We start from the raw sequence: 115,343 nt of genomic DNA, 5'->3' as shown, positions 1-115,343 counted from the left end.
GCCATGATCTTACCGCGACCAACAACTTCGCCTTCAACCACTTTCTCTTGGTACAAGATTTTGAAGCTGTCGTTGTTGCGAATATCTAACGCAAAGTCGATATCCCAACCGAATATACCCGCCAGTTCCATAATTTGGTTTGCAGTTAGGCCTGCATTGACCCCTGCATTCCAGAAGTTAGAAGTGATGTTGGCTTCGGCATAGTTGTACTGGTAGGCCACTTCTTTTTTGTCGAAACTTGATGAGAAAGAATCGCCAGACTTAGTGATCTTGAAGCTTTCAAACGCACTAAGTTGTCGTTTTAACTGAATAAGGTCGTTGTTTTCATCAAAACCAAACTGCAATACATCGCCAGGTCTTAGGTTAGACAGCTGCTTCTTAATATCATTATTGGTATTGAGTAGCGTGATCAGCAAGCGGTATGAGAGGCCAATACGTTCAAATAAGACAGAGGTGCTTTCGCCAGAACGAACGGTGTATTTCTCCCAATTAAGCACTGCCGTCGGCGGTGCGTCACTTGAGCTAACAAGCGCGGATGCATTGATAGTCAGTGGGTAATGTTTCCCCACCACTAAAGCGCCCGTATCGTCACGTAAACTGCTGACATCGGGGAGTAAGAAGATCGCGACGAAAATTACGGCACTAAAAAATGCGATAAAAGCCCGGTGCAAAATAGGAAGGCGTGCAAAAATAGACAACATGTTCCGGTTCGTTCTGTAAATATTATGAAAATCGACGACGGAATAGTGTAACTGGTTTCAAAATACATCGCTATTCAAGTAAGATGTCTAATTATTATATTTTTGCCAAATCTGTGGGAGTGAACAAGAATGGCGAGTATTGAAGCTGCACTAGCCGAGATCAAACGTGGCGTAGAAGAACTGATTCCAGAAGACGAACTGATTGCTAAATTAAAAGAAGGTCGTCCTTTACGCATTAAGCTGGGTGCCGATCCAACTGCTCCAGATATCCACCTAGGCCATACGGTTATCTTTAACAAGCTTCGTGCTTTCCAAGAGCTTGGTCATGAAGTGACATTCCTTATTGGTGATTTCACTGCAATGGTTGGTGATCCATCAGGTAAGAACTCAACGCGTCCACCGCTAAGCCGTGAAGACGTATTGAAGAATGCTGAAACTTACAAAGAGCAAGTATTCAAGATTCTAGACCCTGCGAAAACACAAATTCGTTTCAACTCTGAGTGGCTATCTGAGCTTGGCGCTGAAGGCATGATTCGTCTTGCTTCTAACCAAACTGTTGCTCGTATGCTTGAGCGTGATGATTTTAAAAAGCGTTACGCTGGTGGTCAACCGATCGCAATCCATGAATTCATGTACCCACTTCTACAAGGTCACGACTCTGTTGCACTAGAGAGTGATGTTGAGCTTGGTGGTACTGACCAGAAGTTTAACCTTCTAATGGGTCGTGAACTGCAAAAAGCAGCAGGTCAAAAACCACAAGCGGTACTGATGATGCCATTACTTGTAGGTCTAGACGGCGTTAAGAAGATGTCTAAGTCTGCGCACAACTACATCGGTATTAGCGAAGCACCAAGCGAGATGTTTGGTAAGATCATGTCTATCTCTGACGATCTAATGTGGAGCTACTACGAGCTACTGTCTTTCCGTCCACTTGAAGAAGTTGCGGAACTGAAAGCTGGCGTTGAGGCGGGCAAAAACCCTCGTGACGTTAAAGTACTTCTAGCGAAAGAGATCATTGCTCGTTTCCACAGTGAAGCGGATGCTGAAGCGGCTGAGCAAGAGTTCGTTAACCGTTTTGCTAAAAACCAAGTTCCTGATGAGATGCCTGAATTTGAATTCGAAGCCGGCCTACCGATTGCTAACGTTCTAAAAGAAGCGGGTCTTGTAAACTCTACTTCTGATGCGATGCGTATGATCAAGCAAGGCGCTGCTAAGCTTGAAGGCGAGAAGATTGAAGACAGCAAGTTCGTACCTGAAGCTGGTACTGCAGTTTACCAAGTAGGTAAGCGTAAGTTTGCTCGTATTACTATCAAATAATATCAATCTATATATTAAATTGTGATAGTTATACCGAAAGGCATCTACGGATGCCTTTTTTATTGCCCCCTATTTATTGACAGAAAGTTGACGAAGTTTTTGAACGGCTATTGCTACACTATGCGCGCTGTCATATTGACAGTAATTCTGGAGATTTTTATGAACAATACCGACCATCCTCCTAGTTTGAATGGAGAAGAATAACCCGTCTCGGTATTGATCTATTGTCCTGCCGTTCGGGTAGGGTATCTTTGTTTTTCCCCCTCATTCTTTTCCACACACTAGATTCTAACAAGTAGACACACCAGTAGCTTTCAGCTCTTGGTGCGCATAAATCTATAAATCTATAAATCTATAAATCTATAAATCTATAAATCTATAAACTTATGCTATTTGTTTTGATGGTCGTTACCTTTGCCAATCGGGAGATTCGCCATGACGGTAATGAACAACACTTTTTTATCTATCGAAGCTTTGTACACAGAGCAAGACATCCAAGCTGTATCGAATGCATTTCAACAGTATGGGCGTGAGCAACAAATTAACCTTTTAAACCGAATGCCACTTGAAGATGCGGTGTTAGTACTTGGGCAATGCTCTCTCAGTATTATTCAGACTTTACTTAGTGAGCTAGAAGAGCAGGGCTTTGAGAAGCGCTCACGACATCTAGCTCACCAACTAGGGCTGATCTACTCAGAGGTTGAGCCTCAACAAGGTTACCTTTCAACTGGAGTGCTTAGCCATGTTAGGCAGCGTATCGGTTGGATTATTGCGTTAGCACTATTGGGAATCGTCTCAGGGCTTATTATTGCTCAGTATGAAGACATTCTCAGTCAGTTGGTACTTTTGGCAATTTACATGCCTGTAATTGCTGCTGCTGGTGGTAACACCGGAACACAAGCCGCGACTTTGGTCATCAGGGCCTTAGCCACAGGCGAGTTGAAGAAGCGCCAATGGGCGAACGTTTTATGGAAAGAATTTAGAGTTGCTATCTGCTTGGCACTTGCGATTGCCTTGGTGATGATAGGTCGCATCTTACTGTTCAGTGACAACCAATCAACGGGTGGTTATGACATTAATATGATTGCTTACGCGATTGCTGTCGCTCTGTTTATTCAAGTGACAATATCAACCGTGCTTGGCGCTGGATTGCCGATTGTTGCTCGGTTATTCAAGTTAGATCCGGCGGTACTGGTGAGCCCTGTTTTGGCTTCAGTAGTCGACATTTCAGGGATGTGGATTTACTTCACGGTAGTGAATTCATTTTTGGGTATCGCTTAACGCCTATAAATAAAGACTTTGGAAACAAAAAGCACTTCCGAAGAAAAACACCTTAGAAACAAAAATGGCGCTGAAGATTTAAGATCTTCAGCGCCATTTTTTATTGTTTAATTAACAGCCTCTTACAAGTAAGCAGTTATTTGGATTTGCTATATGTTTGGCTGAATTTAACTACATCTGTGTAGAAAGCACGTTCAAAGAGGGTGATAGGTGCTTCGACTGGTTTGTCTGGGTTTTGCTTATCAGGGAAGTAATCTCGCACAAACTGTACGAAGATTGAATTTGGATTGCCTGACTTATCTAAACCAAACCCCGCCATGTTGTAGCTACCGTACAAAGAGCCACTTTTCGCAATAATACTGCCTTGGATTGGTGCCTTTCGCATGCTTTGACGATATTTGAGCGTGCCATCAGTGCCTGATGTTGGCATTGCCTCAATTAGGTTGAGCTGTTTGTCGTTATCCCAGATGTAACGCAGAACCTGAGCCATGGTTTGCGAGGTCATGCGATTATTCCTCGATAACCCTGAGCCATCAACCAACTGTGCTTTGTTTAGGTCAATGTTGGCCTTGGTCAGTAATATCTGTTTTATCGCTTCGGTGCCGTTATTGAAACTACCAGGCTGGACATAAAACGTTGCACCCAGTGTTTTGGTGAGGTTGTCTGCGATTAGGTTGTCTGATTTCTTCAACATGGTATCGAGCAGTTCAGGAAGCTTTTCAGAATGGTGGCTCGCGACTAACGTAGTTTTGTCTGCTTTAGCTTTCTTACCAACAATCACATCGCCTTTAACTTGGATTTTCAGCTCTTTAAGAAGCGAGGCCACGACTTGATAGGTATAAAGCTCTGGATTTTGAATCGCAAACTTGAGCGGTAGTGGTTTCTTACGCTCAACTAAGCAACCAGAGAGCTTGTAAGCGTTGTCTGGAGTAGTAATGAGCTCTAAGTTGCATTGTGTCGCCTTCTGCCCTGAGCGAGTTACGGTGGCTGCGGTGGTTGTCACGTCTATTGGGTAATGAGCTGGGATATATACGCGTGTTGTACCGTTATCTTTTGTATAAATAGAGGCTTGCGCGCAGTTGCTGTCTAAGGTCATCGCGCTAGAAGGCGCACTGTAACAAACGCCTAGAATGTCCCAAGGCCAACCAACTGCTCGTTGATAGCCTGTATAAGCCGAGTTATCGAGGTATAAGTTGCCTTTGATGGTTTTAGATTGCGATTTAGCATATTGAGATAACAGGCTTTTTAGGTGCTCTCGCTGTAGTGTTGGGTCACCGCTGAATGAGATCACAACATCTTTATTAGAACGAACTATGTTGGTTGTGTAGTGAAAGTCATCCCCCAGTTCCAATTTAGCCGCCAAAGCTGTGACCAGTTTTAAAGTGCTGGCTGGTGGGTAAAAGCCAGCAGTGTCGGTATTTATTTCACTTGAATCGCCACTCAATGACTGCAGTATTAAGGTCGTACTACTACCATCGGGCAGTTTATCAAGAGGGGCATATGCGAAAGCGTTAATTGAGAAAAGGCTAATCGAAAAACTACATACAAGTAGGGTGGGTAGAAGGCGCATAGAAGATTTTCTTGGATGGCTGATGTTTTCAGTATACAGATATAAAAAACGCCCGCTAGATAGCGGGCGTTTTGATTCTCAATTAACTAATTAAACAATTAGATAATCAGAATTAGAAGTCGTAACGCATACCTAAAGCAACTTCGTCTTCAGCACCTTTTTCGCCAACTGTACTTGTACCTAAAGTATCTTTAGCATCTAGTAGGTTGAAGTTGTATGAAACGTAGCCACGGAAGTTAGGTTTGAAGTAGTAAGTAGCATCAACTGCGATATTGTCTGCAGATGTGTCGTTACCAGTCTCAGCGTTGTTGTATGTAGTTGAGAATACAGTTTGACCTAAAGTGTAAGCCGCTGCTAATTCGTAACCAGTGTAGTCTTGAACGCCTGTGAATTTACTACCGATGCTTGAAGCATTTGAAGAGTCGTATTGACGATCAAAGTCTTTTTCACCATCAGTGAATACACCGGCAAAGTACAAATCGCCCATAGTGTAAGAACCAGAAAGCATGTATTCATTGTTCTTATCTTGATCTGCGTAACCAGCACCCAGCTTAACGCCAGTCTCACCGATAGCATAGATACCTGATAGAGAGTAACCATCTTGGCCGTTATCAGTGTAACCAGAACCGTTAAGAGCTGAATCTTCACGGTCTGCAAAACGGTAGCTTGCTTTTAGGTTTAGGTCTTGGAATTGGCCTTTGTAAGAAAGCATGTTGTCTGAACGGTCAGCTACAGCTAGTTTGTCTGCTGCAGAGTTACCGTGGTATGCCATGATATCTGTGAAGTCAGTGATTACGCCTAGAGCACCTTCGTTCTTACCGTAAGTTACTTCACCGAATGTACCGCCTAGACCAGCGTACGTGTAACGGTTTGTGATATCGCTGCTATCGCTATCTGTAGCGCCACCGTTATCTGCAGTTGTGAATTCACCTTCGTAGAAACCAACACCGTATAGACCGTCTTGGATTTCAACTTTACCTAGGAAGTTAAGACGGATACGTGTTTTGTCTTCAGCTTTGCCATCTTTTAAAGATAGACGAGCTTCAGCACGGCCGCCCATTTCAACAGAGTTACCGTCTTGGTTGTATAGTTCTGCCGCGTTAGCGCCAGTAGCAAGAGCTGCAGCAGATACAGCAAGCGCGATCATAGTCTTGTTCATGTTATTAATTCCTAATTACTGTCCATAAAGGTATTTATTAAGGATTTGAATCCTTTTTGTGTATTGCTCGTATTAATCAAGCTTCATAATCATGCTTAGAACAAAAGCGTGAAACTTGCCAGAGCAATTCATGAGGTACTTTTTACCCCTAAAGTTCCATAGTCAGTTAGTAAAATGATATCAATAAAAATTGTGAACACTGTTTTATTATGTTTAATGTTGTTTAAGTTGCTGTTTTTGTTGATTTTTTATAAAAGTGTGATCTGTGTTTATTTGGTTTGTTTTTGTTTTTTTTAGGTATTTGAACGCTGACTTATTGATGGGTGGGTTATTATTCATTTTTGTGATGTCTGTAATTTAGACCTAGATAAAGCTTTTATAACGCAAAGTGGAATAAAGGTGATTTAGCCATAAAGTTTGTTTACACTAAGCCAAATCGTTTTGTTTCTATCACCCAATAACTATGTTGGGTGGATTTATGTTGGCCAAAGAAAGCTTTGGCATAGAGGTAAAAAATGGAAAAGGTTCCAATGACAGTGCGTGGCGCTCAGCAGCTACGTGACGAATTAGATCGCCTACTTAAGCTACGTCCTATTATTTCAGCAGCTATTGGTGAAGCTCGTGAACTCGGTGACTTGAAAGAGAATGCAGAGTACCACGCCGCTCGTGAAGAGCAGGGTATCTGTGAAGCTCAAATTCGAGATATCGAATACAAGCTATCGTTAGCTCAGATCATCGATGTAACGCAGATGGATAATACGGGTAAGATTATCTTTGGTACGACAGTGACTCTGATCGACGTTGATACGGATGAAGAATTCCGTTACCAAATCGTTTCTGAAGATGAAGCTGAAATCAAAACAGGCCGCATTTCGGTGAAATCACCAATTGCACGTGGTCTTATCGGTAAGATGGAAGGCGACGAAGTACTGATCTCTACCCCTGGTGGTGACAAGGACTTCGAAATTGACAAAGTAGAATATATCTAATTGAATTTTCTTTGTTTCTGATAAGTAAAAAGGTCGCTAATGCGACCTTTTTCGTTTCTCACGCTACACTAAAAGGTAAGCACAGTGGCTTTCTTATTGTGGAGCTAGCTTGATGTCAAACTAGCTTATTTGCGTGGAATCTCGATTTTGCGTGCTTCTGACTGACGAAACAGTACTAGAACTTTACCGATAGTCTGTACTTTCTCAGCTTTAGATTCACGTACAATTGCATCGATAATCAGTTGCTTAGTCTCACGGTCTTCTGATGCAACTTTAATCTTGATCAGTTCGTGGTGGTCTAGAGCTAATTCGATTTCCGCTAGAACAGCTTCAGTAAGTCCATTTGCGCCCATTAGCACTACAGGTTTTAAACTGTGAGCTAGGCCCTTTAGATGCTGCTTTTGTTTGGTACTTAGGTTCATTACGCGGCCAATTTTATTTAGTATTAGGGTTGAAAAAACCTATTTTAACGCCATCTAAAGCTGAAGACTATAATTTATTCAGCAATTAGTACTTTCCTCCAATTTAGGTATCCAATGAGCAAACAGAAACACTCGGCCAGTTCAGGCCGTTGGTTGAAGGAACACTTCGACGACAAGTATGCAAATGAAGCAAGAAAAAGAGGCTATCGTTCGCGTGCTTATTTCAAAATGGAAGAGATTCAAACGAAAGATAAATTGCTGACTCCTGGGATGACCATTGTGGATTTGGGCGCAGCGCCTGGCGGTTGGTCTCAATATGCTGCTAAGATTATCGGAGACAACGGTCAAATCATTGCTTGTGACTTGCTACCTATGGATCCGATTGCTGGAGTGAGCTTTTTACAAGGCGATTTCCGCGAAGAAGCTGTGCTAGATGCCTTGTTGGAACGTATACAACCAAACATGGTTGATGTCGTGATGTCTGATATGGCACCTAATATAGCAGGCAACAATTCTGTGGATCAGCCGAGAGCTATGTATTTAGTTGAATTAGCTTTGGATATGTGTCGACAAGTTCTAGCTACCAATGGTAGTTTTGTTGTAAAAGTATTCCAAGGCGAAGGGTTTGACCAATATGTTAAGGACGTCCGTGAGATGTTTAAAACAGTTAAAGTTAGAAAACCCGACTCTTCTCGAGCTCGATCTCGTGAAGTGTTTATCGTAGCAACTGGTTACAAAGGTTAACGATTCTCTTCCAAGAGTGAGAGTTAACAACATGGCTACAGGTTACAAACTGTAGTACCCTACCTTTAATTACAATTAGTTATCGAGAGGCTTACACCTTGAGTGACATGGCAAAAAATTTAATTCTGTGGCTTGTTATCGCGGTAGTGTTGATGTCGGTATTCCAGAGCTTCGGCCCTGGGGAAAGTAACGGCAGAGCAGTAGATTACACCACGTTTGTACAGGAAGTTGGCCAAGGCCAGATTCAAGACGCACAGTTCAATAACAGCGAAATCACTTTCACACGTCGTGGTGGTGGCTCTAAGTATGTAACTTACATGCCTGTTTATGATCAAAAGCTACTTGATGACTTAATTAATCAAAACGTAAAAGTTCAGGGTACACCACCTGAAGAGCAGAGCCTGCTTGGCACTATCTTCATCTCATGGTTCCCAATGATCTTACTGATTGGTGTGTGGATTTTCTTCATGCGTCAAATGCAAGGCGGCGGCGGCGGTAAAGGCGCGATGTCTTTTGGTAAGAGCAAAGCTCGAATGATGAGCGAAGAACAAATCAAAACGATGTTTGCTGATGTTGCTGGTTGTGACGAAGCAAAAGAAGACGTGAAAGAGCTTGTGGATTACCTTCGTGACCCAAGTCGCTTCCAAAAACTGGGTGGTAAGATCCCGACAGGTATCCTGTTGGTCGGTCCTCCTGGTACTGGTAAGACATTGCTTGCAAAAGCAATTGCTGGTGAAGCGAAAGTACCGTTCTTTACTATCTCTGGTTCTGATTTCGTTGAAATGTTTGTTGGTGTTGGTGCATCTCGTGTGCGTGACATGTTCGAGCAAGCGAAGAAAGCAGCACCTTGTATCATCTTTATTGATGAAATCGATGCTGTAGGTCGTCAACGTGGCGCTGGTGTTGGTGGTGGTCACGATGAACGTGAGCAAACACTTAACCAAATGCTGGTTGAGATGGATGGTTTCGAAGGTAACGAAGGTATTATTGTTATCGCTGCGACTAACCGTCCCGACGTGCTAGACCCTGCATTACTTCGTCCTGGTCGTTTTGACCGTCAAGTTGTGGTAGGTCTACCTGATGTACGTGGTCGTGAACAGATTCTTAAAGTGCACATGCGTAAAGTTCCACTATCAGGTGATGTTGAACCATCTCTGATTGCTCGTGGTACTCCAGGTTTCTCTGGTGCAGATCTTGCGAACCTTGTGAACGAGGCGGCGCTATTTGCAGCTCGTGGTAACAAGCGCAATGTATCGATGGTTGAGTTTGAACTTGCGAAAGATAAGATCATGATGGGTGCAGAGCGCCGTTCAATGGTGATGTCTGAAGAAGTGAAAGAGTCAACAGCTTACCACGAAGCAGGCCACGCAATTGTTGGTCGTTTGGTACCTGAACACGATCCAGTGTACAAGGTGTCAATCATTCCACGTGGTCGTGCACTTGGTGTGACTATGTACCTACCTGAGCAAGATCGCGTAAGCATGTCTCGCCAGCACCTAGAGTCAATGATCTCTAGCTTGTACGGTGGTCGTCTTGCTGAAGAACTAATCTACGGTAAAGACAAGGTTTCGACTGGTGCGTCTAACGATATCGAACGTGCAACTGATATTGCTCGCAAGATGGTAACGCAGTGGGGCTTCTCTGAAAAACTAGGTCCTCTTCTATATGCTGAAGAAGAGGGCGAAGTTTTCCTAGGTCGTGGCATGAGCCAAGCGAAACATGTTTCTGACGATACAACTAGGTTAATCGATGAAGAAATTCGTATTCTTATCGACCGTAACTATGCTCGTGCGAAGCAGATTCTTGAAGAGAACATGGATCTCATGCACTCGATGAAAGATGCGCTGATGAAGTTTGAAACGATTGATGCAGGTCAGATTGATGACTTGATGGAACGTAAAGACGAGATTCGCGAGCCTGCTGGTTGGGGTGATCAAGCAAAAGCAGAACCTGCAAAGGAAGAAGCCAAGCCTGAAGCTGAAGCTAAATCAGAAGAACAAGCTAAAGCCGACCCAGAAGAATCGAAAGTTGAAGAAGTTAAATCTGAATCAGATGATACTCAAAACAAAGATTCTTAATCGCTAAGCTATAAATTAAAACCCTGAGTACGCTCAGGGTTTTTCTGTTTATAGCCCAAGGTGTTTTTTACTCTTTAAGACCTGCCTTTCATGATATTAAAAGCAAATAATAAAACGCTCGTTTTAGACCGCCCACATGTAATGGGTATCCTCAATGTCACGCCTGATTCTTTCTCCGATGGCGGGAAATTCAACTCATTAGACAATGCATTGCTGCAAGCTGAACGAATGATTCAAGCCGGCGTTAGCATTATTGATATTGGTGGTGAATCGACTCGCCCTGGAGCTCCGGACGTTTCCTTAGAGGAAGAGATCGCTCGAGTTATTCCTGCAATTAAAGCGATTCGTGCCCAGTTTGATGTTTGGATTTCTATTGACACCAGCAAAGCGGAAGTGATGCGCCAAGCTGTTGAAGCTGGTGCTGATTTGATCAATGATGTACGCGCTTTACAAGAGCCAGGTGCCCTACAAGCGGCCGCTGAGGCTAATGTTCCTGTTTGCTTGATGCACATGAAAGGCCAACCAAGAACTATGCAAGCTAGCCCAGTTTACGACGATGTTCTAACGGATGTTGAAGCATTCCTACAAGAAAGAGTGGAAGCTTGTGAGGCTGTAGGAATCTCAAAAGAACAGCTGATTCTGGACCCTGGTTTTGGTTTTGGTAAAACCATTGAACACAATTACCACCTATTAGCGCACCTTGAAAAATTTCATACGCTTGGGTTGCCAGTTTTAGCTGGGATGTCGAGAAAATCGATGATCTTTAAGCTACTGGACAAGGCCCCAGCAGATTGCATGGTAGCCAGTGTCACTTGCGCGACTATCGCAGCAATGAAAGGCGCACAAATTATTCGCGTTCACGATGTTGAAGATACATTGGAAGCGATGAAGATAATCGAAGTGATGAATAACAATCACTAATAATAATTAAGGAAAATCAATATGTCTGATAAAAGACGTTACTTCGGCACAGATGGTGTACGTGGCAAAGTTGGCCAATACCCGATTACACCTGATTTTGTTCTGAAGCTTGGCTGGGCTGCAGGTCGTGTTCTTGCGAAGCAGGGCACCAAGAAAGTGATCATTGGTAAAGATACTCGTATCTCTGGCTATATGCTTGAGTCTGCGTTAGAAGCTGGCCTTGCTGCTGCGGGTCTTCAGGCTACGTTTACTGGCCCAATGCCAACGCCTGCCGTTGCTTACCTAACACAAACTTTCCGTGCTGAAGCTGGTATCGTTATCTCTGCATCGCATAACCCTTTCTATGACAACGGCATTAAGTTCTTCTCTTCTGAAGGCACTAAATTGTCGGATGACATTGAGTTGGCTATCGAAGCTGAACTAGATAAAGATATCGAGTGCGTGGAATCTTCTGCATTGGGTAAAGCTGTACGTTTAAATGATGCAGCTGGCCGTTATATTGAATTTTGTAAAAGTACATTCCCACACAAAATGACGTTAGCGGGCATGAAAATTGTGGTGGATTGCGCACATGGTGCGACTTACCACATTGCGCCAGCGGTATTTAAAGAGTTGGGCGCTGAAGTGATTGCAATGGGTGTTGAGCCAAATGGTACTAACATCAACCACGAAGTGGGTGCGACAGATGTGCGTGCTCTGCAAGCTAAAGTACTTGAAGAAAAAGCAGCGTTAGGCCTAGGCTTTGATGGTGACGGTGACCGCATCATCATGGTTGATGAGCTAGGTAATAAGGTTGATGGTGACCAAATCGCTTACATCATTGCTCGTGATGCGTTGCGTCGTGGTGAGTTGAAAGGCGGCGTTGTTGGTACGCTAATGACGAACCTTGGTATGGAAAATGGCCTTAAGCAATTAGGTATTCCATTTGTACGTGCTGCTGTTGGTGACCGTTACGTCATGGAGCAACTTCTTGCTAAAGGCTGGAAGATCGGTGCAGAAAATTCTGGCCATGTGATTCTATTGGATAAAGTAACCACGGGTGATGCCATCGTTGCTGCTCTGCAAGTGTTGGCTTCAGTTGTCGACAGTGAAATGACACTGAATGAACTTTCTCAAGGTATGACGTTATACCCTCAAGTTCTAGAAAATGTTCGTTTCAGCGGTGATTCAAATCCACTCGAAGCAGAAGCGGTGAAGGCGGCGGTTGTAGAAGTAGAAGCTGAGCTTGGCGAGAAAGGTCGTGTGCTATTACGTAAGTCTGGCACTGAGCCATTGCTGCGTGTCATGGTTGAAGGCGAAGATGCTGAGCTTGTTCAATCGTCAGCGCTTAAGATTGCAGATGCAGTAAAAGCAAACTGCTAATTTACCCTTTTATTTAACGGGCGCGACGGATAGCGCCTGTGATTAGAAGTGATTGAGTTATATCACGGTCAAAAGATATAACGGTCAAAAGAGACGTAAATGAGTTTTGTGTCGCTTTTGACCTTTTTTTAACCATTCGCTTGGTAAAGGCTTATTTTTTAGCAAATTCCCCTTGTCAGCCATCGTCGCATTCGCTAGTATTGCTCGGCCTTCAGTTAGGAGGTCGCTAGCCTTGTTCTTAAAAATAGTTTTTTGAACGGCGCTGGCTCAACAATTAGGAACATAGGTGGAAAAATGTTTACAGTTCTACTTGTGATTTACCTGTTGGCAGCGCTTGGTGTAATTGGCCTAGTGTTGATTCAACAAGGTAAAGGCGCAGATATGGGAGCCTCTTTCGGTGCTGGCGCTTCAAACACTGTGTTTGGTGCTGGTGGCTCAGGAAATTTCCTTACCCGAATGACTGCAGTTTTTGCAACTACATTTTTTATCCTTAGCTTAGTGCTTGGTAATATGTCTACACATAAAACTGAGTCACAATGGATTGACCCGACTCAAGGTCAGGTAATTCAGCAAGCTGAAGATGCAGTGAGTGAAGTTCCGACGCAAGGCGACGAAATTCCACAATAATCTGCAAAGATTTGATGCCGAGATGGTGAAATTGGTAGACACGCTAGCATGAGGTGCTAGTGCCTTAGGGTGTGAGGGTTCGAGTCCCTCTCTCGGCACCATATTTACAAACTTGTAAAACATCTTGTTGGGCGTATAATGCTCACAAGTCGGACGCGGGATGGAGCAGTTTGGTAGCTCGTCGGGCTCATAACCCGAAGGTCGTCGGTTCAAATCCGGCTCCCGCAACCAATTTCAATGCTATTATATAGCTTGTATTGGTAGCAAGTTTGCACAGTGTGAACCTCACTGTGAGTTAAGTGTGATATCGAATGTGATGACACTTAACATATAAGGGTCCAGCAACAAAAACCCCGGCTTATACGGGGTTTTTTGTTATCTAAGCATTTGTAAATGCCTTTAGATGATAATGTTTGCTTGGAATTTAAATTGGGCTTTGAGCCCTTTTTTTGTTTCTGGAGTGGTTAAATGACTGGTTTAGAGAGACAACTTACTGAAATGCTTGACGCTCCAGTAGCAGCATCAGGTTATGAGTTAGTTGGATTAGAATTTATTCGTGCTGGTGAGCACTCAACGCTACGTATTTACATCGATTCACCAAATGGTATCAATGTAGATGATTGCTCTGAGGTTAGTCACCAAGTAAGTGCCGTAATGGACGTTGAAGATCCAATTTCAGTGGCTTATAACCTTGAAGTGTCTTCACCAGGTTTAGAGAGACCACTGTTCAAAGCAGAGCATTACCAACAATTTATTGGTCACGAGGTAAGCATCGTTTTGAAAATGGCTGTCGGCAACCGTCGTAAATGGAAAGGTGATATCCAATCTATCGAAGGCGAGACAGTGAAAGTATTGGTTGAAGGACAAGAAGAAGAATTCGTCCTGAGCAATATTGCGAAAGCTAACCTGATCCCTAAATTTTAGTTCTCCTAGAGAGAAGAGCTTAAGAGGCTAGATTAATGAACAAAGAAATTTTGGCGGTAGTAGAAGCTGTTTCAAATGAGAAAGCAGTTCCTCGTGAGCGTATTTTTGAAGCGCTTGAAATCGCGCTTGCAACGGCAACAAAAAAGAAAAGCGAATTAGAAATTGAAGTTCGTGTAGAAATTGACCGTAAAACGGGTAATTTCGAAACTTTCCGCCGTTGGGAAGCTGTTGAGGAAGTAGAATTCCCAACAAAAGAAATCTCTATTGAAGCTGCAAAGTACGATGATCCAGAGATCGAACTTGGCGGTTTCATTGAAGATGATATCGAATCAGTAACGTTTGACCGTATTACGACTCAAACGGCTAAGCAAGTTATCGTACAGAAAGTACGTGAAGCAGAACGTGCTCAAATCGTTGAACAGTTTATTGACAACGAAGGCGAGCTCGTAACTGGCGCAGTTAAGAAAGTTAACCGTGACACAGTTATTCTAGACCTAGGTAACAACGCTGAAGCGGTAATCCTTCGTGACGACCAACTTCCTCGTGAAAACTTCCGTCCAGGTGACCGTGTTCGTGGTCTTCTTTACGCAGTTAAACCAGAAGCTCGCGGTTTCCAGCTTTTCGTTACTCGTTCGAAGCCAGAAATGCTAGCTGAACTATTCCGCGTTGAAGTGCCTGAGATTGGTGAAGAGCTAATTGAACTTAAAGGTGCTGCACGTGACGCTGGTTCTCGTGCTAAAATCGCTGTGAAAACAAACGACAAACGTATTGACCCTGTTGGTGCGTGTGTTGGTATGCGTGGTGCACGTGTACAAGCTGTTTCTAATGATCTTGGCGGTGAGCGTATCGATATCGTTCTTTGGGACGATAACCCAGCTCAGTTCGTTATTAACGCAATGGCGCCTGCTGATGTTGCTTCAATCATCGTTGATGAAGATGCACACTCTATGGACATCGCTGTTGAAGCCGATAACCTGGCACAAGCGATTGGCCGTAGCGGTCAAAACGTACGTCTAGCTTCTCAACTAACGGGTTGGGAACTGAATGTAATGACTGTTGCTGATCTAGAGAAGAAGCACCAAGAAGAAGCAGTTGCTTCTATTGAAAACTTCATGAAGCACCTAGACATTGAAGAAGACTTTGCTCAAATGCTTGTTGAAGAAGGCTTCTCTACACTTGAAGAAGTGGCATACGTTCCTGTGAACGAGCTTCTTGAAGTAGACGGTCTAGACGAAGGTATCGTTGAAGAACTACGTAACCGCGCGAAAGACGCACTGACTACTCTAGCGCTAGCGAAAGAAGAGACTTTCGACGGTGTTGAGCCTGCTGAAGACTTACTTGCACTTGAAGGTCTTGAGCGTGAAATGGCTTACAAGCTAGCAGCAAAAGGCGTTGCGACATTGGAAGACCTAGCTGACCAAGGCGTTGATGAACTAGAAGGCATCGAAGACCTAACTGCAGAGCGAGCAGGCGAGCTGATTATGGCTGCGCGTAACATCTGTTGGTTCGGCGACGAAGAATAATTCAGCAAGGAGAGAAAGCGGTATGACACAATTAACAGTTAAAGCACTGAGTGAAGAGATTGGTACGCCAGTTGACCGCTTAATTGAACAACTTGCTGATGCAGGAATGAAGAAAGCAGGGTCGGATCAAGTGACTGATTCAGAGAAGCAAACATTGCTAACGCACCTTAAAAAGGAGCATGGCGATACTTCAGGCGAAACAGAACCGACTCGTTTAACTCTTCAACGCAAGACCCGCAGCACGCTAAGTGTTGCCGCTGGAGGCGGTAAGAGTAAGGATGTTCAAGTAGAGGTACGTAAAAAGCGTACTTACGTGAAGCGCAGCACTATTGAAGATGAAGCGAAACGTGAAGCTGAGGAAGTAGCTAATCGTGAAGTGGAAGAGAAAGCACAACGCGATGCTGAAGAGCAAGCGAAACGTGATGCTGCAGAGAAAGCACAGCGCGAAGCCGAAGAAAAAGTAACACGTGAAGCGGATGCAAAACGTGATTCTGAAGAGAAGGCTCAACGCGCACAAGCTGAAAAGGCTAAAAAAGACATGAATTCAAAAAATGCAGACGCTAACGCACAAGCGAAAAAAGAAGCGGATGAACTTAAAACTCGTCAAGAGCAAGAAGCAACTCGTAAAGCCGAAGCTGAAGCAGCTAAGCTTGTTGAAGAAGCTCGTAAGTTAGCAGAAGAAAACCAAGAACGTTGGTCTGAAGAAGAGAAGAAGAAGAAAGAGCAAGAGAAATCTGCGGATTACCATGTGACTACTTCTACTTATGCTCGTGAAGCAGAAGATGCGGCTGATAAAAAAGATGAGAAAGCTCCTCGTCGTCGCAAGAAGAAACCTGCTCCAGCAGCTCAACCTGGCAACAATCGTGGTGGTCGTAACCAACGTGGTCGTGGCGGTAAAGGTAAGCTTGCTAAACCAACTTCAATGCAGCAAGGCTTCGATAAGTCAGCAACTGTTGCTAAATCTGATGTTGCTATTGGCGAAACTATCGTTGTTTCTGAACTGGCTAGCAAAATGTCAGTTAAAGCAACTGAAGTTATCAAAGTAATGATGAAGATGGGCGCTATGGCGACTATCAACCAAGTGATCGACCAAGAAACAGCACAACTTGTTGCTGAAGAAATGGGTCACAAGGTTATCCTACGTAAAGAAAACGAACTAGAAGAAGCAGTGCTAGCTGACCGTGATAGCGATGCTGTCGCAGAAGGTCGTGCTCCTGTTGTTACTATCATGGGTCACGTTGACCACGGTAAAACTTCTACACTTGATTACATTCGTAAAGCACACGTTGCGTCTGGCGAAGCTGGCGGTATCACACAGCACATTGGTGCTTACCACGTAGATACTGACAACGGCATGATCACGTTCCTTGATACTCCTGGACACGCGGCGTTTACAGCTATGCGTGCTCGTGGTGCTCAAGCGACAGATATCGTTGTACTTGTTGTTGCCGCTGATGATGGCGTAATGCCACAAACAATCGAAGCTATCCAGCACGCGAAAGCGGCAGGTGTTCCTCTGATTGTTGCTGTGAACAAGATCGACAAAGAGGGTGCAAACCCAGACAACGTTAAGAATGAGCTAGCTCAATACGACGTTATCCCTGAAGAATGGGGCGGTGAGAACATCTTCGTTCACATCTCTGCAAAACAGGGTACAAACATCGATGGTCTTCTAGAAGCTATCCTTCTTCAGTCTGAAGTTCTTGAGCTTACAGCGGTTAAAGAAGGCATGGCATCTGGTGTTGTTGTTGAATCTCGTCTTGATAAAGGTCGCGGTCCAGTTGCAACAGTACTAGTACAGTCTGGTACTCTAAACAAAGGCGACATCGTTCTTTGTGGTCAAGAGTACGGCCGTGTTCGTGCAATGCGTGATGAAAACGGTAAAGACATCGAAACTGCAGGTCCATCTATCCCTGTAGAAATTCTAGGTCTTTCTGGCGTTCCTGCTTCAGGTGATGAAGCAACGGTTGTACGCGATGAGCGTAAAGCGCGTGAAGTTGCGAACTACCGTCAAGGTAAATTCCGTGATGTTAAACTAGCTCGCCAACAAAAAGCGAAACTAGAGAACATGTTCGCGAATATGACGGCTGGTGAAGTTGCTGAACTTAACGTTGTACTTAAAGCTGACGTTCAAGGTTCTGTAGAAGCAATTGCTGACTCTCTACTGAAACTGTCAACTGACGAAGTTAAAGTTAACATCGTAGGTTCTGGTGTTGGTGGTATTACGGAAACTGATGCAACTCTTGCAGCCGCTTCTAACGCTATCATCCTTGGTTTCAACGTTCGTGCTGACGCAACTGCGCGTGGTACTGTTCAGAATGAAAACCTAGATCTACGTTACTACTCAATCATTTACCAACTGATCGACGAAGTGAAACAGGCGATGGGCGGTATGCTTGCTCCTGAATTCCGTCAAGAGATCATTGGTCTTGCTCAAGTTCGTGACGTATTTAAGTCGCCTAAACTTGGTGCAATCGCTGGTTGTATCGTTACTGAAGGTACGATTAAACGTAGCAGCCCAATCCGCGTACTTCGCGAAAACGTTGTTATCTACGAAGGTGAACTAGAGTCACTTCGTCGCTTTAAAGATGACGTTCAAGAAGTTAAAAATGGTTACGAGTGTGGTATCGGCGTTAAGAACTACAACGACGTTCGCGTTGGTGACCAGATCGAAGTATTCGAAATTGTTGAAGTTAAACGTACTCTAGACTAATCAGTCAGTACGACTCGACATATTGACTAAGGTTACTAACATTACCTGTAAATGTAATAAGTAATCGGTTGTTGAATACACCATGGGGGGCTGGTAATTACCAAGCCCCCCATCTTTCTAAGTGAGAAAAGAAAATGTCAAAAGAATTTAGCCGCACACAACGTGTGTCTCAGCAGCTTCAAAAAGAGCTCGCACTTATCCTCCAACGTGAAGTTCGTGACTCACGCATTGGTATGGTAACTATTTCAGATGTAGAAGTGTCTCGTGACCTTGCATACGCAAAAGTGTTCGTGACTTTCCTATGTATCGGTGAGCAAACACCTGAATCATGTCTCGCTGCTCTTAAAGAGCATGAAGTGCCAGTTCGTATGGCTCTTGGCAAGCGTATTCGTCACCGTCTAACACCTGAAGTTCGTTTTACTTACGACAACACATTGGTAGAAGGCATGCGTATGTCTAACCTAGTAAGTGAAGTACTGAACGATGACAAGCGTAAGCAAGAAGAATCTGGCCGCACTGACGAAACTCAGTCTAAGGATGAAGAGTAATGGCTCGCCGTCGTAAAGGTCGCCCTATAAACGGGGTAATTCTGTTAGATAAGCCAACAGGCATTTCATCTAATGATGCACTGCAAAAAGTAAAGCGTATTTACTTTGCAGAGAAGGCAGGGCACACCGGTGCTCTGGATCCTCTTGCGACTGGCATGCTGCCAATTTGTCTTGGTGAAGCAACGAAGTTCTCTCAGTTTCTTCTTGATTCTGATAAGCGCTACGTTGTTGTCGCGAAGCTTGGTGAGCGTACCAACACCTCAGATTCTGATGGTGAAGTGGTTGAAACGCGTGAAATCAACGTGACTCAAGAGCAACTTGAACGCTGCATTGCAAGCTTCAAAGGTGAAACCGACCAGATTCCATCAATGTTCTCTGCATTGAAGTATCAAGGTAAGCCTTTGTATGAATATGCACGTGCAGGTATCGAGGTGCCTCGTGAGTCTCGCAAGATCACTGTGTATTCTATTGAGCTACTTCGATTTGAAGGTGATGAAGTTGAGATGGAAGTACATTGTTCTAAAGGTACTTACATCCGCACAATTACCGACGATCTTGGTGAAATGCTAGGTTGTGGTGCTCACGTGACAATGCTTCGTCGTACTGGTGTTGCAAAGTACCCGTATGAACGCATGGTTACCTTGGAACAGCTGAACGAAATTCTAGAGCAAGCACAAGCGCAAGAAATTGCGCCTAAAGAGTTGCTTGATCCATTGTTAATGCCAATGGACACCGCTGTCGAAGACTTACCTGAAGTTAACTTGAATGCGGAACTGACTGATCTTGTTCAGCACGGTATGCCCGTTCAAGTCGCAGGCGCTCCTGCTGAAGGTACCGTTCGCATGACAAGCGGTGAAGAGAAGCTGTTTGTTGGGGTTGCTCAAATTGCTGAAGATGGCCGAGTTGCACCGAAACGTTTGGTTGTTTTCAGAGATGAAGAGCCACAAGCGTAGCGCTTAAGTCGAATCAGATAGTAGCTGTTCGTGTTTAAAGCGATCAAATAATTCAGAAAGCGGGCTCTTAAATTAAGTGGCTCGCTTTTTTAGTTTTTAAGGTGTTCGATTGTTATTGCACCAATTCATAAACTTCCCTATAATCCTCGGCTCGCGTAGCGGCTGAATCAGAGATTGGCTGCTACAAATATAAACTTACTCTTATCAGGAGAGATTTATGTCTCTGAATGCAGAAACTAAAGCAGCAATCGTTGCAGAATACGCACAATCTGAAGGCGACACAGGTTCACCAGAAGTACAAGTAGCACTACTTACTGCTTCTATCAACCACCTACAAGGTCACTTCAAAGCGCACAAACACGATCACCACAGCCGTCGTGGTCTATTACGTATGGTTTCTAGCCGTCGTAAGCTTCTTGATTACTTGAAAGGCAAAAACCTTACTCGTTACCAAGACCTAATCAAGCGTCTAGGCCTACGTCGCTAATAGCGATGTCTGCAAAGACAGTTTGAAGAAAAGGAGCATTTATGCTCCTTTTTTTGTGCCTGTAAGAAAATGTTTGGCCGGATGCACAGAATATCATCTGGCTTTTTCTGATAGGAAATATCTCTCCTAATAAAAATAGTTTATACTACGCCCGCCTATGCGTTTTCAACGCTGGGCAATCAACCTCTCAAGACGTTACAGTCACAGATGTCGGCCAATAGGTCGCGACTATTCAAAGGCGGATTTGGTCTTAATTCGGCGTATGAACTCATACAAAGAAGCATCATTCCCAAGTCTCTTTTCACTAGTCGCGATTGGTAATATCTTGAGTCAATCTTCACTTAATCTAAAGTCATGACTTTAGAGCTAAGGATATACAATGTTTGAAAAACCAGTTGTAAAATCGTTCCAGTACGGTAACCACACCGTTACTCTAGAAACGGGCGTAATGGCACGTCAAGCTACTGCTGCTGTAATGGCGACTATGGACGATACATCAGTATTCGTTTCTGTTGTTGCTAAGAAAGAAGCTGTTGCTGGCCAAGATTTCTTCCCTCTAACAGTTAACTACCAAGAGCGTACATACGCTGCGGGTAAAATCCCTGGTGGTTTCTTCAAGCGTGAAGGTCGTCCTTCTGAAGGCGAAACGCTAACAGCTCGTCTGATTGACCGTCCAATTCGTCCACTTTTCCCAAGTGCGTTTAAAAACGAAGTTCAAGTTATCGCTACGGTTGTTTCTATCAACCCTGACGTAAACCCAGACATGATCACTATGATCGCAACGTCTGCTGCGCTTGCTATCTCTGGTGCTCCATTCAATGGTCCTATCGGTGCTGCACGTGTTGGTCACATCGATGGCGAACTTGTTCTTAACCCATCAAATACTGAGCTTGAAAACTCTAAACTAGACCTAGTTGTGTCTGGTACAGAAGGCGCAGTACTTATGGTTGAATCTGAAGCAGATAACCTATCTGAAGAAGAAATGCTTTCAGCTGTTGTTTACGGTCACGACCAACAACAAGTTGTAATCAAAGCGATCAACGAATTTGCAGCTGAAGTTGCAACTCCATCTTGGAACTGGGAAGCACCAGTAGTTAACACTGAGCTTAAAGCTAAAGTTGCTGAGCAAGCTGAAACTCGTCTATCTGACGCGTACCAGATCACTGAGAAAATGGCTCGTTACGAGCAAGTTGGCGCAATCAAGAACGACACTGTTGAAGCTCTAATTGCACAAGACGAAAACCTAGATGAGCGCGAAATTCGCGGCATGCTTGGTTCTCTAGAGAAAAACGTAGTACGTAGCCGTATCATTGCTGGCAACCCACGTATCGATGGCCGTGAAAAAGACATGGTTCGTGCGCTAGACGTACGTACTGGTGTTCTTCCACGTACACACGGTTCTTCTCTATTCACTCGTGGTGAAACTCAAGCACTTGTTACTGCAACGCTTGGTACACAACGTGATGCACAAATCATCGATAGCCTAATGGGTGAGAAGAAAGACAACTTCCTTCTACACTACAACTTCCCTCCATACTGTGTAGGTGAGACTGGTTTCGTTGGTTCTCCTAAGCGTCGTGAAATTGGTCACGGTAAGCTTGCTAAACGTGGTATCCAAGCAGTAATGCCTTCTGTTGACGAATTCCCATACACAGTTCGTGTTGTATCGGAAATCACTGAATCTAACGGTTCTTCTTCAATGGCTTCTGTATGTGGTACATCTCTAGCACTTATGGATGCTGGTGTTCCAATCAAAGCTTCTGTTGCGGGTATCGCAATGGGTCTTGTTAAAGAAGGCGACGATTTCGTTGTTCTTTCTGACATCCTTGGCGACGAAGATCACCTAGGTGACATGGACTTTAAAGTAGCAGGTACTAACGCTGGTATCACTGCACTTCAAATGGACATCAAGATCGAAGGTATCACTAAAGAGATCATGCAAATTGCTCTTAACCAAGCGCAAGGTGCACGTAAGCACATCCTTTCTGTAATGGATGAAGCTATCTCTGGTGCTCGTGAAGACATCTCTGAATTCGCTCCACGTATCCACACAATGAAAATCAGCTCTGATAAGATCAAAGATGTTATCGGTAAAGGCGGCGCAGTTATCCGTGCTCTTTGTGAAGAAACGGGTACTACAATCGAAATCGAAGACGATGGCACAATCAAGATTGCTGCTACTGAAGGCGCAGCTGCTCAAGAAGCTATCCGCCGTATCGAAGAGATCACTGCTGAAGTTGAAGTTGGCCGCATTTACCAAGGTAAAGTTGCTCGTCTAGCTGACTTCGGTGCATTCGTTACTATCCTTCCTGGTAAAGATGGTCTAGTACACATCTCTCAAATCGCTGACAAGCGTGTTGAGAAAGTGTCTGACTACCTAACTGAAGGTCAAGAAGTACCAGTTAAGGTTCTTGAAATTGACCGTCAAGGCCGTGTACGTCTGAGCATGAAAGAAGCAGTTGAAACGCCAGTTGAAGGCGAAGCACCTGCTGCTGAGTAATTCTTAGCCTATTAATGGGACTATCGCTTTTTAGTGATTTCTAACCCATTGGTAAAAAAGCATGTTATAAAGGGGAGCATATCGCTCCCCTTTTTTTATTGCGGTCATAACAGGAGTAATTATTTGTGAAATGGTTTCAAACCGCGAGTATGTGTTTACTGCTTGTACTAACTGGTTGTGCGACAACATCAGATAACACCTCACGTTGGGTTTATCCACCAATGGCTGTGCCGCTTCAACCAAGTGTTCAGCAAGAAGTGCAAATAGCGCGTCTTAGTCAGCTATTACAACGCCCAGATTTGAACGATGAAGTTCGAGCTAAAATGTTGTTCGAGCGTGGTAATTATTACGACAGCGTTGGCTTGCGCGATTTAGCGCGTCTTGATTTCAATCAGTCTCTTTCATTGAACCCCGCTCAACCTGATATCTTCAATCTTTTGGGTGTTTACTTTACGCAGGTAGGGGAGTTTGATGCCGCTTATGAATCTTTTGATTCTACGTTAGAGCTTGATCCTGCAAACTCATATGCAGAACGAAATCGCTCTATCGCACTCTACTATGGCGAGCGCTATGACTTAGCCAATGAAGAGATGATGAAGCACTACGCCGATGATCCTAGCGATCCGTTCCGCGCTCTGTGGCTTTACATCATTCAGCATGAACTCACGCCAGAACAAGCGAAGCTTGATTTGCAAAAGCGTTACGAAAGTCGTGATGAACAGTGGGGCTGGGTATTAGTTGCAATCATGCTTGACGATATTACCGAAGAGCAGGCATTCAAAGCGATTCTAACCGGGACTCGTGACAATACGCTCCTAGCTCAACGTCTGACGGAAACGTACTTCTACCTTGCTAAGCGCCACCACATGAATGGTGATTACGCGAATGCGATCTCTTTGTACAAGTTAGCGGTTTCTTTTAACGTGTATGAATACGTAGAACACCGTTACTCTTTCTTAGAGTTAAGCCGTATCTTCACTACGCTTAAAGCCGAGCATTTAGCGCAAGTTAAGTTGGCTGAGGCCGAAGAAGAAGCTAACGCTAAGTAAGCGATACATTTTGATTCCGAAAAGCCGCTGCCTATCAGCGGTTTTTTTATGGCCCTTTTTTATGCTCCTCTTTTATAAACGGGGGGCTTGTTTTTGATTGCTTTTTATTTAAACAACACTAAAATAGTTAGCCTTGCTAACTAAATGTAAATTCTGTGGTTGGAAATCTATGCTGGACCAAAATCTAGAAAAAATTGAACGCTTTGCTTCTAAGATATGGCGAACTCAAGTTAATGAAGATCCTATCTGCCAGTTGAGCTTCAATGAGTACGATTATTTGAAGGTCATTCAAGCATCGTTAGAGCCTATTCGACTAACAGACCTTGCTATTGAGATGCAGGTGACAAAACCTTCTGCGACGACTATGGTTCAAAGGCTAGAAAGAAAAGGTCTAGTTGAGCGCAAAGCGTCTCTTGAAGATGCGAGATCTAAGCTGGTGATTTTGACCCAAAAAGCTGAAGTCGGTTTGGAAGAAGAAAGTAAAATCTATCAGGTCATGGCACAGATACTGGAAAGTCGCTTGTCTGAGCAAGAATCCCACCAGCTGAACCTATTATTAAACAAGGCTTTGAAATAAATAATTTAGATATTTAGTTAGCCTTGTTAACTAGTTTACGAGTCATATCCCATTGGTATACGACTCACTGAAGAAAGTAGAGTAAGAAATGAGTAACTCAATTAGTCGTCAATTCTGGCGATACACAATACCTACCGTAGCGGCCATGTTAGTTAATGGCCTTTACCAAGTGGTGGATGGTATTTTCATTGGCCGTTATGTGGGGGCCGATGGACTTGCGGGCATTAACGTCGCGTGGCCTGTTATTGGGTCGATCCTCGGTATTGGTATGCTCGTGGGAGTGGGGACGGGTGCGCTTGTCTCGATCCGTCAAGGCGAAAAAGACACGAAAGGTGCTAAGCAGATCTTAGCAACCGGCCTAACATTGTTGTTGGCGATAACCCCCATTGTTTCTGGATTGTTGTTTCTGTTTGCCGATAACTTCTTGCTTTGGCAGGGTGCTGAAGGGCGAGTGTATGAACTAGGCCTGCAATACTTACATATTCTGATTGGCGCTAGTGTCTTCACTTTAGGCTCTATCGCGATGCCGTTTTTACTGCGTAACGATGACAGTCCTAACTTGGCCACCATACTGATGATTGTCGGTGCGGTGATTAATATTGTATTGGATTATCTATTTATCGTGCAGCTTGGTTGGGAATTGAAGGGTGCTGCATTGGCAACCGCAATTGCTCAGTTTGTGGTAACGGGTTTGGGGCTGGCTTACTTTTTCTCACGTCGAGCAAACTTATGTTTACGTTGGAGTGAACTGAGACTGAAGTTATCGGTGATTCCTGAAATCTTCGCCATTGGTACCTCGAGCTTCTTTATGTACGCTTATGGTTCGATGATGGTGGCGCTGCACAATGCCTTGTTCTCTCAATATGGCGATCAGCTAATGATTGGTGCTTACGCTATTTTGGGCTACATAGTGACGGTTTATTATCTCACAGCGGAAGGTATCGCCAACGGCATGCAGCCTTTAGTGAGTTACAACCATGGTGCGCGTAATCAAGCAAACATTCGTAAGTTACTTAAGATTGCGATGGTGAGTTCGGTATTGATCGGTGTCGCGTTTGTATTGCTGCTGAACGCATTCCCACGTGAGTTCGTTTCTGTGTTTAGTTCGGATGAACCTCAGCTAGTCGAGTACACTGTGTTAGGGATCCGACTGCACATGTTTGCACTGGCGCTTGATGGCTTCTTGGTGGTAGCGGGTGCTTACTATCAGGCGGTAAACAAGGGCAGTAAGGCGATGTTTGTAACGATAGGCAATATGCTTATCCAATTACCTTTCTTGTACATCATGCCTAAATTGTATGGTGTGCCGGGGATTTGGATTGCCTATCCACTGTCTAACATCGCGCTAAGCGTCGTGGTTATGATTATGCTCTATAAAGACGTAAAGAAGCTCGACGATGCGCCGCTAGAAACAGCGACAGCATAGGTCGCTTTTCTTGAGCTAAATTAAAAAAGGTCTAGCGAATGCTAGACCTTTTTTGTATCTGTTGCTGGCTAGTTCAATTCGAGGGACTAGATGTTCTTAACGTCTAAACCCGCAAGCTGATGCCAATAACCGTTGCATTGGCGGCTTTCAATTGTCTTTGGATTTTTACCTTGTTCGTTCGCTCTGAAGTTATTGATTTCAGAGAAGGTATCGATGCCCAATGGGCTTAAGCGAACCACATCAACCAAGTCATGCATACTCGGTAGATCATTGACTAGGTTGTAGCAGTAACCGGATTGAGTTTGAATACCGTTAAGGTTAAAGACAGACTGGCCTTCTTGGCTATCGACTTGTAGGCCGGTAGGGTATTTGATGCAGCAGGTTTCGCAATCGTCTTTGGCTTTGTTTTCTGCGCGAGCGGTAAAGCATCGTGCTGAGTAAGCAAGTGGTAGATAGCCGTGGCTAAATACTTCTACTTCGAACTTATTACGGATATTAAGCTCTTCGCACTGTGTCATTACGTTGTTTAGCCATTCGCGAGAAAGCTCAACAGGCATACACCAACGCGTCATACCTTGTTTCAAGAACAGGTTCAGAGTGCGTGCGTTGTAGGTGTTAACCGCCGGGCCAACCACAAAAGGCACTTTGCTTTCGCTTGCTAATTGAATCGCAGACACGTCGTTGGCTTCAATCGCAAAGTCACCGTTATCAATGTACTTCTTCATGATGTTGACTTCGCTTGGTGCTTCTAGCAATGCCATGGTGGAAAGTACGACTTGCTTACCTGAAGCCGACAGCTCTTTGGCAATATCCATCCAGTGTTTTGCTTTCATCTCACGACGCTTTGAACACACCGCTTCACCTAGGTAGATGATATCAGCAGAGCTTGATTTCGCTTGCTCATAGAAGCTTTCAACGTCTTGTTTTGGCCAAAAATAAAGAAGAGGGCCTAATGCGTATTTCATTGAGTTCTCCATTTGGCTCTATTGCCATTTACGGTGATAAGCGCCAAGCGTGGTTTGTGTACCTTCAGATACATTCGCCAGTGTCGCATTCCAAGCTTGTTCCACTTGGTATTGTTCTGGGTTCGCTAAGTAACGGTCGATAGCTGCGCGCCAAGTACGAGTCACTTGCTCGACATAAGCAGGGCTACGCTGGCGACCTTCAATTTTCACTGAGGCAACGTTGGCAGCAAATAGCTCAGGCAGCATAGACAGCGTGTTGAGGCTAGTTGGCTCTTCAAGTGCGTGATAGCGTTTACGTTCACCATCGATCTCTGCTTCAAAGCGGCCTTTACACAGCGTTGGGTAACCCGCGTTTTCGCCAGCTACGTACTTGTCGATAAGAATCTCATTCAAGCGTGACTCTAGACCTGTTTCTGTTTCTTGCCAGCGAACGTATTTTGCTGGAGAACAAGCACCAACGGTATTTGGTGATTCGCCTGTCATGTATGAAGAGAGGTAACAACGACCTTCCGCCATGATACACAAGCTACCAAAAGCGAATACTTCAAGGTCAACGTCAGAAGTGATATTACGAGAAAGCTGTTTGACCTGATGAATCGACAATACACGCGGTAGCACGACTCGCTTAACATTGAAGTTTTTGTGGTAGAAGTCGATTGCAGCCGCATTGGTCGCAGAAGCTTGAACTGATAGGTGCAGTTCTAGATCTGGGTATCTATTTGCTGCGTATTCAAGAACCGCAATATCCGCGATGATCAGCGCATCAACACCTAGCGCTGCCGCGTTGTCTACGGCATTAGTCCAACGTTCGAAGCCATTTGGGTGAGCAAAAGTATTTAAGGCAACGTGAATTTTCTTGTTGCGGTCATGCACATATTGCACAGCACGATCGAGCTTTTTGCCCGCGAAGTTAAGGCCTGCAAAGTGTCGGGCATTGGTATCGTCTTTGAATCCGATATAGACAGCATCCGCACCACAATCAATAGCGGTTTTCAAAGCAGGTAAGTTACCCGCTGGGCATAAGAGTTCCATTTGCTCACTACCAGTAGAATGAAATTGAAGCGAGTATTTTATGAAGAATTATGAATGACGGAATTGATGTAAGGCAGGTTTAGATGGATAAATCTGCTTTTACTCCGTTTGGGGTACTGACTAGTAAGGCTTTTATGCTTTGGTGTGGATTTTGACTGGGGGATAGTTGAATCGTGTATTAGTTCTTATGGCGACGATTTTGGGCAAACAGCTCTTCGACGTCTTGTTTCGGTTGTGGGCGATAGAAGTGGAAGCCTTGGATTGAACTGCAGTTGAGGTTAGAAAGCAGGGTCGCTTGTTCACTGGTTTCGACGCCTTCTGCCACTACAGTTAAATCGAGAGATTTACCCAGGTTGATGATGTTTTCAATCACAGTGATTTGCTTTGGTAGCGTATCGATATCAGAGATGAAAGCACGGTCAATCTTAAGCTCATCAATTGGGAATCGAGCCAAATAAGACAGAGAAGAGTAGCCCGTACCAAAATCATCGATAGATAAAGCAAAGCCGAGTTTCTTTATAGCGTTAAGCATTTGAAGTGTGTGTTCACTATCACTCATCACCGCGCTTTCTGTCAGCTCAAACGTAATAGCACTTGGGTCAAGCTCTGTTGAACGAAGTAACTTTTCAACGTAATCAATCAGTTTCGGGTTACCAAATTGCTCTGGAGACAAGTTGATAGCCACTCTACCTGGCAAGATACCTTGCATCTTCCAACGCTTAACCGTGGCAAATACTTCACGCATCACCACTCGGCCAAGTTGTTCAATAAGGCCAGCTCGTTCCGCTACAGGGATAAATGCGGCAGGGCTGATGTAGCCTTCTACTGGGTGCTTCCAGCGCACTAACGCTTCTGCACCGTTGATGGTGAAATCACGCGCGTTGACCTTAGGTTGATACCAAACCTCAAGTCCATTCTGTTGCAGTGCTTTTTGTAGCTCTATCTCCAACCACAATCGCATACGCGCTTCTTTGTTCATCTGTTCGTTGAACTTGATCAGGCGGTTACGTCCACGATCTTTCGCTTCATACATTGCGGTGTCTGCATTTTGCAGCAAGATACGAGCATCGGTGCCATCTTGAGGAAAGCTCACGCTGCCAATCGAGCAGGCTAAGCGCTTACTAAAGTGGTGAAGATCGAAGGGTTGATTGATCAGGGAAATGATCTTTTCAGCGAGCATTTCAGGCGTTCGCTGATGTTCAGGTTCTGGCAGGATAATACCAAACTCATCCCCGCCTAAATGACCAATAACGGCCTGACGAGGCAGTAAACGTTTTAGGCGTGAAGCGACCTCTTTAATCACTTTATCGCCAATGTGATGACCTAGTGAATCATTGATATTCTTAAAGTTATCAATATCTAAGTAGAGCATCACAACTGGCGTATCGTTTTGAATGAACTGCTCAAGACGTTTGGTGAACCCAACTCGGTTGTAGAGCTTGGTCAGTGCATCGATGTAGGCATCTTCACTGTTTGCTGGCGTATACTGCTTTGTGGTCTCTTGTGCATCTTGGATAAGCACAAGCTGAGTGTTACTTCCAAGAATAGTGGTGGAGTCGATGTTGAGTTGAACTTTACGTTCAAAGCCGCATCGGGCACCCGTTAAGCAAACCAAACCAGACTCAGAAATAATAGAACTGAGGTTATTATTGAAGACTGTTTTGGTTTGTTCATCGATGAATAATCGTCCCAACTCTTCGCCAATTAACTCGGTGGTGGAGTTAAAGCCGAGCAAGCGTGCTGCTGCTGGGTTTGATGACAAGATGTAGTCACTTTCAACTAACAGTAATCCGTCAGGGAGTAGGTGAGATAGCTTGTGGAATTTCGCTTCGGATTCTTCTAAAGAACGGGCAAGTACTTGGTTTTCTGATGTGTCGAAGGCATGAAAGACAATGTAGTCGGTTTTGTTGCCATTCGTCAGCGGAGATAGGCTGAAATGAAGGCTGGTATCTAGGTCAGTTTCGTTGAGAGTGACTTCGGCTTCAATCGTTTCGCCATTGAATGCACGCTCATAGTAAGGCTTAAGATGTTGGTAGAATTGCTCACCTAATGTTTGGCGGTCATTCATGCCAGCAAGCTCGGTTTTACTCAAACCAGCAATATCGCAGTAACGCTCATTAACCATAAAATAGTTATGTTGGGCGTCAAGTACCGCAAAAAAGAACGGACTGTTTGCTGTTAGCTGGGTAAACCAATGTTGTAGTTGCTGGGGAGGCATCAAAGTACTACCAATTCTCCAAGAGCTTGAATATTCACTATCGATAAATATTTATTACTTTTTGTGTGGCTATCGATATTTACCTGTGAGTGCAGCGATCCGCTGTAATTCTCATGACCTGAGTTACTATAACTGTGATTTTCAGGATATTAAAGGTCGAGTATCAAACCGAAGTTAATTTGATACATAACAGTAACTGAGATTTCAACATCATCTATGATGCATTCCATATTATTGACAAAGTTACGGATAAGTCACGTGATAAACAAGATTCGCACTCAACTAGTTCAAAATGCCGCATCAATTTTGCGATCTCCAGTCCAGTTATTGCCTAAAACAGTACAAAAAAGAGCCTTATTGGAGGCGCTTAAGAATGTCTTTAAGGAAGCTTTAGAGGACGGTGACTTTGAATTCTTAGAAGACAAGTGGCTTAAAGTCTCAATAAAAGATATGGGGTTAAGTTGGTGTATTAGCTATCAAAATGAGCAACTAGTTGTAGCTGATAACGAGGTTGTTGAAGATGTAAGCTTTAGCGGAAACCTTAACGATCTTGTGCTGATTGCCGGGCGTAAAGAAGACCCAGATACGCTTTTCTTTCAACGTAGACTGTCGATTGAGGGCGATACAGAGCTTGGTTTAGAAGTCAAAAACTTGATGGATAGCGTAGATTTAGATGTATTGCCGACTCCTATGAAAACTTTGTTAAATCAATTAGCTGATTTTGTGCAGAAGGGAGTACAATCCCCAGATACACAAAGTGAGGTAATGAATGCTTATTCGAACTGAAGCACCGGCAGATATACTTGTCATTGATCGTTTATTGAAATCTGTTTTTGAAACAGATGCAGAAGCTAATTTGGTTATGAGCTTGCGTGAGAATAGCCATTTAACGCTATCGCTGGTGGCTTGTTCTGATGAGGGCGAGGTGGTTGGTCACCTGATGTTTAGCCCTATCACTCTCCATGGTGACGATCATAACTGGCAGGGACTTGCGCCTCTCGCAGTGAAAGAAGAGTACCGCAATCAAGGTATTGCCAAATCACTGGTTGAAGACGCATTTTCTACATTAGTAGATTTCGGTTACCCAGCTTGTGTTGTGCTTGGTGATCCTGCTTACTACGGCCGCTTTGGTTTTAAGGCTGCGAGCGAGTTTGGCCTGAGTTGTGTTTGGGATGTACCTGAAGGTGCTTTCCAAGCGATTGAGTTGGTAGACGGTGTGTTTGCTGGGCATTCTGGTGAGATTGCTTACAGCCCAGAGTTCAACGACTTATAAGCTGATTTACCACGTAATCCGATACAAACTGATTTAGTCTAAATAAAGGAGCTTGATGCTCCTTTATTTTTTGTTAGTATCAGCCCCAATGAGCTCCTTTTCAGTTCGCTCTAAGAAGAGCAATACCAACAAACCTAAGGTTACACCGCTAGATATGTCACAAACACACGCACAATACCTGCAAGAGATGGGCATCAGCCAATGGGAGCTTAGTCACCCAGAGCGTTTGGTTGGCTACGAATCTGAATTGATTCCACTATCGAGCGACTGCAAGTTGCTACTGGTTTCGCCTGAAAAACCTCAGGAAGATCTCGCCGTGATGTTTGAACGCGTACTTAAAAGTATCAAGCTCGACTTATCTCAGGCTTTACACCTTCAACCACAACACTTGTCTGCTGTGGATTTAGGTTCGGTTGAATGGGTATGGTTTGCTGGTTGTGAATCTGCCTATGAACTGAAGGCAAAAACACTTCAATCTCCATTACTGTCTGACATTAACGGTAATAACCAACATCGCCGCGACTTATGGCAACAAATTTGTGCTTATGACTAATCAATTATTACCGACTTCAGAACAACACCTCGACGCTATTTGGCAAATTGAGCAGACCGCGCATTCTCATCCTTGGTCTGAAAACATGATCCGTGATCTTAATAGCCGCGGAGGCAGCCATCGTGTTCTTGAGGTGGATGGAGAGGTTGTCGGCTATTTCTATGCTCAGAACATTGTCGGTGAAGTGACTTTGCTGACGATAGCGGTTGACCCCAAGCAGCAAGGTAAAGGTTACGGCAAAGCTTTGGTTGAGCACTTTCTCGATATGTGTGAACAGGCTGACGCTGAAAGTGCTTGGCTGGAAGTTCGCGAAAGTAATGTGAATGCTTTTAATCTTTACGAGAAGGCTGGCTTTAATGAAGTCGATCGCCGTCGTAACTATTACCCAACCAAGCAAGGCAACGAAGATGCGATCATTATGAGCTATCTTTTCATGTCGTTTAGCTAATCATATTATGTCTTTTAGCTAACCCTAAATAGCTAACCACAGAATCAGCGATAAATAGGGTGCAAACTGACCCTTTAGAAAGTGATTCGCTTTCTGTATAATCCGCACACAGAATTCAAGGGCAAGTATTATCTACTTGCCCTTTTTACGCTTTAGATCAGCAAAGGGCGACTATGTCTTTCCAACAAGAAGTGAGCAAACGTAGAACGTTTGCAATTATCTCTCACCCGGATGCGGGTAAAACCACGATTACTGAAAAAGTTCTTTTATTCGGAAACGCGATTCAAAAAGCGGGTACCGTAAAAGGCCGTGGCTCTAACCAGCACGCTAAATCTGACTGGATGGAGATGGAAAAAGAACGTGGTATCTCGGTAACTACGTCGGTAATGCAATTCCCATACAATGATTGCCTAGTAAACCTACTCGATACTCCAGGACACGAAGATTTCTCGGAAGATACGTACCGTACACTAACAGCGGTTGACTCTTGTTTGATGGTTATCGATGCTGCGAAAGGTGTCGAGGATCGTACTCGTAAATTGATGGAAGTAACGCGTCTACGTGATACTCCAATCGTAACGTTTATGAACAAACTTGACCGTGACGTTCGTGACCCAATGGAAGTGCTTGATGAAGTGGAAAGCGAGCTAGGTATGGCTTGTGCTCCAATCTCATGGCCAATCGGTTGTGGTAAAGAGTTTAAAGGTGTTTATCACATTCATCGTGATGAAACGATCTTGTACGAATCTGGCCATGGCCATGAGATCCAAGAAGTTCGCATCATTAAAGGTTTAGATAACCCTGAACTAGACGAAGCTGTTGGCGAAGATCTGGCGAGCAGTGTTCGTGAAGAGCTTGAATTGGTTATTGGCGCATGTCCTGAGTTTGATCTCGATTTGTTCCTTGCTGGTGAACTAACGCCTGTTTACTTCGGTACAGCATTGGGTAACTTTGGTGTTGACCACATGCTAGATGGTTTGACTAAGTGGGCTCCGGGTCCTCAAACTCGTCAAGCTAACGAGCGTGATGTTGAAGCGACAGAAGAGAAGTTCTCTGGCTTCGTCTTTAAGATCCAAGCAAACATGGATCCAAAACATCGTGACCGTATCGCATTCATGCGTATCGTTTCGGGTACTTACAACCAAGGTATGAAGATGAATCATGTTCGTACTGGCAAGAACGTAAGTATTTCGGATGCGGTAACTTTCATGGCGGGCGACCGTGCGCGAGCTGAAAAAGCGTATGCTGGTGACATCATTGGCTTGCATAACCATGGCACAATCCAGATTGGTGATACCTTTACTCAAGGCGAAAGCTTGAAGTTCGCTGGTATTCCCAACTTCGCGCCTGAGCTATTCCGTCGTATTCGTCTACGCGATCCACTAAAGCAGAAGCAACTTCTAAAAGGTTTGGTTCAGCTTTCTGAAGAGGGCGCAGTACAAGTATTCCGTCCTATGCAGAACAACGACCTGATCGTTGGTGCGGTTGGTGTACTTCAGTTCGACGTGGTTGTAGCGCGCTTGAAAGCGGAATACAACGTAGAAGCTATCTACGAAGGTGTTAACGTTGCAACAGCTCGCTGGATTGAATGTGATGACGCGAAGAAACTAGAAGAGTTCAAACGTAAGAACCAAGCTAACCTAGCGTTAGATGGTGGTGATAACCTGTCTTACATCGCACCTACAATGGTGAACTTGAACCTAGCTTCTGAACGTTTCCCTGACGTTCAGTTCCGAGCGACGCGCGAGCACTAATTTCTCCGCGCTCTATTCGAGTTAAACAAAAACGTCTATTGTTCTGCAATAGGCGTTTTTTAATGCGTTTTATTTAAGGCTTAGAGGCTGAGGTTAGAGGCAATGATGTTCAGTTGGATAAAAGCTTGGATTAAGAAATACGATAAGTGGTGCGAGGAGCTTGGTTTAACGCCTGAGAACAAGCGCAGCTGCGTGGCTTATCGTCGTGATCCCCAAGGGAAACAAACAGAGAGTAGGGAAGATGACACAGCAAATAAGTGACTTTCCGCTGTTTGATACTCATTGCCATGCGGATTTTAAGGCGTTTGAGCAAAATATTGTAATTGATCAGGGAGCTACACCGGATCAAAGTATTGATAGCTATCTTAAAGAAGCGAAACAAGCTCAAGTCGAGAAGATTCTTATTCCTTCTATTGGCCAAAGTAACTGGTCGAAGCTCGATAAAATCGCCAAATCTTACCCTAATGTTTACTACGCCTTAGGTTTTCACCCTTACTTTTTAGAGCAAGCCAATGGCGAGCAATTCTCAGAGCTTCGCCAATTACTCTCATCAAAAAACAGTCAATGCGTTGCGATAGGAGAGTGTGGTCTCGACTTTTTTGTCGATGTCGAGCGGGAGAAACAAGAACGCTTTTTCATCCAACAAATGGAGCTTGCGAAGGCATTTGAGCTGCCTTTGATCATCCATGAGAGGAAGTCTTATAACCGACTCATTGAACTATTAAAGCAGCACAAGTTCACTTTTGGTGGGGTGATTCACGGTTTTTCAGGGAGTGAACAGCAAGCTTTGGCGTGGATCAAGCTCGGTTTCTATATTGGTGTCGGTGGAACGATTACTTACCCCAGAGCACAAAAAACACGCACAACCATCGCAAAACTGCCTCTTGAATGCCTGGTATTAGAAACGGATGCACCGGACATGCCCATGTATGGAAATCAAGGAAATGTTAATCATTCCAAACATTTAGTTACGATCTTAAATGAACTATTTTTGCTTAGAAAAGAGCCAAAGCAATCGGTTGCAGCGCAAATTTGGCAAAATAGCCATCGAGCATTCGGTATATGTGAATAAAATCGAAGGTTTTTGTTTATCGTTTGCGTAAATTGCACCGAGCTTGTGATTTGGTTCACATTTGCGTGTGAATGGTACATGAATCTTGTACGAAAGTGTGAGGACGGCATTACTTTATTAGTGGTCGCATGAGTATAATTGCCTCCGCTTTATAGCCCCATTTTGTAACACGCCAATAAATAACTAATAAGGAAGTCATAAACTATGAGCCTGTTTATGAGCCTCGTCGGAATGGTTGCACTGATTGCAATCGCAGTACTACTATCCGACAACCGCAAAGCAATTAATATCAGAACAGTGGGTGGCGCTTTCGCTATCCAATTCGCACTTGGTGCATTCGTACTTTACATCCCTTGGGGTCGTGATCTACTTGCAGGTTTCTCTGCTGGTGTAGCAAACGTGATCGACTACGGTAAAGATGGTACTGGCTTCCTATTTGGTAGCCTTGTTAACTTCTCAGTTGACGGTATCGGTTTCATCTTTGCATTCCAAGTTCTACCAACACTAATCTTCTTCTCTGCTCTTATCTCTGTACTTTACTACATTGGTGCGATGCAAGTTGTAATCAAGGTTCTTGGTGGTGGTCTTCAGAAAGCTCTAGGTACTTCTCGCGCCGAGTCAATGTCTGCAGCAGCAAACATTTTCGTTGGTCAAACTGAAGCACCTTTAGTAGTTCGTCCATTTGTTCCTAAAATGACTAACTCTGAACTATTCGCAGTAATGTGTGGTGGTTTAGCATCTGTTGCTGGTGGTGTACTAGCGGGTTACGCATCTATGGGTGTACCTCTAGAGTACCTAGTAGCAGCGTCATTCATGGCAGCACCTGGTGGTCTACTATTCGCTAAAATCATCAAGCCTGAAACTGATGAAGTTGACGAGAACCTAGGTTCAGACATCGACGGTGGCGACGACAAGCCTGCTAACGTTATCGATGCAGCTGCTGGCGGTGCGTCAGTTGGTCTACAACTAGCACTTAACGTTGGTGCAATGCTACTAGCATTCATCGGTCTAATCGCTCTTATCAACGGTATCCTAGGTGGCATCGGTGGTTGGTTCGGTATGGAAAACCTAACTCTAGAACTTCTTCTAGGTTGGATCTTCGCACCGTTAGCATTCATCATTGGTGTTCCATGGGAAGAAGCAACTATTGCTGGTTCTTTCATTGGTCAGAAGACAGTTGTTAACGAATTCGTTGCATACCTAAACTTCGTACCATACATCGGTGACAACGCTCAAATCGTTGAAGCGACTGGTCAAGTAATGTCTGTTAAGACTCAAGCAATTATCTCGTTCGCTCTATGTGGTTTCGCAAACCTTTCTTCAATTGCGATTCTTCTAGGTGGTCTAGGTGGTATTGCTCCAAACCGTCGTCACGACATCGCACGTATGGGTGTTAAAGCGGTTGTAGCTGGTACTCTATCTAACCTGATGGCAGCAACAATTGCTGGCTTCTTCCTGTCTTTCTAATCAGTTAGAAATCGATATATAGACGCCATAATAATATCGCCCCGTAGCAAGAAATTGCTGCGGGGCTTTTTTGTTTTTGGGCCTAGTGATTTTGAGCATTAGCATGAGTGAATGCTTGGAGTCGAAAATGGGTCTAGAATGTTTTTTTGAGATACAAACCGTTTGCGTTCTAAGGAGCACTACAATTTATTGATGGATACCTATAATGTATAAGCTTAAGGGACAGGATGTCTCTTGTTGGCAAGAAAGTAACTGCTTGGATTTATCTAAAGGTTATTCTTCTGGGATTAAGCCAAACTTAGCGATACGCTATAGATGTTAGACACAACATGACTGATTTGTTGTGCCATAGACCAAACTGGTACTGTGCGGTGACAAGGATTGCAATTGATAGCGAAAGTTATCAAGTCTTCAGGGAACCAAGTCCGTTCATTTGTGACTACTGAGCATTACTAAAATATCCATCTATACTGGATGGGTGGCGAAGTAGTTAACTATTTGAATATATTGATCGGAGATAGAAATGAGCGATTTAAAAGCAGCAGCTCTACGTGCACTTAAACTTATGGACCTAACTACGCTAAATGATGACGATACTACTGAAAAAGTAGTGGCGCTTTGTCATGACGCGAAGACTGCAGTTGGTAACACCGCTGCAATCTGTATTTACCCTCGCTTCATCCCAGCCGCTAAGAAGGCGTTGCGTGAGCAAGGTACTCCAGAAGTACGCATCGCGACTGTAACTAACTTCCCTCATGGTAATGACGACATCGAAATTGCTGTTGCAGAAACGAAAGCAGCGGTAGCGTACGGCGCAGACGAAGTTGACGTAGTATTCCCATACCGTGCTCTTATTGCTGGCAACGAAGAAGTTGGCTTTGAGCTAGTTAAGCAATGTAAAGCCGCTTGTGGTGACATCACGCTTAAAGTGATCATCGAAACTGGTGAGCTAAAAGAAGAAGCACTTATCAAGAAAGCTTCTCAGATCTGTATCGAAGCAGGTGCAGACTTCATCAAAACTTCAACAGGTAAAGTGCCAGTAAACGCGACTCCTGAGTTCGCGCGCATGATGCTTGAAGTTATTCGTGACATGGGCGTGGCTAAAACTGTTGGTTTCAAACCAGCTGGTGGCGTACGTACAGCTGAAGATGCTCAAGCTTACCTAGCAATGGCTGATGAGCTACTAGGCGCTGAGTGGGCAGACAACATGCACTACCGTTTTGGTGCTTCAAGCCTACTGACTAACCTTCTTAATACATTAGAAGTGACAGACCAGACTGCTGATCCAGCAGCATACTAATTTACTCGTCATATTTGACGCCGCAGCGTTGTTGCCTGCGCAAGTTCCTCCTAATCACATAGAGCTTCTATGCTCATAGGAATGAACTTGCTGGCCGCCTAACTGCAACGCCAAATATTTAGAGTATTGATAACAATTAAGTCTGTTTGATGGAGTGACGTTAAGTTACTCCATATTACCTCTTTCCCTACACACCATACTCACTAGAGTTTGGGAGGAACTAATGTATCTACCTCAAGAAATTATTCGCAGAAAACGTGATAACGAAGTACTGACCACAGAAGAAATTAACTTTTTCATCCAAGGTGTCGCTAAAAACACGGTTTCTGAAGGCCAAATTGCCGCATTCGCAATGGCTATCTTTTTCAATGAAATGACGATGCCAGAACGTATCGCACTAACATGTGCAATGCGTGATTCAGGCATGGTGATTGACTGGAGCCACATGAACTTTGATGGCCCAATCGTTGATAAACACTCTACTGGTGGTGTTGGCGACGTAACCTCTTTGATGCTTGGCCCTATGGTGGCAGCATGTGGCGGTTTTGTTCCAATGATCTCTGGTCGCGGTTTAGGCCACACTGGCGGTACGCTAGACAAGCTAGAATCTATCCCTGGTTACAACATTACACCAACCAACGATGTGTTTGGTGCCGTAACCAAAGAAGCTGGCGTGGCGATCATCGGCCAAACCGGCGATCTAGCACCGGCTGATAAGCGTGTTTATGCGACTCGTGATATCACAGCAACAGTAGACAACATCTCACTGATCACCGCTTCAATCCTATCTAAGAAACTGGCCGCTGGTCTTGATTCTCTAGTAATGGACGTAAAAGTCGGTTCAGGCGCATTCATGCCAACGTATGAAGCATCTGAAGAGTTAGCAAAATCTATCGTTGCAGTAGCAAACGGTGCAGGCACTAAAACAACAGCAATCCTAACGGACATGAACCAAGTTCTGGCTTCTTCAGCGGGTAACGCAGTTGAAGTCCGTGAAGCGGTTCAATTCCTAACAGGCGAATACCGTAATCCACGTTTGTTGGAAATAACGCTAGCGTCGTGTGCGGAAATGTTGGTGCTGGGTAACCTAGCAAAAGATTCAGATGAAGCGCGTGAAAAACTGATGGCAGTACTGGATAACGGTAAAGCAGCAGAGTGCTTCGGTAAGATGGTAGCGGGCCTTGGTGGTCCAGTGGATTTCGTAACGAACTACGATAACTACCTAGAAAAAGCAGAAATTGTTAAACCAGTGTACGCACTCGAAAGCGGTGTAGTATCAGCGATGGATACGCGTGCAATTGGTATGGCTGTCGTTGGTATGGGCGGTGGTCGCCGCGTAGCAACAGACAGCATTGATTACGCAGTCGGTTTTGATAGCTTCATTCGCCTTGGCGAAGTAGCAAGCGACGATAAACCATTAGCAATGATCCATGCTCGCAATGAACAACAGTGGCAAGAAGCTGCGACGGCATTACAAAATGCAATCACTGTGGGCGGAGAATATACAGCAACGCCAGATGTTTACCGTCAGATTCGTTCTGAAGACGTGTAAATAACAGGTATCGGTATACCTCGTGTATACCGATAAACAGAGTTCTGGTGCAAAGAGCAATAAGTTGGTGAAGAAAATGAAAAGAGCATTTATTTTAGTTTTAGATTCATTCGGTATCGGTGAAACAGCGGATGCTGACACATTCGGCGATGTAGGTTCGGATACAATGGGTCACATTGCTGACCATTGTGATCAAGGCCTTGCAGACAACGCGGATCGTAAAGGTCCACTAACGCTGCCAAACCTGTCTAAGCTTGGTTTAGCTATGGCTCACAAAGAGTCTACAGGTCGCTTTGCTCCAGGTATGGACGCAGACGCTGAGATCATTGGCGCTTACGGTCATGCTGCTGAGCTGTCTTCTGGTAAAGACACGCCATCAGGTCACTGGGAAATCGCAGGTGTACCGGTATTGTTTGACTGGGGCTACTTCACCGACAAAGAGAACAGCTTTCCAAAAGAACTGACTGATCGCATCCTTGAGCGTGCTGGTCTATCTGACTTCTTAGGTAACTGCCACTCATCGGGTACAGAAATCCTAGACAATCTAGGTGAAGAACACATGAAGACTGGCCTGCCAATCTTCTACACTTCTGCAGACTCTGTCTTCCAGATCGCTTGTCATGAAGAGACATTCGGTCTACAAAACCTATTAGATCTTTGTCAGATTGCTCGTGAAGAGCTAGCTGACTACAACATTGGTCGTGTTATCGCTCGTCCGTTTATTGGTGCTGGTAAAGGTCAATTCGAACGTACTGGTAACCGTCGTGACCTTTCTGTTGAGCCACCAGCGGCGACGGTACTTCAGAAACTGGTTGATGAGAAGGGCGGCAACGTTCACTCAATCGGTAAAATCTCTGACATCTACGCAGGTTGTGGTATCACTCAGAAAACCAAAGCAACAGGTATTCCAGCGCTATTTGAAGCAACTAAAGAAGCGATCACTGAAGCGGGCGACAACACTATCGTGTTCACTAACTTCGTTGATTTCGACTCAGCATACGGCCACCGTCGTGATGTTGCTGGTTACGCAGCTGCGCTTGAGTACTTTGATGGCCGCATCAATGAAATCATCGATATGATGAAAGAAGATGACGTGCTTATCCTAACTGCAGACCACGGTTGTGACCCAACATGGCCGGGTTCAGACCATACTCGTGAACATATCCCTGTGATTGTTTACGGTAACAAGGTTCCAGCTGGCTCTCTAGGCCGTCGTGATACCTTCGCTGATATCGGTCAAAGCTTAGCGTCATACTTTGGCACATCGCCAATGGGATACGGTACAAGCTTTCTGTAATGGTTAACTAAGAGAGAGGGAAACCTCTCTCTTCTTTTTTGTTTTGAGATTAAGGATATTTTCAATGGCTACTCCACATATTAATGCTGAAATGGGTGATTTCGCTGACGTAGTTCTAATGCCAGGCGATCCGCTACGCGCTAAATACATCGCTGAAACCTTCTTAGAAGAAGTGGTTCAGGTGTGTGATGTTCGTAATATGTTTGGTTACACGGGTACTTACAAAGGTCGTAAGGTTTCCGTAATGGGACACGGTATGGGCATCCCATCTTGTTCTATTTACGCGACTGAACTGATCAAAGACTTTGGTGTGAAAAAGATCATTCGTGTCGGCAGTTGTGGTGCAGTGAGTGAAGATATCAAAGTGCGTGATGTGGTGATTGGCATGGGCGCGTGTACTGACTCAAAAGTGAACCGTATTCGCTTTAAAGGTCATGACTTCGCGGCTATCGCAGATTACAAAATGGTGCGTGCGGCAGAAGATGCAGCAAAAGCGCGTGGTGTAGACGTAAAAGTGGGTAACCTGTTCTCGGCAGAGTTGTTCTACACGCCAGATCCAGAGATGTTTGAGGTGATGGATAAGTACGGCATTGTTGGCGTCGAGATGGAAGCTGCAGGTATCTATGGTGTGTGTGCTGAATACGGCGCAAAAGCTCTGACTATTTGTACTGTTTCTGATCACATCAAAACTGGTGAGCAAACCACATCAGATGAGCGTCAAACGACCTTCAACGACATGATGGTTATCGCACTAGACTCTGTGCTGCTTGGTGACCAAGAATAATCATTTTTCTATAGTTTGATAAGCTAACAGATAACAAAAAGCCCCGTTGCTGCCTGAGCGTCGGGGCTTTTTATTGGTAATGATGTATTACTGAGCGCTATTTCTTGGATTCTGAAGGCTATGTGATTTCAATCGAAATAATTCACCTTGCCTAATCCGAGCTTTTTATTTCATGATTCCAAGGTCAAAAGCCCAAGAGCCCAAGGTCCTATGACAAAGCCTATGAGTTTGCATTCTTAAGCAGCAAGTTCTCACCAGACTTTGTTTTTCTTCTACGAATGAGCATGACAAACAGCACGCCACTGACAAACCCCATCAACACCATGCCGATCATGTAGCGATCACTTTTACGATAATGGTGATCAGAAATCGCCGTCATCTTACCCGTTTCAAAGGTCACACGAATGAATCCAATGATCGCTTTCTCTGGTGAGTAGATAGGTTCAACTAATTGCTGTCTGCCGATACTTGCTGTTGAAAGTGGCGTATCTAAGCCTAGAACTTCGCGTACTGAGAGTGCTTTTTCACTCGAAGCCAGTCGAATCCCCTCTGCATCGTATATCGTGGTATCGAATACCAAGCGATCCTGAGACAGCTGATTGGTGAGATCAAGCAGTCGCTCTTGGTCTTGTTGTGTGATCGCTTTACTGGCAGAAAGTGATGCCTGAGAGATAAGCAACTTAGTCAGCGTTTCTAGCTGCTTTGCTTGGATCTTCTCGTTACCTTTACTGATCACGACTGTATTTTTAATCGTTACAACGAACATAGTAGCCAGCAAAATGAGGGCTAGCATTCGTAAAGCGTTACGTATTGAGAACAATGATTCATTCATGTTTCACGAAGCCTGAAATAAACAAATGTTATGATTAAGACATATTGAGACTTGCGTTTTCAAATTGCAATAGGTTAACGTTTAGCATAGTTAATTAGGAATCATACACATGGACGCTCAGAAATATCTGCCGATAAAAAGGCATACGACATTATTGACTCGACTCCCCGAGACTCGTTTCGCTTCTCAACTCGCTAAAGCCAAAGCCAACTGGATTGTATTCGGTGAGTATCTATCACCACAATCATTCGATGACATCGATTTTTTCACAGGCACTTACAACACCATTCTTGATACGTGGAAGGTAGGGCATTATGAAGTGGCTTTGATGTCAGGCAACCTAACACCAGCACACGAAGAAATCCTACAGGCCTTAAAGCTTGATTATGCTTGCCTTAGCGAGGTCCCAGACCTATCTAAGCCAGGTTTGATTGTAATGGATATGGATTCCACAGCGATTCAAATTGAATGTATCGATGAGATTGCAAAGCTAGCTGGTGTGGGGGAATTAGTCTCTGAAATCACCGAGCGAGCAATGCAAGGTGAGCTCGACTTTGAACAGAGCCTACGTCAACGAGTAGGCGCACTGAAAGGTGCGGATGAATCTATTTTGGAGCAAGTGCGTCAATCATTGCCATTCATGCCAGACTTGGTTGAGCTAGTGAATACGCTGAATAAGCTTGGTTGGAAGACGGCAATTGCTTCAGGTGGCTTTACTTACTTCTCTGACTATCTGAAAGATACGCTTGATCTTGACCACGCTCAGTCAAACACGCTTGAAATCATCAATGGTAAATTGACGGGTGAAGTCTTAGGCGATGTTGTTTCGGCGCAGACTAAAGCGGATATCTTGGTCGAGTTGGCTGAAGAGTACGAATTGGAACTGCATAACACTGTTGCCGTTGGTGATGGTGCTAATGACTTGGTTATGATGGGTTCTGCAGGTTTAGGCATCGCCTACCATGCGAAACCAAAAGTAGAGCAACAAGCTCAAACCGCTGTGCGTTATGCCGGTTTAGGCGGGGTACTTTGCATCTTGTCGGGCGTACTAGCTAAGCAGCAAAAAATCAGCTGGCAAGCGAAGCCTTAGTCATATTTAGGGCGGTATAACGGATACAAAAAAGCAGGCGATGAGCCTGCTTTTTCTATTTGTGTCTCTGGAATATGGATGAACTGAGTTAACGAGTCAGCTCCAATCGAATCAACACTTCATCGGTAATATCTTCTATCTCACCATAACCAATAAAAGCCGTGACCTCATTTTCTAGCTTCTTAGCTTGGTGCATGCTGATGCGTGAGAGCTCTTCTAAATCAGACTGGAATAAACTCGTTAGCGGATTAAAAATAGGTGCAGTAGTGACTCGTAGTACATACACGTCACCTAAATGCTGAGCTTTCTTGATGAATAAGATGCGTTCCTTTGCCGAGGCGAAGTCTTTGACCAACTTCGTGTGTACGGATTGGATCTTGTCGCCAAACTTAACCGCAGCAATATAGACATCATGGTGTTTAGGCTCAGCACCTTCAATTCTTTTCAGTGGTTCAGCCAACAGCGAGTTAGAGTGCCCTTTGAAAATAGGTTCGAGTGAGAACTTTTGGTTGTGGCCAAGCTTAGCTAGCAGTGCTAAGTGTTTATTCAGAGGGAAGTTTACGCCAATGATCTTACAACGCAGTGTTGAGCCCGGTTTATCAATGAATATTGGGTTGCTGACCATCTTGCTCAACAAAATGTTGTGTAGAGACTCGAGCAGAGAGTGTGTTGGCAGTATCTCTTTCTTCTTAATCAACTTGCTTTGGTTTTGATCGATAAGCCCATTGAGAAAGGCGATAGTACGCATTGTCTTCGTGTTCTCGGCGATAACCAACTGCACGTTGCGACCATTCGGGCTGACTCGAATCACGTGGTAAGGCACGGTGCTTAATGGCAGGTTTTTGTCGTAGAGCTGCAGTTCATTGAAGTTTACTAATACCGGGTCATTAATCTTGAGTACCATCGGATGCTCAAGAGCAATGCTGAGTCCACGTTTTGAGATATCTAAGGTATGTCCGTTAGCCGCAGCGCCATCTTGTGAGGTGAGTTGTAACGGTGACTTAAATTGATACCTCGGTTCTTTACGACGAGTTTGAGAGTCGAAGTAGATACTTTGAATATTCCCCACTACAGAACGCGGGTGACGGAAGCGGTTCAGTTCACTGCTTGGAATGCGCGGTTTTTCACTCAATAGATAGTCAGCCGCACTTTCGTGATCGCCAATCTCTTGCAAAATCCCACAATGAGTCAGTTGTGCTGAGCTTTGAGCTAACGTATCCGAGTGCTTAGCTAAGGCTTGTCGCTCGGTGTCTGAAAGTTCGAACACCGAGAACTTGAACGCCTTCCAGCTTTTACGTTTACCACCAATGTGCCAGAACAACTGTCTTTGCTCTCGAGAGGCTTCAGGAAGCATCATTGAGTAGAACAAGGTCTTGTCTTGATGCTCATGAGTAAACGAGTAAATAACGTTACTGGTTCCCTTTACGCCAGGTTTCGCCAGCAAGTTCATTCGTTGTTCGTTGAACAGGGTACCCAGTGCTTGTTGGTTTCGCTCATCGTGCCAGTATTGCCACAGCGGATGGTTATTATCCGTAAGTAGAGCAAGCTTTAGTTCACTGCCGCTAAAGAAAAGAGGAAGATTACAGGTGTGCTTGAGATAGGTGTGTTCGATACCTCGAGTACGAGTTCGAATGATTCTATCTTGATTCTCATGGCTGGTTTTCTTGCTTGAGCTATTCAAAGACTCATCAAGCAAGCGGGCTACAATATTGTTATTACTTACCTTGATGGTTCTTAAGAATTTGACGGCGTTATTCTCGTAAGACTCATCAATGCCCAGAACGCGGAATTCGACCGCTTGGTAAACATCGTTTTCTAGCGACTTTTCGATAAGCTCTGTGAACTTAACGCTGATGATCTCACCGAGGTTGTACTTAAAGGCGCTCGGTACCTTGAATTTTGCACCCGACGGGGAAATATCAACCGTCACACCGTGTAGGCTTTGGCCTTTAGATGTGGTGATCTCAACCTGTGAGCTAATCTTGAGTCTGTTTTCTTGACGCTTTAAGTCGTAACCGAGGTTAATGGCTTCCGCTTCATACGGGCTATTAGCGTTAGTGAGATCTTGATTATGTTGAGACGAGGTTTTAACGATATTACGAAGTGGCTGAGTTCGCGGAGTCATCACTAACTCCCACGCGCCCTCTGTATAGCCTTTAAACTTTTTAGTACCACGTTGATAGGCGTTCAAAGCAATATCATCAAGCCAGTGTTTACGACCATCTAACGTAAATTGACGACATTCAGTGTCAATACGTCCGCGTAAATCAATGCTCTTTGTGCACGGAGCCATGATACGATTCAATTCCATTTTAACAAGCAGCTTTAGAGACGGCGATTCGCCTTCTGTCATTTGAGAAAGAAGGAATTCAAAGTCCTCAGCGTGGTAGGCCGGGATAAGTCGTTCTGCTACAGATAGAATTTCAGATTGCTGCATACTTTTCTTGTTAGAATGGACGGTGCATTATTGTTATCGACAAGTTGTATTTGATCTTTAGGTATTCGTGGCCCCACTGCAACTTTTATTTTCATGCGTACGGTCAACAGGGTCACAAAATAGCAACATTTCCAGTTACCAAGCAAATTATTGAGGTTTTATGGCTAAGGCAAAGCGAGCTTATGTGTGTAATGACTGTGGTGCTGACTTTCCACGTTGGCAGGGGCAGTGCAATGCATGTGGTGCTTGGAACACGATTACAGAAGTTAGGCTAGCGGCTTCACCTCAAGTTGCGCGTAATGAACGACTCAGTGGTGGTTACGCGGGTGGGGCAACAGAATCGAGCGTTCAGACATTATCGGAAATTAACCTGCAAGAAGTTCCGCGCTTTAGCAGTGGTTTCAAAGAACTCGACCGCGTACTCGGTGGTGGTGTCGTACCTGGCGCTGCGATTCTGATTGGTGGTAACCCTGGTGCCGGTAAATCAACGCTGTTGTTGCAGACCATGTGTCAGCTCTCTTCTCAGTTGCCAACACTTTATGTCACTGGTGAAGAATCACTGCAACAAGTCGCGATGCGTGCTTCTCGACTCGGTTTACCGAAAGAACATCTCAAAATGCTCTCTGAAACCAATGTTGATAAGATCTGTCAGATTGCCGAAAAAGAGCAACCTAAAATCATGGTTATCGACTCAATCCAAGTTATGCATGTCGCTGATGTTCAATCGTCTCCGGGCAGTGTGGCGCAGGTGCGCGAATCGGCAACCGCATTAACGCGCTATGCGAAACAGAACAACGTTGCGGTGTTCTTAGTGGGACACGTAACTAAAGACGGCACATTAGCGGGGCCAAAAGTACTGGAACACATTATTGATTGCTCTGTATTGTTGGATGGCGGAACGGATAGTCGTTTTAGAACCCTGCGTAGCCATAAAAACCGTTTTGGTGCAGTGAATGAGCTTGGTGTGTTTGCGATGACAGGCCAAGGACTAAAAGAAGTCAGCAACCCATCGGCTATTTTCTTGTCTCGCGGTGAAGAAGAAACCTCGGGCAGTTCGGTCATGGTTGTGTGGGAAGGTACTCGTCCACTTCTCGTTGAAATCCAAGCGCTGGTGGACTATTCCCAGCTCGCTAACCCGCGTCGTGTTGCTGTTGGTCTAGAGCAAAACAGGCTTTCACTATTATTAGCCGTGCTGCATAAACATGGCGGCTTACAAATGGCTGACCAAGATGTGTTTGTGAATGTCGTTGGTGGTGTTAAAGTAACCGAAACCAGTGCCGATCTCGCGTTGGTGATGGCACTACTTTCTAGTTTCAGAGACCGCGCATTACCAAAAGATGTGGTGGTTTTTGGCGAAGTAGGCCTAGCGGGTGAGATTCGACCTGTACCGAGCGGGCAAGAGCGCTTAAATGAGGCATTTAAACATGGCTTTAAGAGAGCGATTGTTCCGGCGGCTAACATGCCAAAAGGGGGCATTCCAGGAATGCAGATCCATGGTGTGAAAAAATTATCAGAAGCAATTAATGCTTTTGATGAGTTGTAATTGAGCTCACTTCAGCTACTCTATACAGCAGAAATTCAGTCTAACTTAAACGCTATTTTCGCTTTAAGTTAGCACTAAACTTAACAATCATTTAGATTGTTTCTACAGATTGCCTTTTTCTATATGTTAGAAAAAGGCAAAGTTTTTTAGTCCCAAATGCATGCAAAGCTATCAGTCTTCACAGATTGTGATATACTCTGCGCGCATTTTATATCCTATTAACAGAGTAAGACAATGGCAGATTTATCGAAATACAGAAACATTGGTATTTTCGCGCACGTTGATGCGGGTAAAACAACTACCACTGAGCGTATCCTTAAGCTAACTGGTCAGATCCACAAGACTGGTGAAGTACATGATGGCGAATCAACTACTGACTTCATGGAACAGGAAGCTGAGCGCGGAATTACTATCCAATCAGCAGCTGTAAGCTGTTTCTGGAACGGTCACCGTCTAAACGTTATCGATACTCCTGGACACGTTGACTTCACAGTTGAAGTATACCGTTCTCTTAAAGTACTTGATGGCGGTATCGGTGTATTCTGTGGTTCTGGTGGTGTTGAACCACAATCAGAAACTAACTGGCGCTACGCTAACGAATCAGAAGTATCTCGTCTGATCTTCGTTAACAAACTAGACCGTATGGGTGCAGATTTCTACAACGTTGTTGACCAAGTTAAAAACGTTCTAGGTGCAACTCCTCTAGTTATGGTTCTACCAATCGGCCGCGAAGATGAATTCGTGGGTGTTGTAGACCTTCTAAGCCGTAAAGCATACGTTTGGGATGACACTGGTCTTCCTGAAAACTACGAAATTCTAGATGTTCCTGCGGACATGGTAGACGACGTAGAGCAATACCGTGAAGAGCTAATCGAAACTGCTGTAGAGCAAGACGATGACCTAATGGAAGCTTACATGGAAGGTGAAGAGCCTTCTATCGAAGACATCAAGCGTTGTATCCGTAAAGGTACTCGTGACCTAGCGTTCTTCCCAACTTACTGTGGTTCTGCATTCAAGAACAAGGGTGTTCAAATCATTCTTGACGCTGTTGTAGATTACCTACCTTCTCCAACTGAAGTTGATCCTCAACCTCTAATGGACGAGAACGGCGAAGAAACTGGCAACCACGCTATCGTTTCTACTGAAGAAACGTTTAAAGCGCTTGCATTCAAAATCATGGATGACCGTTTCGGTGCTCTAACTTTCGTTCGTATTTACTCTGGTAAATTGAACAAAGGCGACACGATTCTTAACTCATTCACAGGTAAAACTGAGCGTGTTGGCCGTATGGTTGAGATGCAAGCTGATGACCGTAACGAACTAACTAGCGCACAAGCTGGTGACATCATTGCGATCGTTGGTATGAAGAACGTGCAAACAGGTCACACTCTATGTGATCCTAAAGATCAAGTAACGCTTGAGCCAATGGTATTCCCAACTCCAGTAATCTCTATCGCTGTATCTCCAAAAGATAAAGGCGGTTCTGAGAAAATGGGTATCGCTATCGGTAAAATGGTTGCAGAAGATCCATCTTTCCAAGTTGAAACTGACGAAGAAACTGGCGAAACTATCCTGAAAGGTATGGGTGAGCTTCACCTAGACATCAAGGTAGATATCCTTAAGCGTACTTACGGCGTTGACCTAACAGTTGGTGCTCCTCAAGTTGCTTACCGTGAAACTATCACTCAAGCAATTGAAGATAGCTACACGCATAAGAAACAGTCTGGTGGTTCTGGTCAATTCGGTAAGATCGATTACCGTATCAAGCCTGGCGAACCTGGTTCTGGCTTTACGTTCTCTTCAAAAGTTGTTGGCGGTAACGTACCTAAAGAATTCTGGCCTGCTGTTGAGAAAGGCTTTGGTGGCATGATGGAAAACGGCGTACTAGCTGGCTTCCCTACGCTAGACGTTGAAGTTGAACTTTACGATGGTGGTTTCCACGCAGTCGATTCATCTGCAATCGCATTTGAAATCGCAGCTAAAGGTGCATTCCGTCAATCTATGCCTAAAGCTGGCGCGCAACTTCTTGAGCCAATCATGAACGTTGACGTATTTACTCCAGAAGATCACGTTGGTGATGTTATCGGTGACCTTAACCGTCGTCGTGGCATGATCAAAGATCAACAAGCTGGCGTAACTGGCGTTCGTATTAAAGCTGACGTACCACTTTCAGAAATGTTTGGTTACATCGGTCACCTACGTACAATTACTTCAGGCCGTGGCCAATTCTCTATGGAATTCGCACAGTACTCTCCATGTCCAATGAACGTGGCAGAAGAAGTAATCGCTAAAGTTAAAGCAGAAAAAGAAGCTGGTAAGTAATTAGCTCTTTTCTAAATTAACTAAAAAAGCCCCGCAAGTGAAAGCTTGCGGGGCTTTTTGTTATCTTACTCTTGGAAGACTAAGACTAAGACTAAGACTAAGACTAAGACTAAGACTAAGACTAAGACTAAGACTAAGACTAAGACTTAAGAGTTCTGTTTTAGCTCAATGTAAATCGACTCAACCTTCACTCGAGCCCAGTCTGTTTTACGCAAAAACTTTAAGCTAGATTTAATGCTTGGGTCTTTTTTAAAGCAGTTGATATTCACCATATAACTCAACTCTTCCCAACCGTAATGCTCAACCAATTCAGTCAGTAGCTTCTGCAGTGTTATGCCGTGAAGCGGGTTATTTTCTTGTGTCATGAGATGTTCTCGCCATTTATTTGAGCTCAGTATACCAGTTTCGCTTTATGAATTATCAGACCATTTAAGTTGGTAATCTGTCTCGATAATAGTTAGTTCTTCTCGACCTTTATTTCCAAATAACTGAACCTGACTTTGCATCCAAGCTTCAAAGCGTTTGATTTTCTCGCGATGAAAGTATCCAGCTGGCGCACATAGGAAGTAATTGTATTTGGGCTTAAGTGCGATGTTACCGATTCGAACGAGTTTCTTTTCCTGCAAATACCGATACACCAAACTGTGCTTAACCAGTGCTACACCTTGAACGGATAACGCGCCTTCTAAAACAAAATGCGAGCCATCAAATTGCAGTGATGAGCGGCCTGCCTTTGCTCCAACAATGTCTAGCCATAGATTCCAATCCATATCTGGCCATCGATCTTCAATCAATTCAGCTTTATGCAGATCGTCAATGTCATGGATCCCATGCTTCTCTTGATAAATCGGGTGACAAACTGGGTAAACCACCTCGTCCATTAACCAACGAGACTCGATATTTGGGTAGTTACCGTGACCATACCGAACGCAGACATCGACATTAGAATCTTCAAACGTGACTAGCTTATTGGTCGGTTCAATCAGCATGGATAGGTCAGGGTGGCGATCGCGAAAGTCACCAATTCTAGGAACCAACCAATGTTGAGCAAATGATGGCACGGTTGAAATAGAAAGTTGAGTAGGGTTTGGGTCTTGGTTAATTCGCCTCACACCATCTTGAATGTGGGCAAAGCCTTTCTTAGCTTGCAGGTAAAGTACTTCACCTTCGTGAGTGAGTACTATTTTTCGGTGCTGGCGAATAAACAAGTCTGCACCTAACCACTCTTCAAGTTGGCGAACTTGTTGGCTGACGGCGGCTGCCGTGACAAATAGCTTTTCTGCTGCGAGCTTAAAACTGCCAGTTTCAGCCGCAGTATAAAAATAGTAGATCCCTTGGAATGGTGGGGTGCGTTCTATCACATTAGTTTTCCTTAACTGAATGCCAGTATCTATCGTTTGTCGCAAGTACGTTATTGGTCGATTATTGACCATAACAAAGCAGATAATCAATAGGGGAAAGGTTATGAATACGATAACTGCAGGAACAAATAGTCATCAAGCATTCTTTTCATCATTATCAGTTAAGAAATTCTATTCTAACTTTGAGCGTTATCTTCAGAATCGTAGAACCAGAAAGCAGCTGTCTGAGTTACCAGAGTATTTATTGATAGATGTCGGGATTACGCAGGATCAAGTCGATAAAGAACTGAAGAAATCGTTTTGGGAGTGATTCAGATGATCAGACGTAACTCTTTCTTCTTAGGAAGAGTTACACCAAAATCAACGTTAGATCTTTGAGATATCAGAAACTTCTTCATGTAGCCATTCAGTAAACGCCGCAATACGCTCTTTTCTCGGTGAGCTAGGATCAAAACATAAGTTAACTTGAACGCCAGGTGTCATCCCAATATTAAACGGTTTAACAAGCAGGCCGCGTTCTATAAAGTCTCCGGCTAAGCTATCCGTTGCTAGGCAAACCCCATGACCCGCCATCACTGTCGTTAACCCCATATCAAATGTCCCTACCTCCATCCATTGCATAGCGCTAGTTTTAGTTGAGATGTTGGCTTGTTTGAACCACTCTTCCCAAGGAAAACAACCGCCTTCAAATTGGATTAACCAACACTTAAGTAGTTGTTCTGGTGATGTAAATTTTAAAGAATTGGCGAGCTCGGGAGAGCAAAAGGGATATAGAGGCTCGTTGAACAGTACTTCAAGTGCTAAACCTTGCTCAACACATAGATCTTCCCCTTGTCGAATCGCGACATCAATTTCACCATGTTTTAGATTTGGTGTGTCACACCCTGTAAGGATCTTGATTGGAATCTCAGGGTGCTTGACTGAGAATTTCCAAAGCCTCGGCAGCAACCAACGTGATGCAAAAGAGGGAGGACTTCGAACAACGATAACACCTTGCAAAGGTTCAGACTGAATCTTGTTTAACCCTACGACGATCTCTTTGAACCCGCCCGACACATGTTGGAAGAGAGTCCGCCCCTTTTGAGTTAATGCCATTTCACGCCCTTTCCTAATGAACAGCTTGCACTCTAGTTGTACTTCTAACTGACGGATCTTTTGGCTGACAGCAGCTTGGCTAACAAACAGTTCTTCAGCAGCTTTACTGTAGCTATTTAAGCGTGCTGCAACTTCAAAATAACGGAGACCAGAAAGGTGGCGCAGTCTACTGTCCATAATCTCAGCTTATAGTCCTTGTTAACAATGGTTGTTCGCTTATCGAACAGGTTATTTCCATAATAGCGACAAATAAACAAGGAATACAAGAGAGAGAAAATGAAAACAATAACCTGTTGGGTAGGCAGATTTGTTAATCAGATGCTTAAAGTTAATGATATAACCAAGATGAGTAAGACGGCTAAATCGAGACAAGTTATTAGTTCGGAAACGCTGAGCAGTCGAATGAGGGAGGACATCGGTCTGGACTATGGGAGCAATGATGCGGCTGATTACACTAAATACCTATAAGTTGAGCTTACAAAAAAGGAGCCGTACAGGCTCCTTCTCTATTTTGATTACTCTTCCCAAACTACCAATTTATCTTTCGGCCAGTTATGACCGACTTCATGGTATTTCTGCTCAAGGATGTGTCGCTTTATCTTGAGAGTTGGAGTAAGAACACCATTATCGATGCTCCATGGTTCCTTAATCATCAGTACGCCTTTGATCTTCTCGTGCGAAGCTAACTGTTCGTTCATTTTTTCAATGACGCGTTTGCTTGTTCTTTCGTAACGAGCCCGATCAAAATTAGGGAAGTCATGCGGTACTACGAGCAGGATAGGGCCAGGTAAGCCTAAGCCTATCAAACACATCATTTCGACACGACTGTACTCAAAGAGTTTATTTTCGATTGGTACAGGAGCGACAAACTTGCCTTTCGCGGTTTTAAAGGTATCTTTCTTACGCCCACGAATCGTTAAATAGCCCTCGCTGTCGATATCACCAATATCGCCCGTATGAAGCCAACCTTCTGAGTTAAAAGATTCTTGAGTTGCAATGTCATTTTTGTAATAACCAGAGAACATGCCTTTGCTTCGAACTAAAATCTCTTCGTCTTCTGCAATTTTGAGTTCAATGCCCGGACCAGCATTACCTACAGTGCCAATTTTGTCTGCTCTAAACGGGTGGTTAATCGTGCTGTAGGCGAAAGACTCAGTCATTCCCCAAGCTTCGGTAATGTGTAGGCCAACACTCTCATACCATGCAAGTAGAGCTGGTGATACCGGAGCTGAGCCACAGCCAAGAACGCGAGCTTGGTCTAACCCCAGACCATCAGCCAGTTTCTTCTTAATGAGGTTATTCACGAACGGAATTTTAAGTAAGAAGTTCAGTTTTTTCTGTGGAAGCTTATCTTGGATTCGTTGTTGGAATAGAGTCCATAAACGAGGAACTGAAATAAACAAAGTTGGACGATGCATTTTTACATCATCAATAAATGTGTCTAAAGATTCAGGGAAAGCAGTAACCACCCCACCCATCACTGAAGAACCAAAGATGTACACTCGTTCGGTTATATGAGCAAGCGGCAGATAAGAAAACAGGCGATCGCCGGGTTGGATACCAATGTGATCGATTAACCTCTGAACTGACCATGTAAAGGCACCATACGTGAGCATTGCGCCTTTCGGTAATCCAGACGTACCCGAAGTATACACAAGCGACATCAGCTTATCATCGTGATGCTGAGGTCGTTTGGTTGAGGGTTCATGTGTCTCGATAAGTTGCTCAAAAGTGTGCTGGCACTTAGCGGCAGTATCGTAGGGTAACGAGATACTAATTAGACTCGGATTATCATCGAGTACTTTTTGAGTGGCTTTAGGATCATCAAGCTTACCTGCAATTACAATCTTACTTTCACTGTGTTCAATACAGTATTGAATAGTGTCTGCACCCGCTGTTGGAAAGATTGGGACGCTGACAAAATCTCCTAACATCATGGCAAGATCACAGATAAACCACTCTGCACAGTTTTTTGAAACGAGAGCGACTCGATCGCCGGGTTGGGCTCCGAGTCCTTCTAATGCTGACGCCAGTTTTAGTGCTTTGTCGGCCACTTCTTTATAAGTAAATTCAACAAATTGGCGGTTGATGATTTGTTTTAAATAGACTTCATCTGGGCGTTCTTCTGCCCATTTTAAAATCATGTCATTGGGTGTAGGGAGAGCTGTTGCTTTTTCTTGGCTAAACTCGTTAGGCTGAATCATTGTCTAACTCCATGTTTTTCGCTAAGTTATTTTTGTTAAAATCATGTTAAATGTACCATGATTTTTTCTTTTAGGGAGTAAAATTAGCGTTTTCTGTTATCCGTGCAGGCACGTCTGTAACTTGCGGGTGTTACTCCGGTCCTTTTCTTAAAGATTCTTGAAAAATACGACACATCCTTGTATCCACATTGGTAAGAAATAACAGCTATTTTTGATTCGGTATCGGCTTCGATTAACTTTTTGGCTAACAGGATTCGTTTATCGCACACAAAGTCTCTAAAGCTTACCCCAAAGTGTAGATGAAACTTCTTAGAAAAGTAGGTTGTTGAACAATGACACTTTTCTGCGATTTCTGTTTCTCTGATTTCTTTGTTGATGTTGTCCATAACAAAGTTAACGACTTCAGAGGTAAACAACTTTGCAGGTAATTGATTGTTGTTGTTTGTATCTCGGTCGAGATCAAAATGAGGCTCGAAGATATGCTGTGTTTTACTCTTAAGTTCTTCGAATGTACTGGTCAGATGTTTACTGTTTGTTTCGATAATAAAGAATATATTCTTATGATTTCGAACGATATTAGGTAACGGGTCTGAGCAAATAAGAACTATTCTTTTATTTAGGTTCTCGCAAATAGCTAAAGCCATTGTAAGTAGTTGAAGTTTATCTGGCTTATTCAATATGAAAAACACTAACCTTACATCTAAGTTACTGATTATAGATATATCTTGTCCAAAGTTTTCAATAGGAAAGTAGTGGCTTATTTTATTGATAATAACAGCGTTAAAGTCGCTATCCTTATCTGATAATAAAGGTGTTACTACTTTCATATAAATACCAACTCTATTTCATATTTAAATGTGGGTTTAAATTTAGCTAAATTACTATACGTAACAATTAGATTAGAAGTACCACAAAAAAGTGCAAGTGAATGGCAAAAAAATCCTAACCGAATATATCTCTCACCTCTAGATTTAGTTTACAGGTAAACAAAGCCTGATACGTAAATCAAGGAGAGGTTCTCATGGATAAGTTTTTGAATAATTGTAAAGAATTCATGAATGATGAAGAAGGGTTGACAGTTGTCGAATATGTAATCGGTGCAGCGTTGTTGGTTCTCGCTATAACAACCGTATTTACAAGTTTAGGCACACAACTTTCAGCCAAACTGAATACTATTATTGGAAATATTGGTGATGGTACCTAGTGGCTTCGCGTAACTGTGACGGATGGCTTCGCTATGAATACTAAAAGCATGACAAAGCAAGCAGGGTTGACAATTGTTGAGTACGTGATAGGTGCAGCCTCGCTTGTTCTTTTTATTGTATTAGTCTTTTCTGGGATGGGAACAGCCTTGTTCAATAAACTCCAGAGCGTTCTATCTAGTATATGAGTTGAATATATGATTAATGAACCTTCTGCTTTTTGGGTGTTATTAATTGCAGTCTCGGTATGCGATGTTGAGAAACATCGCATACCAAACAAAATATTGATTATGTTTTTGTTTGTGTATTTTTTATCAATGTTTAACCGCAATTATACCTTTGACGTTTTCTTAATGTCCTTCGTTGGATTCGTGGCGTTTTTTTGTTTTGGATTACTCTTATATTTTTTAAGAGCTATGTCTGCAGGAGATGTGAAGCTATTAGGTATTGCAGGGATGTATCTCGGGTGGGGACAATTACTTGATGCGTCGTACTTTATCTTACTTTCTTCTGGAGTGATTGGGACTTTCTACCTGCTATATAACTTTTCCAACTCGAACAATCTTAGTATCAAAGGCTATTTTGAAAACAAGTTAATTGTGCTTGGTGGAGTTGCACCAGTATTAGATGAAAGTGCGAGTTTGCACGCTAGGTATTCAAATAAAGTAACGATGCCTTTTGCACCTTCTGTTGCTATAGGATTGGCTATGTATAGTTACTTTACTTAAAAATGTTGTTGGCTAGTTCTTATGGAGAGGAATAATATATGGATATTATAGGGCGTACTGCTCCAACAACTTTGAAGCCTCAAATTTCAGCTCCAGCCGTACCTACATCTATTGATATGCTGGGTGTTCCTGAAGTCGTTATTGAAAACCTTGTGCTGAAGCACCTATCAGCCTATCCCAAGTCGGATGTTTTAGAGCTTTCTAACTATTTGTGTGTTGTGACACATATTGTTGAAAGTGCGTTGGCTGTGTTGAGAACAAAGTCATTGATTGAAGTTTTTCAACCAACCTCTAACCTTTCTCTCTCATCGACATCTCATAGCCACGTCCGCTACTCCCTTTCTGAGAAAGGACTTGAAGATGCTGATCTTGCCTTTAAACGTGATGCTTATTTAGGCCCCGCACCTGTTTCACTTACTCAATATAGTGATGTGGTAAAGCAGCAAGATCTAAGAGTAGAGTTAGTGACTCGGCCACATGTCGAAGCAGCACTGAATGATGTATATGGTGTCGATAGAATGATTTCGGTATTGGGGCCTGCAATCAATTCTGGGCGTGCCTTGTTGCTGTATGGGCATGCGGGGACTGGTAAAACATTTGTAGCTTCACGTATTGTCAATGCGCTGCATACGTCTGTTTTCATTCCTTATGCCGTTTATGCATTAGGCAACATCATTAAAGTGTTTTCTGCACAACATCATAAACCGTTAGATAACAACGGCAGCGATAAACGTATTTCCCTCAAAGATCAATACGACAAGCGCTGGCTTAATTGTGAAAGGCCAAATATCCAGGTGGGTGGAGAGCTCACTATGGATATGCTTGAAGTGAATCATTCTGAGAACAGTCGTGTCTGGTTAGCTCCAGTGCAAATGATGGCGAATAATGGGATTTTTATCATTGATGATCTTGGTCGACAGCCCATGCCTGTGGATGCGCTTCTTAACCGTTGGATTGTACCTATGGAATATTCCTTTGATTATTTATCGTTACCTAACGGCCAGCAAATCACGATGCCGTTTGTTCTAACGCTTGCCTTTTCTACCAACTTAAATCCCAAGAAAATAAGCGATCCTGCATTTTTACGTCGTTTAGGTTACAAAATTGAATTCAAGCCGCTGAATCAGCGAGATTATGAAGCTTTATGGATGAGCGTCGTCGCTGATAAAGAGGTAGAGCTTCAAGATGGTTTTTTTGAGCGTTTGTCTCAAATGCACACGCTTCTCAAGGTGCCACTTTTCCCTTGTTTACCGAAAGATCTCGTTGGTATAAGTAAAGACATTCTTTCGTTTGAGCAACTCCCACCTGTTATCACATTCGATATTCTTTCCATGGCATGGGAAGTCTATTTTACCTCTGATGGACACGAGGAAGAGAATAATGAATAAGAGTCAAGTTTTCCTACTGTTTTTACTGTCCGTAGTATTCGGCTTAGCGGCTGTATTTTTTGCTAAGCAGTGGATGGATGATCAAGTTCAGCCAACCGTTGAAGTTGAAACGATCGAGCGCCACCCCGTTGTTGTGGCGTCACAAGAAATTGAAGCCGGAACCATTATCGAGGATCAGTTCTTAACCACCAAGTTGATGGAAGTTGATTGGATTAATGAAAATAACTATTCAGATAAAGCGGAGCTGATTGGCAAGGTTGTTGCGAATACTATCTATGCCGGAGAGGTGCTTCACAAGTTACGATTTACTGTACCAGGAGAAGGGTCAACATTGGCTGCTCTTATCCCTGAAAATAAACGTGCGGTAACGATACGAGTTGATGATGTTATTGGTGTGGCAGGTTTCTTATTACCGGGTAATAAGGTTGATATTCTCAATACCGTTTCTTACGGAAAAAATTCTGCAGCGACTCAAACAGTTCTTAAAGATATTAAGGTTTTGGCTGTAGACCAAACGGCTAAAACGAAGGAAAACAGTCCGATTATTGTACGAGCGGTAACTCTTGAGATGACGCCGAAAGAGGCCGAGAAGCTTCTCACGGCTAAAAGCAAAGGCAGTATTCAGCTGACCTTGAGAAACCCACACGAAGTAGAGAAAAAAGTGGTTCGTCGATATGTGCCTAGACCAAGTGTCACCATTATCAAAGGTACAGAAACATCTAGTGTGCGCGTCAAGGATTGAGGTGAGATATGAAAATATTATTAGCGTGTGTTTTTAGTCTGATTTGTTTTTCGGCAGCCAGTGTTGCTGCACTACAGACGGGAAAAACGGTCACGGTTCCACATCACAAATCTACGCATGTGGTGCTGTCGGGAAAAGCGGCGAAGGTTTCTCTTGGTGATCCTGAAGTCTTAGACATTGTGATTTTGAAATCTAATGAGTTGTTCTTAATTGGTAAAAAATTAGGGGCAACAAATTTGATGGCTTGGGATTCACGAGGTCAGTTGATTGAGTCGATTAATATTGAGGTTACTCATGACCTAAATAGCCTCAAAGCTAAATTGTATGAGTTCCTTCCTGATGAAACTATCGAGGTGCATAGTGCGCAGAATCGCTTACTGTTAAGTGGTCAAGTGAGTAACCAACAACAAATGAATGTGGCGATGCGAATCGCAGAAACCTATTCGTCAGGGCAGGCTGCTGATGAATCAAAAGAAAGCGGAAGTGAGCAAGCTGCAGCGACAGGTGTTATTAACCTAATGTCTATTGGTGGTGCTCAACAAGTCATGTTAGAGGTGACGGTTGCAGAGGTTCAGAGAAGCTTGGTAAGAAAGTTTGATGCGAATTTTCATTTCTTCCAAACAAGTGGTTCGGATTTTTCTTGGGGAGCGTCTTCAGTCCCTGCGGGTGTGTTAGGTGCAACCCCAATTTTCAATATTCCTACCTCTACTGATTACGGTATTTTAGGTTCTTTCATTGATAGTAATACCTTGTTTACTTTCGCACTGGACGTAGCAAAACAAAACGGGGTCGCTAAGGTATTAGCAGAGCCAAACTTAACCGCATTAAGTGGTTCTAAGGCTGAATTTTTAGCCGGTGGTGAATTTCCTATCCCTGTGCCAGACGAAGATGGCATTACCATTGAATACAAAGAATACGGTGTAGGTTTAAAGTTCATCCCGACGGTACTCAGTGATAAGAAAATCAACTTAAATCTAGCGGTCGATGTTAGCGAGATAGCTAATAGCAGCTCATTGACCATTGATCCTGGTAGCACAAATGCCACTTATGTTATCCCTCCAATCACTAGACGAAGTGCCTCGTCGACACTTGAGCTAGCCGACGGCCAAACAATCGGTATTGCGGGTTTACTCAGTGAGAATGTCAGAGATGTCAGCAACAAAATGCCGGGTATTGGTGATGTTCCTATTTTAGGTCAGCTCTTTAATAGTCAAGAGTATGTGTCTGGAGAAACTGAGCTGGTCATTCTTGTTACGCCTCGACTCGCCAAACCGGTGGATCGAAGTAAAGTAACACTGCCAACTGATGCCTTTGTGGACCCTAATGACTTGGAATACTATTTGTTAGGCCGAAGTGCTTACATAGCTGCACCGTCTGAATCTGATTCAGAGCAATCTCAAGCTTCACAGGATATATCACCGACCGATGGTGGTAGCGAAGGCTCATTTGGGCATGATTTATAAGGGGATAGATATGACTAAAATAATGATGATCTTTCTCGCAATGTTATTAGTTGGCTGTGCGAACGATGCTCGTTTAGGGCATTCGGTAGCACTAGTGAAAACAGAGCAAACGTATAACCCTAATGCTACCCAAGAGAATTTACTCGAAGTACCTGATGGTACAGGGGAGCGGATGCAGACTGGTTACGACAGATATGTTGGCAGAGGTGAAAACGATCTGTCCGGAAGTAGTAGCCAGATCTTAGAAGATTTTAACTAAATCTGGAGGTACTCATATGTTGTATCGAGTATCACAAAGCCCTAAAAAACAACAAGGCTTAGTTGTGGTGATGATTACTGCTGCCTTGTTGGTTTTTCTAGCGGTCTCAGCGCTAGCTGTAGACATAAACCATATGGTTGTAAATAAAACGCGTTTACAAAATGCGGTTGATTCTGCAGCGCTGGCTGCCGCAACCATATTAGACAATAGCAAAGATAAAGACGCGGTGGATGCAGAAGTCGGTACGGCGCTCAATGCCATGGCGGCTTCAACAGGGAACCAAGAAATTGATTTCTCGACCGCTTCTATAAGCATTGATTATTCGAATGACCCACAAGATTTTACTGGCACGGCGACGTTCGGTGCAAGTGATGATGTTTATGTGCGAGTTCGCGTAGATGCACTAGAGATGGATGAATTTTTCATTCATATGTTTGGTCTTGATAAGGAAGTATCGGCAAGTGCCGTTGCTGGGCCAAGCTCTGGGCAAGATGTAGTTAATAACGTTGTACCCATTGGGGTGTGTATTGGTGATGGCACTTCGGATAACGATATTGACCCAGAAGATGGCTATCACGATGTGACAGGCGAAGAGATAGTTAATGTCTTTGGCTATGAAGTCGGAACGGTCCACGCATTGAAGGTGGGTGACAGTAGCTTGTCAGAAATGGGCAACGGTAATTATCATCTGTTGGATTTCGGTTCCGGTGGTAAAACCGTCAAAGAAGGTTTAGGTGGTAGCTATGACCAGCCAGTCAAAATTGGTGAAGATATCACGACGAAACCTGGTGGCACGGTTGGCCCCACAGGCGATGGTTTGAATACTCGTTTTGGCGATTATGGTGGTGGCTTATCGGCATCCGATTACCCTTCAGATTATGTAACCACAGAACCTACCAATGAAATAACGATTGATGCAGGTACGGGAGAGATAGATTCTGACGGAAGTTATACCTATGCTCAATATGAGTCAGATACCAACGCCTGTATAGCAAACGGTGGTTCCGGGTGTGCATCTAATGGTGTTGCTTGGCGTCGTATTTTACCCATTCCTATGGTTGATTGCTCAGGTAAAAGTGGTGGTGCAACTGACTTTACCGTAAACAAAATTGGCTGCTTTTTCTTGTTACAAAAAGCTCCTACTAACAACTCAGGTACACCCGCCGTTTTTGGTGAGTTTATCCACTCTTGCAGTGTTGCTGGTGGATCTGGTAGTACAACGTCGACAACGGAAGGGACTTATAAGATTGTTCTGTATAAGGACCCCAATAGTGGGGAATCTTGATCATGAAGCCATCTAATCAATTTCAACAGGGGTTTGCTGCCGTAGAGATGGTCATCGCGACTCCCGTTTTACTGTTTTTTCTAGTCTTAGTTCTAGAGCTTGGCAATATTCTTGTTCATTACAATGTGATATCGAAGTCAGTGCAGAATGGCGCTCGTTATGCGGTTAGTGAAGTGTATGGAACCATTGGTGGAACCATCGCACCGACGTCTGAAATTCAGAATGTCGTGGTCTATGGTCAGAACAGCGCAGGAAGCGCAGGAACAGCTGTATTATCTTCATTGACGACATCGGATGTGACCGTAACCCCGCCTTCAGGCGACAGTTATGTACGAGTTAGTGTGACGTATGATTATGTTCCACTCTTTTTGTCTATCCCTTTTTCGAATGAGAGTTTTGCTGTTCCATTAAGTGTGACTTCAGTGATGAGGGTGCTGTGATGATAAGACTTAAAAGACGAACCAAAGGGCTTGCCATTATTGAGTTCACTTTGGTCTCATCATTAATTTTTCTGCTGCTCTTCCTCATTTTAGCGTTAGGTGCCTATATATTTTCGCTGCAAATGGTCAGTGAAGCGACTAGGAAGGCTGCTAGGTTAGCGACGGTATGTTACGTCCTAGATAGAGACAATATTGCGGGAATGGTGGTGGATGATATTCCTCTTGTTGGATTTACTAATGCTAACTTAGAAGTGGCTTACTTAGACGCGAGCGGGGGAGAGGTTGCTTCTGATTTTGAAGCTAACTTTGGCAGTATTAAGTTTGTACGTGCTAGCGCTACGGGTTATGGCATTCAGTTAATCAGTAACCTAAGCTTTCTAGGAGAGAATGGATTTCTTGCTGCCCCTGCGTTTGAAACAATATTACCAGCTGAAAGCTTGGGTGTGGTTAGGGCGGACTCTGAAAAAAGGAATCGGTGTCCATAAGTTATTTATTACAGGAGTAGCGGTATGGGGGAAGCGATCAAAATAACGCCTAATGAAAACGATAAAGATATGACGCGTTTAAGAACGAACCTAAAGGTTTGGTTAGTCTATAGCACTGACGCCTTTCATTCACATATGAGTCAAGAGCTAAAAAAATGCCGAAATGTTCATGTAACGTCATTTTCTCTTGCGGCAATGAGTGAAGAATACTTAAAAAGTGCAGATGTCCCAGAGCTTATTTTCGTTGAAGCTAATGGGAATTGGGCTCAAAAAATGGTTGAGTTGCAAGGGTATGATTTGTCTTTAGAAGACAAGGATTTGTCTTTAGTTGTGCTTGGTGATGAAAGTGATAATGGGTCACTAAAAATCGCACTTCGCTTAGGGGCTTCAGATTTTCTGTCTCACAATGTGACTCTATCGGACTTACTTCCATTATTGAAGAAAACCGCTTCCGAAAAGCTTGAGAACTCCAGTTACGGAGAGTTTATCTTGTTTTTGAACACCAAAGGAGGGATGGGGGCAACCACCTTGGCGTTAAATACTGCCATTGAGATGGCCACTCAACATCCTAATGAAGTTCTTTTACTCGATATCGATCTTCAGTTTGGCGTGATTCCAGACTATTTGAACATAGTACCGACTTATAGCGTTTCTGATGCGATCAACAGTTCTAATGATTTGGATGAAATGTCTTTGGGCTCTTTGGTAAATAAACACGAATCAGGTCTTCATGTTCTAAGCTTTAAACATGAAAATAACGCTGATGATTTCGAGCAGGCTCAGAAAATTGGCAGATTACTTCCAATTCTGCGTCGTTTCTACCCTTATGTGATCATTGACCTATCTAGAGGCTTAGATCACGTATTTGCATCAGCAATATCACCTGCGACTAAAGTACTTTTGGTTTTGCAACAGAGCTTAGTGTCAGTAAAGAACACAAGCCGACTAATTAAATCTCTGAAATTTGAGTACGGCTTACAAAGTGACTCAATAGAGGTCATTCTCAACCGTTATGAAAAGCGACATTCAATTAAGTTGAAAGACATTGAGCAAGCAGTGGGCAACCACGACATACACCTTATGCCAAATGATTTTAAAGTCGCGCTAGAGAGTGCCAACTTGGGGCAGCCGTTAGTTCAGTCGAGAAAAAAAAGCTCTATTACTCGCTCTATCATCGACTTATCTCATGTTCTTTCACCACCAGAGCAGGAAGAGAAAGGGTGGCTGAAAAAGTTGTTTTCATAATGGGTTGATGAAAAGTAAACACGAGGGATTGTGATGTTCTTTAAACGAAAAAATGTAAATCCAGAGTTTGAAAAAAAAGTAGAACAGATTTCGCATGATTCAGAAGATGCCAATCCTGTTGAACGTTTATCAAGTGTTGAGACGTCCAGTAACTCTCGGACAGAAGCTAGCGTTGAAAGGGAGAAAGCGATCGATGAAGCTCGAAAAGTACTGGAGCAAGAATTATCAATCAAACACTTCTTTCACAAGCAGTTACTTGAAACGTTAGACTTAGGATTACTTTCTAGCTTGGAGAAAGAGCGCGCCAAGCTAGATTTGCATGAAGCTATCGTTCAGTTGATGGCTGATGATGGTAGTCATGCACTCAGCGCAGAAGGTCGTAAACGGGTTATCAAACAGATAGAAGATGAAGTTTTTGGTCTTGGTCCGTTGGAGCCCTTATTAGCTGATCAAACTGTGTCGGATATATTGGTCAACGGCCCAAAAAGTGTTTACGTTGAGCGAAGGGGTAAACTCGAAAAAACGCCCTATACTTTTCTTGATGACCGCCATTTAAGAAACATTATTGATCGTATCGTCAGTCAGGTTGGTCGTCGTATCGATGAAGCATCACCTATGGTAGATGCCCGCTTAGTTGATGGTTCCCGTGTTAATGCGATAATCCCGCCTCTCGCACTCGATGGCCCTTCAGTTTCGATTCGTCGTTTTGCCGTCGATCGTTTGACGATGGATAACTTAATTGGTTACGACTCAGTCTCGCCTCAGATGGCTAAATTTGTAGAGGCTGCGGTGAAAGGTGAGCTGAATATCTTGATTTCAGGAGGGACGGGGTCAGGGAAAACAACCACACTGAATATCTTTTCTGGTTTCATTCCGCGAGACCAAAGAATTATTACCATAGAAGACTCGGCAGAATTACAACTGCAACAACCACATGTCATTCGCCTAGAAACCCGTCCTGCGAACCTAGAAGGGAAGGGAGAAATCAGCCAGCGCGAATTGGTTAAAAATACCTTGCGTATGCGACCTGATCGAATCGTGGTTGGGGAGGTTCGTGGTAGCGAAGCCGTTGACATGCTAGCGGCGATGAATACCGGTCATGATGGATCTCTTGCTACCATTCACGCTAATACCCCTCGTGATGCCTTAAGTCGTGTCGAAAACATGTTCTCGATGGCAGGGTGGAACATATCAACCAAAAATTTACGAGCTCAAATTGCTTCGGCTATCCACCTTGTTGTTCAAATGGAACGCCAAGAAGATGGTAAGCGTCGTATGGTGAGTATCCAAGAGATCAACGGCATGGAAGGTGAGGTGATTACGATGTCGGAAATATTCCGTTTTCAGCGTAAAGGTATTGATGAAGACGGCAATATTATCGGTTATTTCACGGCAACGGGGGTTGTGCCTCAATACCATGACCAGTTAGTCAAACGTGGACTCGACCTGCCTTTTGAGCTCTTTAGTGAGACCAAAGGCTAAGGATATATTATGGACAATGTAAGCGTTTCATTAGGTCTATTATTCATTGCGGTGCTTTTTATCTCTCAAGCTTTGTTGCTCCCTGCTGCAGGGAAAAAAGCGAAGCACAAAGAGTTGTCTCGACGCTTGAAAGAGACGCAACGTAATATCGATGCAGAGAGTTTGTCATTACTAAAAGAACACTATAACAAAGATTTATCTCCAGTAGACCGCAAGTTAATCGTCATTCCATATTTTGCTGGCTTAAAGAAAATGTTGGAACTAGCCGGCTTTAAATTAGCATTGAGCCGCTTTTTACTCATAGTTTCTCTTTGTGGTGTGTCGCTTACATTGATAGCGATAATGACCAACCAAGTATGGTTCATTAGTGTCGCGGCATTCATTTTTGCTTGGGTTGTTGCCTATCTATTTGTGCAAAATCGAGTGACCAACCGAATGGCTCGATTTGAGGAACAGCTTCCCGAGGCTTTAGATGTTATCCGACGAGCATTGCAAGCCGGGCAACCGTTGGTTCAATCATTTAACGAGGTTGGAGAAGAGCTCCCTGATCCTATAGGTGCCGAGTTTAAGAACACTTATAACCTGCTCAACTATGGTTATGACTTACGTTTGGCAATTTTACAAATGGCAGAGCGAGTCCCAACCGTTTCAATGCTAGCTTTTTCTAGCGCCGTAATGTTGCAGAAAGAGACTGGGGGAAATTTATCCGAGAATTTGCAAAAGGTATCTGAAGTACTTAGAGCGCGTTTTAAACTGGAAAGGAAAGTCAAAACGCTCTCGGCTGAGAGTCGGTTGTCAGCATGGATCTTAACGTTATCACCCTTTGGTTTGTTTTTTGCTATGCGGGTAGCTGGTCCCGAATACATCGAGCCACTTTACACAGATCCACGCGGTCTCTCTATGGTGAGTGTCGGTATAGTTCTTTTGGCTATCGGAGCCTTGTGGATTAAAAAGATCATCAGCATAGAGATTTAACCTATGGAATTATTAAATATTGAAGTTTGGAAGCAGATGTTAGCAGACTTTGGGGTCAGCTCTCAGATGGTTATCTATTCGATGATTTTGCTTACAACAGTCTTGTTAACACTAACGCTTGGATTTCTTTTTTTAGGAGCCCGCTCTCCTTTGGACAAGAAGCTGAGACAAATATCAGAAGACGGATCTCCGACTGGCAGGAAACCTTATAACTTCTCTAATACGCTCGAATCATTAAGCCCTTTTTTAAGTAAAGGTAATAAAAAAGATAATGAAACCTACTCGGAAAAGTTGATGCATGCAGGGTTTCATGAAAAGAGTTCATTATCGGTTTTCTATGCGTTGAAGGTTCTATCTAGCTTGATAGGTATCGTCGCTGCTTTTATGGTTTATTACATAGCGTTGGGCGGAGAGTACAATAATTTACTCATCATGATCTGTGTTTTTCTTGGTACATTCACACCTAATATTATTCTATCTAAGCTACAAAAAGAGCGTCAGAAAAAAATAAGAAACGGTGTTCCTGATGCATTAGATCTTCTTGTTGTATGTACTGAGTCTGGACTTGGTTTTAATGCGGCTCTTGGTCGTGTTGCATCAGAGCTCTATGTCTCTCAGCCTGAACTCGCGGATGAACTAGAGACGGTATTTGCTAAAATTCAAGCGGGTGTCACCATGCCTGACGCACTTAGGCAGCTTATCGAACGAACCGGTTTAGTCGAATTGGAAGGTTTGGTTTCTTTACTTTCTCATGCATCGAGAATGGGCGGAAGCTTAGCGCAAACGCTCCGTGACTATACTGAAGATTTTAGAGATAAGCGTCAGCAAGCCGCTGAAGAAATAGCGGCGAAAATACCGACTAAAATGTTATTCCCTATGTTGATATTTATTTGGCCTTGCTTTTTCATTGTTGCACTTGGCCCTGGACTCTTGATCGTAATGGACGCATTAAGTGCGCCGGGAGCAAGTTTATGATTTTATACAATAAGTTTCTTCTACTACTATTGCCAATTTTGCTACTTGGTTGTGCTTCTTCCGATGAGCCAACCAACCAATTTGATGCCGAATTGTATTCGGGTAAACCAATCGATAGTTTGACTAGTGATGATCCACCGCTAAATGAAAAAGAAGCAATTATGCGCGGTGACATTGCTCTGCGAGACAATAATATAGATTTGGCGTTGTATGAATACATACGCTCTTTGTCTTTCCCTGAAAAAGAGTTTCACGATAAAACCCTGTTCACTATTGGCCAAATACATTCGTCTCGCGGTAACTATGCGTTGGCCGAGAAAGCTTACCTTGCAGCACTAGATTTTAACCCCGCCCACACAGAAGTTTTGGAACAGTTAGGCGTTCTATACACCAAACAACGTCGTACAGATGAAGGGCGTAGTTATTTCTTTAAAGCGATTAATTCAGATCAAGTTCGTTTAAAAAGCAGTGAAACTATCCAAAATTACCAAGCGTTGAGCCAAAGTGAAGTGGCCAGTTTGAAGGTCGATAGTATGTCTCCAGCATTGGCTTATATGGGGATTGGTGTACTGGAAGATGTTGACGGGAAGCATCAGATTGCACAAGAGTACTTTAAAAAGTCACTGACGATAGATAAAAGTTCAGTCAAAGCTTTGTTGAATATGGGCTATTCTCATTACATGTACGGTAACTACAAGGAAGCCTATCAATACACGCGTTCAGCTTTAGAGTTGGACCCTAATAATGAAAAAGCTCAAAATAACCTAGCGCTTATTTATTTAGCATCTGGGGATATAAAAAAAGCAACCAACGTATTCATGAGGCATATGGAAGCTCCGGAGGCGTTAAATAATGTCGGCTACTTCTTGATATTACAAGGAAAGCCCGATCAGGCAGTTCCTTATTTACAACAAGCTATCAATAAAAAATCATCTTACTATAAAGTGGCTAATGAAAACTTAAACAGAGCACTAGCGGAAGTGAGAGAGATGGAGCAATAGGGATTTGATTTTGGCTCAATGAAAAGGATATTCATATTGCCTAAACGCGAAAGCTTTAATAGAGATATCATTGCAATTTCTGCTCTTTGGCTAGTTTGTGCCACAGTGATATTTTTTTATAAGTGGGAAAGCGTTTCAATACTCAACTTGAATGACAATGACGACTATATGCGTTTTGTTCAGTTTCAAGAGTGGATGAAGAACGGCCATTGGTATCTAGAGCCGATGAGCAACTTCAATGCCGCTGATGGTATTATTGTTCATTGGTCTCGATTTCCTGACCTAATACTATCTTTAGTCGCTTTCCCATTGCTATTTATGGTTGATGACAGTATCGCGTATGCAATCTCAATTTCCATTGTCCCTTTACTCTACTTATTCTTGTATGCGCTCTCATGCTTTTATCTATGCGAACATTACTTTGGAGAGAAGTATCGATTTGTAAGTATGATGTTCGCAGTTTTTTCTCCTGCTATCATACACTTCCTACCTGGTTCTATTGACCATCATAATATCCAGCTTGTTTTAGCAACTCTCTTCTTATCTATAACACCAATTACGTTCAACAACCTAAAACAATCATGGCGAGTGTATGCTCAGTCTGTTTTTCTGTCTTTATCTTTGTGGACGGGGGTGGATAATGTATTGTTATTTATGGCATTCCTTGTTTCTTATACGGTGTATTTCTGCTTTTTTTGTCGTGAGTTTTTTATCTATATATCTAGGTTATATTTGACCTGTGCAGTTTTTGGTGCTTTTGCAGTCCTATTGAATAGGCCGTACGATGAGTTCTTTATTTTTAAGTATGACGAGGTCTCATTTATTCTTGTTATTCTATTATTTAGTGGATGGACCTTCGTTAACTTATACAATCGATTGTCGAATCAAAAACAGAACTCGACCCAAAGATTAATATTATTACTTCCCCTTAGTTTGTTATGTTTAGCCCCTGTTGCCGTTCTTTACCCATCACTCACCAGTGCATTCTTAATAGATTACCCACCGATACTTAAGCTGTATTGGCTTGATCAAGTTGCCGAAGCGAAATCTGTCGCAACATATATTGCAATGAATGGTTTTTTGTCTTTAGATAATTATGTATTGCTACTCACTCCTGCAATTTTATATCCATTATTTAGGTATAAAAACCACCACTGTACCATTCTGTATCTGATTCTTATGTTTAATCTCGTACTTGCGGTTTTTTGGCAGATCAGGGTGATTAGATTATGTTTTGTTGTAGCGGCTCCTTTACAGGCCTACGTTGCTATTCGAGTGTCTGAATACATCAAGTTTTCAATATTGAAAGCAATCGTTATTTTTTCAGCAACGCCGTTAGCGATTGCATTTAGCATTCTTGTTTTGTCACCCATGGACGACGTTAAAACTCAATTAAATGGTAGTAAACCGCCCAATCTCTTTGATGTGTTAAAGGACAATGGCATTAACTCACAAACGATACTTTCAGGTATGGAGACGGGAGCCCCAGTATTAGCGAAAACCAGCAACAGTATTATTGCTGCGCCTTATCACCGAAATATTGTCGGTAACCAGTTTTTGATTGAGGTGATGTTGGAAGAAGATCTTGTGTTGGCTGAACGAAAGATTATAGACAAAAACATCGATGTTATTGTTGTTGGCAACGATCCTCACTTGTTAATTTTAAAAAAATCAGCGGGAGAGGGAGCGCTTATTAATAAACTCTATAGTTCAGATACGCCTACTTGGTTGGAGGTCATACACGATGACATTGAAAGTGGTTATCGAGTTTTTAGGGTAAGGGGAAGTTCATGAATAGTGTGAAAATTGCAATATTACTCCCATGTTATAACGAAGCCGGAGCCATTGGCGAAACGGTTACCTCTTTTCAAAAAGCCTTACCAGATGCATCCATTTATGTTTACGACAACAATTCGACCGACAACACGGTCAACGAGGCGTTACAAGCTGGGGCGATTGTGCGACATGAGCCTCGCCAAGGTAAAGGGGAAGTCGTGAGGCGGATGTTCTCTGATGTTGAGGCTGATGTTTATGTGATGGCTGATGGCGATGACACTTACGATGCGTCAGTATGCCCGGTGTTGATCGAGCAATTAAGTAATGAAAAGCTCGATATGATTATTGGAAGTCGTGAGCGAACTTCAATGGCTTACCCAAAAGGACATATCCTTGGGAATAAGATGTTTTCATCACTGATTAACTTAGCATTCAATGCACAATTGAATGATGTATTTTCTGGCTATCGAATTATGAGCCATCGATTTGTCAAAACCGCACCTATCTTCAGCGATGGCTTCCAAATAGAGACAGAGCTCACCGTGCATGCGTTACACCATAATATGCCAATCAAAGAAGTCTCAACTAAATACCAATCTAGACCGGAAGGGACCTCCAGTAAACTGAACACCTTGAGTGATGGCCTCAAGATACTAAATTTTATCTTGTTCTTATTGAGAGATGTAAAACCAATGTTTTTCTTTGGCGTGCTCTCGATATTGCTTGGTCTTATTTCATTGAGCTTAGGTATTCCCGTTATTGTTGAATTCGTTGATACGGGTTTAGTGGCAAGGCTACCTACAGCTGTTTTGTCTAGCTCAATAGCTTTGATCGCTGTGATGTCTTTTTTCTGCGGTTTGATACTCGATAACGTATCACGAGGTAGGCGAGAGATGAGAATACTCTCTATTTTAAGATTTAAGGACGATAAATAATTAGGCCGAGGTTTTTGGCCAAGGGAGCTGCACTCGAGTGCTTGAAGTGCTAGGTGGAGTTGCAATTGTATAATTGCTGCTGTGATGGCGATTTTGATTAAAGTAAGAAGTAGGCGACTAGCTCCCCTACCTCTTACTCTCAATTATTACTTAGATTGCGAGACCGGTAATCGCACCCAATAACATGAAGATCCCCACTAAACCTACAATCGGCATCTTCACGGTTTTCAATAGCCAAACACCAACAATGATCAGAGCGAAGTCTAAGCCGCTACTCACTGCACTTGTGAAGATGGGTTGGTATAGAGCCGCAAGTAATAAGCCGACTACAGCCGCATTCACACCTGTAAGCGCCCCAGCTACCAGAGGCTTACTCGCAATTGCCTGCCAGTTCTTCAGTACGCCCAGTAGCAATAAGAAGCCCGGTAAGAACACTGCAATTGTTGCGAGCAGTGCCCCTGTGATCGGTGCTGATGGCATTAATACATAACCTAGGTAAGTGGCTAACGTAAACATCGGGCCCGGTACGGCTTGCGCTGCGGCATAGCCTGTTAGGAAGGTATCTTGAGACAGTTGGTCACCAATGCCATTCTGTAACAACGGAAGAACCACGTGACCGCCACCGAATACCAAGCTGCCTGCTTGGTAGAACAAGCCAAATACTTCAATGCCTTGAGAGTAAGCACTGAATAGAGGCAGACCAACCAGTAAAGCAACGAAAATCACGAGTGGTGTTAACGATATCTTGTGCGTCGAAGGTGCTGTTTTTAATTCGTGTGAGGTTAAAAATTTGCTGCCAATGATTGCTGCAAATAGGAGCACTAAGACTTGAGGCCAGATCCCAGGAATCAAAAGTAGAACAATCGCGGTGATCACACACAGTGCTGTTGCTACCTTTGATTGGCAAAAGTTTTTGTACATGCCGAAAGTGGCGTCAGCTACAACCACGACCGCGAGTAGCTTAAGTCCGTGGATGATTGAAATGAAAAGCGGCGCTTCTAACAACTGGTTGCTCACTAAGGCCAATATCAACATTAGGATGACTGAAGGGGAGGTGAAGCCGACAAATGCGGCAATCGCACCGGTTAAGCCACCTTTTTTGTAACCAACCGCGAAGCCAACCTGACTTGAGCCTGGACCCGGCAGAAATTGACTGAGGGCGACAATTTGCCCGTACTCTTCGTCGGATAACCAATTCAGTTTCTCAACAAAGGTTTTACGGAAGTAGCCAATGTGTGCCGCAGGTCCACCGAAGCTAATCCAGCCAAGCCAGAAAAAGGTTTTAAAAATTGAAAGCATGATCGATTCCAGATAAATGTTTAGCGTAATTTAGGTGGAGTTGAACTATGATTCAAATTAATTATTTTAATTATAACTATGAATAATATGGGATTGATTTGTGGCTGATTTTAACTGGAAAGGAATTGACCTTAACTTATTGATTGCACTGCAAGCTCTGTATAAAACCAACAGTGTTAGTAAGGCGGCTGAACGTTGTTATGTCAGCCAATCTGCGATGAGTCATAGCTTACAAAGACTGAGAAAGTTGTTTGATGACCCTTTGTTTGAGCGGGTCGGTAGCAAGATGGAAGCGACCGACCGAGCGATTGAATTATCAAGCACCGTCGATGCCTTACTCAATACCATTCAGTCAGAAGTACTGTTGTCTAAATCGTTTGATGTAGCAACCTATAAAGGCACTTGGAAGATCGGACTTACCGATTATGCAGAGCAGATGTTCGCTCCAATGTTGTTTGATCTTATTAAGCAATCTTCGCCTTATTCTCAAGTGACGTTATTCAATGTCAATCGAAGCAACTATCAACAAGTGTTTGAAGACGCTAAGCTCGATATCGCGATCGGCAATTTTGGTGAGGTACCAAAGCCTTATCGAACAAAGCATTTGTATACAGAGCAACATGTCTGTTTGTTCGATCCGTCGGTTTTATCTATTGAACAGCCAATGTCTTTAGAGCAGTTTGTGTCTGTAGAACATGCATTGGTTTCTCCTGCGGGGGCTCTAAAAACGGGTGTTGATATTCGATTGGCTGAGCTAGGTTTTAGTCGAAAAGTCGCTATATCTTCAAGTAACTTCTTGACAGTAAAACGATTAATTCGTGGTCGAGAGTTGTTGTGTATTGTTCCTCGGCTCGTGGCGCGTAATGATATTGATACCGAAGATACTTTACTGGCGGTGAAACCACCTATTGATGTTCCAGATTTTGATATACAGCTTGTCTACCGCAAGGCAAAGCATCTAGATGATAAAAATAAATTACTTAGAAAGTTGATTGCTAAAGCTATTTCATCTGTGATTAGTGAGTAAATTTATTAGCTGTGATTTGTCGTTAAGTTTGTCCAAATTATCCCTAAAAAAATCCGGTTAATTACCAGAACATGACTATACTTAATTTACGACTCAAAGCAGTCGTAAAGAATAGGCTTTTTGATTTACCTAAGTAAAAAAATTGGTTATATCCTCATGATATAGCTTAAAAAACTACCAGGCTAAACGGACTTAGTTGGTCTTAAAGCGCTAGCTCCCCCTAGCGCTTTTTCTTTTATTTCGATTCTGGCAAAAGGGTCTGAATCCTTTTTAGCAGTTGCTCGATCTCCTGTTTTTCATAGTGAGCCGTCACCTTAGGTTGGCTGCTTTCTCTTGGGAGTAATGCAGTTTCGATATGGTGCTGCAGTAAAGCATCTTGTGAGTTGGCGTTGAGCTTCTCTGCAAGTACCACTGCTTGTCGGCCAATCGTGGTGAAGTCCTGCTTGATGGTGGTCAGCGGTGGATTAAAAAACGCACTGTCCTCGATGCCATCAAAGCCAACGACCGCAACCTTGTCAGGGACTGGAACCTGCAGTTCTTGCAGCGCGCGTAAAACCCCTAATGCCATCTGATCACTTGCCACTAACACGGCATCAAATACGGCTTGTTTAGCGACAGCTTCTCGAACACCAAGATAACCACTTTCTGCTTGCCAGTTTCCTTGATATTGATACTTCACCTTACTCTCTGCATCTGATAACGCGGCTAACCAACTTTGATGGCGAATCTTTGAGGCACTGGATTCATTCGGGCCAGTGATCAGTAGGAAGTCCGTTCGTCCGCTTTCAAGTAGATGTTGGGCCGCCAGTTTTGCTCCTTCTGCATGATCACCGCAAACATAGTTCACTTGGCTGTTAGAGGGGACATCAATGAAGATAAGGTTGAGGTGCTGATATTGTTCCACTAACAATTCTGCATCGGCACTCTCTAAAGGCACATTCAGAATAATGCTGTCGACCTGTTGAGCCATCAATTCACGAATTGCCTCACGGGTGTTCGCGAGATTAGGCTCGGAAACAACAGAGAAAGCGACGCCATAACTCATATCATGAGCCTGCATTCGCACGCCATTTGCAATCATTGCTGCGCCATGCAGTGCCATATCGAGAGTGACTAAACCAACGCTGGTGGACTTGGCTCGACTGAGCATTTGAGCACCTTTATTGGGTACATAACCAAGTTGCTTTATGGCGGCGTTAACCTTGTTGCGGGTGGATTCCGCGACGTCTTGTGATCCATTGGTTACTCGAGATACTGTTTGGGTGGATACCCCTGCCAGTTTTGCTACGTCTTTAAAGGTGATACTCATCGCTCTGCTCATCGAATATTTTAGAGTGAACTAAGCCTACCGAAATTTACCAAACTAAACTCTGCTCACTCTCAAACAAATGTCTTTTAAAACATTAAAAATGTTTCCGGAAACAGTCGATCTTGTGCAAATTTTTCGAATGTTAAAGCCAATTCACATCACGTATTTGTCGGTATTAGATACTAATCTGACGTGATGGGTTCACTATTATTTCTATATTATGTTTACGAAAACAATAGAGATTAGTAATGAACGAATTTATTCACTTAAAGAGTAAAAATCATAGTTTGATCATTAAATCAGGGCGTGTTCCAGAGGTTTTGCATTGGGGAGCAAAGATCGCAAGTATTGATGAAGATCTTCTGCTTTCGACAGAGAGACCAATTTCTCAAGCGCGACTGGATGTGGATGTGCCTCTCTCTCTTTGTCCTGAGTTAGGCTGTGGGCACTTTAACGCTCCTGGCATTGAAGGTCATAGAGAAGGGCTTGATTGGGCTCCCGTCTTTAAGACCGTTCGTTACGATGCTCAAGATCAAGAAGTGAGTTTTTTCCTTGAAGACAAGGTTGCTCTACTGGAGCTTAAGGTTGAGATCAAACTGGACTTCGAATCTGACGTCGTCCAAAAGCGTGTGACCCTCACCAATAAAGGCAGCAACAAATACTACCTGAATAAGCTTTCTTCAACGCTGCCATTGCCGAATCATGCTAACGAGCTTATGACGTTCCATGGCCGTTGGTGTCATGAGTTTCAAACGCAACGCCAACGCTTTGAACACGGTGGCTTCATGCAAGAAAACCGTCGTGGTCGCACATCTCACGAGAATTTCCCGGGGATGTTTGCAGGGACTCAAGGGTTCTCTGAGCAACATGGTTTGGTATGGGGATTTCATTTGGGCTGGAGCGGTAACCACCAAATGCGCGCGGATGTTCGTAGTGATGGTCGCCGCTTTGTTCAAGCTGGTGAGTTGTTACTTGCAGGCGAATCCATTCTGGAATCTCAAGCAAGCTACCAAACGCCTTGGCTGTTCGGCTGTTACAGCAACTCAGGTTTAAATGGCATCGCACAACGCTTTCAGCAGTTTGTTCGCGACAACATTATTCAATTCCCAACCGATAAACCTCGTCCCGTTCATTTGAATACATGGGAAGGGATCTATTTTGATCACAAGCCTGACTACATCATGAAGATGGCAACGGAAGCGGGCGTGATGGGCGTTGAACGTTTCATTATTGATGATGGTTGGTTTGTGGGGCGTGATGGTGAACGTACCGCACTGGGCGACTGGTATTTGGATGAGGTGAAATATCCAAATGGCTTAGAACCTGTGATTGAACATGTAAACCAACAGGGTATGGAGTTTGGCCTTTGGGTTGAACCTGAGATGGTAAGTCAAGATTCTAATCTTTACCGAAATCATCCTGATTGGGTGCTTGGTTTACAAGGGTATCATCAACCATCTGGCCGTTGGCAATACGTGTTAGACCTACAAAATGAAGCGTGTTTTAACTACTTGTATGAACGCCTCAATGCGCTGCTGACTCGGTACAACATCACTTATTTAAAGTGGGATATGAACCGAGAGTTGGTTCAACCTGGGCATCAAGGTAAAGCAGCTGTGCATGGTCAAACTAAAGCGCTATATCGCCTTGTTGATGAGTTGAATCTAGCGCACCCAGAAGTCGAGATTGAATCTTGTTCTTCGGGCGGCGGCCGTATCGATTTTGAAATTCTAAAACGAACCCATCGTTTCTGGGCATCGGATTGTAATGATGCCTTAGAGCGCCAAGCCATTCAGAAAGGCATGAGTTACTTCTTCCCACCAGAAGTGATGGGGGCGCACATTGGCCCAGCAGAATGCCACTCAACCAATCGTCGTCACAGCATCAATATGCGTGGTGTAACTGCACTCATGGGGCATATGGGTGTTGAGCTTGACCCTGTTAAAGAGTCACCGGAAGAGAAACAAGCATTCTCACATTACATTTCACTGCATAAGCAATTTCGTCATGTTTTACATTCTGGCCGTAGTTTCCGAATGGATCCTTCGGACAAAAATCAGAACATTTATGGCGTTGAAAATGACGATGAAATGCTGATCACCGTGTGCCAATTAGCGATGCCTGAATATGCTCTGCCTTCGCCACTTCGTATTAGCTGCGTGGAAGACAACGCGATGTATCAAGTGAAGTTAGTGGACATGCCAAAAACCAGTTTCCAGTTGATGAAACAGCGCCCCCAATGGCTCGACAAAACGTTGACCCTGAGTGGCGATAACCTCAAGGAAATTGGATTGACCTTACCGATTCTAGACCCAGAGTCAGCCTTGATTGTTCATCTGAAAAAGATATGAAGCGCTAACTCTGAGTACCCCTACAAATAAAATTCTAAATATAAAAATATAATCGGCAGCGAGGAATTGCTGCCGCAATAACTAAACTTAAGGAAAACAAAATGTCTATTACAGTTCTGCTGTCATTCTTGTTATTTACTGGTTTTGTTGTCGCGTTTACCTACAACAAAGTTAAAAATGACAAGAACACCTCACAAGACGGTTTCTTTCTCGGCGGAAGAAGCTTAACCGGTGGTTTGATTGCCAGCTCCCTAATTTTAACCAACTTAAGCGCGACTAGCTTTGTTGGCATGAGCGCACAAGCTTATACCCACAATATGAGTGTCATGGGGTGGGAAGTGGCCTCAGGTGTCACTTTAGTCATCATCGCTCTGATGCTGGTACCGCGTTACCTGAAGCAAGGGATAACGACGATTCCAGACTTCTTAGAGAGCCGTTACGACATGTCGGTGAAGAAGTTTGTGACGTTACTTTTCTTGTGCCAGTACGTCATCAATATCTTGCCAACCACACTTTATGCCGGTGCCGTTGTTCTGGGAGAGATCTTTGATGTTCAAGCTCTGCTAAATATTTCAGAGTTTAGTTCAATAGCCCTTATTTCGGCGACGATTGGTCTACTTGGCTTCTTTTACGCGATTTATGGCGGCCTAAAAGCGGTTGTGATTGCGGATACGATTAATGGCGTAGGCCTGATTGTTGGCGGCATGATGATCCCCGTGTTTGGTTTGATGGTGTTGGGCGAGGGCAGCTTTGGTGCTGGCTTGGATATTCTGCTTTATGCAGCGCCAGAGAAACTGCAATCGGTTGGTACAGAGACTGATCCACTACCGTTCTCAACCTTGTTTACAGGTCTTCTACTTGTGAACCTTTACTACTGGGGTACGGATCAATCAATCATCCAGCGTGCGTTGGGTGCTAAGAACTTAAAAGAAGGTCAGAAAGGGGTGATTCTTGCGGGGGCAATTAAGGTTATCTCTCCGCTGTTCCTAATTATTCCAGGCATCATTGCATTCCACATGTTTGGCGCTGATGCCGGTAACCCTGACACCATGTACACGCGCTTGGTAAACGAAGTTTTGCCTAAGCCGTTGGTTGGCTTCTTTGTCGCGGTTATGTTTGGTGCCATCCTAAGTACATTTAATGGTGTGCTTAACAGTTCGACCACTCTATTCGCATTGAATGTCTACAAACCTTTGTTTGGCCAAGGTAAAACGGATGAAGAGCTGGTGGGTAAAGGCCGTATCTTTGGCGTTGTGATCGCGATTATCTCGGTATGTATCGCACCATTCATCATGTACGCACCAGAAGGTTTGTTCCAATACCTACAAATGGTAGCGGGATTCTTCAGTGTGCCAATCTTTACTATCGTGTTTGTGGGGTACATCTCTAAACGTGTGCCAGCTCTAGCGGCTAAAGTGGCATTGGTGGTATTTGTAAGTTCATACGCTGCGATGCAGTTAGTGTTCAAAACACCTATTCACTTCTTACACCAATTAGCGATTCTGTTTGTTGTATGTACAGCGCTGATGTTCATCATTGGCTACTTTATGCCACGTGAAGATGATTACGTGATGCCTGTGAATGAAAACATTGATGTCACGCCTTGGGCATTCCGTTTCGAAGCTTCGGCTATCATTCTCTACATGGTATTGGGTGCTTACGTGATGTTCTCTGATGTTGGTTTTGTCTCGGATGATCCAACCATCATGCAGGTGTACGGTGTGTGCGGCATTGTAATGTTAGTCGGTATTTTTGGCCGATTAGCAAAGCGTAAGAAAGCTCTTGAAGCTGCCGCATAACCTCCACTGAGCCTGCTATTCGTTCTTTTAAAATGAGCTTGATAAGTAAAAGGATCATAGTTGGCTAATAACTTTAAAGGCATCTCAATTGTAATGAATGAGATGCCTAACATATTGTTTTTATGATTGGTTACTGTCTGACTACTGACTACTGACTACTGACTACTGACTACTGACTACTGACTACTGACTACTGACTACTTACAAATTCACAAAGAAAAACGAGTCCATTTCTTCGCTCGCCAGCGACGAACCATGATCAATCCGCGGAACCATTCGTCCATCGCGATTGCCATCCAAGCACCAAATACGCCATAACCCCAATGCACACCAAGTAAATAACTCATCGCAACGCCAATGCCCCACATGCTAAGAATGCCCATTTTGATAGGGAACTTAATATCGCCTGCGGCTTTTAAGCAAGAAATGAAAATTAGGTTAAACACGCGACCAGCTTCTAATAGTATCGAGCCTGCGATGAGTGCGGCAGTCAGTGCGATGATCTCTGGGTCTTGAGTGAATAAATCCAAAATCTCGAATCGGAAAATATAGACCACGCAGGTAATGGTGATAGAGGCGATAAAGCCTACTACAAAGTATCGTTGTACACGGTTGGCTATCTCATCTATCCAACCTTTACCTATGTAATAACCCGTTTGGATTTGGCTACCTTGGCCGATGGCTAAGGCAAAGGCAAAAGAGAGACGTGCGATGTTTTGTGCGTAAGTAAACGCGGCCAGTGAAGACGTTCCCATCTGCACCACAAAGAAGGTAATACTGATTTGCGCCATGTTGTAAGAGAGTACTTCTCCCGCATTCATAGAGCCGATCTTCATGATTTTTTGATAGATAGCTTTAGGCACAGATTTGAACTGTTTCATCGGTAGGTCAATGCCTTTGTTTCTTACGACACCGATTAAGATCAATAAGCCGATCACTTGGCTAATAACTGTCGCCGTTGCAACCCCTTGTACGCCGTACACTGGCAACCCGAAAGGTTGGTAAAGTGCGCAGTAGTTGCCGAAGATGTTGATCACACCTGCAATCATGTTGATGACCATCGGTGATTTTGAATAGCCATGGCTGCGTAGAATCGTGGTGAGAACGACACCTATCGTGACATTAAAGGTGAGAGCACCACTGATAAACAGATACTCTTGAGCGTACTGTTCGACTTGAGCTTCCAGTTGGTAGAGCGGAATAAAATATTCAGCACCAAGAACTGCAATAATACTGAGTAACACACCGGTAATAATGGCCAAGATAATGCTCGCCACGCCCACGTGAGCGCTCTCTTGAGTGCGAGAAGCACCGTTGTATTGTGCGATTAGGATGCCTGTACCACTGCTGACCATGGTTGAGACGATGATCAGAAAAAAGGATATCTGAGAGATAACACCAACGGCAGACACGGCTTTGTCTGAGTACCCCGATAACATGAATACATCACTGGTGTTGAGGGCTGTTCTTAATAGAACTTCGATAAAAATTGGCCAGGTGAGCGCAACGATTCCCATGCGTTTATTTAGGGTGGAATCAGCATTAGGCATTTAGGTTTTCTCAGAAAGGGGTAGGCGACACCATAGTTTAGCCATTATTGAGTAAACGACTATCAAATTAATGTCCGGATAGCTATTAAGGGTAAATAAAGTGCGAATAAGCCTCCATAGGCCAACATTTAGGTGTGAGTTATGAAACTTTTGATAGATGTTTCATAAGGTAAAGAGGAAGAGAGTGGAAGCGTTTAACTACTTAAAAGTGGCACAATAAATGAGCTTGAAATGAAGTGGTAAAGCTAGCGACATCGAGCTAGCTCTACCGTTTTTAAAGCCTAGTTAATACGCTGACCTTCAGCATCAAACAGATGACAATCTTTTGATGCGAAATTTAAATTGAGAGACTGATAGCGTGCGACTTCTTGATCTCCAGGTAGGTGGACCTTAAAGCTATCAACACCACATGATTGGCCAAACATATAAGTACTATTGCCCAATCGTTCTACCACTTCGCTCTGGAACTCAATAGTGATATCTGACTCGCCATTGATCTCCAAATGTTCTGGTCGAATACCAAGAGTCAATTTTTGTCCTTCGGCAAGGCCATCACTTGGCAATGGTAGAGTCATTTTATTAAGTCCATTGACGGTCAGTTGGGCATGAGTTTCTGAGGTGCTGTTCACGATACACGGTAAGAAGTTCATTTTCGGAGAGCCAATAAAGCCGGCCACAAACTCATTTTGTGGAGAATGATACAGTTCGAGAGGTGAACCAACTTGTTCTACTCGACCGTCTCTTAGTACCACGATTTTGTCAGCAAGCGTCATTGCTTCGACTTGATCGTGCGTGACATAAATCATGGTATTTTGCAGATCTTGGTGCAGTTTGGCGATTTGTAAGCGCATATCGACACGAAGTTCTGCATCTAGGTTAGACAAAGGTTCGTCAAATAAGAACACTCTTGGGTTGCGAACTATCGCTCGACCGATAGCGACACGTTGACGTTGTCCACCCGATAACTCTTTAGGTTTACGTTTCAATAAAGGTTCTAGCTGAAGCGTTTTCGCGGCACTGGTGACCTGTTTCTCGACGGTTTCTTTGGCAACACCGTTCATTTTAAGGCCAAAGCCCATATTTTCTTCAACGGTCATGTGAGGGTAGAGCGCGTAGGATTGGAATACCATCGCCACGCCACGCTCGGCAGGATCGACATCATTAACAAGATCATCGCCAATATGGATCTCACCTTCAGTAATCTCTTCCAAGCCAGCAACTAAGCGTAAGAGGGTTGATTTACCGCAACCAGACGGTCCAACGAATACTACGAATTCGCCGTTACTTATTTCTAGATCAACACCATGGATCGTTTGAACATCACCATATCGTTTGATGACCTGTTTTAAGCTGATATCAGCCATGCTCTCTCCTTGCTTCGTTGGACTACATCACTTTGCCTTTAAAACATACGCTTTCATCAGAAATTTGTTAGATGCCTCGGATAAATTATTGATCGGGGTCATACAAATTTTACAAATCATACTGATTTTTGTGGAAACGTTTACAAAATTAAAACATAACTGTGCGTAATATTATCAATAAGCCTAATATTTGAACGTAATTACCATAAATGCTGAGTTGCTAGATTAAATTTAGAAATCTAGGTGGAAATTTATCAAATAGTAAATGAAGCTTTGAAGACAAGGAATTCCGGGAAATGGAGCAATCTGTGAAAACGATATACCCAGAAAATCGCATCCCATCGGCTAAGAAGAAAAGACGTATTAGTTCTAAGGTATCGCCTTGGTTGTTCTTGGCACCTGCTATCGCCATCTTCTCTCTCTATGTTGTTTATCCGATCTTGGACAGCATTTGGCTCAGTTTCTTTGAGTGGGACGGGCTCGGTGAGAAAGAGTGGGTAGGGCTCGAGAACTATCGCGAACTGTTTGACTCAGATGCGTTCTACACCTCCTTAACGAATAACTTTCTTTGGTTGATCTTCTTTATGCTCGCGCCACCTTGTGGCTTGGCGATTGCCCTTTTCCTAAACCAACAAGTGAAAGGCATTCGTGTCGTTAAATCCTTATTCTTTTTCCCCTTTGTTATTTCTCAAGTGGTGGTCGGCCTCGTATTTTCTTGGTTCTATGACCCATCATTTGGTCTTTTCAATATGGTATTGGGTACCTTCGGTTTTGAGCCCGTTTCCATACTCGCTGATGAAGACTATGTGACCTACGGAATCATTGCCGCGGGCCTATGGCCACAAATTTCTTATTGCATGATCTTATATCTCACGGGGTTGAACAATCTCGACCCAGAGCAATTAGAAGCGGCGCGACTGGATGGTGCAAAGAAGTGGCGCATGCTCTGGTATGTAGTTCTTCCTCAACTAAGACCTGCGACGTTTATTGCTGTGGTTGTGACCGTAATTGGTGCCCTTCGTTCTTTCGATTTAGTGGCAACCATGACGGCGGGTGGACCTTGGGGAAGCTCGACGGTACTGGCGTATCAAATGTATGAAGAGTCTATTTTTAACTATCGAATGGGTTACGGTGCGGCGGTTTCAGTGGTGCTGTTTCTGATTATGGATATCTATATCGCTTACTTCTTGTGGCGCATGTTAAGGAGTGAAAAATAATGTTTCCGCAACCAATTCAAAAAGCCGGTCGCTTTACTAATATCAGCTACCGAGTCGCGTTACCGATCTCGATCGTGATGTGGTTATTACCGCTTATCGCCGTGATGATGACGTCGATTCGTTCGATGGATGACATCAACAAAGGTAATTACTGGGGCTGGCCGAGCGAGATTCAGTTCATTGAGAACTACACCCAAGTTTTTACCTCGACCTCAATGGGGCAGTACTTAATCAATAGCTTGATCATCACACTGCCAGCGGTCGCAGGGGCTGTCGCACTCTCGACTTTGGCCGGGTACGCTTTGGCGAAATACAACTTCAAAGCCAATGTGTGGATATTTGCGATGTTCATTGCGGGCAACTTTGTTCCGTTCCAAATCTTGATGATTCCAGTGCGTGATCTAACGATTGGACTGGGCCTTTACGATACCCATTGGGCGTTGATTCTCTTCCATATCGCTTTCCAAGCCGGTTTTTGTACCTTGTTCATGCGGAACTTTATTGTGGGTATTCCCGACGCGTTGATTGAAGCGGCGCGTGTGGAGGGAGTCAGCGAATGGAAAATATTTTGGCATGTGGTGCTGCCTTTAGTTCGCCCTGCATTAGCTGCACTAGCTGTGTTGGTGTTTACCTTTATTTGGAATGATTTCTTCTGGGCACTAGTACTGGTTCAGAGTGATGACGTTCGCCCGGTAACGGCGGGATTGAGCTCACTACAAGGCCAGTGGTTGGCATCTTGGCAGTTTATGTCTGCGGGAGCTGTCGTGGCTGCCATTCCACCAGTCGTGCTGTTCTTCACCATGCAGAAACACTTTATTGCTGGCCTGACATTAGGTGCGACCAAAGGGTAAATAACGAGATAAGAATAGATACACGAATCTAGCGATAGCGACGGCTTTAAGTCGTTATTGCTAACGGCATCCCGAATGGATGAATTATTGAAGAGAAACTAAAACACGCATAACCCTACGAGACAAAACAATAAAAATTGGACTTAGTGAGCTTAGCTCTATAACAAGGACCTCAATATGAAATACGTGAAACATATCGCTGCTACGGCAGTGCTTGCTGCCTCCGTTTCTACAACAGCGTTTGCAGGAACCTTAGTCATCAACTCAGATGCTTCTGATCCAGCGCCGAAAGAAGCGTGGGGTGAGATCATCAACCGCTTTGAAAAAGAAAACCCAGATATTACGGTCAAGTACAACTTGTACGATCACGAGTCGTATAAAACAACGATTCGTAATTGGTTGGTCACTTCGCCGCCGGATGTGGTTTTTTGGTATGCGGGTAACCGAATGAAAGCATTCGTTGACCGTGGCTTGTTCGAAGATGTGAGTGACATTTGGGCTGACAACAATATGCAGCAAGATTTTGCGTCAGCCGCACCTGCAATGACGGTCAACGGAAAGCAATTTGGTGTGCCATATACGTATTATCAATGGGGTATCTACTACCGCAAAGACATCTTTGAGCAGTATGGAATTGCTGAACCTAAAACATGGGATGATTTGAAATCGGCATCGGCAACGCTTAAAGAAAATGGGGTTGCACCGTTTGCTATTGGTACTAAGTACTTGTGGACTGCAGCAGGTTGGTTTGATTACATCAACATGCGTACCAACGGCTTGGATTTTCACATTCAGTTGATGGAAGGCAAGGTGCCTTATTCTGACGAGCGAGTGAAGAAAACGTTCGCTAACTGGGCAGAGCTTGTTGAGCCTGGTTACTACTTAGAAAATCACGCCTCTTATTCTTGGCAAGAAGCTCAGCCATTCTTGTATAACGGCAAGGCGGCGATGTATCTAATGGGTAACTTCATTACGCCAAACTTCCCGGCTGAATTAGATGGCAAGATGGACTTCTTCCAATTCCCTGTGATCGATCCAAGTGTTCCGATGTCAGAAGATGCGCCAATGGATACGTTGCACATTCCTTCTAAAGCGAAAAATAAAGAAGATGCGCGTAAGTTCCTAGAGTTTGTTGCGCGTGCGGAAAATCAGCAACTTATCAATGAGATGTTGCTACAAATCCCGACCAACAATAAAGCCAAAGCGAAGTCTGATCCGTTCTTAGATAAAGGTGTAGCAATGCTGGCTTCTACTGATGGTACGGCTCAGTTCTATGACCGTGATACCGATCCTGCGATGGCTAAAGAAGGCATGAAGGGCTTCCAAGAGTTTATGGTTCACCCTGATCGCATCGAAAAAATATTGAAGAAACTCGATAAGGTGAGTAAGCGCGCCTTTAAGTAATGTGTTATTCGCCGCAGCGGTTCTCGCTGCGGCTTTTCTTTTGTCTCTCTAGGGATTATTGCCAGTGCTGATTCGTTGGTGTTCGTCATGTTTGAATGTTATGGAGCACTGAGTATCACTTGCAATGATTCACTTTGAACGGTTTATCGTAAGGAACACTCCATGAGAACTTTCTCTCAAATCATCTCTGCCCGTGAATGGGAAAACCAACACATCACTCACCACAATGTCATTGAGGCGCACGCTCCTCTCAATGCTTACACCTCACTCGTACAAGCGCTCACCAAAAATTCACCACGTAAAGTTTCTCTTAATGGTGAATGGAAATTTCAGTTGTTCGATGCGCCTGAGTTCGTGACGGAGGAGTCGGTGTCTGAACATTTCGATGATTCATTGTGGGAGAAGATCGAAGTACCAAGCAATTGGCAGATGCAGGGTTTTGATAAACCGATATACACCAATGTGAAATACCCGTTCGATGACAAACCGCCTTTTGTGCCAACCGACAATCCAACAGGGCTGTATCGCACGCGTTTTAATTGCGCAGAGCACGCGTTATTGGACACTCACCGACTCACTTTTGATGGCGTTAACTCAGCGTTCCATGTGTGGTGTAACGGCAAGTGGGTTGGGTATTCGCAAGATAGCCGTTTACCTGCTGAATTTGATGTGTCTGATTACCTACAGGCGGGAGACAACACCTTAGCGGTGATGGTGCTGCGTTGGTCCGATGGTTCTTATCTAGAAGATCAGGATATGTGGTGGTTGAGTGGTATCTTCCGCGACGTTACTTTATTGAGAAAACCAAAAGTCGCCATTGAGGATGTTCGGGTTGAAACCCAATTGCACGCTTGTTATCGAGATGCGTGTTTGAAGGTGTCGACACAAATATCGAAACCAAATTCATCAGCTCAAGATAATCACGCTAACCAAGCTAACCAAGCTAACCAAGATCAACAAATAAACCGAGTTAAAGTCGAACTGTTTGATGCGCAGGGGCAACTCATCTCTGAGTCTCAAACTGTTAGCTTAGGTGAGCGAGTGGTGGATGAGAAAGGGCCTTGGTCTGAAGTCGCTGAACACCGCATTTCAGTGGTGAACCCGAACAAGTGGAGTGCCGAGTCACCCTACTTATATCGCTGTGTGGTGTCATTGCTCAATGAACATGATGAGCTTGTCGATTGTGAGGCTTACGATGTCGGATTTCGATGTATTGAAATTACCGATAGTTTACTCAAAGTTAACGGTAAGCCGTTGCTGATTCGTGGTGTGAATCGCCATGAACATCACCCTGAATTGGGTCACACCATGACTCGTGAAGGGATGATTCAAGACATCAAACTACTTAAACAAAACAACTTCAATGCCGTGAGAACCGCTCATTATCCGAATCACCCATTGTGGTATGAATTGTGTGATGAGTATGGCCTGTATCTGGTTGATGAAGCTAATGTGGAAACCCATGGTCAGTTTCCGATGTGTCGACTGTCTAATGATTCGTCGTGGTTGAATGCGTACATGAAACGAATGACAAGGTTAGTGGAGCGCGATAAAAACCACGCCAGCGTGATCATTTGGTCGTTGGGTAATGAGTCGGGGATTGGTCGTAATCACCATGCGATGTATCAATGGGTGAAACAAACTGATCCAACACGTCCCGTTCAGTATGAAGGTGGCGGGGCAGATACAGCAGCGACCGATATCTTGTGCCCAATGTATGCACGTGTTGATTGGGATTTACCTGTTGTTGAGAGTCAACCTGAAGTGACACCTCGCGTGGGCATTCGCAAAGCGATCGCTCTACCAAACGAGCATCGTCCTCTTATTCTCTGTGAGTACGCCCATGCAATGGGGAACAGTCTAGGTAGCTTTGATAAATACTGGCAGGCGTTTAGAGACAACCCAAGATTACAGGGCGGATTTATCTGGGATTGGGTCGATCAAGGGATCACAAAAACCGATTCGAGCGGCAAGCCGTATTGGGGATACGGTGGTGATTTCGACGACGATATTAATGATCGCCAGTTCTGCATTAATGGTTTGGTATTCCCAGATCGAACGGTTCATCCAACGCTGCATGAAGTGAAAAAGGCGCAACAGTTTTATCTGTTCAAGCTGGTTTCTGCATCACCACTGGTGATTGAGGTACACAGCGAACACCTATTTGTGACCAGCAGGGTTGAAACGTTGAATTGGACGGTTACCCAGAATGGTGTGGTCACGAGCGATGGTTGTATCGAATTGATGGTTGGTGCGGGCGAGAGTGTTCAGATAGAGCTTAATGGTGTGACTATTCCTCATACGGCCAATGCGCTTAATTACCTCAATCTTGAAGTAGTATTAAATGCCAATACTGCGTGGGCGAATAAAGGTCATGTGACGGCGACTGAACAGTTTAGCTTACCTACTCAGCCGCAATTGATGTTGGATGCCAACCTCTCTCAACTTCCACCGAAAGTGACTGAAACCTATGCGCTGCTGACGGTGAGTGGTGATACTTATCAAGTAGAGTTTGACAGATTATCTGGGACACTAGAGAGCTGGAAAATCAAAGGCGTGGAACAGCTTGCTAGTGGTCTTCGAGATAACTTTTATCGTGCACCATTGGACAACGATATCGGTGTCAGTGAAGCAAACCGCGTCGACCCCAATTCATGGATAGCACGCTGGCAGGCGATGAGGTTGGATAGGCTCACTCCAGAATGTATCGAATTTTCATCCATCACTCAGAAAAACGGGGTGTCGGTGACGGCAATCATTGCTCATACAGTGGAAGAGCAGGTTCGTTTGTTGTCGACTTGGCGGTACCAATTATTTACCGATGGTGAGGTTAAGTTAGATGTGGATGTTCAAGCGGCGAAAGGTTTGCCGTCTCTGCCACGAGTCGGTTTTGAGTTTGCTTTGAACCATGTGCCTGATGGGGTGGAATGGTTTGGTCGTGGGCCACACGAAAACTACCCAGATCGAAAAATGTCAGCCCATATAGGGCGATATCAGCAGAACATTGAACAAATGCATACCCCGTATATTTTCCCTTCTGATTGCGGCTTGCGTTGTGATGTTCGCGAGGCAAAAGTGGGCGCATTTGAACTGCAAGGAGACTTCCATTTCTCAGTCAGTCGTTTTGGGTTACAGCAGCTACAGAAGGCAAAGCATACTTGTGACTTAACCGAACAAGAACAGCTGTTTGTTTATGTCGATGGCTTCCATATGGGTGTCGGCGGCGACGATTCATGGACGCCAAGTGTCCATGATGAATACAAATTATTGAAAGAGCATTACCATTATCAGGTGCGCTTCTATTGTGGTGAGAACGGTTAAAGTACAGCGAATAAAGTAAAAGGATCATAGTAGGCCAAATAGTCTAAATGCTTGTTTGTTCGATTATTTGGCTTCAGATATAAAAAAGGCACTCAACATAACGCTGAGTGCCAAAGCCTGAAATTTGTTAATTCGCAGTATCTTATTGAACCGGTGTATTAATGAATCTCAGAGGACAGGTAAAAAGGTTCGATTTACTCTGCGTCAGTAAAGAAATCGTTGTAAAGCATGTACAAGTGAGCCGCACTCCAAGAGAAGTTTGGTGCGCCTTGTTGTTCGCCGGTTAGTGGGTTGTAGTTTTCACGGATTGGACCGTCTTGAACTAATCCATCGGCGTGGTCAAAGAACGCACCTGCCATTTCAATCGCATCGTCACGGTAGCCGTAGCTATCCATGCCTTTTAGGCCGAAGTAGAATTGATCCACCCATACACGTCCACGCCAGTAAATATCTGGGCCAAATGCAGGGCTAGAAAGCGCCGCTGTGCCTAGTGGAACGTAGGTATTGAACTCTTCTGTATCTTTCATTACAGAGACAACTGCATCAGCGTTAGCTTGAGTGGCAGCAGCATTGAACAATGGTGACCAACCTTCAGGGCCTTTACCACGCTCTACAATCGGTTTACCTGCACAGCCATTCGCTAGTGGTTTGTCTTCGATACGAATGTCGTAGAAGAAGTTAGTGCCTTCGTCGAACATACAGGTGTTGATGTAGTTCGATAGATGCTCAGCTTTTTCACGGAACTCTTTCGCTTCTGCGTCTTTACCAAGAATGTCAGCCATTTCTGCTAGGTACTTGTTATCGCTGTACATATAGCTTGCTTGATCGACAGATTCTTGCAGTAGTGAGTAGCCAAGTAGCGTGCCATCTTCAGCACGGTTTTGAGCGAACTCAACATCCCAATCGCTGCGCTTGCCGCCATTCGCCACATACGCGTCTAGCTGATCTTTATCGATGAAACCAAATGCGGCTGCATCGTCACGACCTGACTCCCAAGACGCGGCTGTTTGTGCTGGGCTTTCGATGTAATCGTACTTACCTTCAGCAATCACTTTATCCAGTGCAGCTTGGCCTATAATTGTCTCGTGCTTATCGCCACGAACCACAGTGAAGTACATTTCGCCTTCAGGTGTGTTGTGTGCTTTGTCGCGTGCTGCGCCGTACTCTGGAACACCGTTACCGTTGTTGTCACGGTTGCGCAGCCACCAATCGTGGTATGCCACTAGCTTTGGATACATCTCTTCGAGCCAAGCTTCATCGCTGGTGGTCTTATAGACTTCCATTACAGCCCATGCTGCTAGGCTTGGTTTGGTATTACGTTCATTCCAGTTACCGCCATCGCCGCCACGTTCTGGACTTAGGTTGTAAGCGAGTAGATCGGGCACGTAACCTTCATCCCAAGGACGAACGGCATCGTCAGCCTGAATTTGGTAAGCGAACATCGCGCGGATGTTATCTTTCGCTACATCTGGGTTGAAGTGAGCCATTGCGTAGGCTTGCTTCCATGTGTCCCAAGGCCAAGTTTGGTTGCCCGAGAACCAACGCGCCGTCACGGATGGTGTCACAGAGTCAAACTCCATCGCACCTGCAGCGCCACGCCAGTTACCGTTTAGGGTTTCCATCGCTTTAACCGCAACACGCTCTTGCTCTGGTGTCGCGTTCGGGTTGGTTAAACCCATCTCAAGATAGCCTTCCCAACGTTCTGCTGATGCCGCTAAGAAGTCGGTAGGGTTTGCCATGATCTTTTTGATTTTAGGCTGTTCTGCTTGCGCTTCTTCTGCCGTTAGAATATGCGAGTAAGTAGTGTAGATGGTGGTCGATGCTTCAATGTTTGCGGTTGAAGTAAACGCTAAACCATCCACTGTGGTTTGTGTTGGAATCGACTTGTGAACTTGGTACTCAGACTCACCAGAAGTCAGTAGATCCCATGTCGAACGAACCTTACCGAAGGTCACCTTTAGGCCATCGTCGGTCGCGACGATTTGACGGTCATACTCAGGGTAAGTTTCAGCGATTGTTTTGTCGGTTTGTGCTACGCCTTCTTTCGCGTGTGTCTTTTCTAGCAGTTCACCATCCCACACCAGTTCTACTGGGGAGTCGGTAGTGATTTTGGTTTCTAGCAGAGAGGTACGGTTTGAAGCAAAACGCATCGTCATTTCTACCGTTACATCGTCAGATTTTAGTGTCTGAACCAATGCGCCCGGTAGGCTGTAAGCTTCCATGGTGAATGCGACTTTTTTGCCATCTTTGAACACGCTTAGGCGGTCAAAGTTATCTGCCATGAAGTTAATGTATTCTTCAGTAAGCAGTGCCGTTCCTGGAAAGCCGCCCATGCCTTCAGCTGTGTCTGGTAGCAAGTGACCGTGCCATGCACCTAAGTCGAAGAATGGATTAAAACGCTGATGGTCATCGAAGTCGTAATCACGCATGTATTCTGGCGAGCCAGTACGGTTGATAACGTTCTTAAATTCGTTTGCTTGCAGTTGCTCTGCATCAGAACTTGAGCCAGAGATGGAGTTTGATGTACAGCCAGTAACAACAAGGGCTGCGCCAATAGCGAGAGCTGCGAATGATTTATTCAGTTTCATGATGAGTTCCTGTTATTACCAGTAGAAGTATTGCATTGCGAACACTTGCGCGTCGCCGATTTCAGTGTCGCTGCCTACGCCAAAGCGGCTGTCGAAAGCAGTCGCAAATGCACCGTTTCCGTATTCGTACCAAACGCCAGCATTGATGTAAGAGGTGATTTCTTTGTCGCCATTGTCACCGTCAAAGTTTACGTAGTTGTAGGCTGCAGATAGGTAAACGCCTTGTGCAGCTTCGTACCATGCACTGGTTTGAATACCAGACTCGCTACCGAAAGACTCTTGGTTGCCTTTATCGGTATCGTGCCAAACTCGAGTGGCGAAGTTTTTGTACTCAGCACCCAATAGCAATAGTTCGCCACCATCGTTGTTACGAACTTCACCGCCACCCATTAAGGTTAAGTCGTCGGTCAGATCGTATTGGAGGTAACCATTGACCATGGCGTTCTTATTTTTCCATTGGTCTGCGAAGCTGTCGTATTTACCGAAGTGAACAAGAGCATCGTCTTCCGAGAAGTCAGACTCTGGCGCGAAAGAAACGCTGTAGCGAAGCTTGCCTTCTAGGTTTTGAATCTTCACACCAAGGTGCACGTCTCGCGTGTTTGAGATCGCGTAGCCGTATTCAACCGTAGGGTCACCCCACCATTGAACGTCATCTAATGAAGAGTCCATACGACCAATCATGAATTCTGTTTTGTTATCTGTGCGGTAGCCAGCGTAAAAGCGGTTGAAACCACCTTCAAAGCCGCCCCAGCCGTGGCCCGTTGCCCAAGCATTGCCTTCGTCGTCGGCTTGTACTGTCCAGCCTTCCATATAAGCAAGACCAAACCAATTACCGTGCTCGATAGCCAAGCCAGCTTCAATGTAAGTACCGTCTGCGTAGCGGCCTTTATCATCACCTTCGAGTGCCACGTGACCACCAAGGCCAAGCTCACCATAAAAGTTAAATAGGGTTTCAGTTTCTGTCTGAGGAGGCTGAGTATCACTGTGGTTTGCTGCGGACTCTTCCGCGTGGGCAGTGGTACTTAAGGCAGCAAGAATACAGCTTGTAATAAGAGTGTTTTTAGTAAAACTACTTTTCATTTTAATCACTTCTGTGTCGGGGTTGTAAATGAAGGTTCGCAAGCAGTTCTGACTTCTAATATGGGGTGCTCTTCAAGGCGTATTGGTCAGGTTACTTACGATCGCAAAACCAATATTAATGATAATTTTGATGTTTAAAATTAATTAGGCTTAAAAGTGTGATCTGTTTTTAGTAAATATTTACTTTGTTTTTATTTTGACTTTCAGTTGAATTTGCAGAGGTATGGCTAGGGTTGTAAGTATTCGGGAGGTGAATTATTTGATGGGTGGTTAGATTGTTGGTTTGAATGCTTTGTTTCTTGAATGGCTTTGATTTAATCGAGATGGTTAGTGGAAATGTACCGACAAATAAAAAGGCACTCACCAAATGCGAGTGCCTGAAGTTTAAATCAGAGTGCAGGGAAAACTAAGCGTTCGCCGGTTCAGGTTTTGCCTCTAGTTTTTTCTCTTCTGGAGATAAGCTTTTTTCATATTTGCCGTACTTCCACCACGCGTAGCCAAGGAAGATAACAATCCCGCCCACGTTGTAGAAGATGATGGTCATGATGTCAGCGCCTGTTGGGAAGGTTGACGCAAAGAAGCCAACAGTGAAAATGCCGATCAGAATCGAGACCACGGTAATGCCTGTCATACGTGAGCCCATTCTGAAATCACGAGGTAAGTGATCCAACTTCAAACGTAAATTAAGGTACGCGATCATGATGAATAGCGGTGGCAACATCGATGCTGCAGCTGTCATGTTGATAATGGTACTCATCAGATCTTGAACCGTATCGGACGCCAGTGTCGGAATGAACATCAGTGGAATCACAATCAAGAACTGAATCCAAGCCGCACGCTCTGGAACGCCTTGTTTGTTTAGAGCGACCGTTTTCTCACCGAAGATACCTTTAGGGATCTCTGAGAAGAAAATCTTAACCGGAGTCGCTGTCCACATCAGCAGAGAGCCTAGCATCGCCGTGAATGAAACCACGCCCACAAAGCGATTCATTAGGATTTCAGACAACCCAAAGTGTCGTGCTAGCCCTTCGAATACCTGCACTGAGCCGCCAGTAAATTTAAGCTCTTCTCGCGACACAAACACGTTTGCTAGTACTGAACCCACCGAGTAAAGCGCACCAATGAAGATACCGGCAATGATGATCACTTTAACGAAAGACTTGTGACCACCTTTGATGTCGTTGACGTAAACCGCTACCGATTCTGCACCGCCAGCCGCCATGAAGATCCAAGTGATTACGCCAAGGAATGCCCAGTTAAAGCTTGGTGTCATCGCTTCAATGGTGATTGGGTCTGCTGGCTCGATACCACCGATCAAAGCACCGCCAGACAACAAGATGTAAGACATTGTTAGCAACAACATAAGCGACGATGTTAGTGAGGTGATGGGGCCTAGTAGTTTCGCGCCATTGTTTGAAATGTGCGTAGCAATCGCAAACAAAATGGTACTGAGGATCGCCGTGGTGATTGGCGTGAATATGTACTCAAACCCTAAGAACGCATACGACGCATAAGCGATGATTCTAGGCAGCAGAGAGGTGAAGAAGAACAGATTAACAAACCAGTAGGTATAAGCCGAAATAAACGCCCAGCGGCCGCCTAGAGAGCTTTTAACCCAAGAATAAACGCCCGCTTCAGAGTTTTTATTCAGTGACACAAACTCTGCGACGATCAAACAAAAAGGCACAAAGTAAAAGATGGTGGCTAGAAAGAACATCGGTGCCGAGGAAAGGCCTATCTCGATGTTGTTGTTAATGATGTTGTTGAAGCTGTATACCGCCGCGAAGGTCATAGACAGTAGGGCAAACTTGCCTATCGTACTGCGTTTATTTTCGGACATGATGTTCTCCGGTGAATCACGTTGATGATCGTTATAACTTGGTCCTAGAGAGGGAGGCTCTAGGCCGCACTTTTATTGTTATGTTGGTTTGGCAAACACCCGCTTTGTTTTGTCAGGGTTGGCTCATTGTTGTTTTTATAGATTTACGATCGGACTTCTTAGCGCTTTTCTTTCTTGATTTTCAGTAAAGTTATTACCAAAACAAAGAGTTAAAGGTTAAGAGGTTCATCAAAGAGATTGTTTGTTTCATGAACGACGATTTGTAAGGCTTGTAGGGGCTTTTTGTCGTTTTTAAATATGAACTCGTTCGTCTCTTCAGCAAGAAGATTAAAGATTAAGCGGCGGGAAGTTAATCAAAATTGATCAAATATGTGACCTTGAGTAAATAAATTTAGTTAATGTTTTACCTTTGTTTTTGTTCGGGTTTTATTACGATTTAATTAACGTTTTTCGTGAAGTAAATCCTTGACGGAATGGCGTTTTTATTTTTGGGTGTTGGTTTTTAATTGTCTGATTTAAAACAAAAAAGCGCCATGACAGGCGCTTTTGAAATTGGTTCTAATGCTGCTAAGTATTACGATTGTTTAGCCGCTTCTAGCTTTGCATCTTTACCTGCTTGCTTCTTTTCAAAGCGAGAGATCCACCACCAAGCGATAGCTGAGAATACAGCCGTCATAAATACGTTGACGAAGAACGCTTGCATTAAGTCTACACCCGTTGGGAATGCTGATGCCGTCATGCTTACAACAAAGATACCGATAAGTACTGACACAACAGACATACCTTGAACTCGAGTACCCATGCGGAAGTCACGTGGTGTATCGTCATGCTTCAAGCGGAACACAAAGTAAGCCACCATGATGAAGATAGGCGGTAGCATTGCTGTACCTGCTGTGAGGTTGATTGCTGTGTTCATCATGTCTTGTACTGATTCAGAACCGAAGCCGTTAACCACTAGCATTACGAATACGAACGCAAACTGCCACCATGCTGCACGCACAGGCACACCGTGTTCGTTAAGCTCAGTTGTCTTCTCACCGTAAACACCTTGAGGGATCTCAGAGAAGTGAATTTTAACGGGAGCTGCAGTCCACATCATCATCGAACCGAACATCGCAACGAATAGGATAATACCGACGAAGCGACCTGTTAGAGATTGTGAAATATCGAAGTAGTTCGCCATACCAGTAAAGATTTCAACCATACCGCCAGCATAAGTTAATTCGTCACGAGCAACGAATACGTTAACTAATAGAGAACCCACTGCGTACATGATGCCGATAGCGATACCCGCGCTGATGATCACCTTGATGAAAGACTTATGACCACCTTTAACATCGTTTAGGTAAGCGGCTGCGGTTTCTGCACCACCAGCGGCTTGGAAGATCCAACACATAATACCTAGCGTTGCCCAGTTGATGGTTGGTGTCATGGCTTCAAGAGTGATTGGCTCTACAGGTTCATGGTTACCGCCTAGTGCCATCATGGCGCCGATAACGTAAACCGCGAACAGCGCAAATACACCGTATGCTACGATTTCTGCAATCTTACCTAACCAGCTCGCGCCTTTGGTTGATATGTGTGTCGCAGCCGCAAATAGACCAATTGAGATTGCCGAGGTGACAATTGGAGAGAAAGCGTATTCGTACCCTAACATCGCGTAAGACGCATAAGAGATAACGTTGGGTAGCAGTGACACAAACCAGAATAGGTTAACGAACCAGTAGAGGAACGAACCTAAATAGGCCGCTTTTGAGCCTAGTGGTTGTTTAAGCCAGTCGTACATGCCTGACTCGGAATTTTTATTTGCTGATACGAACTCAGCAATAATGAATACGAATGGAATGAAGTAAATAAGAGTGGCAAGCAAAAAGATAGGGGCTGAACTCAATCCCAATTCGATGTTGTTATTTACGATGTTGCGAACGTTAAATACCGCTGCAAATGTCATGGAGAGTAAGGCAAATTTACCTAACTTACCGCGTACAGATTCAGACATAGTGTCCTCCGAGGAATCACATAATTATAGTCGTTATTTCTCTAGGCTACTTTGTAGGGAAGGAGCAGAGAGGCTTTATGCAGTGTGACTGAGCCTTGAACGGCAAGCCTCAGTACACACTGTGAATAGATCTTGTTGTTGCTGCTTTCGGCTGTTTAGCTTCGGCAGCTTGGTTTCGGTTACTTATTTAGTTCAGTTACTTACTTAGTTTCGGTTACTTACTTATTAAGGAAGTAACCGTCTTCGATAGTCACTTTCAGTACTACTTTTCGAACTCGGTTATCACCGTGGAATCGGTAAGCTTTGCTGTTATCAAATATCGCTACTTGGCCTTCAACTAACTCACAAGTCTCACCGTTTCCCATTAGGTGTTCACGGTCGGTTTCATCGCTGTAAGCTTGGGTTTGCTCTAACTCTGATTTGGCTGCGAACTCGACGGTTTCACGACCTTCTAGGTAGTAATGCACGTCGAAGTAACGGCGGTTACCAGTGAAGTTTTCTGTGTTATGTGCCACACCGTCTTCAATGATGTAAGCCAGTGAGTCACCAATCGAATACATCACGCCATCTTTGATGTTGCCTATGTTTTCAATTGCTTCTACACAGCGTTGCCATTTACGACCGTCGCGGTAAACGACTTTAAACTGCTCTAGGTTGTCTAAAACGATCATCGCTTATGCCTCGTTCAGTTTTGGTTGAGTTTTTGGCGTATTCACCGTGAAGAACTCATCACCAAAGTTGTGATTGATTAGGTGCTGCGCATTACAGTCACCCGCTTGGAATGGAACGAGTGTTAGGCCGTAGCGGAATTCATCCATGTAAACACGGTAAGAATCCAACACTTCGCTGCCCCAAGAGTTTGAACCTAAGCCCATTACTTGGTGGTCTAGGTTTAGCGTGATGTAACCGCTTTTCTCTAGCTCAATCGTGTGTTGTGCTTGGTGCATATTTTGATTGGTGTAGAACCATGCGCTGAAATTGATTTCTTGCTGTGGTTTTACTGCAATACCATTACCCGCGCGGCTTGAAAGCGCTGCCCAACGAACATGCTGACGGTTACCGTTATTTTGTGGGAACGGGTAGTTCTCGAACATGTCAGCTACCGTAGATTGGTACACATCAATCATGTTGGCTTGTTTGCTGTCTTGGTAGTTCTCTTCAGGTCCGCGGCCGTAGTATTGAACTTGGTCGAAATCACCGTTGATGCCCATGTCGAAACCAATCACTGGAATCACGTGTGGGTAATCACCGTAGCGTTCGCCACTTAGCTCAACGTTTAGCTGACCTTCAGCACTGATCTGGTAGCGATATTCACAACGCATGCCGAAATCGAATACTGGTGGAGCAACGATGCTGGTGGTGGTGATCTCAATCTTGCCGTTGCTCTCTTCCACGTTTAGCGTGCGAAAATGCTCTTGCATGATTTGTAGGTGTGCAGGTTCCCAGTAACCATCGTGCTCTTGCTTATGGTTATCGATCATTGGTTTGAAGAAGTTTAGCTTGGGCTCCGATTTAATCAGTTCTTCGCCATTCACTAACCATGACGTCAGCTTGCCGTTCACTTTCGAGAAGTTCAGAGCGAAGTTGTGGCCTTTGATTAGGTAAGAAAGGCGAGACTCTTCAACATTCAATGTCGTTGCATTGCTGCTAGTGAATGCTTCTAGCTGTGCTGTGTTCTCTTTCGCTTGGAATTGATAAACCGCGATATCGTGGTTTGCTTCGCTGTATGAAGTACGAGAGTCCTTACGAACCGTAAAGTTCACAAACACTTCACGCTCATCTAGCTTTGGTAAGCTAAGCGTTAGTTCACGGCTAGAGTTTTCAGCCAGCTCTTCTACTTTGATGTGTTGTACTGCAACCGTTTCACCTTCAGCACGGATTTCCGCAGTGATGGTGTAATCATCGATGTTTGAGAACCACAGTTTGTTATCAACGGTGAAGGTGCCGTCTTCTGCGTTGAAGTCACGGATCTTCACAGGCGCGATGACTTGTTTGTACTCTTTCAAGCCAGGGCCTGGCGTTTGGTCTGGGTAGATCAAACCATCCATGCAGAAGTTGTAGTTGTTCGGGTAGTCACCGTAGTCACCGCCGTACTTGTAGAACTCAGTACCCGCTTCATCACGTGCTAAAATGCCGTGGTCACACCATTCCCAAACATAGTGACCTTGAATTGCGTCATGTTTGTAGAACACGTTTTGGTATTCGGTTAAACCGCCAGGGCCGTTACCCATTGCATGTGCGTATTCGCAAATGATGCGCGGTTTTTCGTGTGGAAATTCACCGAAGGCATTCATCAGTTGAGCACGTGAGTACATGGTTGAAATAATGTCTACCACTTCAGCATCACGGTCTTCTTCGTAGTGAACCAGACGCGTGTCATCAATCGCTTTTGCGGCATCGTACATAGATCGGATGTTGCAACCGTAACCAGACTCGTTACCTAGCGACCACATGATGATAGAAGGGTGGTTCTTTTGAGCGTGAATGTGACGTTCGATACGTTCAACAAACACCGCTTCCCATGCGGCATCGTTAGTGATGCGGCTTAGGTCGCCAACGTTAGCAAAGCCGTGTGTTTCAACATCGGTTTCGCCCATCACGAATAGGCCGTAGATATCACACAGTTCGTAGAAGCGTGGGTCGTTCGGGTAGTGCGCTGTACGTACTGAGTTGATGTTGTGTTGCTTCATCAGTACCAAGTCTTTCTCTACGCGATCCATGCCGACAGCACGACCTTTTAGGTGGTCGTTGTCGTGACGATTTACACCGTGCAGCATCACGTACTTGTTGTTGATGTAGAACAGGCCATCGCGAACTTTAATATCACGGAAACCAACGCGCTGCGGAATTACTTCCAACACCTTGCCATCAGCCTCTTTCAGCGTAAGCAGCAGTTGGTACAGGTAAGGGTTTTCAGCATTCCATTGAACAGGGTTAACCACATCAATAGAGAATTGAGTATTCGCATTGCCGTCAGTCAATCGATTAGGAACGGCTAGGTTATCAACTGAGCCTTGCGAGATAACTTGGCCGCCATCAAGCAATGCGTACTCAAGGGTTGCGTTTGTTGCTGCTGCTAGGTTTTCTAGTACCACTTTGCACGATAGGGTAGCGCTTTGGTAAGCGTCGTCGAAATCAGTGCGAACCGTTACGTCTTGAACGTGCAGCTGTTCTTTGCCCACAAGGTAAACATCACGGAAGATACCGCCCGTCCACCACATGTCTTGGTCTTCAATGTAGGTTGAATCGGCCCACTGCATCACACGAATAGAAAGTAGGTTGTTCCCTGCTTTTACGTGGCTAGAGATATCGAACTCAGCGGTTAGGCGGCTGCCTTTGCTGAAACCAACGTACTCACCGTTTACGTAAACTTCGAAGTAGGTCTCTACACCATCAAATTTGATGATGGTTTGCTTCTCGTCCCAGCTTTCGCCTAGGAAGAAAGAACGTTGGTAAGCGCCCGTAGGGTTATCTGATGGTACGAAAGGCACATCAATTGGGAATGGGAAACCTTCATCTGTGTATTGAAGATCGCCGTGGCCTTCCATTTGCCACATGTTTGGAACCGTGATGTTTCCCCAGTCGCTCATTTCCTGAGAGTAGAACTCTTCAGGAACCAATAATGGATTGGTGAAGTAGCTGAAATTCCATTGGCCACTCAATAGTTGGAAGTGGCTGCTAAGTTCACGCTGAAACGTTTTTGCATTTTTTTCTGATGCGTACGAGAAGAAGTATGCACGCGGTGCCATACGGTTCTCATGTAAGTTCAGGAAGTTTTCCCAGTTGTTCACGTTGCCTCTCTCTCGGTCTGAATGCAGTTTGCTGACCGACGTTCTTATGCGTAATTGGGTCGTAGTGAATACGAGTATTTTTGGACTGAGGTAATTATTAGTAAAAGTTTTACTAAATGAAATTAGTGAAAACGTTTTACTTTAACTTCATCACGTTTTTTGTGGGCTTTTTACGGTGCGGTGTGATCCACTTAAAAGAATGCTATTTGGTGTTTAACTTAAGTAGGTGAAAGGGAAGGGTATGCTTACGCTGGCGATGTGAAAGGCACAAAAAAGGCCACCTACAATAAAGGCAGCCTTAATTTATCTATCTGATATAACTAGCTATTTAGTCGTATCACGCAGTTTTAATTTACTTGGAACATAGACTCGTAGCGGGATAGTGCGACCGTCACGAACTTTCTCAATAAGTAGGTTAACGCCTTGAATTCCCATCAGTTCAGAATGAATACGAACGGTAGATAAAGATGGGAAGGTAAACTTAGCCGTTGGGATGTCGTTTACACTAATGAGCGCAATATCTTGAGGAATGTTTAATCCGTGTTCATGAACGGCTCGTAAAACGCCAATTGCGATTGAATCTGACGCAATGAACATCGCTTTCGGATAGTCACCGGTTGCTAACATCTGCTTTGCAAGCTTGTAGCCTGATGAGCTAGAGAAGTCTCCACGGTAGATGTCTTGCTCACTGACGACATTTTTCAGGCCACCATATTCAGCAAAAGCGACTTCACGAATATCAGGTGTGTTGACGTTATCTTGCCCGCCAATAAAACCAATTCGCTGATAACCTTGGTTGATGAAGAAGTTGGTGATCTCTTTACTGATCAAAGCCAGATCAATATCGACAGAATCATAAGGTTCTGAGTGATCCGTGAAATCGACATAACAGATATTGTCGCTGAGTTTTTTTGCTTGCTCGATAACTTCTGGTGTCATTCTTCCTACCAGCAATACGCCAGTGATAGGGCTTGAATGTATATTTATTTTACTTTCATAACAGTTGGTTAGCTTAACGTCCATCTTTTCACATTGGGTTTCAATCCCGTGGCGAATTGATAGGTAATAAGGGTCGTTAACCTCTGCTTCTTGTTTGTAGTTATACAAGGCAAGGAAGTGGTGATTTTGTTTTTTACTGCTAACGGCTTTTCGTGAGCTGCTGGTTTTGTATTCCAACTTCTCTGCAATTTCAAAGATACGCCTTTTGGTCTCTTCCTTGACGCTTAATGTAGGATCTTCATTGAGAACCCGTGAAACTGTAGCCAATGAAACATTCGCTTCAGTTGCGATATCTTTTAACGTTGCCATACTCACTTCCTGTTGTTGGAACATTGCGTTGCTTTAAACAAACCATCTTTAGTAAAAAAGCAATGCACCTCTTTATTCTACAGACCTATTGTAATCAAACTGGAGTTCATTGCATTAACTTTTAGTAAAATAAATCCTCAGCGCCTAGTCTGTATCTCATAATTAACTATCTATAATTATCTTATTAAAATTCAATGGATTAGATGTGAATAACTATTATGTTTTTCTATATCACAGTCGCCATCAACTTTAACTGTTAGTGTAAACGTTTACACTTCGTGGTTTTGATCACAGAAATATAGTCAAAATGGCTGCTACTATTTCTGTCATAGGGTGCTATTGAATTGAATATCGGTTCGAGTGACGCCACGAATGACAACAAAGAGAGGTTGATTGTGAAAGTACTGGTTACAGGCGGCATGGGTTACATCGGAAGTCATACATGCATTCAAATGATGCAAGCTGGTATGGAACCAATCATTGTAGACAACCTTTGCAACAGTAAAGAGCTGGTTCTTGAGCGAATTGAATCGTTAACTGGTCAGCGACCAACTTTTTATCTTGGCGACATTCGTGATGAAGCTTTTCTAGATACTGTTTTTTCTGAAAATAACATCCAAGCGGTGATTCACTTTGCTGGACTTAAGGCGGTTGGCGAATCGGTCTCTAAGCCTTTGGAATATTACGATAACAACGTAAATGGTTCTTTGGTTCTTGCTCGCAGCATGAAGAAAGCGGGTGTGAAAAGCATCGTATTTAGCTCATCAGCGACCGTTTACGGTGATCCGGAAGTCGTGCCAATTACTGAAAATTCGCCAACGGGAGCAACGACTAACCCTTATGGTCGCAGTAAGTACATGGTTGAAGAGTGCTTAAGTGATTTATTTAACGCCGAAAATGATTGGAGTGTGACGTTATTACGCTACTTCAACCCAGTGGGCGCGCATCAATCTGGCACCATGGGTGAAGACCCACAAGGTATCCCGAATAACTTAATGCCATTCATTGCTCAAGTAGCAGTAGGGCGCCGTGAAAAATTGGCTGTATTTGGCAACGATTACCCAACAGTCGATGGCACGGGTGTTCGTGACTATATTCATGTGATGGATTTAGCCGATGGTCATGTTGCGGCATTAAAAGCGGTTGGTGAGAAGGCGGGTCTACATATCTACAACCTAGGCACCGGTAAAGGTTCAAGTGTTTTGGAAATGGTAGAAGCCTTTGCACAAGCATCAGGCAAACCTGTTCCTTATGAAGTTTGTCCACGCCGTGCTGGTGATATTGCTGAATGTTGGGCAAGCACTGAAAAAGCGGAACGCGAGCTAGGCTGGAAGGCGACTCGCAGCGTGATGGAAATGACGGCGGATACGTGGAATTGGCAGTCGAATAACCCGAACGGCTATTCTCCTTCGTAATTGAAGCCGCAGCGTTGTTAGCTGCAACTCCAATTTCTTTGGGGAATACAGATGAAGAGAGATTCCAGATATCTCGTGCCTCTATTCTGGAATGACGGATGAGCATAAGGCTATGAAGCGGTTGCCTTTGCGCAAATAGCACAACGAGATCACACGTCATTCCCTACAGCGAGGAGCGAGCGTGATAGGGAATCTCCTTGTAGAAGAATTATTCATCTTGGTGGAATTGACCAAGACACAAAATTTGAGAGCAATCTAAACATGTCAAAAGTTGAATTTAACCCAGTAGACCATCCGCACCGTCGTTATAACCCATTAACGGGTCAGTGGATCTTAGTATCACCGCACCGAGCAAAACGTCCTTGGAGTGGCCAAGATGAAAAGCCATCGACAGCGCAGCTTCCAGCGTATGAGAAAGAGTGTTTCTTGTGCCCGACCAATACGCGTATCTCGGGTGACGAAAACCCAGATTACGATGGCACTTATGTATTCAGTAATGATTTCGCGGCGTTGATGCCTGACTCACCTGATGCTCCAGAGTCTGATAACCCTTTATTCAAGACTCAAGGTGTACGTGGGTTTAGCCGCGTGATCTGTTTCTCTCCGGATCACAGCAAAACGCTGCCAGAGCTGCCAGTGAATAAAATCCGTGGTGTGATTGATACCTGGAACGAGCAGATTGAAGAGCTAGGTAAAGATTACCTATGGGTTCAAGCGTTTGAAAACAAAGGCGAGACCATGGGCTGTTCTCAGCCACACCCACACGGTCAGATCTGGGCAAACAGCTTTTTACCCAACGAGATTGAACGCAAAGAGAAACTGTTAAAAGAGTACTTCGAACAACAAGGTTCGAATCTTTTAGTGGATTACGTTGAAGCTGAAATGAAAGACGGCTCTCGCACTGTGGTTGAAACTGAACATTGGATTGCTGTGGTGCCTTATTGGGCTGCGTGGCCATTTGAAACCATGTTGCTACCAAAAACACACATCCGCCGTATGAGCGAACTGACTGACGAACAACGTGATGATTTAGCGCTTGCGATTAAGAAGCTGACGAGCCGTTACGACAACTTGTTCCAATGCTCATTCCCTTACTCAATGGGCTGGCACTATGCGCCGTTCTTCGAAGAAGGTACTGACATCGACCATTGGCAGCTACACGCGTTGTTCTACCCACCGCTACTACGCAGCGCATCAGTTCGTAAGTTCATGGTTGGCTACGAAATGTTGGCTGAGTCTCAGCGTGATTTAACCGCAGAACAAGCGGCGCAGCGTCTGCGTGATTTGAGTGACGTTCACTACAAAGAGCAGGATTAGCCTGTTTCGTTGATAGTAAAACTAATCGATAACTCGGTTACTAAATAAAAAAGCGAGATTCCTGATATCTCGTCCCTCGATTCTGGAATGACGGCAGGTGAAAGGCCTAGTAAGTTAGGAGCTTAGGAGCTTAGGAGCTTAGGAGCTTAAGGTTTTAGAAGCTTAGACGCCGATGTTGTCATTCCCTACAGTGAGAGACGAACGAGATAGGGGATCTAAAAGAATTAAAGTGGTGCCGTAAAGGGGCCATAACCAATTGAACAAAGAGTTTAACCAGAGAGTTTACTTATGTCTGACCTAATCCAAAACGTGAAAGCATCTTTTGAGCAAGTCCTTGGTTACCAAGCGACTCATATTATTCAAGCGCCAGGTCGTGTGAACCTGATTGGCGAGCATACCGACTACAACGATGGTTTTGTTCTACCGTGTGCCATTAACTACCAAACGGTAGTGGCAGCGGCTAAGCGTGACGACAACATCGTGCGCGTAGTATCAGTAGACTACGGTAATGCAGTGGATGAGTTCGACTTAACTCAAGAGATCACATTCCAACAAGATAAGATGTGGGCTAACTACATTCGTGGTGTGGTGAAGTGCTTAAAAGGTCGTGGTTTTGAATTTACAGGTGCAGACATCTCTGTAACGGGCAACGTGCCTCAAGGTGCAGGTTTAAGTTCTTCTGCGGCACTGGAAGTGGTCATCGGTCAGACATTCAAGGTGCTTTACAACCTAGAGATCAGCCAAGCCGAAGTGGCGCTTAATGGTCAGCAAGCCGAAAATGAATTTGTAGGCTGTAACTGCGGCATCATGGACCAGATGATCTCAGCTGAAGGTCGTGCAAATCATGCGATGCTTTTGGATTGTCGTAGCCTAGAAACTCAAGCGGTTTCTATGCCTGAAGATATGGCTGTGGTTATCATCAACTCAAACAAGAAACGTGGCTTAGTCGACAGCGAATACAACACGCGTCGTGAACAGTGTGAAGAAGCGGCGCGCATCTTTGGTGTTCCTGCACTTCGTGATGTGACTATTGAACAGTTCAAAGCGAAAGAGTCTGAGTTGGATGAAATGGTCGCGAAACGTGCCCGTCACGTGATCACTGAAAATGACCGTACCGTTGAAGCGGCTCAATCTCTGCGTACTCATGATATGAAACGCATGGGCGAATTGATGGCTGAATCACATGCGTCAATGCGTGATGATTTTGAAATTACAGTCAAAGAAGTCGACACCTTAGTTGAGCTGGTAAAACACGTGATCGGTGACCAAGGTGGCGTGCGTATGACTGGCGGTGGTTTCGGTGGTTGTATTGTGGCATTGGTTCCACCTGCATTGGTTGATGAAATTAAAACAACCGTTGAGCAGAAATATCAAGCGGCGACGGGTCTAAAAGAATCTATTTATGTGTGCCAAGCGAAAGACGGAGCAGGCTTAGTTGAAGTAATCTAAGCGCTTCGCAATTTAATGTTTCAAGACTTAATGCTAGAGATGTTACGTTTTAAACTTTACGCTTTGAAACACATGCTTTAAAGATTGGGCCTACCAACTAAAAAGATCATGGTAGGCCAAATGCTAAAGCCTTTATTTCAGGTAGAGGCTTTTTACTGGCACTAGAAGGAATTTAGAATGACACAAGAGCAAAACCTGCATCAATCCATGACACAAACTCCAGCCTATGATGGCCAACCCGCTCAGTTAGTGACGCTATCAAATACGCGTGGCATGGAAGTGACATTCATGGACATTGGTGCAACATGGTTGAGCTGTATCCTGCCAGTAAAGGGAAATAAAAGAGAGGTTTTGTTGGGTGTTAACTCAATGGAGAACTTCGATAAACAAGCCAGCTATATGGGTACAACTGTTGGTCGTTATGCTAACCGCATAGCCAATGGTCGTTTCAAAATTGATGGTCAAAACTACAAGCTGGAAACCAACCAAGCGGGCAATACTTTACATGGTGGTCCGAACGGTTTTGATAAACGTCGTTGGAATATTGCCGAGCAAAGCGAAACGTCAGTGGTGTTCACTCTAGAGTCTGCTGATGGCGACCAAGGATTTCCGGGGAATTTGAATGTGTCGGTGCGTTATGACATTACCGAAGACAATCGAGTTTCAATTAATTACTCTGCAACCACAGACAAGCCAACCGTGGTCAACCTAACGAATCATGCGTACTTCAACCTACTTGGTGCAGAAGCCGGGCACGATTGTTTGTCACACATTGTGAGCATCAACGCCAATCAGTTCTTACCGACCAACTCGGTAGGAATTCCATTAGGCAACCTTAAATCGGTGAAATCGACCAGCTTCGACTTCAATCAGCCTATGATGATCTCAGAGCGTTTGTTGGGTGATGAACAGCAGAAAGCAGCAAAGGGTTACGACCACTCTTTCCTATTGGCTGATGGCTGTAAGCGCACTCAATGCGCAGCTACCGTAACGTCACCAGATGCGCTCGTCACACTAAAAGTATTTTCAACCAAACCTGCGATGCAGCTATACACCGGAAACTGGCTTGGTGGTACACCAAACCGAAGTGGTGGCAGCTATGAAGACTACGCTGGATTGGCGTTAGAAACCCAGTTCTTACCTGACTCTCCTAACCACCCAGAGTGGAAGCAGGACAGTTGTATTCTCAAGCCTGAACAAGAATATAACTACCGTACCTGTTACCAGTTTGAATTTTCGGGGGATTCTTCAAACTAGTACGCTCTAGCTCAAAACGGTTATGCCAATTGCTTTTGTTTGTGAATAGAACGATGTGAGTTATCGCGTTGTTCTTGGGGGATGAGCAAAAGTGGCGCTCAACAAGAGTGCGGTTTATTAAGCGTGATTGTTGGGTATCCGAGTAAGGTAGGAAAGCCCTAACAGAAGCGATTCTGTTAGGGCTTTTTTTTGTTTGTTGTTTGGTGAGTTGACCAGAACTTAGATTTTCTCTACCGAATTACGGCGCACCAAAGTAGGAGAGAACATCATTGGCTCCGTTGAGGTGTTTTCACCTTTGGCTAAGTGCAACGCGAGTCGTGTCGCTTTCTCTGCCATCATCTGAATCGGGTAGCGAATGGTGGTTAGCTTTGGATGAACATAGCGTGCAATCAAGCCATCATCGAAACCGATGATCGACATTTTGTCCGGCGCTTGAATACCGTTTTCATCTAGGACAGATAAAGCACCTGCCGCCATGTAATCGTTGTACGCAACAATGCCTGTGATTGGCAGTGATTTAGTCAAAAGGTTGGTCATGGCGTATTCACCCCCTTCACTGGTGGGAGCTGAGTACTCAATATAGCTGTCAGATAACGCTATTTTGTAATCCGAGAGTGCTGACAAGTAACCTTGTACACGCTCATCGGCATCTTCAATGCTGTGCGATGAAGCGATACAGGCAATATTTTTATGACCATGACGGATCAGATATTCAGTCGCAAGATACGCGCCTTTCTTGTTGTCCAAGAAAATACAACGGTTGGCAATCTCAGCAATATAGCGATTGATCAGCACTAAGCCTTTGACTTCTTTTGCATAGGCGATCAGTTCTTCGTCTGTCAGGCCTTTTGAGTGGATCACTAAGGCGTCGCAACGGCTATTGATCAGTAACTCAATCGCTTGTCTTTCTTCTTCACGATCGTGTGAGCCATTACCGACGAGGATATGCTTTCCGTTCTCACGAGCGACATTATCGACAGCCTTAACCAGCGTGCCAAAAAAAGGATCGGAGATATCACCAACCAACACACCGACGGTATTGGTGCTCTGGCTTACCAGCGCGCGAGCATTGGCATTCGGGCGATAGCCGAGTTTAGACATCGCTTTGGTGACGGATTCAATTGAGTTCGCACTTGCCTTCGGAGACTTATTCACGACTCGAGATACGGTTGCAACAGAAACACCAGCTTCCCTTGCGACATCTTTAATTGTTGCCATTTTTAACCTCTATACATTGCTGCATCTATTTAACACCGACAATGAGTGCAAGGCAACGAAACTCTCATTTTACTTCCAGTAATGAGATCTTTACCGCTTGTAATTATTAGGCTTAATGCTAGTGTAAACATTTACATTTTACTTAATTTTAGTAAATAATTTAATGAGTGAAAATAAATCAATATAGGAAGTGAGAAATGGATACTGTCTCTTATGGTGACTTTGCTAAGTTAGAAATGCGTGTGGGTAAGATCATTGAAGTTGTGCGTCATGAAAACGCAGACAAACTGTACATCGTGCAAGTGGATATCGGTGAGAAAACACTACAAACGGTGACCAGCCTAGTCCCTTATTACACAGAAGAAGAGTTGATGGGTAAGCAGGTTGTTGTTTTGTGTAATCTAGCGAAGGCGAAGATGAGAGGCCACACTTCTGAGTGCATGTTGTTATGTGCCGAAACGGAAGATGAATCTGAAAGTGTATTGCTGACACCGGAACGTGCGATGCCTGCAGGTATTCGTGTCGTTTAAGATCGCTTTAGGTTGGTGAACTATCCAGTTCACCAACCTAGGTTAACTCGCGATGTAGATTAATTAACTGTGTAGATCAATTAACTATCTACATCCATTAATAACGTACATCAACTAGCTTCGAACAGTCAGTATCAAGCCATCAATCACACTGTGGTGGTGATCTGAAACCCCAGCAAGATTGCCGTATTTAGGCTGGTGGCGATCATTTTCTAATGGGTGATGCCAACCTTGTGTGTGTTGAACAAAGTGCGCCGCAAAGCTTTCAGACACTTCTAAACATCCTGCTAATACCGTATCGACATAGGTTTGAACGATAGGGCTGTTTTCGCAAGGTGCTTGAATCTCGTCTTTGATGTAAACCCAGATCGATTGATCCTGTTTAAACTCATTTTGGCTTTCTATCTGAGAGGCCTTTAATTCGATTCGGTGATAACCACGCTCACGGCGATCAAACTCAGTCAGCGCAATATCATCCACCTCAAGTAAAACTCCATTCACTTGTCCCTCACCGAGATTCACGATCAAAGGTGACAAAACATAGCTGTCATCGATCTTACTCCAGTGACGAACTAGGCCATGCACTATCGCAGGAATCGCTTGTCCTGTTTGACCTGTGAGTTGACGAGAAGAGGAGTTGATCAAGCTACCATAACCAAAAATATACATCGCGTTCCCTGTCTGTTCTTTTGTATTTAAGACTAGTCTTACTATATGTTTGGCTTCATCAAATGTCAGTAGTTTTTTAGTTTACACACTTGTGAGTCCAAATGACTTTTATGGGGCGTGTTTAATTGACACTTTTTTGAAGCGTAAAGACTCCTTGTTGCTTGTTTTTATTGGCTTTATACCTTTGGCGCGTTTCATGCATTACGTTAGGCAATATTGCAGTGATGATTACTGCATCATGAATTTGACTATGAAATAGCAATTCCCAGAAGCCACTCTTGGCTTGTTATCTGAAGTGAGGAACGAGTTTGTTAAATATCACAGATAAAAGTGTAGAAGATGCGATTCCTGCATATCTTCGATTAGGTTTTAGACCTTTCTTCTTTTTAGGCAGTCTCTATGCTGTGATCGCGATTGTGGCTTGGGTCATCATGTTCCAAAACGGTCAGCCAGAAATGCTAAAAGTACCGGCGCTTTGGTGGCATGTGCATGAAATGCTGTTTGGCTTTGCCATGGCGATTGTGGTCGGCTTTGTTTTAACGGCGGTGCAAACGTGGACTGGAGTCAATGGCACTAAGCATTATCGATTGGCTGCTCTGGTGGGATTATGGCTTGCACCGCGTATTCTATTTTGGACCCCCGCACCGTTATGGCTGATCTCATCGGTTGAGGCGTTGTTCTTAATCTTCGCCGCTTACGAAATTGGTTTCCGAGTTGTGAAATCGAAAGGCTGGAAGAATCTATTCTTTGTACCGCTGTTTATATTGGCTATCGTGGCGAACTTTGCTAGTTACGCAACTATTAAGGGTATGCCTCCATTTCCATCGTCTGCAGTTTGGCAAGCGATGTTGTGGTGGTTTACCTTGCTGCTATCAGTGATGGGGGGGCGAGTTATTCCGTTCTTCACGGCACGTCGCTTCGATTTTGAAAAAGCACAACCACTGGTTTGGTTAGAATGGTTAGCGAATCTACCTTTGGTTTGTTTATTTGTATTGAGCTTCTTCCCATTGACCTTTGCTCAAGTCGGCAATGAGTTAATGGTATTTGCAGGTGTGACTCAATTGGTGCGCTTTATCCGCTGGAAACCTTGGACTACGTTATCTGAGCCCTTGGTGTGGTCGCTGCATGCGGCTTACCTATGTATCCCTTTAAGCTTGCTGCTACGAGGTTTATTAGACAACCCGTTCGCGAGCCACAACATGCTGCACTTGTTTGCGATTGGCGGTTTGAGTGGATTAATTCTTGCGATGATTACGCGCGTGACAATGGGGCACACGGGGCGTGCTATCTATAAAGGGCCAAGTATGGCGTTAGCGTTCTCGGCTATTTTTATCGCGGCTTTGGTTCGCAGCGTAGGTGTGACATTCTTCCCAGCGTATTTATTTGAGATGGTGAACATCAGCGCGGGTTTATGGACGTTAGCATTCGGGTTATTTATCTGGAAGTTCGGCATGATGCTTTTAACGCCAAGAGTGGATGGTCATCCTGGGTAAGCGTATTGATTTTCGAGCCCATTTTGAAAGGGAAGCACTGAGCTTCCCTTTTTTGATCGCAGCAAAGCTCCATTCTCAAAGGTCTATTCTCTTAGTGAGTATTCTCGGCAAGATATTGGCGGACTTGTGCAATGAGATCTTCTTTGGCGTGAGGCGAAATGAAACTCGCTTCGACAGCATTAATACTGAATTGCGCTAATTCGTTTTTCGTCAGTGGATGAGCATTGGCGACGGCGAGGAAGTTATCATTCATATAGCCGCCGAAGTAAGCCGGATCATCGGAATTGATGGTGACGCGCAACCCTTTTCTCAGCAACTCGACGATATTGTGTTCTTGCATGGTGTTGAAGACCTTTAGCTTGGTATTCGATAGCGGGCATACGGTCAGCGGTGTGCGTTTAGCGATTAGCTGTTCCATCAAGTCTTCATCTTCTACACAGCGAACGCCATGATCAATACGGGTGATGCCCAACAAGCTCAGCGCGTCACTAATATTTTGCGCAGGGCCTTCCTCTCCGGCGTGCGCGACGGTCAGGAACCCTTGGTTGATCGCCTCTTGGAATACATGCTTAAACTTCTCCGGCGGGTTTCCTTTTTCCGACGAATCCAGCCCGACGGCAATGATCTTATCTTTGTAGGGAAGGGCTTGTTGGAGTGTTTCAAAAGCGCTGTCTTCATCAAGATGGCGCAGAAAGCACATGATCAGCTGGCTGCTGATCCCTAGTTCTTGCTCGGCTTGATTCAAAGCTTGAGTAATCCCACTTGTGATGACTTCAAAGGCAATGCCACGTTCGGTGTGGGTTTGAGGGTCAAAAAAGATCTCAGTATGAACCACATTATCTTGTTGGCACTTGAGTAGATAAGCCCAAGTCAGGTCATAGAAATCCTGTTCATGAATCAGTACGTTAGCGCCTTGATAATAGATATCGAGAAAAGACTGAAGATTGTGGAATTGGTACGCGTCTCTTACTTGGTCTGGGCTATCAAAGGGAATCGACACGTTATTGCGCTTGGCCAGTTGGAACATCAGCTCAGGTTCTAGCGTGCCTTCAATATGTAAATGCAGCTCAACCTTGGGTAAATGTTTGATGAAGCTATCCATAGCAACTCCTTAGCTATTTTAATTATGGGCGGAGTAGGCGAGACAGTAGAGTCTGTAAACCTGAGCCTGCAGGTTATCTCTTTCATTTATCTCTGTTTGAGCATAGTTCATTTCATTGTTGTCGATAAAACTGCACAGAAGTTTATGATGAATCGAGAGTTACGAACCCATTGAAATCAGGCGCAAACGATTTGCAGCAATGGAGTGTGATCCGCTGCAAATATTTGCAGCAATATTCATTGATTTGTGCTCTAATACCGCGCTTACCAAGGGATGGTGTTAAAAGATGCTCACTTAGATGGAGTTATCAAAGTGACCGATCCCTTAATGATCTCCCTTAGGAAAAAATAGAACATGTCTAAGAACAAAAAATTTGATATCCGCCTTACAGAAAAACGCAACGGTTGGTGTGCAGAGATTACTCGTCAAGTAACATCTCGCAGCACAACAGTATCTAAGCGTGAGTCTGGTTTCGAAACTGAAGCTCTAGCACAAGAGTGGGCAGAGAAAGAGCTAGCATCTTTCATCTCAAACCAAGCAGAACGTAACGAGCGTAAATCAGAGCAGCGTAAAGAGCGTGACGAACTACGTCACACTAAAGAGCTTAAAGCTGAGCAAGCACGTGAAGCACGCGCAAAAGCTCGTGAAGAAGAGCAAGAAGACGCTGAGTAATCCAGTGCACAATTAATTTACAGGTCCCTTAATTTTAAGATAAGGGACAAGTAAAAAAAGCCCCGATATAGCTTTTCTCTTTCTAGTTAAAAGTTTATCGGGGCTTTTTCATTTGTGGCGTATTAGTCTGGATCACGCAACCACTCATGGCTGGTGGCTACGTATCTGATTCACTAATTACCCGAATCCGGTCCTTAGTTGTTTAGCGCTGTCAGCCAATCGTCTTCCGCGACTTCTTCAATGTAACTCTCTACAGACTGTCCCACTTCATCATCATCTTGCTTGAAGTAAGCAATGTGGAATACTGCGTCACCTTCGTTTACCAACGGTAGAGTTTGTTGACCAATCACGATACCGCCTTTAGTGGTGATTACTTGGCCTTCTTGGTGACCCAATGGAGAACTGATGTAAGCCAGGGTTTGTCCTGCTTCAACTTGTTCGCCAAGCCTTACCATATTACGCAAAATGCCGTCTGATTCAGCGCGGATCCAACTGGTCGATTTACTCAATACTGGCTCTGGTAACTTCTTACGGTTAGGGCGCAGCATGCCGATTTCTTTCATCACTTGATGCACGCCAAGGTAACCCGCACGAATCGCTAGGTGATCAAAACGCAGCGCTTCACCACCTTCGTAAGTTAATACAGGAATACCCAGTTTTTCCGCTTCGCTGCGCAATGAACCATCACGCAGTGGAGAATCTATGATCACGGGTGTTGCGAACGCTTTTGCGATGCGCAGTGTTTCAGGGTTCGACAGGTTTGCACGGATCTGTGGCAAGTTAGTACGGTGAATCGCACCTGTGTGAAGATCCAGAATGTAATCACAGTGCTTCGCTACGTTCTCAAAGAAGGTGTGAGCGATGCGTGATGTCAGTGATCCTTTTTCACTTCCTGGGAAGCAACGGTTCAGGTCACGACGGTCTGGTAGGTAACGAGACTTATGGATAAAACCAAATACGTTAACGATAGGCACAACAAGTAGTGTTCCTTTCAGTTTCTTTGGATCAATCGCATTGGTCAGTTGTCGTGCAATCTCAACACCGTTTAATTCATCTCCGTGGATCGCCGCGTTTACCATCAGTGTTGGGCCCGCTTGACGACCATGAATAATTTCAATCGGGATCGAAAGTGGAGAATGCGTGTAAAGCTGAGCCGCTTGCAGTTCAATCTCCATTCTCTGTCCTGGCTGAACAGTATAACCAAGTAATTCGAATGGTTGATTAGGTTTTAGTCTTGCCATTTAGGTTGTTCTCAACATGGTGATAATTCGTTAACACGGAATGTATCAATCGTTGATTTTTAGTACGAATCAATCGCTTTACGGTGACGACAAAACTTTTTTATGGAGGGGGTTCTTAATTGGTTTCTGTTTTTGATTTGGCTAGTTAGAAGGGGTTTAGAATTGTGAATTTCCTGACAATACATTGATTTAACGCTGATATTTATTGTTCGGTTGGTTGGTATTATCCATCGCCATTTTTTGGCGGCCAAATTCAAATATCGAGATCAAAATGAAAAAAACAATTTCAAAAGTTGTAGCACTAGCGGTGGTATCTGTTGCTCTATCTGGCTGTGTGGGTAGCAACGCAGTAACCGGTTACCTAATGAAGTTCAACATCAAGGCTGTTGACAACCGCTACGCTCGTGGTGGTTTGAACATACTACTTGCACCTGCGTACGGTCTAACGGTTGCTGCCGATTACCTAGTATTTAACTCACTAGAGTTCTGGACGGGTAGCAACCCACTAACAGGTGCTCCGCACATCTTTGATACTAAGACTGATACTTACCTTGATATCAACGATCAGCTTGATAAGTCACTGACTGAAGCGCCAGTAGGCCCGATCACGAGTGCCGATATGATTGAGAAAGGTCAAATGCAGCAGATCGACGAAAACACTATCCAAATGGACATCACTTACCAGTCTGGTGAGCGTGCGACGTTAATCGGTGTTCGTGATGGCGAGATGGTGACGTACTTCATCGACGGCGAAGTAGTGGCACAAACTTCAATTGATGAGCTAGAAAGCTACGCGGCTTCACGCGCTTAATTATTTAGTCACAAGTAGCAGTGACAAAGATTAGATACAAAAACAGGTACTCATTGAGTACCTGTTTTATTTTGTTCTTAATAAACGGTGTTTACTGAAAAGTGCTATTTATTGAAGAGCCCATTTATTGGAAAACACCATTTACTGAAAAACACATAGCTAATCGATTTATGCTTTTTCTGGGATCGCAGCAAGTAATGCAACCATTTGGTTCCAGAACAATTCAACAGTATCGATCTTCACTTTCTCATCAGGAGAGTGTGGGAACTTGATCGTTGGGCCGAAAGAAACCATATCCATATTCGGGTAAGGTTCTTTGAATAGACCACATTCAAGACCAGCATGGATAACCATGATGTTTGGCTTGTGACCGTAGATACCTTCGTACATGTCTCGGAAGATATGCATGATTTCTGAATCAGCGTCTGGTTTCCAACCTGGGTAAGCACCAGAGAACGCGATGTTAGCCCCTGCTAGTTCAGCAACAGAATGAAGCATGCTTTCTACTTGGCTACGGCCAGAGTCGATAAGAGAACGGATCAAGCAAAGTACTGTGATTGAATCTTCTTCCGTTGTGATAACACCTACGTTTAGAGATGTTTCAACAACACCTTCAATCTCGTCACTCATACGAATCACGCCGTTTGGACATGCGTTAAGTGCTGCGATAAAGCGAGCTTGGTCTGCTGACGCTAGTGCGCCCATTTCTACAGAAGCTTCTTCATTGAAAGTCACGATGCTGTCTTCTACTTTACCTAGCTCTGTTGAAAGCAGCTCTGTGTAGTAGTTGTATAGTGAAGCCAGTTTTTCTTGGTTTGCCGCAGGAACAGCAACCGTTACGAAACCTTCACGAGGAATTGCGTTACGAAGGCTACCACCTTTGAATTCGACGATGCGAAGGTCTAGCTCTTTTGCGTGACCCGCTAGGAAGCGAGCAATCAGTTTGTTTGCGTTTGCACGACCGGTGTGGATGTCACAACCAGAGTGACCGCCTTTTAGGCCTTTTAGCGTTAGCTTGCGTGTTACGAAGTCAGCTGGAATCGCATTACGTGCAATTTCAAATGTCATTGCACCGTCGATACCGCCCGCACAACCCATGTACACTTCGCCTTCTTGCTCTGAGTCAGTATTAAGAAGGATATCGCCTTCTAACCAACCGGCTTCAAGACCGAACGCGCCAGTCATGCCTGCTTCTTCATCTACAGTGAGTAGAACTTCGA

The 115,343-nt window shown here is 44.1% G+C and carries 95 protein-coding genes and 2 tRNA genes (2 of these 97 cut by a window edge); 67 read left to right on the top strand and 30 right to left on the bottom strand.

All coding sequences use genetic code 11. The annotated features are described in order from the left end of the window. A protein-coding gene (gene shyC, locus AC3CH4_RS12435; protein WP_065205121.1) for a peptidoglycan DD-endopeptidase ShyC crosses the window boundary here: on the bottom strand, positions 1-701 show its 5' portion. It extends 589 nt beyond the left edge of the window; the window shows 701 of its 1,290 coding nt (coding positions 1-701); it begins with the start codon at positions 699-701; the stop codon falls past the left edge of the window. 129 nt (positions 702-830) lie between these two features. Here shyC and tyrS point away from each other — a divergent pair, with 129 nt between their 5' ends. Together tyrS and AC3CH4_RS12425 are read left to right on the top strand one after the other, a co-directional pair. Beyond that, positions 831-2,018, top strand: coding sequence for a tyrosine--tRNA ligase (gene tyrS, locus AC3CH4_RS12430; RefSeq protein WP_004734518.1), 1,188 nt, complete (start codon positions 831-833; stop codon positions 2,016-2,018). Positions 2,019-2,453: 435 nt separating this feature from the next. After that, complete coding sequence (locus AC3CH4_RS12425) at positions 2,454-3,299, top strand: magnesium transporter (protein WP_026012370.1); 846 nt, start codon at positions 2,454-2,456, stop codon at positions 3,297-3,299. Between the two features lie 136 nt (positions 3,300-3,435). On the opposite strand, the gene dacB is transcribed toward AC3CH4_RS12425, so the two are convergent. Together dacB and AC3CH4_RS12415 are read right to left on the bottom strand one after the other, a co-directional pair. Then, a complete protein-coding gene (gene dacB, locus AC3CH4_RS12420) occupies positions 3,436-4,869 on the bottom strand; it encodes a serine-type D-Ala-D-Ala carboxypeptidase (RefSeq protein WP_146454910.1) in 1,434 nt (477 codons plus the stop codon). A gap of 112 nt (positions 4,870-4,981) precedes the next feature. After that, positions 4,982-6,028, bottom strand: coding sequence for a porin (locus AC3CH4_RS12415; protein WP_146454908.1), 1,047 nt, complete (start codon positions 6,026-6,028; stop codon positions 4,982-4,984). A 515-nt stretch (positions 6,029-6,543) separates the two neighbouring features. Here AC3CH4_RS12415 and greA point away from each other — a divergent pair. Next, positions 6,544-7,017 carry a transcription elongation factor GreA gene (gene greA, locus AC3CH4_RS12410; protein ID WP_065205118.1) on the top strand — a complete coding sequence of 158 codons (474 nt, stop codon included), beginning with the start codon at positions 6,544-6,546 and terminating at the stop codon, positions 7,015-7,017. A 125-nt stretch (positions 7,018-7,142) separates the two neighbouring features. Here the strand turns inward: greA and yhbY are convergent, their stop codons facing one another. Next, the gene (yhbY, locus tag AC3CH4_RS12405) at positions 7,143-7,439 is read right to left on the bottom strand and encodes a ribosome assembly RNA-binding protein YhbY (RefSeq protein ID WP_004734509.1); all 297 of its coding nucleotides are present in this window, start codon (positions 7,437-7,439) and stop codon (positions 7,143-7,145) included. 114 nt (positions 7,440-7,553) lie between these two features. Between yhbY and rlmE the strand changes: the two genes are divergently transcribed. From rlmE to AC3CH4_RS12320, 17 genes are all read left to right on the top strand, one after another. Beyond that, positions 7,554-8,183, top strand: coding sequence for a 23S rRNA (uridine(2552)-2'-O)-methyltransferase RlmE (rlmE, locus tag AC3CH4_RS12400; RefSeq protein WP_004734508.1), 630 nt, complete (start codon positions 7,554-7,556; stop codon positions 8,181-8,183). Positions 8,184-8,290: 107 nt separating this feature from the next. Next, positions 8,291-10,261 (top strand): ATP-dependent zinc metalloprotease FtsH, encoded by a 1,971-nt coding sequence (gene ftsH, locus AC3CH4_RS12395; protein ID WP_054547518.1) that lies wholly within the window; start codon positions 8,291-8,293, stop codon positions 10,259-10,261. Between the two features lie 90 nt (positions 10,262-10,351). Beyond that, complete coding sequence (gene folP, locus AC3CH4_RS12390; RefSeq protein ID WP_146454906.1) at positions 10,352-11,182, top strand: dihydropteroate synthase; 831 nt, start codon at positions 10,352-10,354, stop codon at positions 11,180-11,182. A gap of 21 nt (positions 11,183-11,203) precedes the next feature. Next, complete coding sequence (gene glmM, locus AC3CH4_RS12385) at positions 11,204-12,544, top strand: phosphoglucosamine mutase (protein ID WP_017087432.1); 1,341 nt, start codon at positions 11,204-11,206, stop codon at positions 12,542-12,544. A gap of 294 nt (positions 12,545-12,838) precedes the next feature. After that, positions 12,839-13,171, top strand: coding sequence for a preprotein translocase subunit SecG (gene secG, locus AC3CH4_RS12380; RefSeq protein ID WP_004734504.1), 333 nt, complete (start codon positions 12,839-12,841; stop codon positions 13,169-13,171). A 16-nt stretch (positions 13,172-13,187) separates the two neighbouring features. Next, positions 13,188-13,272 (top strand) — tRNA-Leu (locus tag AC3CH4_RS12375). Positions 13,273-13,325: 53 nt separating this feature from the next. After that, a tRNA-Met gene (locus AC3CH4_RS12370) sits at positions 13,326-13,402 on the top strand. A 237-nt stretch (positions 13,403-13,639) separates the two neighbouring features. Continuing rightward, entirely contained in the window at positions 13,640-14,095 is a 456-nt protein-coding gene (rimP, locus tag AC3CH4_RS12365; protein ID WP_004734501.1) for a ribosome maturation factor RimP, read from the top strand. 35 nt (positions 14,096-14,130) lie between these two features. Continuing rightward, a complete protein-coding gene (gene nusA, locus AC3CH4_RS12360; protein WP_004734499.1) occupies positions 14,131-15,618 on the top strand; it encodes a transcription termination factor NusA in 1,488 nt (495 codons plus the stop codon). 22 nt (positions 15,619-15,640) lie between these two features. Further along, on the top strand, positions 15,641-18,331 hold the full coding sequence (gene infB, locus AC3CH4_RS12355) for a translation initiation factor IF-2 (protein WP_004734497.1): 2,691 nt from the start codon (positions 15,641-15,643) through the stop codon (positions 18,329-18,331). A 134-nt stretch (positions 18,332-18,465) separates the two neighbouring features. Then, positions 18,466-18,879, top strand: coding sequence for a 30S ribosome-binding factor RbfA (rbfA, locus tag AC3CH4_RS12350; protein WP_004734495.1), 414 nt, complete (start codon positions 18,466-18,468; stop codon positions 18,877-18,879). Then, positions 18,879-19,832 carry a tRNA pseudouridine(55) synthase TruB gene (truB, locus tag AC3CH4_RS12345; RefSeq protein ID WP_004734494.1) on the top strand — a complete coding sequence of 318 codons (954 nt, stop codon included), beginning with the start codon at positions 18,879-18,881 and terminating at the stop codon, positions 19,830-19,832. The genes rbfA and truB overlap by 1 nt, the downstream gene beginning before the upstream one ends. Positions 19,833-20,049: 217 nt before the next feature. Beyond that, positions 20,050-20,319: a 30S ribosomal protein S15 gene (gene rpsO, locus AC3CH4_RS12340; RefSeq protein ID WP_004734493.1), complete on the top strand. Its 270-nt coding sequence runs from the start codon at positions 20,050-20,052 to the stop codon at positions 20,317-20,319. A 379-nt stretch (positions 20,320-20,698) separates the two neighbouring features. Continuing rightward, complete coding sequence (gene pnp, locus AC3CH4_RS12335; protein WP_428785016.1) at positions 20,699-22,819, top strand: polyribonucleotide nucleotidyltransferase; 2,121 nt, start codon at positions 20,699-20,701, stop codon at positions 22,817-22,819. Positions 22,820-22,944: 125 nt separating this feature from the next. Continuing rightward, positions 22,945-23,868 carry a lipoprotein NlpI gene (nlpI, locus tag AC3CH4_RS12330; protein WP_004734491.1) on the top strand — a complete coding sequence of 308 codons (924 nt, stop codon included), beginning with the start codon at positions 22,945-22,947 and terminating at the stop codon, positions 23,866-23,868. 169 nt (positions 23,869-24,037) lie between these two features. After that, entirely contained in the window at positions 24,038-24,445 is a 408-nt protein-coding gene (locus tag AC3CH4_RS12325; protein WP_004734490.1) for a MarR family winged helix-turn-helix transcriptional regulator, read from the top strand. An 88-nt stretch (positions 24,446-24,533) separates the two neighbouring features. After that, on the top strand, positions 24,534-25,871 hold the full coding sequence (locus AC3CH4_RS12320; RefSeq protein ID WP_488543017.1) for an MATE family efflux transporter: 1,338 nt from the start codon (positions 24,534-24,536) through the stop codon (positions 25,869-25,871). Between the two features lie 86 nt (positions 25,872-25,957). On the opposite strand, the gene AC3CH4_RS12315 is transcribed toward AC3CH4_RS12320, so the two are convergent. The 3 genes from AC3CH4_RS12315 to AC3CH4_RS12305 form a co-directional block, all read right to left on the bottom strand. Further along, entirely contained in the window at positions 25,958-26,836 is an 879-nt protein-coding gene (locus AC3CH4_RS12315) for a U32 family peptidase (RefSeq protein ID WP_428785013.1), read from the bottom strand. 18 nt (positions 26,837-26,854) lie between these two features. Continuing rightward, positions 26,855-27,868: a ubiquinone anaerobic biosynthesis protein UbiU gene (ubiU, locus tag AC3CH4_RS12310; RefSeq protein WP_473576131.1), complete on the bottom strand. Its 1,014-nt coding sequence runs from the start codon at positions 27,866-27,868 to the stop codon at positions 26,855-26,857. Positions 27,869-28,046: 178 nt separating this feature from the next. After that, positions 28,047-30,086 (bottom strand): sensor domain-containing protein, encoded by a 2,040-nt coding sequence (locus AC3CH4_RS12305; RefSeq protein ID WP_017084241.1) that lies wholly within the window; start codon positions 30,084-30,086, stop codon positions 28,047-28,049. 258 nt (positions 30,087-30,344) lie between these two features. Here AC3CH4_RS12305 and ubiT point away from each other — a divergent pair, with 258 nt between their 5' ends. From ubiT to deoD, 12 genes are all read left to right on the top strand, one after another. Further along, positions 30,345-30,872 carry a ubiquinone anaerobic biosynthesis accessory factor UbiT gene (gene ubiT, locus AC3CH4_RS12300; RefSeq protein WP_004734485.1) on the top strand — a complete coding sequence of 176 codons (528 nt, stop codon included), beginning with the start codon at positions 30,345-30,347 and terminating at the stop codon, positions 30,870-30,872. Beyond that, a complete protein-coding gene (locus AC3CH4_RS12295) occupies positions 30,856-31,359 on the top strand; it encodes a GNAT family N-acetyltransferase (protein WP_102487626.1) in 504 nt (167 codons plus the stop codon). Before ubiT ends, AC3CH4_RS12295 begins: the two co-directional genes overlap by 17 nt. A gap of 154 nt (positions 31,360-31,513) precedes the next feature. After that, the gene (locus tag AC3CH4_RS12290) at positions 31,514-31,912 is read left to right on the top strand and encodes a DNA polymerase III subunit psi (protein WP_488527294.1); all 399 of its coding nucleotides are present in this window, start codon (positions 31,514-31,516) and stop codon (positions 31,910-31,912) included. After that, entirely contained in the window at positions 31,905-32,360 is a 456-nt protein-coding gene (gene rimI / locus AC3CH4_RS12285; RefSeq protein ID WP_029222296.1) for a ribosomal protein S18-alanine N-acetyltransferase, read from the top strand. The genes AC3CH4_RS12290 and rimI overlap by 8 nt, the downstream gene beginning before the upstream one ends. Before the next feature lie 173 nt (positions 32,361-32,533). Beyond that, positions 32,534-34,114, top strand: a complete 1,581-nt coding sequence (gene prfC, locus AC3CH4_RS12280) for a peptide chain release factor 3 (RefSeq protein ID WP_237290382.1) — start codon at positions 32,534-32,536, stop codon at positions 34,112-34,114. Positions 34,115-34,219: 105 nt separating this feature from the next. After that, the gene (locus tag AC3CH4_RS12275; protein WP_157936365.1) at positions 34,220-34,375 is read left to right on the top strand and encodes a DUF5363 family protein; all 156 of its coding nucleotides are present in this window, start codon (positions 34,220-34,222) and stop codon (positions 34,373-34,375) included. After that, entirely contained in the window at positions 34,356-35,186 is an 831-nt protein-coding gene (locus tag AC3CH4_RS12270) for a TatD family hydrolase (protein ID WP_488526640.1), read from the top strand. The genes AC3CH4_RS12275 and AC3CH4_RS12270 overlap by 20 nt, the downstream gene beginning before the upstream one ends. A gap of 204 nt (positions 35,187-35,390) precedes the next feature. Then, a complete protein-coding gene (locus AC3CH4_RS12265) occupies positions 35,391-36,653 on the top strand; it encodes a NupC/NupG family nucleoside CNT transporter (protein WP_004734478.1) in 1,263 nt (420 codons plus the stop codon). A 523-nt stretch (positions 36,654-37,176) separates the two neighbouring features. Next, positions 37,177-37,953, top strand: a complete 777-nt coding sequence (gene deoC / locus AC3CH4_RS12260; RefSeq protein ID WP_004734477.1) for a deoxyribose-phosphate aldolase — start codon at positions 37,177-37,179, stop codon at positions 37,951-37,953. A 223-nt stretch (positions 37,954-38,176) separates the two neighbouring features. Beyond that, entirely contained in the window at positions 38,177-39,505 is a 1,329-nt protein-coding gene (deoA, locus tag AC3CH4_RS12255; RefSeq protein WP_026012373.1) for a thymidine phosphorylase, read from the top strand. 76 nt (positions 39,506-39,581) lie between these two features. Beyond that, complete coding sequence (locus tag AC3CH4_RS12250) at positions 39,582-40,802, top strand: phosphopentomutase (RefSeq protein WP_029224167.1); 1,221 nt, start codon at positions 39,582-39,584, stop codon at positions 40,800-40,802. A gap of 64 nt (positions 40,803-40,866) precedes the next feature. Next, entirely contained in the window at positions 40,867-41,586 is a 720-nt protein-coding gene (gene deoD / locus AC3CH4_RS12245; protein WP_004734474.1) for a purine-nucleoside phosphorylase, read from the top strand. Positions 41,587-41,806: 220 nt separating this feature from the next. Here deoD and AC3CH4_RS12240 read toward each other — a convergent pair whose 3' ends face one another. Next, complete coding sequence (locus AC3CH4_RS12240; protein WP_017080011.1) at positions 41,807-42,418, bottom strand: YtjB family periplasmic protein; 612 nt, start codon at positions 42,416-42,418, stop codon at positions 41,807-41,809. Between the two features lie 109 nt (positions 42,419-42,527). Between AC3CH4_RS12240 and serB the strand changes: the two genes are divergently transcribed. Next, positions 42,528-43,508 carry a phosphoserine phosphatase gene (gene serB / locus AC3CH4_RS12235; protein ID WP_004734472.1) on the top strand — a complete coding sequence of 327 codons (981 nt, stop codon included), beginning with the start codon at positions 42,528-42,530 and terminating at the stop codon, positions 43,506-43,508. A gap of 88 nt (positions 43,509-43,596) precedes the next feature. On the opposite strand, the gene AC3CH4_RS12230 is transcribed toward serB, so the two are convergent. After that, complete coding sequence (locus tag AC3CH4_RS12230) at positions 43,597-45,945, bottom strand: PilZ domain-containing protein (protein WP_488543016.1); 2,349 nt, start codon at positions 45,943-45,945, stop codon at positions 43,597-43,599. Positions 45,946-46,105: 160 nt separating this feature from the next. Between AC3CH4_RS12230 and radA the strand changes: the two genes are divergently transcribed. Together radA and fusA are read left to right on the top strand one after the other, a co-directional pair. Beyond that, entirely contained in the window at positions 46,106-47,488 is a 1,383-nt protein-coding gene (radA, locus tag AC3CH4_RS12225; RefSeq protein WP_054541846.1) for a DNA repair protein RadA, read from the top strand. A 234-nt stretch (positions 47,489-47,722) separates the two neighbouring features. After that, positions 47,723-49,810 carry an elongation factor G gene (fusA, locus tag AC3CH4_RS12220; protein WP_004734469.1) on the top strand — a complete coding sequence of 696 codons (2,088 nt, stop codon included), beginning with the start codon at positions 47,723-47,725 and terminating at the stop codon, positions 49,808-49,810. Between the two features lie 146 nt (positions 49,811-49,956). Here the strand turns inward: fusA and AC3CH4_RS12215 are convergent, their stop codons facing one another. Together AC3CH4_RS12215 and AC3CH4_RS12210 are read right to left on the bottom strand one after the other, a co-directional pair. After that, positions 49,957-50,175 (bottom strand): VF530 family protein, encoded by a 219-nt coding sequence (locus AC3CH4_RS12215; RefSeq protein ID WP_054547529.1) that lies wholly within the window; start codon positions 50,173-50,175, stop codon positions 49,957-49,959. Between the two features lie 45 nt (positions 50,176-50,220). Continuing rightward, positions 50,221-51,171: a LysR substrate-binding domain-containing protein gene (locus AC3CH4_RS12210; protein WP_171311779.1), complete on the bottom strand. Its 951-nt coding sequence runs from the start codon at positions 51,169-51,171 to the stop codon at positions 50,221-50,223. 103 nt (positions 51,172-51,274) lie between these two features. On the opposite strand from AC3CH4_RS12210, the gene AC3CH4_RS12205 reads away from it, so the two are divergent. Further along, positions 51,275-51,481 carry a DUF1127 domain-containing protein gene (locus AC3CH4_RS12205; protein WP_171311777.1) on the top strand — a complete coding sequence of 69 codons (207 nt, stop codon included), beginning with the start codon at positions 51,275-51,277 and terminating at the stop codon, positions 51,479-51,481. 56 nt (positions 51,482-51,537) lie between these two features. Here the strand turns inward: AC3CH4_RS12205 and AC3CH4_RS12200 are convergent, their stop codons facing one another. From AC3CH4_RS12200 to AC3CH4_RS12190, 3 genes are all read right to left on the bottom strand, one after another. After that, a complete protein-coding gene (locus AC3CH4_RS12200) occupies positions 51,538-52,443 on the bottom strand; it encodes a LysR substrate-binding domain-containing protein (RefSeq protein ID WP_488543015.1) in 906 nt (301 codons plus the stop codon). 338 nt (positions 52,444-52,781) lie between these two features. Next, positions 52,782-54,470 (bottom strand): AMP-binding protein, encoded by a 1,689-nt coding sequence (locus AC3CH4_RS12195; protein ID WP_017084229.1) that lies wholly within the window; start codon positions 54,468-54,470, stop codon positions 52,782-52,784. A gap of 83 nt (positions 54,471-54,553) precedes the next feature. Further along, a complete protein-coding gene (locus tag AC3CH4_RS12190) occupies positions 54,554-55,297 on the bottom strand; it encodes an AraC family transcriptional regulator (RefSeq protein WP_114633962.1) in 744 nt (247 codons plus the stop codon). Between the two features lie 194 nt (positions 55,298-55,491). Between AC3CH4_RS12190 and AC3CH4_RS12185 the strand changes: the two genes are divergently transcribed. From AC3CH4_RS12185 to AC3CH4_RS12110, 16 genes are all read left to right on the top strand, one after another. Continuing rightward, positions 55,492-55,674 (top strand): Flp family type IVb pilin, encoded by a 183-nt coding sequence (locus AC3CH4_RS12185; RefSeq protein WP_488526635.1) that lies wholly within the window; start codon positions 55,492-55,494, stop codon positions 55,672-55,674. Between the two features lie 195 nt (positions 55,675-55,869). Then, positions 55,870-56,400, top strand: coding sequence for an A24 family peptidase (locus tag AC3CH4_RS12180; RefSeq protein WP_488526634.1), 531 nt, complete (start codon positions 55,870-55,872; stop codon positions 56,398-56,400). Between the two features lie 38 nt (positions 56,401-56,438). Further along, positions 56,439-57,788, top strand: coding sequence for a P-loop NTPase family protein (locus tag AC3CH4_RS12175; protein WP_488526633.1), 1,350 nt, complete (start codon positions 56,439-56,441; stop codon positions 57,786-57,788). Continuing rightward, complete coding sequence (cpaB, locus tag AC3CH4_RS12170) at positions 57,781-58,530, top strand: Flp pilus assembly protein CpaB (protein WP_372157841.1); 750 nt, start codon at positions 57,781-57,783, stop codon at positions 58,528-58,530. Before AC3CH4_RS12175 ends, cpaB begins: the two co-directional genes overlap by 8 nt. Before the next feature lie 8 nt (positions 58,531-58,538). Next, a complete protein-coding gene (locus AC3CH4_RS12165) occupies positions 58,539-59,993 on the top strand; it encodes a type II and III secretion system protein family protein (RefSeq protein WP_017084223.1) in 1,455 nt (484 codons plus the stop codon). Beyond that, on the top strand, positions 59,956-60,252 hold the full coding sequence (locus AC3CH4_RS12160) for a hypothetical protein (protein ID WP_017084222.1): 297 nt from the start codon (positions 59,956-59,958) through the stop codon (positions 60,250-60,252). The genes AC3CH4_RS12165 and AC3CH4_RS12160 overlap by 38 nt, the downstream gene beginning before the upstream one ends. A gap of 16 nt (positions 60,253-60,268) precedes the next feature. Beyond that, on the top strand, positions 60,269-61,537 hold the full coding sequence (locus tag AC3CH4_RS12155; RefSeq protein WP_017084221.1) for a TadE/TadG family type IV pilus assembly protein: 1,269 nt from the start codon (positions 60,269-60,271) through the stop codon (positions 61,535-61,537). A 2-nt stretch (positions 61,538-61,539) separates the two neighbouring features. Further along, positions 61,540-61,977: a TadE/TadG family type IV pilus assembly protein gene (locus AC3CH4_RS12150; protein ID WP_488543014.1), complete on the top strand. Its 438-nt coding sequence runs from the start codon at positions 61,540-61,542 to the stop codon at positions 61,975-61,977. Next, positions 61,977-62,462 carry a TadE/TadG family type IV pilus assembly protein gene (locus AC3CH4_RS12145; protein ID WP_488543013.1) on the top strand — a complete coding sequence of 162 codons (486 nt, stop codon included), beginning with the start codon at positions 61,977-61,979 and terminating at the stop codon, positions 62,460-62,462. The genes AC3CH4_RS12150 and AC3CH4_RS12145 overlap by 1 nt, the downstream gene beginning before the upstream one ends. Positions 62,463-62,486: 24 nt before the next feature. Beyond that, positions 62,487-63,707, top strand: a complete 1,221-nt coding sequence (locus tag AC3CH4_RS12140; protein ID WP_017084218.1) for an AAA family ATPase — start codon at positions 62,487-62,489, stop codon at positions 63,705-63,707. A 33-nt stretch (positions 63,708-63,740) separates the two neighbouring features. Then, a complete protein-coding gene (locus AC3CH4_RS12135) occupies positions 63,741-65,189 on the top strand; it encodes a TadA family conjugal transfer-associated ATPase (protein ID WP_029224627.1) in 1,449 nt (482 codons plus the stop codon). Positions 65,190-65,198: 9 nt separating this feature from the next. Continuing rightward, entirely contained in the window at positions 65,199-66,164 is a 966-nt protein-coding gene (locus AC3CH4_RS12130) for a type II secretion system F family protein (RefSeq protein WP_017084216.1), read from the top strand. A gap of 3 nt (positions 66,165-66,167) precedes the next feature. Next, positions 66,168-67,139, top strand: a complete 972-nt coding sequence (locus AC3CH4_RS12125; RefSeq protein WP_017084215.1) for a type II secretion system F family protein — start codon at positions 66,168-66,170, stop codon at positions 67,137-67,139. Beyond that, on the top strand, positions 67,136-68,140 hold the full coding sequence (locus tag AC3CH4_RS12120) for a tetratricopeptide repeat protein (protein ID WP_488543012.1): 1,005 nt from the start codon (positions 67,136-67,138) through the stop codon (positions 68,138-68,140). Before AC3CH4_RS12125 ends, AC3CH4_RS12120 begins: the two co-directional genes overlap by 4 nt. 18 nt (positions 68,141-68,158) lie before the next feature. Further along, complete coding sequence (locus AC3CH4_RS12115; RefSeq protein WP_488543011.1) at positions 68,159-69,934, top strand: hypothetical protein; 1,776 nt, start codon at positions 68,159-68,161, stop codon at positions 69,932-69,934. Further along, a complete protein-coding gene (locus AC3CH4_RS12110) occupies positions 69,931-70,851 on the top strand; it encodes a glycosyltransferase family 2 protein (protein WP_488543010.1) in 921 nt (306 codons plus the stop codon). Before AC3CH4_RS12115 ends, AC3CH4_RS12110 begins: the two co-directional genes overlap by 4 nt. 150 nt (positions 70,852-71,001) lie before the next feature. Here the strand turns inward: AC3CH4_RS12110 and chrA are convergent, their stop codons facing one another. After that, a complete protein-coding gene (chrA, locus tag AC3CH4_RS12105; protein WP_488543009.1) occupies positions 71,002-72,150 on the bottom strand; it encodes a chromate efflux transporter in 1,149 nt (382 codons plus the stop codon). 100 nt (positions 72,151-72,250) lie between these two features. On the opposite strand from chrA, the gene AC3CH4_RS12100 reads away from it, so the two are divergent. Further along, positions 72,251-73,177: a LysR family transcriptional regulator gene (locus AC3CH4_RS12100; RefSeq protein WP_488543008.1), complete on the top strand. Its 927-nt coding sequence runs from the start codon at positions 72,251-72,253 to the stop codon at positions 73,175-73,177. Between the two features lie 235 nt (positions 73,178-73,412). Here AC3CH4_RS12100 and AC3CH4_RS12095 read toward each other — a convergent pair whose 3' ends face one another. Further along, positions 73,413-74,486, bottom strand: a complete 1,074-nt coding sequence (locus AC3CH4_RS12095) for a LacI family DNA-binding transcriptional regulator (protein WP_488543007.1) — start codon at positions 74,484-74,486, stop codon at positions 73,413-73,415. A gap of 248 nt (positions 74,487-74,734) precedes the next feature. Between AC3CH4_RS12095 and AC3CH4_RS12090 the strand changes: the two genes are divergently transcribed. Further along, positions 74,735-76,837 (top strand): alpha-galactosidase, encoded by a 2,103-nt coding sequence (locus AC3CH4_RS12090; protein ID WP_488543006.1) that lies wholly within the window; start codon positions 74,735-74,737, stop codon positions 76,835-76,837. A 101-nt stretch (positions 76,838-76,938) separates the two neighbouring features. Continuing rightward, positions 76,939-78,636 carry a solute:sodium symporter family transporter gene (locus AC3CH4_RS12085; protein WP_017080747.1) on the top strand — a complete coding sequence of 566 codons (1,698 nt, stop codon included), beginning with the start codon at positions 76,939-76,941 and terminating at the stop codon, positions 78,634-78,636. Positions 78,637-78,845: 209 nt separating this feature from the next. Here AC3CH4_RS12085 and AC3CH4_RS12080 read toward each other — a convergent pair whose 3' ends face one another. Continuing rightward, a complete protein-coding gene (locus AC3CH4_RS12080; protein ID WP_372198584.1) occupies positions 78,846-80,186 on the bottom strand; it encodes an MATE family efflux transporter in 1,341 nt (446 codons plus the stop codon). Between the two features lie 281 nt (positions 80,187-80,467). Further along, on the bottom strand, positions 80,468-81,550 hold the full coding sequence (locus AC3CH4_RS12075) for an ABC transporter ATP-binding protein (RefSeq protein ID WP_488543005.1): 1,083 nt from the start codon (positions 81,548-81,550) through the stop codon (positions 80,468-80,470). Between the two features lie 296 nt (positions 81,551-81,846). Here AC3CH4_RS12075 and AC3CH4_RS12070 point away from each other — a divergent pair, with 296 nt between their 5' ends. The 4 genes from AC3CH4_RS12070 to AC3CH4_RS12055 all read left to right on the top strand — a co-directional run bounded on the left by AC3CH4_RS12070 (position 81,847) and on the right by AC3CH4_RS12055 (position 88,343). Next, on the top strand, positions 81,847-82,767 hold the full coding sequence (locus AC3CH4_RS12070) for a carbohydrate ABC transporter permease (protein WP_016784947.1): 921 nt from the start codon (positions 81,847-81,849) through the stop codon (positions 82,765-82,767). Then, positions 82,767-83,618 carry a carbohydrate ABC transporter permease gene (locus tag AC3CH4_RS12065; RefSeq protein ID WP_488543004.1) on the top strand — a complete coding sequence of 284 codons (852 nt, stop codon included), beginning with the start codon at positions 82,767-82,769 and terminating at the stop codon, positions 83,616-83,618. Before AC3CH4_RS12070 ends, AC3CH4_RS12065 begins: the two co-directional genes overlap by 1 nt. Positions 83,619-83,795: 177 nt before the next feature. Further along, the gene (locus tag AC3CH4_RS12060) at positions 83,796-85,022 is read left to right on the top strand and encodes an ABC transporter substrate-binding protein (protein ID WP_114633945.1); all 1,227 of its coding nucleotides are present in this window, start codon (positions 83,796-83,798) and stop codon (positions 85,020-85,022) included. 162 nt (positions 85,023-85,184) lie between these two features. After that, positions 85,185-88,343: a beta-galactosidase gene (locus AC3CH4_RS12055; protein WP_488543003.1), complete on the top strand. Its 3,159-nt coding sequence runs from the start codon at positions 85,185-85,187 to the stop codon at positions 88,341-88,343. 194 nt (positions 88,344-88,537) lie between these two features. Here the strand turns inward: AC3CH4_RS12055 and ygjK are convergent, their stop codons facing one another. From ygjK to ebgR, 7 genes are all read right to left on the bottom strand, one after another. Beyond that, positions 88,538-90,931, bottom strand: a complete 2,394-nt coding sequence (ygjK, locus tag AC3CH4_RS12050) for an alpha-glucosidase (RefSeq protein ID WP_488543002.1) — start codon at positions 90,929-90,931, stop codon at positions 88,538-88,540. A gap of 15 nt (positions 90,932-90,946) precedes the next feature. Then, entirely contained in the window at positions 90,947-92,011 is a 1,065-nt protein-coding gene (ygjJ, locus tag AC3CH4_RS12045; RefSeq protein WP_488543001.1) for a protein YgjJ, read from the bottom strand. Positions 92,012-92,417: 406 nt separating this feature from the next. Further along, entirely contained in the window at positions 92,418-93,851 is a 1,434-nt protein-coding gene (locus AC3CH4_RS12040; RefSeq protein ID WP_017080740.1) for an amino acid permease, read from the bottom strand. A gap of 574 nt (positions 93,852-94,425) precedes the next feature. Beyond that, positions 94,426-95,850, bottom strand: coding sequence for an amino acid permease (locus AC3CH4_RS12035; RefSeq protein WP_488543000.1), 1,425 nt, complete (start codon positions 95,848-95,850; stop codon positions 94,426-94,428). A gap of 218 nt (positions 95,851-96,068) precedes the next feature. Continuing rightward, the gene (locus AC3CH4_RS12030) at positions 96,069-96,521 is read right to left on the bottom strand and encodes a beta-galactosidase subunit beta (RefSeq protein WP_488542999.1); all 453 of its coding nucleotides are present in this window, start codon (positions 96,519-96,521) and stop codon (positions 96,069-96,071) included. Between the two features lie 3 nt (positions 96,522-96,524). Next, positions 96,525-99,641, bottom strand: coding sequence for a beta-galactosidase subunit alpha (ebgA, locus tag AC3CH4_RS12025; protein ID WP_488542998.1), 3,117 nt, complete (start codon positions 99,639-99,641; stop codon positions 96,525-96,527). A gap of 324 nt (positions 99,642-99,965) precedes the next feature. Further along, positions 99,966-100,949: a transcriptional regulator EbgR gene (ebgR, locus tag AC3CH4_RS12020; protein WP_488542997.1), complete on the bottom strand. Its 984-nt coding sequence runs from the start codon at positions 100,947-100,949 to the stop codon at positions 99,966-99,968. A 395-nt stretch (positions 100,950-101,344) separates the two neighbouring features. On the opposite strand from ebgR, the gene galE reads away from it, so the two are divergent. From galE to galM, 4 genes are all read left to right on the top strand, one after another. Next, complete coding sequence (galE, locus tag AC3CH4_RS12015) at positions 101,345-102,364, top strand: UDP-glucose 4-epimerase GalE (RefSeq protein ID WP_029225217.1); 1,020 nt, start codon at positions 101,345-101,347, stop codon at positions 102,362-102,364. Positions 102,365-102,625: 261 nt separating this feature from the next. Continuing rightward, entirely contained in the window at positions 102,626-103,681 is a 1,056-nt protein-coding gene (locus AC3CH4_RS12010) for a UDP-glucose--hexose-1-phosphate uridylyltransferase (RefSeq protein WP_488542996.1), read from the top strand. Between the two features lie 288 nt (positions 103,682-103,969). After that, positions 103,970-105,130 (top strand): galactokinase, encoded by a 1,161-nt coding sequence (gene galK, locus AC3CH4_RS12005; RefSeq protein ID WP_488542995.1) that lies wholly within the window; start codon positions 103,970-103,972, stop codon positions 105,128-105,130. 177 nt (positions 105,131-105,307) lie between these two features. Further along, complete coding sequence (gene galM, locus AC3CH4_RS12000) at positions 105,308-106,387, top strand: galactose-1-epimerase (RefSeq protein ID WP_017091092.1); 1,080 nt, start codon at positions 105,308-105,310, stop codon at positions 106,385-106,387. 219 nt (positions 106,388-106,606) lie between these two features. Here the strand turns inward: galM and AC3CH4_RS11995 are convergent, their stop codons facing one another. Next, positions 106,607-107,605 (bottom strand): substrate-binding domain-containing protein, encoded by a 999-nt coding sequence (locus tag AC3CH4_RS11995; protein ID WP_017080052.1) that lies wholly within the window; start codon positions 107,603-107,605, stop codon positions 106,607-106,609. A 197-nt stretch (positions 107,606-107,802) separates the two neighbouring features. Here AC3CH4_RS11995 and AC3CH4_RS11990 point away from each other — a divergent pair, with 197 nt between their 5' ends. Continuing rightward, on the top strand, positions 107,803-108,135 hold the full coding sequence (locus AC3CH4_RS11990; RefSeq protein ID WP_004734420.1) for a tRNA-binding protein: 333 nt from the start codon (positions 107,803-107,805) through the stop codon (positions 108,133-108,135). A 114-nt stretch (positions 108,136-108,249) separates the two neighbouring features. Here AC3CH4_RS11990 and AC3CH4_RS11985 read toward each other — a convergent pair whose 3' ends face one another. After that, the gene (locus AC3CH4_RS11985) at positions 108,250-108,804 is read right to left on the bottom strand and encodes a gamma-glutamylcyclotransferase family protein (RefSeq protein ID WP_004734419.1); all 555 of its coding nucleotides are present in this window, start codon (positions 108,802-108,804) and stop codon (positions 108,250-108,252) included. A gap of 308 nt (positions 108,805-109,112) precedes the next feature. On the opposite strand from AC3CH4_RS11985, the gene AC3CH4_RS11980 reads away from it, so the two are divergent. Beyond that, positions 109,113-110,297, top strand: a complete 1,185-nt coding sequence (locus AC3CH4_RS11980) for an NnrS family protein (protein WP_488542994.1) — start codon at positions 109,113-109,115, stop codon at positions 110,295-110,297. A 91-nt stretch (positions 110,298-110,388) separates the two neighbouring features. Here the strand turns inward: AC3CH4_RS11980 and AC3CH4_RS11975 are convergent, their stop codons facing one another. Beyond that, a complete protein-coding gene (locus AC3CH4_RS11975; protein ID WP_488542993.1) occupies positions 110,389-111,399 on the bottom strand; it encodes an adenosine deaminase in 1,011 nt (336 codons plus the stop codon). Positions 111,400-111,753: 354 nt separating this feature from the next. Here AC3CH4_RS11975 and AC3CH4_RS11970 point away from each other — a divergent pair, with 354 nt between their 5' ends. After that, entirely contained in the window at positions 111,754-112,071 is a 318-nt protein-coding gene (locus tag AC3CH4_RS11970) for a DUF3622 domain-containing protein (RefSeq protein WP_004734416.1), read from the top strand. A gap of 194 nt (positions 112,072-112,265) precedes the next feature. On the opposite strand, the gene AC3CH4_RS11965 is transcribed toward AC3CH4_RS11970, so the two are convergent. Beyond that, positions 112,266-113,312 carry a succinylglutamate desuccinylase/aspartoacylase family protein gene (locus AC3CH4_RS11965; RefSeq protein ID WP_004734415.1) on the bottom strand — a complete coding sequence of 349 codons (1,047 nt, stop codon included), beginning with the start codon at positions 113,310-113,312 and terminating at the stop codon, positions 112,266-112,268. A gap of 271 nt (positions 113,313-113,583) precedes the next feature. Between AC3CH4_RS11965 and AC3CH4_RS11960 the strand changes: the two genes are divergently transcribed. Next, positions 113,584-114,123, top strand: a complete 540-nt coding sequence (locus AC3CH4_RS11960; protein WP_065205066.1) for a DUF3332 family protein — start codon at positions 113,584-113,586, stop codon at positions 114,121-114,123. 168 nt (positions 114,124-114,291) lie between these two features. Here the strand turns inward: AC3CH4_RS11960 and AC3CH4_RS11955 are convergent, their stop codons facing one another. Then, positions 114,292-115,343 carry the 3' portion of an aminoacyl-histidine dipeptidase gene (locus AC3CH4_RS11955; protein ID WP_017087469.1) on the bottom strand. It continues 421 nt past the right edge of the window, so only the last 1,052 of its 1,473 coding nucleotides appear in the window; the start codon falls outside the window, past its right edge; the stop codon is at positions 114,292-114,294.

It is taken from the genome of Vibrio sp. QJM3NY_26 (genome assembly GCF_057786005.1).
This window is presented reverse-complemented; position numbering and strand designations above follow the sequence as displayed.

Coding starts and splice junctions, on each gene's coding strand:
- pnp (WP_428785016.1), top strand. CDS start 20,699: ATGTTTGAAAAACCAGTTGTAAAATCGTTCCAGTACGGTAACCACACC.
- AC3CH4_RS12265 (WP_004734478.1), top strand. CDS start 35,391: ATGAGCCTGTTTATGAGCCTCGTCGGAATGGTTGCACTGATTGCAATC.
- AC3CH4_RS12080 (WP_372198584.1), bottom strand. CDS start 80,186: ATGCCTAATGCTGATTCCACCCTAAATAAACGCATGGGAATCGTTGCG.
- AC3CH4_RS11995 (WP_017080052.1), bottom strand. CDS start 107,605: ATGGCAACAATTAAAGATGTCGCAAGGGAAGCTGGTGTTTCTGTTGCA.
- tyrS (WP_004734518.1), top strand. CDS start 831: ATGGCGAGTATTGAAGCTGCACTAGCCGAGATCAAACGTGGCGTAGAA.
- ftsH (WP_054547518.1), top strand. CDS start 8,291: ATGGCAAAAAATTTAATTCTGTGGCTTGTTATCGCGGTAGTGTTGATG.
- AC3CH4_RS12110 (WP_488543010.1), top strand. CDS start 69,931: ATGAATAGTGTGAAAATTGCAATATTACTCCCATGTTATAACGAAGCC.
- AC3CH4_RS12305 (WP_017084241.1), bottom strand. CDS start 30,086: ATGCCTCCCCAGCAACTACAACATTGGTTTACCCAGCTAACAGCAAAC.
- deoD (WP_004734474.1), top strand. CDS start 40,867: ATGGCTACTCCACATATTAATGCTGAAATGGGTGATTTCGCTGACGTA.
- AC3CH4_RS12240 (WP_017080011.1), bottom strand. CDS start 42,418: ATGAATGAATCATTGTTCTCAATACGTAACGCTTTACGAATGCTAGCC.
- cpaB (WP_372157841.1), top strand. CDS start 57,781: ATGAATAAGAGTCAAGTTTTCCTACTGTTTTTACTGTCCGTAGTATTC.
- AC3CH4_RS12040 (WP_017080740.1), bottom strand. CDS start 93,851: ATGTCCGAAAATAAACGCAGTACGATAGGCAAGTTTGCCCTACTGTCT.
- AC3CH4_RS12270 (WP_488526640.1), top strand. CDS start 34,356: ATGACACAGCAAATAAGTGACTTTCCGCTGTTTGATACTCATTGCCAT.
- AC3CH4_RS12060 (WP_114633945.1), top strand. CDS start 83,796: ATGAAATACGTGAAACATATCGCTGCTACGGCAGTGCTTGCTGCCTCC.
- rimI (WP_029222296.1), top strand. CDS start 31,905: ATGACTAATCAATTATTACCGACTTCAGAACAACACCTCGACGCTATT.
- AC3CH4_RS12070 (WP_016784947.1), top strand. CDS start 81,847: ATGGAGCAATCTGTGAAAACGATATACCCAGAAAATCGCATCCCATCG.
- AC3CH4_RS12295 (WP_102487626.1), top strand. CDS start 30,856: ATGCTTATTCGAACTGAAGCACCGGCAGATATACTTGTCATTGATCGT.
- AC3CH4_RS12130 (WP_017084216.1), top strand. CDS start 65,199: ATGGACAATGTAAGCGTTTCATTAGGTCTATTATTCATTGCGGTGCTT.
- AC3CH4_RS12290 (WP_488527294.1), top strand. CDS start 31,514: ATGTCACAAACACACGCACAATACCTGCAAGAGATGGGCATCAGCCAA.
- AC3CH4_RS11965 (WP_004734415.1), bottom strand. CDS start 113,312: ATGGCAAGACTAAAACCTAATCAACCATTCGAATTACTTGGTTATACT.
- truB (WP_004734494.1), top strand. CDS start 18,879: ATGGCTCGCCGTCGTAAAGGTCGCCCTATAAACGGGGTAATTCTGTTA.
- AC3CH4_RS12055 (WP_488543003.1), top strand. CDS start 85,185: ATGAGAACTTTCTCTCAAATCATCTCTGCCCGTGAATGGGAAAACCAA.
- AC3CH4_RS12315 (WP_428785013.1), bottom strand. CDS start 26,836: ATGAAATACGCATTAGGCCCTCTTCTTTATTTTTGGCCAAAACAAGAC.
- AC3CH4_RS12075 (WP_488543005.1), bottom strand. CDS start 81,550: ATGGCTGATATCAGCTTAAAACAGGTCATCAAACGATATGGTGATGTT.
- folP (WP_146454906.1), top strand. CDS start 10,352: ATGATATTAAAAGCAAATAATAAAACGCTCGTTTTAGACCGCCCACAT.
- AC3CH4_RS12185 (WP_488526635.1), top strand. CDS start 55,492: ATGGATAAGTTTTTGAATAATTGTAAAGAATTCATGAATGATGAAGAA.
- AC3CH4_RS12135 (WP_029224627.1), top strand. CDS start 63,741: ATGTTCTTTAAACGAAAAAATGTAAATCCAGAGTTTGAAAAAAAAGTA.
- rimP (WP_004734501.1), top strand. CDS start 13,640: ATGACTGGTTTAGAGAGACAACTTACTGAAATGCTTGACGCTCCAGTA.
- AC3CH4_RS11960 (WP_065205066.1), top strand. CDS start 113,584: ATGAAAAAAACAATTTCAAAAGTTGTAGCACTAGCGGTGGTATCTGTT.
- AC3CH4_RS12230 (WP_488543016.1), bottom strand. CDS start 45,945: ATGCAGCAATCTGAAATTCTATCTGTAGCAGAACGACTTATCCCGGCC.
- AC3CH4_RS12425 (WP_026012370.1), top strand. CDS start 2,454: ATGACGGTAATGAACAACACTTTTTTATCTATCGAAGCTTTGTACACA.
- AC3CH4_RS12095 (WP_488543007.1), bottom strand. CDS start 74,486: ATGAGTATCACCTTTAAAGACGTAGCAAAACTGGCAGGGGTATCCACC.
- fusA (WP_004734469.1), top strand. CDS start 47,723: ATGGCAGATTTATCGAAATACAGAAACATTGGTATTTTCGCGCACGTT.
- ygjJ (WP_488543001.1), bottom strand. CDS start 92,011: ATGAAAAGTAGTTTTACTAAAAACACTCTTATTACAAGCTGTATTCTT.
- glmM (WP_017087432.1), top strand. CDS start 11,204: ATGTCTGATAAAAGACGTTACTTCGGCACAGATGGTGTACGTGGCAAA.
- nusA (WP_004734499.1), top strand. CDS start 14,131: ATGAACAAAGAAATTTTGGCGGTAGTAGAAGCTGTTTCAAATGAGAAA.
- AC3CH4_RS12160 (WP_017084222.1), top strand. CDS start 59,956: ATGGTGGTAGCGAAGGCTCATTTGGGCATGATTTATAAGGGGATAGAT.
- rpsO (WP_004734493.1), top strand. CDS start 20,050: ATGTCTCTGAATGCAGAAACTAAAGCAGCAATCGTTGCAGAATACGCA.
- AC3CH4_RS11970 (WP_004734416.1), top strand. CDS start 111,754: ATGTCTAAGAACAAAAAATTTGATATCCGCCTTACAGAAAAACGCAAC.
- rlmE (WP_004734508.1), top strand. CDS start 7,554: ATGAGCAAACAGAAACACTCGGCCAGTTCAGGCCGTTGGTTGAAGGAA.
- ebgR (WP_488542997.1), bottom strand. CDS start 100,949: ATGGCAACGTTAAAAGATATCGCAACTGAAGCGAATGTTTCATTGGCT.
- secG (WP_004734504.1), top strand. CDS start 12,839: ATGTTTACAGTTCTACTTGTGATTTACCTGTTGGCAGCGCTTGGTGTA.
- prfC (WP_237290382.1), top strand. CDS start 32,534: ATGTCTTTCCAACAAGAAGTGAGCAAACGTAGAACGTTTGCAATTATC.
- AC3CH4_RS12215 (WP_054547529.1), bottom strand. CDS start 50,175: ATGACACAAGAAAATAACCCGCTTCACGGCATAACACTGCAGAAGCTA.
- dacB (WP_146454910.1), bottom strand. CDS start 4,869: ATGCGCCTTCTACCCACCCTACTTGTATGTAGTTTTTCGATTAGCCTT.
- chrA (WP_488543009.1), bottom strand. CDS start 72,150: ATGCTTTCAATTTTTAAAACCTTTTTCTGGCTTGGCTGGATTAGCTTC.
- yhbY (WP_004734509.1), bottom strand. CDS start 7,439: ATGAACCTAAGTACCAAACAAAAGCAGCATCTAAAGGGCCTAGCTCAC.
- AC3CH4_RS12320 (WP_488543017.1), top strand. CDS start 24,534: ATGAGTAACTCAATTAGTCGTCAATTCTGGCGATACACAATACCTACC.
- AC3CH4_RS12140 (WP_017084218.1), top strand. CDS start 62,487: ATGGGGGAAGCGATCAAAATAACGCCTAATGAAAACGATAAAGATATG.
- AC3CH4_RS12200 (WP_488543015.1), bottom strand. CDS start 52,443: ATGGACAGTAGACTGCGCCACCTTTCTGGTCTCCGTTATTTTGAAGTT.
- AC3CH4_RS12010 (WP_488542996.1), top strand. CDS start 102,626: ATGTCAAAAGTTGAATTTAACCCAGTAGACCATCCGCACCGTCGTTAT.
- AC3CH4_RS12090 (WP_488543006.1), top strand. CDS start 74,735: ATGAACGAATTTATTCACTTAAAGAGTAAAAATCATAGTTTGATCATT.
- rbfA (WP_004734495.1), top strand. CDS start 18,466: ATGTCAAAAGAATTTAGCCGCACACAACGTGTGTCTCAGCAGCTTCAA.
- AC3CH4_RS12030 (WP_488542999.1), bottom strand. CDS start 96,521: ATGATCGTTTTAGACAACCTAGAGCAGTTTAAAGTCGTTTACCGCGAC.
- AC3CH4_RS12155 (WP_017084221.1), top strand. CDS start 60,269: ATGTTGTATCGAGTATCACAAAGCCCTAAAAAACAACAAGGCTTAGTT.
- galM (WP_017091092.1), top strand. CDS start 105,308: ATGACACAAGAGCAAAACCTGCATCAATCCATGACACAAACTCCAGCC.
- AC3CH4_RS12205 (WP_171311777.1), top strand. CDS start 51,275: ATGAATACGATAACTGCAGGAACAAATAGTCATCAAGCATTCTTTTCA.
- AC3CH4_RS12035 (WP_488543000.1), bottom strand. CDS start 95,850: ATGTCTGAATCTGTACGCGGTAAGTTAGGTAAATTTGCCTTACTCTCC.
- AC3CH4_RS12165 (WP_017084223.1), top strand. CDS start 58,539: ATGAAAATATTATTAGCGTGTGTTTTTAGTCTGATTTGTTTTTCGGCA.
- ygjK (WP_488543002.1), bottom strand. CDS start 90,931: ATGAAACTGAATAAATCATTCGCAGCTCTCGCTATTGGCGCAGCCCTT.
- AC3CH4_RS11975 (WP_488542993.1), bottom strand. CDS start 111,399: ATGGATAGCTTCATCAAACATTTACCCAAGGTTGAGCTGCATTTACAT.
- serB (WP_004734472.1), top strand. CDS start 42,528: ATGGACGCTCAGAAATATCTGCCGATAAAAAGGCATACGACATTATTG.
- greA (WP_065205118.1), top strand. CDS start 6,544: ATGGAAAAGGTTCCAATGACAGTGCGTGGCGCTCAGCAGCTACGTGAC.
- AC3CH4_RS12125 (WP_017084215.1), top strand. CDS start 66,168: ATGGAATTATTAAATATTGAAGTTTGGAAGCAGATGTTAGCAGACTTT.
- AC3CH4_RS11985 (WP_004734419.1), bottom strand. CDS start 108,804: ATGTATATTTTTGGTTATGGTAGCTTGATCAACTCCTCTTCTCGTCAA.
- deoC (WP_004734477.1), top strand. CDS start 37,177: ATGAGCGATTTAAAAGCAGCAGCTCTACGTGCACTTAAACTTATGGAC.
- AC3CH4_RS12250 (WP_029224167.1), top strand. CDS start 39,582: ATGAAAAGAGCATTTATTTTAGTTTTAGATTCATTCGGTATCGGTGAA.
- AC3CH4_RS12150 (WP_488543014.1), top strand. CDS start 61,540: ATGAAGCCATCTAATCAATTTCAACAGGGGTTTGCTGCCGTAGAGATG.
- AC3CH4_RS12115 (WP_488543011.1), top strand. CDS start 68,159: ATGAAAAGGATATTCATATTGCCTAAACGCGAAAGCTTTAATAGAGAT.
- AC3CH4_RS12415 (WP_146454908.1), bottom strand. CDS start 6,028: ATGAACAAGACTATGATCGCGCTTGCTGTATCTGCTGCAGCTCTTGCT.
- radA (WP_054541846.1), top strand. CDS start 46,106: ATGGCTAAGGCAAAGCGAGCTTATGTGTGTAATGACTGTGGTGCTGAC.
- deoA (WP_026012373.1), top strand. CDS start 38,177: ATGTATCTACCTCAAGAAATTATTCGCAGAAAACGTGATAACGAAGTA.
- AC3CH4_RS12145 (WP_488543013.1), top strand. CDS start 61,977: ATGATAAGACTTAAAAGACGAACCAAAGGGCTTGCCATTATTGAGTTC.
- ubiU (WP_473576131.1), bottom strand. CDS start 27,868: ATGGAACTCTTATGCCCAGCGGGTAACTTACCTGCTTTGAAAACCGCT.
- AC3CH4_RS12195 (WP_017084229.1), bottom strand. CDS start 54,470: ATGATTCAGCCTAACGAGTTTAGCCAAGAAAAAGCAACAGCTCTCCCT.
- AC3CH4_RS12120 (WP_488543012.1), top strand. CDS start 67,136: ATGATTTTATACAATAAGTTTCTTCTACTACTATTGCCAATTTTGCTA.
- galK (WP_488542995.1), top strand. CDS start 103,970: ATGTCTGACCTAATCCAAAACGTGAAAGCATCTTTTGAGCAAGTCCTT.
- AC3CH4_RS12275 (WP_157936365.1), top strand. CDS start 34,220: ATGTTCAGTTGGATAAAAGCTTGGATTAAGAAATACGATAAGTGGTGC.
- infB (WP_004734497.1), top strand. CDS start 15,641: ATGACACAATTAACAGTTAAAGCACTGAGTGAAGAGATTGGTACGCCA.
- AC3CH4_RS12175 (WP_488526633.1), top strand. CDS start 56,439: ATGGATATTATAGGGCGTACTGCTCCAACAACTTTGAAGCCTCAAATT.
- AC3CH4_RS11990 (WP_004734420.1), top strand. CDS start 107,803: ATGGATACTGTCTCTTATGGTGACTTTGCTAAGTTAGAAATGCGTGTG.
- AC3CH4_RS12085 (WP_017080747.1), top strand. CDS start 76,939: ATGTCTATTACAGTTCTGCTGTCATTCTTGTTATTTACTGGTTTTGTT.
- AC3CH4_RS12325 (WP_004734490.1), top strand. CDS start 24,038: ATGCTGGACCAAAATCTAGAAAAAATTGAACGCTTTGCTTCTAAGATA.
- AC3CH4_RS12065 (WP_488543004.1), top strand. CDS start 82,767: ATGTTTCCGCAACCAATTCAAAAAGCCGGTCGCTTTACTAATATCAGC.
- AC3CH4_RS12180 (WP_488526634.1), top strand. CDS start 55,870: ATGATTAATGAACCTTCTGCTTTTTGGGTGTTATTAATTGCAGTCTCG.
- AC3CH4_RS12190 (WP_114633962.1), bottom strand. CDS start 55,297: ATGAAAGTAGTAACACCTTTATTATCAGATAAGGATAGCGACTTTAAC.